The organism is Burkholderia sp. BCC1047, assembly GCF_902833155.1.
Taxonomy (GTDB): Bacteria; Pseudomonadota; Gammaproteobacteria; order Burkholderiales; family Burkholderiaceae; genus Burkholderia; species Burkholderia sola.
This window is the reverse complement of sequence record NZ_CADFEH010000015.1, coordinates 1-112,955: the sequence shown is the minus strand read 5'-3', so window position 1 is coordinate 112,955 and position 112,955 is coordinate 1. Positions and strand designations below refer to the sequence as shown.

Below are 112,955 nucleotides of genomic sequence, written 5' to 3'. Positions count from 1 at the left end.
GCGATCTGGATGTAGTCGATGTTCGCCGTCGTGGTGATTTCACCGGCCAGCACGACGAGACCCGTGTTGCACAGCGTTTCGGCCGCAACGCGGGAGTATTTGTCCTGCTCGAGGATGGCGTCGAGAATCGCGTCCGAGATTTGGTCCGCGACCTTGTCCGGATGGCCTTCGGAGACGGATTCGGACGTGAAGAGATAATCGTTTGCCACTTTTTCAGGCTCCTGTGTGGTTACGGTTGGTTTCACGTAGCCAGCTTCGTTGGGCCTGAAGCGGCGACGCTTTAGCGGATTACCAGGACCGGGCAGCGTGTGTCGCGCCAGCCGGCTTCGCCCCGCAAGTTGTCAGTTAACTCGGCGAAGCCCGTATTATAGCGGCTTTCCTGAATTGTCACAGAGCGCCGCCCGTGCTGCATCTTCCGCTGTCTTACCACCCTGTTCGCAACGTGCCGGCCAGCCGGCCCTACGGAGATTCCGCATGCTAGGCCGCCTCGGCACGCACCTCGCCATCGGCTTGCTGAAGCTGCTCGCCCTGCTGCCGTACGGTCTGACCGCGCGGTTCGGCGATGGCCTCGGCTGGCTGCTGTATCAGATCCCCAGCCGGCGAAAGCGCATCGTACATACGAATCTGAAACTCTGCTTCCCCGACTGGAGCGACGCGCGGCGCGAGGAAGTGGCCGGCCAGCATTTCCGTCATGCGATCCGCAGCTACGTCGAGCGCAGCGTCCAGTGGTTCGGCTCGGAGAAGAAGCTCGCGAAGCTGATCCAGGTCGACAGCGCGGTCGATCTCACCGACCCCGACCTGCCGCCGACGCTGTTCCTCGGCCTGCACTTCGTCGGCATCGAAGCCGGTTCGATCTGGCTGAACCGGTCGTTGCAGCGTCGCTGCGGATCGCTGTACCAGCCGTTCTCGAATGCGGTGCTCGAGGAAGAGGCGAAGCAGGCGCGCGGGCGCTTCGACGCCGAGATGGTCGGCCGCGCGGACAGCGCGCGCGTCGTGCTGCGCTGGCTGCGCGACCGCAAGCCGGTGATGCTCGGCGCGGACATGGACTACGGGCTGCGCAACTCGACGTTCGTCCCGTTCTTCGGCGTGCCGGCCTGCACGCTGACGGCCGTCGGCCGGCTCGCGAAGACGGGCCGCGCGCAGGTCGTGCCGTTCATCGGCGAGGTGCTGCCGAACTACAAGGGCTACCGTCTGAAGGTATTCAAGCCGTGGGATCACTACCCGACCGGCGACGACGATCTCGACGCGCGGCGGATGAACGCATTCCTCGAGGAACAGATTCCGCTGATGCCCGAGCAGTACTACTGGGTGCACAAGCGCTTCAAGACGCGCCCGCCCGGCGAACCGAGCCTGTACTGACCCTGCCGCGAGACGGTCGCGGGTGCGCCGTCATGCGCGCGCCCGCGCTCTCGCCACCTTCGGCGCGCCCTTCGCGCGCGCCTGCCGCAAATCGTAGGCCGACTGCTGCGCGAGCCACAGATCGGCCCTTCCTCCGTTTTCCTCGCCGAGCCACGCTTCGAGCCGCAACGCCATTTCCGGCGAGATGCCGGCATGGCCGTGCAGGATCCGCGACAGCGCGGCGCGTGTCACGCCGAGTTGCGACGCAGCCTCGGTAACGCTCAGGCCGAGCGCCGGCAGCACGTCGTCGCGCAGCGTTTCGCCCGGATGGGGCGGATTGAAGATGCGGGTCATCGTTTGAATCACCTCAGTGGTAGTCCTAGTAATCGACCAGAACGACGTCGGGGCCCTCGAATCGGAATGTCAGCCGCCAGTTGCCGTTGACGCCGACTGCGTAATATCCGTCCAGCCCGCCGACGAGGCCGTGAAAACGCCAGCCGGCCACATTCATGTCGTGCGGCGTGGCCGCGACATCGAGACGCGCCAGCATGCGCCGCAGCCTGGGCGCATGATCGGGCCGAATACCCGCCTTGCTCCCGGTGACGAAAAACGCTTCCAGTCCCTTGTGTACCCATGACTTGATCATGGACCTCCCACACTCGAGCGCGACGTCGACAGCATGGCTCGAATGCGTATAGCCACACTATACGAATCACTTGATTTCCTCGTCAATCTGACCAGTACGAAAACGTTCGTCCGGGTCACCTCATACCTTCGTCGTGTGTTCGAGCATGCATCGCCAGTCCCGCCTCCGTTGCACGCGCTACGCCACGCCAATTTGTCTGCTCGCCACGTACCCGACCAGTCGACCAATCGACATATGCCGCCCACCCGGTTCGCAGCCGGGACCCGAAACCCCGTCCCCGCGCAGGACGCCCCTGTCGGCTGCATGTATCATTTGCGGTTGAGATCAGCACGACGAACGAGGCCGCCCGGCATGGCCGCCGGCCGTCCGTGTCGTGCCGACCGCCTTGTTCGCCATGGAATTCCGGACCCAGTGAAACTCTCGTTCACCAAGATGCACGGCGCGGGCAACGACTTCGTCGTGCTCGACGGCTACTCGCGCGCGCTGCCGCCGCTCACCGACGCGCAGGTGCGCGCGCTCGCCAACCGCCACTTCGGCATCGGCGCCGACCAGTTGCTGCTGGTCGAGAAACCGACCGTCGACGGCGCGGATTTCAAGTACCGGATCTTCAATTGCGACGGCGGCGAGGTCGAACACTGCGGCAACGGCGCGCGCTGTTTCGTGAAGTTCGTCAGCGACCGCGGCCTGACCGACAAGCGCAGCGTGCGCGTGCAGGTCATGAAGGGCCTGATCACGCTGACGTTGCAGGAGAACGGCGAAGTCGTCGTCGACATGGGCGCGCCCGTGTTCGCGCCGGCGCAGGTGCCGTTCGAGACGGCCGGTCCAGGCGCGTCGGGGCTCGACGCCCGCAAGGAAGGCAACGACACGCTGTGGCCGCTCGACGTCGGCGGCGCGACGCGCTGGATCTCGACGGTATCGATGGGCAACCCGCACGCGGTGCAGGTCGTCGACGATGTCGAAGCGTATCCGGTACTGGAAGAAGGCCCGCTGATCGAGCGCCATGCGCGCTTCCCGCAGCGCGTGAACGCCGGCTTCATGCAGATCGTGTCGCGCCGCGAAGTGAAGCTGCGCGTATACGAACGCGGCGCGGGCGAGACGCTCGCGTGCGGCACCGGCGCGTGCGCGGCGGTCGCGGCCGGCATCCGGCGCGGCCTGCTCGATTCGCCGGTGACCGTGCACACGCACGGCGGCACGCTGACGATCGGCTGGGACGGCGCGCGCGACGAAGCCGCCGCGCTGATGATGGCCGGCCCCGCCACGACCGTGTTCGAAGGCGAGATCGACCTGACCGCCTGACCCTGCAACGTCCTTGATAACTGAACGCGCCAGCCACATGAACGATCGCGAAGTCGCCGACTACCTGCTCGCCAATCCCGAATTCTTCGCGCAGCACGCCGAGCTGCTCGCGACGATCCGTCTCGCGAACCCGCACGGCAAGGCCGCGATCTCGCTGCAGGAGCGGCAGATGGAAATGCTGCGCGACAAGAACAAGCATCTCGAGCGCCGGCTCGCCGAACTCGTGCGCTACGGCCACGAGAACGACAGCCTGTCCGCGAAGTTCAGCCGCTGGACCGCGCGCGTGATCGCGGAGCGCGATCCGTACGCGCTGCCGCGCACGATCGCCGACGGCATCGCCGACGTGTTCGACGTGCCGCAGACGGCGCTGCGCGTATGGGACGTCGCCGACACCTACGCGCAAGCCGATTTCGCGCGCCAGGTCGGCGAGGAAGTGCGCCTGTTCACGAACGGCCTGTCGACGCCGTACTGCGGCGCGAACACGGGCTTCGAGGCTGCCCAGTGGCTCGCCCCCGCGCTCGCCGCCCCGGCCGCGAGCGCGGCGGAAGGCGCCGAAGCCGCGCCGGCGGCCGACGGTGCGGCCGCATCGGTCGCGCTGCTCGCGCTGCGCGCGCCGCTCGCCGGCACCGACGCGCCCGCGTTCGGCCTGCTCGTGCTCGGCTCGCCCGATCCGCGCCGCTTCCACGACGGGATGGCGACCGACTTCCTCGCGCAGATCGCGACGCTCGCGAGCGCCGCGCTCACGCGCCTGCTGCCGCACTGATCCGCCGCACGCGATGACCGACGATCCGATCGCCGCCTACCTGTCGAACCTGAAGCACGTCAGGCAGCTGTCGGAACACACGCTGCGCGCGTACACGCACGAACTCGACGAACTGAAGAAGCTCGCGGCCGGCCGGCCGCTCGACGCATTGACCGCCGCCGACATGCGCGGCGCGGTCGTGCGCGGACACGCGGCCGGGCTGTCCGCGCGCTCGATCTCGCACCGGCTTTCCGCATGGCGTGCGTTCTATCGCTGGTTCGCGCAGCGCGTCGAGATGCCCGCGAATCCCGTCGCCGGGGTCCGCGCGCCCAAACGCGAGAAATCGCTGCCCAAGGCGCTGTCGGTCGACGATGCGGTCACGCTCATGGATACGCCGCTGCCCGACACGACCGAAGGCATCCGCGACCACGCAATCCTCGAGCTGTTCTATTCGTCGGGGCTGCGCCTTGCCGAACTGGTCGGGCTCGACGTCCGGTACACGCAGGCCGACGGCTACCGCTCGGCCGGCTGGCTCGACCTTGCCGAAGCCGAAGTCACCGTGCGCGGCAAGGGCAACAAGGAGCGCAAGGTGCCGGTCGGCCGCAAGGCGATCGACGCGCTGAACGCGTGGCTCGCGGTGCGCGACGAATTCGTGAAGCACGATCCGCATCCGCTGTTCGTGTCGGTGCGCGGCAACCGGATGTCGCCGGGCGTCGTGCGCGAGCGCGTGAAGCGCGCGGCGCTCGCCGCCGGCATTCCCGCCAACGTCCACCCGCACGTGCTGCGCCACTCGTTCGCGACGCACGTGCTGCAGTCGAGCGGCGACCTGCGCGCGGTGCAGGAACTGCTCGGCCACGCGAGCGTCGCCGCGACGCAGATCTATACGTCGCTCGACTTCCAGCATCTCGCGAAGATTTACGACAGCGCGCATCCGCGCGCGAAGAAGCGCGACTGACGCGCGCCCCGTGTTACCCGCCGCGCGCGGCGGCCGGCACCGGCCGGCGTCGCGCGCGGCCCATTTCGATCTCATCATGCAAACCGTCACCCTCAAGCCGTCCAAGGAAAAATCGCTGCTGCGCCGCCATCCGTGGATCTACGCCAATGCGATCGACCGCGTCGACGGCAAGCCCGCGCCCGGCGCCACCGTGCTCGTGCGCGCGCACGACGGCCGCTTCCTCGCGCGCGGCGCGTACAGCCCGCAGTCGCAGATCCGCGTGCGGGTGTGGAGCTTCGACGAGCACGAGCCGATCGATCACGCGTTCTTCAAGCGCCGCGTGCAGCGTGCGGTCGCGCACCGCACGACGATGGTGTCGGACACGGGCGCGGTGCGGCTCGTGTTCGGCGAAGCCGACGGGCTGCCGGGGCTGATCGTCGACTACTACGTCGCCGACACCGCCGAAGCCGGCGCGGCGCCGCGCGGCCAGCTCGTCTGCCAGTTCATGGCCGCGGGCGTCGAAGCGTGGAAGGACGCGATCGTCGCGGCGCTCACCGGCGCGACCGGCTGCCCGAACGTGTACGAGCGCTCGGACGTGTCGATCCGCGACAAGGAAGGGCTCGAACAGACAACCGGCGTACTGGCCGGCGACGCGCCGCCCGCGACGCTGATCGCGAACGAAAACGGCGTGCGCTATCACGTCGACGTGCCGAACGGCCACAAGACGGGCTTCTACGTCGACCAGCGCGACAACCGCGCGCTCGTCGCGCAGTACGCGGCCGACCGCGACGTGCTGAACTGCTTCTGCTACACGGGCGGCTTCTCGCTCGCGGCGCTCAAGGGCGGCGCAAAACGCGTCGTGTCGATCGATTCGTCGGGCGATGCGCTCGCGCTCGCGCAGCAGAACGTCGTGGCCAACGGCTTCGACGCCGAACGCGCGACCTGGCTCGACGCCGATGCGTTCAAGACGCTGCGCCGCCTCGTCGACGAAGGCGAGCGTTTCGACCTGATCGTGCTCGATCCGCCGAAGTTCGCGCCGACCCGCGACAGCGTCGATCGCGCGGCGCGCGCGTACAAGGACATCAACCTGAGCGGCTTCAAGCTGCTGCGTCCGGGCGGCCTGCTGTTCACGTACTCGTGCTCGGGCGCGATCGACATGGACCTGTTCCAGAAGATCGTCGCGGGCGCGGCCGCCGACGCGAAGGTCGACGCGCGCATCCTGAAACGGCTCGGCGCGGGCGTCGATCATCCGCTGCTCGCCGCGTTCCCGGAAGGCGAATATCTGAAGGGCCTGCTGTTGCAAATCGTCTGATCGCCCCGATCTTGGCGGACACCCCGGTCCGCCGGCCCCGCCTGTCGGGCCCGCGCTTTCGCCTGTCGTCCGGACGACGGGCGGGGACTTGACAGGTATGTTTCAATGGATGGTTGTGCGCCCCGGCTCGCAGCGCGAGGGCGCGACGCACATCCTGGTTTTGACCCCGATTCACGAACCACAGGCGACCGACATGGCCACTCCCGTCACCATCCTTACCGGCTTCCTCGGCAGCGGCAAGACGACGCTGCTCAAGCGCATCCTGAACGAACAGCACGGCATGAAGATCGCCGTGATCGAGAACGAGTTCGGCGAAGAGAACATCGACAACGAAATCCTCGTGCAGGATTCGAACGAGCAGATCATCCAGATGAGCAACGGCTGCATCTGCTGCACGATCCGCGGCGACCTCGCCCGCGCGCTCGGCGATCTGGCCGCGAAGAAGCGCGAAGGCAAGCTCGATTTCGACCGTATCGTGATCGAGACCACCGGCCTCGCGAACCCGGGCCCCGTCGCGCAAACTTTCTTCATCGACAGCGAAATCGCCGACGATTTCCTGCTCGACGCGGTCATCACGCTGGTCGACGCGAAGCACGCGAACGCGCAGCTCGACGAACACGAAGTGGTGCAGCGCCAGGTCGGTTTCGCCGACCGCCTGTTCATCACGAAGTCCGACCTCGTCGACGACCAGACCGTCGCGGGCCTCAAGCACCGCCTGATGCACATGAACCCGAAGGCCGCGATCAAGGTCGTGAATTTCGGCGAAGCGGACATCAAGGAAATCTTCGACCTGCGGGGCTTCAACCTGAACGCGAAGCTCGAAATCGATCCCGATTTCCTCGCCGAGGACGATCACGCGCACGATCACCACGATCACGGCCATGATCACGATCACGCGAATTGCGACCACGATCACGGTCAATGCGCGCACGATCACGACCATGGCCACCATCATCACCACCACCACGCGCACCACGACGACAAGATCAAGTCGTTCGTGTACCGCAACGACCGCCCGTTCGACCCGAACAAGCTGGAAGACTTCCTCGGCGGCATCCTGCAGATCTACGGCGAGCGGATGCTGCGCTACAAGGGCGTGCTGTACATGAAGGGCGTCGACCGCAAGGTCGTGTTCCAGGGCGTGCACCAGATGATGGGCAGCGACCTTGCGGCGAAGTGGCTGCCGGTCGAGAAGAAGACCAACAAGATGGTGTTCATCGGCGTCGACCTGCCGCAGGACCTGATCACCGACGGCCTCGACGCCTGCCTCGCGTGACCCGCGCGGGCGCCCGCCGCGCCTCGCTGCTCGGCCGCCAGCCCGGGCGGTGGCGGCCGCCGCGCGGCGCCTTTTTCGGGCAGGGTTTCGCCGTCATCGCTTTTTCGCGATTTGCGCGTTATATTTTCTAGATATTGGCGCAGCCGACGGGGATCGACCCGATACGGCGCCCGCTTGCGATTCAGTTACAATACGTGCCCGCTGGAGTACGGCAACAAACAGGCCCGGTTCTTGCTGAACCAGTTTTCCGGGCATCGCAACCGCGCCGGATCGCCCATCCGCCTCCCGGCCGCGGCCGATGCGATGTGCCGCGCAGCACACCGGTTCGCAGCGCGCACAGCTCCGCGCCAGGCCTATCCTGGTATTTGAGAACCGGTTTTCCAGAGGCTTTCGGCCCCGCGGCGGCAAATCGCAAATGAATGCAAACGCGGTTGCGGGTAATCCCAAAGTGCAGGCAATATCTGTTGATTTGCCGCACATTGAAGAAGCAAGCAGATGACGAAGAAACTCTTGACCGAAGCCGAAATCCTGAAGATGAGCGACAAGGATTACATGAATGAGGATCAGCTCGCCTTCTTCAAAAATCGGCTCGAACAGTTGCAGGCGGACATCCTCAAGAATGCAGGCCAGACGACCGAGAACCTGCGCGAGACGGTGATCGTCCCCGATCCCGCCGACCGCGCGACGATCGAGGAAGAGCACGCGCTCGAGTTGCGTACGCGCGATCGCGAACGCAAGCTCCTCAAGAAGGTTCAGCAGTCGCTCGCCCGCATCGATTCCGGCGATTACGGCTGGTGCGAGGAAACCGGCGAGCCGATCGGCATTCCGCGCCTGCTCGCGCGTCCGACCGCCACGCTGTCGCTCGAGGCGCAGGAGCGCCGCGAGCTGCGCCAGAAGCTGTTCGGCGACTGATCGGGCGGCGTTCCGCTCAAACACGCTGCTTCCCGAAAGCGCGCGGCCTGCCGCGCGCTTTTTGTTTTTCCGGCACCGATTCCCGGCCGCCGGCCGATTTGCCTTCCCCTCTTGATATCCCGGCGCCCGCCCTAAAATGAAACGGACGCGCGCCGGGCCGCTCCCCGGCGCACTGCGGATTCACGCGGCGGCGCATCGCGCCGCCCGACTCTTCCCCGTTTTTCTCAAGGAACGCAGATGGAGCAATTTCACGGCACGACCATCGTTTCAGTCCGGCGCGGCGACCAGGTCGCGCTCGGCGGCGACGGCCAGGTAACCCTCGGCAACATCGTCATGAAGGGTGGCGCGCGGAAAGTGCGGCGGATCTACAACAACCAGGTGCTGGTCGGATTCGCGGGCGGCACCGCCGATGCGTTCTCGCTCCTCGACCGCTTCGAGGCGAAGCTTGAGAAGCACCAGGGCAACCTGACCCGCGCGGCCGTCGAGCTCGCAAAGGACTGGCGCACCGACCGGATGCTGCGCCGCCTCGAGGCGATGCTGATCACGGCCGACGCGACCACCACGCTCGTGATCACCGGCAACGGCGACGTGCTCGACCCCGAAGGCGGGATCTGCGCGATCGGCTCGGGCGGTGCGTACGCGCAGGCCGCGGCCCGCGCGCTGGTCGAGAACACCGAGCTGTCCCCGCGCGAGATCGTCGAGAAGTCGCTCGGGATCGCCGGCGACATGTGCATCTACACGAACCACAACCGCATCATCGAAACGATCGAGTAAGGACAGCCCCATGAGCACCATGACCCCTGCCGAGATCGTCTCGGAACTCGACAAGCACATCATCGGCCAGGCGAAGGCGAAGAAGGCCGTCGCCGTCGCGCTGCGCAACCGCTGGCGCCGCCAGCAGGTCGCCGAGCCGCTGCGTCAGGAAATCACGCCGAAGAACATCCTGATGATCGGGCCGACGGGCGTCGGCAAGACCGAAATCGCACGCCGCCTCGCGAAGCTCGCCGACGCGCCGTTCATCAAGATCGAAGCGACCAAGTTCACCGAAGTCGGCTACGTCGGCCGCGACGTCGACAGCATCGTGCGCGACCTGATCGAGATCTCGGTCAAGCAGACGCGCGAATCCGAAATGCGCAAGGTCCGCAGCAAGGCGACCGACCAGGCCGAAGACCGCATCCTCGACATCCTGCTGCCGCAACCGCGCGCGGTGGGCTTCGGCGGCAATGCCGGGCACGCGAACGACGACAACAACGCGACCCGTCAGACCTTCCGCAAGCGCCTGCGCGAAGGCCAGCTCGACGACAAGGAAGTCGAGCTCGACCTCGAGCAGCCGTCGGTCGGCATGGACATCATGGCGCCGCCGGGGATGGAAGAGATGACCGAGCAGATCCGCTCGATGTTCTCGAACCTCGGCAGCGGCAAGAAGCAGCGCCGCAAGGTGAAGATCAAGGAAGCGCTGAAGCTGCTGACCGACGAGGAAGCGGCGAAGATGCTCAACGAAGAGGAAGTGAAGACGAAGGCCGTGCAGAACGTCGAGCAGAACGGCATCGTGTTCCTCGACGAGATCGACAAGATCACGTCGCGCAACAACGAAGGCAGCGGCGGCGAAGTGTCGCGCCAGGGCGTGCAGCGCGACCTGCTGCCGCTCGTCGAAGGCACGACGGTCAACACGAAGTACGGGATGGTGAAGACCGATCACATCCTGTTCATCGCGAGCGGCGCGTTCCACCTCGCGAAGCCGAGCGACCTGATTCCCGAGCTGCAGGGGCGCTTCCCGATCCGCGTCGAGCTCGATTCGCTGTCGGTCGAGGATTTCGAGGCGATCCTCGATGCGACCGACGCGAGCCTCGTCAAGCAGTACCAGGCGCTGCTCGCGACCGAAGACGTGCAGCTCGAATTCGCCGACGACGGCATCCGGCGCCTCGCCGAGATCGCGTTCGCCGTCAACGAGAAAACCGAGAACATCGGCGCGCGCCGGCTGTACACGGTGATCGAGAAGCTGCTCGAGGAAGTGTCGTTCTCGGCCGGCAACCACGCCGGCGAGCGCGTGACGATCGACGCGCAGTATGTCGACCGCGCGCTCGGCGAAGTGGCGCAGGACGAAGACCTGTCGCGCTACGTGCTGTAACGCGCGCGGCGCCGGATGAAAAACGGGCGGCCCCTTTCGTCGGGGGCCGCCCGTTTTCGCTGGTGCGCCGCTTACTGCCGGACCGGCTTCTTCGCGAGCTTGCGCTGCAGCGTGCGGCGGTGCATGTTCAGCGCCCGCGCGGTCGCCGAAATGTTGTTGTTGTTCTCGGCCAGCACGCGCTGGATGTGCTCCCATTCGAGCCGGTCCACCGACAGCACGACCGGATTCTCGAGCGCCTCGTCGGCCTGCACTTCGGTCGCGTTGGTCTGCAGCGCGGCCAGGATCGACTCGACGTTCGCAGGCTTCGCGAGGTAGTTGTCCGCGCCCTCCTTCACGGCCTGCACGGCGGTCGCGATGCTCGCGTAGCCGGTCAGCACCAGGATCCGCGCATCGGGCTGCAGGTCGCACAACGGCGCGATCAGGCTCAGCCCCGAATCCTCGCCGAGATGCAGGTCGACGGTGATGAACTGGAACTTGCCGCCCGCCGCGAGCCGCAGCGCCGCCTCCTTGTCGTGCGCCTGCTGGACCGCGTAACCGCGGCGCTCGAGGCCACGCGCGAGCGTGCCCGCGAACACCTCGTTGTCGTCGATCACCAGGAAATTGTTCTCGCTCATGTGGTTTCTCCGTCTACGTGTTGGTTGAGGCCGCCGGCAGCGCGACCCGCACGACCGGCAGGCGCAGCACGGCCCGCGTGCCGCGCCCGGCCGGCGCGCCGGCCGCGCGGCTGTCCGGCGTGCCGGCTGGCCGTTCGGCTGCATGTGCGCCCGTGCGCGCACCCGCGCGTTGTCCCGATGCGGCCGCCGCGTGGCCATTCGCCGCACCGCCGGCCCGCCCGTTGCCGCCCGCCGCGCGCGGCGTGACGTCGGACAGTTCGATCTCGCCGCCCAGCCGCGCGGCCGCGCTGAACGCCAGATACAGGCCGACGCCGTGCCCGCCCTGCGTGCTGTCGACCGGCATCGCGCCGAGCGATTCGCGCAGCGCGGCCGGAATGCCCGGCCCGTCGTCGCATACCTCGAATTCGATTTCGTCGGCCGTGCCGCCATGCGCGACCTTCGCCGCGAGCGTCACGCGCTGCGGGCTCGCGCGCGCGGCGTTGTCGAGCAGGATCGTCAGGATCTGGCCGGCCGCGACCGTATCGTCGAGCGCGACGCCCGCCGGGCGCGCGCCGAGCAGCTCGAACTGCACGTGCGGATGCCGCAGGCGCCAGTGCTCGACGAACGTGTCGAGCCAGTCGTCCACCGGCTGGCGGCTCGCCGGCGCGCTCGCGCGGCTGCGCAGGCGCGCGAGCGCCGACGTGCACAGCGACATCTGTTCCTCGAGCACCTTCAGGTCGGCCTCGTAGCGTGCGAGCCCCGGATCGGCGCGCGCCGCGTCGCGCAATTCCTCGGCGAGCATCGCGATCGTCGACAGCGGCGTGCCCATTTCATGCGCGACGGTGGCGGCCTGCACGCCGAGCGCGACGGCCCGCTCGTCGCGCAGCAAGTGCTGTTGCGCCTCGCCGAGCGCCGCGTCGCGCTGGCGCAGCGCGTTCGACATGCGCGCGACGAACCACGCGATCAGCCCGACGCTGACCATGAAGTTCGCCCACATGCCGGTGCGGTAGTAATCGAACAGGTTCGCCGGGTTGTCCATGTTGAGCGGCACCGAATCGAAGCCGAGCGCCGCGTAGCAGGCGACCGCGAACGCCGCGAGCCAGATCATCAGGTGCCACGGCAGCACGGCCGCCGCGATCGCGAGCGATGGCAGGTACAGCGACACGAACGGGTTGGTCGTCCCGCCCGACAGGAACAGCAGCGCGGACAGCGCGCCGAGGTCGACCCACAGCTGGCCGAGCAGCTCGAAATTGGTCTCGGGCCGCGCACGCAGCACGCGCACCCAGGTCAGCGCATTGAAAACGATTTCGAGCGCGATGACCATCAGCATCGCCGGCAACGGCAGGTACACGCCGAAATAGGTCTGCACGACGCCGATCGTCACGAGCTGGCCGATGATCGCGAGATTGCGGAGCCAGAACAGGTGACTGAGGTTGACGCGCCCGGTGGTGGTGATTCGTTGCATCCGGGCAGTTTACCCGTTTAGCGCCCGGCGCCTCCAGCGGGGCCGGATCCGCGCGCACGAACGGGCGACGCGCGTGCATGGCGCGACACCGCGACACCGTCAACCGGCCGCGCCGGCCATGCGCTTCGCAATCTCGTCGGCCAGGCACTCGGGGCATCGACACCGCCCGCCGGCCGCCGGCGGCGTACCGCCGGGCGGCACCGGCATCGACGCGCACCAGCAGTCGAACGGCTGCGTGCCGGCACCGCAGTCGAAGCCGCGCCCGCAGTGCGGGCAACGCGCGCGGCGCGGAGCGGAACGGGCGTCGGCGGCGGAATCGGTCATGGCGCAATCGCGGAAACGGGCGGGACATCGCCCCACGCGACAAGCATAGCGCGGCGGCTGAATTTTGCACGCTGGCCGCCGGGCCGAGGTGCGGCGCAACCACGCGTGCGTCCGCCCGCTGGCAGCACCGGCACGGTACCGCCCGAATCGCGCCGCGCCATAGCCGGCGGGCCGCCGCGTGCGATGCCGCGTCGCGCCGACCGTGTTCCGCCCGGCCCAAAAACCCGATGCTGCGCTGCGCCACTCCTGTACAATTCGGCCTGTTTCAACCGTTCCCAGCCAGAGCCGCCGCCATGTCCGAGCCCATCGACCTCTCGCAGATCGCCCCCACGCTGAAAGCAGAAATCCTCGCGGAGGCGCTGCCGTACATCCGCCGTTACCACGGCAAGACCGTGGTCATCAAATACGGCGGCAACGCGATGACGGAAGAGCGGCTCAAGCAGGGCTTCGCGCGCGACGTGATCCTGCTGAAACTGGTCGGCATCAATCCGGTGATCGTCCACGGCGGCGGCCCGCAGATCGATCACGCGCTGAAGAAGATCGGCAAGGCCGGCACCTTCATCCAGGGCATGCGCGTCACCGACGAAGAGACGATGGAAGTCGTCGAATGGGTGCTGGGCGGCGAAGTGCAGCAGGACATCGTGATGCTGATCAACCACTTCGGCGGCCACGCGGTGGGCCTGACGGGCAAGGACGGCGGCCTGATCCACGCGCGCAAGCTGCTGATGCCGGACCGCGACAACCCGGGCCAGTACATCGACATCGGCCAGGTCGGCGAAGTCGAGGCGATCAACCCGGCGGTCGTGAAGGCGCTGCAGGACGACGCGTTCATCCCGGTGATCTCGCCGATCGGCTTCGGCGAAGATGGCCTGTCGTACAACATCAACGCGGATCTGGTCGCGGGCAAGCTCGCCACGGTGCTGAACGCCGAGAAGCTGCTGATGATGACCAACATCCCGGGCGTGATGGACAAGGACGGCAACCTGCTGACCGACCTGTCCGCACGCGAGATCGACGCGCTGTTCGAGGACGGCACGATCTCCGGCGGCATGCTGCCGAAGATCTCGTCGGCGCTCGACGCCGCGAAGAGCGGCGTGAAGTCGGTGCACATCGTCGACGGCCGGATCGAGCATTCGGTGCTGCTGGAGATCCTGACCGAGCAGCCGTTCGGCACGATGATCCGCTCGCATTGAGCGCGCGCCGCCCGCCCTCCCGCACCGACCTGCCGGCGTCATTGCGACGCCGGCGCATCTCCCGCAGCCGGCCGCGCGCCGGCGCGCCCGTCTGGCTGTTCGACCTCGACAACACGCTGCACCACGCATCGCACGCGATCTTTCCTGAGATCAACCGTGCGATGACGCAATACATCGTCGACGCGCTGCAGGTCGGGCACGCCGAAGCCGACCGCCTGCGCAACGGCTACACCGAGCGCTACGGCGCCGCGCTGCTCGGCCTCGCGCGCCATCATCCGATCGACCCGCACGACTTCCTGCGCGTGGTCCATACGTTTTCCGATCTGCCCGCGATGGTGCGCGCCGAGCGCGGCCTCGCGCGGATCGTCGCCGCGCTGCCGGGCCGCAAGCTGATCCTGACCAACGCGCCGGAGAACTACGCGCGCGCGGTGCTGCGCGAGCTGGGCATCGAGCGGCTGTTCGAGCGCGTGATCGCGATCGAGCACATGCGCGATCGCCGCGCGTGGCGCGCGAAGCCCGATCACACGATGCTGCGCCGGACGCTGCGCGCCGCGCACGCGCGGTTCGCCGACGCGATCCTCGTCGAGGATACGCGCAGCCATCTGAAGCGCTACAAGCGTCTGGGCATCCGCACGGTATGGATCACGGGCCACCTGCCCGGCCATCTGCCGGCGACCGGACGCCCGCATTATGTCGACCAGCGCATTCGTTCGTTAAAATCGCTGCGACTGGGCACACGATCGGGGCGACAAAAATGCAGCCGACTTACCCGCAGGACCAAGCCGTAACGGAAGACAAGGCCACGCCGTCCCGCCCGCGCCCGAAGCCGGGCGAGCGCCGCGTGATGATCCTGCAGACGCTCGCGGCGATGCTCGAGGCCCCGAAACCCGAGAAAATCACGACGGCCGCGCTCGCGGCCCGGCTCGACGTGTCGGAAGCCGCGCTGTACCGGCACTTCACCAGCAAGGCGAAGATGTACGAAGGGCTGATCGAGTTCATCGAGCAGGCGCTGTTCGGGCTCGTCAACCAGATCGTCGCGAAGGAGCCGAACGGCGTGCTGCAGGCCCGCACGATTGCGCTGACGATGCTCAATTTCGCCGCGAAGAACCCGGGCATGACGCGCGTGCTGACCGGCGAGGCGCTGGTCGGCGAGGACGAGCGGCTGACCGAGCGCGTGAACCAGTTGCTCGACCGGATCGAGGCGACCGTCAAGCAATGCCTGCGGGTTGCGCGTACCGAGGCGCAAGCGCCCGATGGCGCGACGCCGTTCGTGCTGCCTGCCGACTACGATCCCGGCGCGCGGGCGAGCCTGCTCGTCAGTTATGTGATCGGCAGGTGGCACCGGTTCGCGAAGGGCGGGTTCCAGAAGCCGCCGGGCGAGCAGGCCGATGCGCATTTGAGGTTGATCCTGCAGTGACCGACGCGTGACGGTACGCCCGGCCACGCGCCGAATCCGGCCTTCGCAATTTCCGCTATACTTTGCCGACTTGCCGCCCCCTCTGGCGGCAGGTCGGAAGCGCGCCGATTTGCTGACTCGATTGCGGGCGCGCGAACCGGCCGGGGCTTTTGATGCGTCACGCGTCGTCCCCCGGCGGTTCACTACAAATGCGGCTAAAGAGGTCGTCAGCCGCGCACCTTCGCCTCCGCGCATCGCCGACACCGTTTAGCCGCCCAGTCATAAGGCGGAACGAATGGAATCGATCGGCATCGTCGCTCCACAGACCATGCACTTCGCCGAACCGCTGCGCTTGCAAAGCGGCAGCGTGCTCGGCAACTATCAGCTCGTCGTCGAGACGTACGGCGAGCTCAACGCCGCGCGCTCGAACGCGGTGCTCGTGTGCCACGCGCTCAACGCGTCGCACCACGTCGCCGGCGTCTACGCGGACGATCCGCGCAGCACCGGCTGGTGGGACAACATGGTCGGCCCGGGCAAGCCGCTCGACACCAACCGCTTCTTCGTGATCGGCGTGAACAACCTCGGCTCGTGCTTCGGCTCGACCGGCCCGATGAGCATCGACCAGTCGACCGGCAAGCCGTACGGCGCGAAGTTCCCGGTGGTCACCGTCGAGGACTGGGTGCATGCGCAGGCGCGCGTCGCCGACGCGTTCGGCATCGAGCGCTTCGCCGCGGTGATGGGCGGCAGCCTCGGCGGCATGCAGGCGCTCGCGTGGAGCCTGATGTATCCGGAACGCGTTGCGCACTGCATCGACATCGCATCGACGCCGAAGCTGTCCGCGCAGAACATCGCGTTCAACGAGGTCGCGCGCTCGGCGATCCTGTCCGATCCCGATTTCCACGGCGGCGACTACTACGCGCACGGCGTGAAGCCGAAGCGCGGCTTGCGCGTCGCGCGGATGATCGGCCACATCACGTACCTGTCCGACGACGACATGGCCGAGAAATTCGGTCGCGCGCTGCGCCGTGCCGACGGCGCGCTCGATGCGTACAACTTCAGCTTCGACGTCGAGTTCGAGGTCGAGTCGTACCTGCGCTACCAGGGCGACAAGTTCGCCGACTACTTCGACGCGAACACCTACCTGCTGATCACGCGCGCGCTCGACTACTTCGATCCGGCGAAGGCATTCGACGGCAACCTGAAGGCCGCGCTCGCACAGACGCAGGCGAAATACCTGATCGCGAGCTTCTCGACCGACTGGCGCTTCGCGCCCGCACGCTCGCGCGAGATCGTGAAGGCACTGCTCGACAACAAACGCACGGTCAGCTATGCGGAAATCGATGCGCCGCACGGCCACGACGCGTTCCTGCTCGACGACGCGCGCTATCACAACCTGATCCGCGCGTATTACGAACGAATCGCCAACGAGGTAGGAGCATGAACCAGCAAGCGCTGAATTCCCTGTCCGCGCGCGCGGACTTCCGCACGATCGCGCGCTGGGTCGAGCCGCGCTCGACCGTGCTCGACCTCGGCTGCGGCGACGGCTCGCTGCTCGCGCTGCTGATGGAAGAACTCGACGTCACCGGCTACGGGATCGAACTGAACGACGCGGGCGTGCTCGCGAGCGCGAAGAACGGCATCAACGTGATTCAGCAGAACCTCGAGGACGGCCTGCGCCTGTTCGAGGACCACAGCTTCGACATCGCGATCCTGTCGCAAACGCTGCAAACGATCCACCAGACGGCCGCGATCCTGCGCGAAACGGCGCGCGTCGGCCGCGAGTGCATCGTGTCGTTCCCGAACTTCGGCTACTGGCCGCACCGGCTGTCGGTGCTGAACGGCCGGATGCCGGTGTCGAAATCGCTGCCTTACCAGTGGCACAACACGCCGAACGTGCGGGTGCTGACGATCGAGGATTTCGAGGCGCTCGCGCCCGAAGTGGGCGTGACGATCCTCGACCGCGTCGTGCTGCACGAAGGCCAGCCGATTCGATGGGGAGCGAACTGGCGTGGTAGTCTTGCTGTCTATCGCGTCAAGCGCAGCTGAGCCGGGGAGCCGTTGACGGAAGATCCGGCCCGCCCGCGCGCGCGGCCGCCCCTCCCGCGCCGTGCGCGCCGCCTGCGCTGCCGCCGCCATCAGTCAACGCTACCCAGCTCCAGTCCATGTCGAAAACGCCACACGAGGCGCCCGCACTCACCGCTCACGAGGATCACCCCGGCTGGCGCGCCTATCTGAACACGCACATGCTGATCTGCGTGTTTCTGGGCTTCACGTCGGGGCTGCCCCTGTTCACGCTCGTCTACCTCGTGCAGGCGTGGCTGCGCTCCGAGGGCGTGAACCTGAAGGAAATCGGCCTGTTCGCGCTGATCCAGTTCCCGTATACGTGGAAGTTCCTGTGGGCGCCGCTGATGGACCGCTACATCCCGCGCCTGCCCGGCTGGCGGCCGGGCCGCCGGCGCGGCTGGCTGCTGCTCACGCAGCTGCTGGTCGCAGGCGCGATCGCCGCGCTCGGCTTCGTGTCGCCGCGCGACTCGATCTGGACGGTCGCCGCGCTCACCACGCTCGTCGCGTTCTTCGGCGCGAGCGCCGACATCGTGATCGACGCGTATCGCCGCGAGTTGCTGCGCGACACCGAGCAGGGCCTCGGCAACGCGGTGCACGTGAACGCGTACAAGCTCGCCGCGCTGATCCCCGGCTCGCTGGCGCTGATCCTGTCCGACCACCTGCCGTGGGATGCCGTGTTCGCGATCACCGGCGCCTTCATGCTGCCGGGCATCCTGATGACGCTCGTCGTGCGCGAGCCCGAAGTGGTCGGCACGCCGCCGCGCAACCTGCGCGACGCGATCGTGCTGCCGTTCCGCGAATTCATCCAGCGCGACGGCTGGGCCGGCGCGCTGCTCGTCATCGCGTTCATCTTCCTGTTCAAGATCGGCGACACGATGGCCACCACGCTGTCGACGTCGTTCTTCCTCGACATCGGCTTCACGCGCACCGAGATCGGCATCGTCGCGAAAACCACCGCGCTGGTCGCGAGCGTCGCCGGCGGCATCATCGGCGGCGTCTGGCTCGTGAAGATCGGCATCGGCCGCGGGCTGTGGATCTTCGGCGCGCTGCAGATGGTGTCGACGCTCGGCTTCGCGTGGCTCGCGCAGCTCGGCCCGGGCTCGCCGGTGCTTGCGGTGCTGTACGACTTCACGGTCGCGGCCAGCCACGCGCTCGCGTCGTTCATGTCGGTGTTCGGTATCGAGATCACGCCAAGGCTGAGCCCGATGACAGTCGCGCTCGCGATCGTCTACGGCTTCGAAACCTTCACGACCGGCCTGACGATGGCCGCGTTCGTCGCGTATATCGCGAGCACGACCGACCCGCGCTATACGGCTACGCAGTTCGCGCTGTTCACGAGCCTCGCGTCGGTGCCGCGCACGCTCGCGTCGGCCGCGAGCGGCTTCGTCGTCGCGAAGATCGGCTGGTACGACTATTTCATCGTGTGTACCGCGCTCGCCATCCCCGGCATGCTGCTGCTGTTCAGGATCGCGCCGTGGAACGGTACCGCGCGCAACGGCGAGGCGAGCCGTGCGCGGTAACCGCCCGCGTCGGCTCGCACACGCGGCGGTGGCGTTGAGCGTCGGCGCCGCGGCGCTGGCCGCGACGCTCGCGCACGCGACCGACACCGGCGCGACCGCGGCAGGCTCCGCGCCGGCCGCCGCCCAGACCGCGCCGCCCGCCGCTGCAACCTCTGCCGCGCCCGTCCCGCCGTCCGCCGAAGGCGCGCAGCCGACCGGCGCCGCGGTGCCGGCAAAGGCCTATACGCCGACGCCGCCGCAAGTCCGCTACGGCAACGCGATCGCGTTCCGCACGCTGATCCCGTCGCCGCTGCTTGAACAGCTCACCGCGAACGAATACGCGCAGATCGTGCAGACGGCCGCCGACAGCAACCGGCTGCTGCCCGCGAACCAGCCGCGCGTGAAGCGCCTGCGCGCGATCGTCGCGAAGCTCGCGCCGTATTCGGTGAAGTGGAACGACCGCGTGAAAAGCTGGGCGTGGGACGTGAACGTGATCCGCTCGCGCGACATCCGCCTGACCTGCCTGCCGGGCGGCAAGGTGCTCGTGTACGGCGGCATGCTCGATCGCGTGCGCCTGAACGACGACGACTTCGGCGTGCTGCTCGCGCACGGCATCGCGCACGCGCTGCGCGAACACGCGCGCAGCAACTTCAGCGTGGCCTCGCAGACGTCGCTGCGCGCGGCCGCGCTGCCGCCGCTGTTCGGCGTCGGCGATCCGCTGCCGCAGGCGCTGAACCTCGGCGAGCGCCTGCAGTCGCTCCACTACGATCCGACCGACGAGACCGAGGCCGACGTGATCGGCGGCGACATCGCCGCACGCGCGGGCTTCGATCCGCGCGCGGCGATCACGCTGTGGGACAAACTCGCGGTCGCGACGCGCGCGAACAAGACGTCGGGCTTCATCTACACGCACCCGTACAGCACCGCGCGCCGCCAGGATCTGCTGAACCGGCTACCGGACCTGATGCCGCTGTACGCGAAGGCGACGGGCAAACGCGTCGAATCGCTGCCCGACTATGCGGGCATCAGCGCGCAGCGGCGCAAGATCGTGCGGCGCTGAGCCGCCGGGCGAGACGCAAGACAAGACGCTACGCGTGCGCGTCGGCCGTCGCCGGGCGCACGCCGCTGTCACGCATCCAGCGCACTTCGTCTCCGGGGCTGCGGCCGAACAGCCGCTTGAACTCGCGGCTGAACTGCGACGCGCTCGCATAGCCGACCCGCGCGGCCGCCGCGCCGGCGCCCACGCCGTCGCGCACCATCATCAGCCGCGCCTGGTGCAGCCGCGCGGTCTTCACGTACTGCATCGGCGACGTCGCCGTCACGTGCTTGAACTGCGCGTGGAACACCGCGAGGCTCATCCCGGCCTCGCGGGCGAGCGTCTCGACGTCGAGATCGGCCTTCAGCTCCGCATGGATGCGCCGCAACGCCTTCGCGATGCGGCCGAAATGATGCTGCTGCACGAGCGCCGCGCGCATCGCGTCGCCCTGCTCGCCGGTCAGCACGCGATACGCGATCTCGCGCATGATCGCCGGCCCCAGCACGCGCGTGTCGTGCGGCGACGCGAGCGCTTCGAGCAGCCGCACGACCGCATCGGCCAGCGGCGCATCGAGCGGCGTCGAGTAGACGCCGAGCGGCTCGCTGACGGCCGCGCCGAGCGTCTCGTCGAGCAGGATCGCCAACTCGGCAATAACCGCCAGATCGACGCGGATCGAGATCGCGAGAAACGGCTCGTCCATGCTCGCGAACGTCTCGCATTCGAACGGCAGCGGCACCGACAGCACCAGATACTGCTGCGCGTCGTACACGAACGAGCGGTCGCCGAGATAGCCGAGCTTGCGGCCCTGGCACACGACGATGATGCTCGGCTCGTACAGCACGGGCATGCGCGGTACGGAATGGGTGACGCGAATGAAGCGCACGCCGTCGAGCGCCGCGAGCGTGTCGCCCTCGTTCGGCGCGAGGCGCGTGTGCAGGTCGATCATGCGGCGCTGCAGGCGCTCGCCCGCGTCGGCCAAAAGGGGTTGGAAGCTCATCGGTGCGGCCCTGTCCGGCAAGAGAATCTGGCTCGCAATGTAGCACCGTGAACGCGTTTTGACGGCTGTTCGCGGGCAATTCGAGAGGAATAGGCAAATCTTCCAGACCTTCGGGTATTTCGCCGCGGCGGTGCGCTCCTTACGATAGGCACCTGTCTCGCCGCACCGCCACAGGGTGCGGCGGCAGTCTGTTTCACCGGACGTTTTCCGGACAAGGAGCCCATTGCATGAGCACAACCTATGCCTACGCGGCGACCGATGCGCAGTCGCCGCTCGCCCCGTTCGAATTCCAGCGTCGCGCGCTGCGCGACCTCGACGTCCAGATCGACGTCCTCTACTGCGGCGTCTGCCACTCGGACCTTCACCAGGCGCGCAACGAATGGCGCAACACGATCTACCCGGTCGTGCCGGGCCATGAAATCGTCGGCCGCGTGACCGCGACCGGCCCGCAGGTGTCGCGCTTCAAGGTCGGCGAGCTGGTCGGCGTCGGCTGCCTCGTCGATTCGTGCCGCACCTGCGCAAGCTGCGAAGAAGGCCTCGAGCAGTATTGCGAAAACGGCTTCGTCGGCACCTACAACGGCCAGGATCGCGTGACGGGCGACATCACTTACGGCGGCTACTCGACGCAGCTCGTCGTCGACGAAGCATTCGTGCTGCGCGTGCCGGACACGCTCGATCCGGCCGGCGCCGCGCCGCTCCTGTGCGCGGGGATCACGACCTACTCGCCGCTGCGGCAGTGGAACGTCGGCCCCGGCAAGAAGGTCGGCATCGTCGGCCTGGGCGGCCTCGGCCACATGGGCGTGAAGCTGGCCCGCGCGATGGGCGCGCACGTCGTGCTGTTCACGACGTCGCCGTCGAAGATCGAGGACGGCAAGCGGCTCGGCGCGCATGAAGTAGTGATCTCGAAGGACGAAGCGCAGATGAACGCGCACCTGAACAGCTTCGACTTCATCCTCAACACGGTCGCCGCGCAGCACGACCTGAACCCGTTCCTGAACCTGCTGAAGCGCGACGGCACGATGACGCTCGTCGGCGCGCCCGAGCACGACCATCCGTCGCCGCAGGTGTTCAACCTGATTTTCAAGCGCCGCCGCCTCGCGGGCTCGCTGATCGGGGGGATCGCGGAAACGCAGGAAATGCTCGATTTCTGCGCGGAGCACGGGATCACGTCCGATATCGAGACGATTCCGATGCAGCAGATCAACGCCGCCTACGAACGGATGCTGAAGAGCGACGTGAAGTACCGGTTCGTCGTGGATATGGCGTCGCTCAAGCAGTAAGCCGCGCCCCAAACGAAACGGGCCACATGTTCGACATGCGGCCCGTTTTGCATGCGGCGGCTACGCGCACCGCGCAGCGCCGGCCGTCACTTCGTGTAGTCGTAGTCGATCGTCAGCGGCGCATGATCGCTGAACTTGATGTCCTTGAAGATCGACGTGCTTTTCGCGGTGCCGGCCACGCCCGGCGTCGCGATCTGGTAATCGATCCGCCACCCGACGTTCTTCGCGTACGCCTGACCGCGGTTGCTCCACCACGTGTACTGCTCGGGGCGTTGATCGAGCGTGCGGAACACGTCGACGTAGCCGACGTCGTCGAACAGCCTCGTGAGCCACTCGCGCTCTTCCGGCAGGCAGCCGGAGTTCTTCTGGTTGCTCTTCCAGTTCTTGATGTCGATTTCCTTGTGGACGATGTTCACGTCGCCGCACAGGATCACCTCGCGCTTCTTCTTCAGCGCGGCGAGATGCGGCATGAATTCGGCCATGAAGCGGTACTTGGCCTGCTGACGTTCTTCGCCGCTCGAGCCGGACGGCACGTACACCGACACGACCGACAACTTGCCGTAGCGCGCCTCGACGTAGCGCCCTTCGGGATCGAATTCGCTGCTGCCGAAGCCGATGATCACGTCGTCGGGCTCGCGGCGGCTGTACACGCCCGCACCGCTGTAGCCCTTCTTCTCCGCGTGGTGGAAATAGCTCTTGAAGCCGTGCGGCTCGACGAATTCGGCCGGCAGGTCGTCGGCCGACACCTTGATTTCCTGCACGCACACGCAATCGGCGTTCTGTTCGCCGAGCCAGTCGAAGAAGCCCTTCTTCGCGGCGGAGCGGATGCCGTTCAGGTTGGCGGTAATCACTCGCATCATGTCGGGTTCCGTTCAGTTCGATGTTTTTACAGGGGGGCAGCTTAACGGATCTTCACGCCTTCGAGTTCGGGCTTCGGCGGCGGGAATTCCAGCTTCATGTCGGTCATCGTGCGCAGCAGCAGTTCGGCGATCATCACGTTGCGGTGCGTCTTCGAATTCGCCGGGATCACGTACCACGGCGCATGCTCGGCCGACGTCGCGGCGAGCGCGTCGCGGTACGCGGACTGGTACGCGTCCCAGTGCTTGCGCGCGTCGAGATCCGAGATGTCGAATTTCCAGTGCTTGGTCGGATCGTCGATGCGCGCCTGCAGCCGCGCGCGCTGCTCGTCCTTCGAAATGTGCAGGAAGCACTTGACGATGGTCGTGCCGTTCTCGAACAGCATCGTCTCGAAATCGCGGATCTGCCGGTAGCGGCGCTCGCATTCCTTGTCGTCGATCGCACCGAGCACGCGCGGCACCAGCACGTCCTCGTAGTGGCTGCGATTGAAGATCGCGAGTTCGCCCGCCGCCGGCACCTGCGCATGCACGCGCCACAGGAAGTCGTGCGCGGCCTCGATCGGCGTCGGCGCCTTGAACGGCACGATGCGCAGGCCGAGCGGATCGACCTCGCGGAACACCGCGCGCACGGTGCCGTCCTTGCCGCTCGTGTCCATCCCCTGCAGCACGAGCAGCACGCGCTTCTTCTGCTGCGTGTGCAGGCGCTCCTGCTGGACGTCGAGCTCGGTCGACACGGCCGACAGCCGTTCGCGGTCGGCCTCCTTCGAACCGGACGAAAACGGCTTCGCGGCCGGGTCGAACGCGTCGAGCTTGAATGCGGCGGCTTCCTTGTCGCGCGTGCTGTAGGGCACGCGGAAATCGTCGAGCGACGGTTGTTTCGCCATTCGTTCCTCCGTTGGACGGTGCGATGCATACGATAACGCATCCACCAAACGCGACGGGCCGCCCCGAACTGATTCGGAGCGGCCCGTCGTCAAGCGCGGTTCAGGCGCGCGCGCATGTTCAGCCGAGCTTCTTCTTCAGCAGTTCGTTGACCTGCTGCGGATTGGCCTTGCCCTTGGTCGCCTTCATCGCCTGGCCGATCAGCGCGTTGAACGCCTTTTCCTTGCCCGCGCGGAATTCCTCGACTGACTTCGCGTTCGCCGCGAGCACTTCGTCGATGATCGCTTCCAGCGCGCCGGTGTCGGAGATCTGCTTCAGGCCCTTCGCGTCGATGATGCGGTCGGCCGCCCCGTCGTCGGTCGCCTTCTCGTCCCAGATCGTCGCGAAGATTTCCTTCGCGATCTTGTTCGAGATCGTGCCGTCGGCGATGCGCTGCAGCAACAGCGCGAGTTGCGCGGCCGACACCGGAATCGCGTCGATCTCGATGCCGTCGCGGTTCAGTTGCGACGACACGTCGCCCATCAGCCAGTTCGCGACGATCTTCGCATTCGCCGCGCCGGCCTTCGCGACCACCGCTTCGAAGTACGCGGCCATCGCCTTGCTCGACGTCAGCACGCCCGCGTCGTACGCGGACACGCCGTACTCGTCGACGAAGCGCTGCTGCATCGCGGCCGGCAGTTCGGGCATGCCCGACTGCACACGCTCGACCCAGTCCTGGCCGATCACGAGCGGCATCAGGTCGGGGTCCGGGAAGTAGCGGTAATCGTGCGCGTCTTCCTTGCTGCGCATCGAACGCGTCTCGCGCTTGTCCGGATCGTACAGGCGCGTTTCCTGCACGACTTCGCCGCCGTCCTCGATCAGCTCGATCTGGCGGCGCACTTCGTAGTTGATCGCTTCCTCGAGGAACCGGAACGAGTTCAGGTTCTTGATTTCCGCGCGCGTGCCGAACTTCTCCTGGCCGACCGGGCGCACCGACACGTTCGCGTCGCAGCGGAACGAGCCTTCCTGCATGTTGCCGTCGCAGATGCCGAGCCACACGACGAGCGCGTGCAGCGCCTTCGCATAGGCCACGGCCTCGGCCGCGCTGCGCATTTCCGGTTCGGTGACGATCTCGAGCAGCGGCGTGCCGGCACGGTTCAGGTCGATGCCCGTCATCCCGGCGAAGTCTTCATGCAGCGACTTGCCGGCGTCTTCCTCGAGGTGCGCGCGGGTCAGGTTGACGGTCTTCTCGTACGCGGCCTTGCCGGCCTTTTCGTTGGCCGGCACCTGGATCGTGATCTGGCCGCCCTGCACGACCGGAATCTCGTACTGGCTGATCTGATAGCCCTTCGGCAGATCGGGGTAGAAATAATTCTTGCGCGCGAAGATGCTGCGCGGCGCGATGGTCGAGCCGATCGCGAGGCCGAAGCGGATCGCCCGCTCGACCGCGCCGCGGTTCAGCACCGGCAGCACGCCCGGCAGCGCCAGGTCGACCGGGCACGCCTGCGTGTTCGGCTCGGCGCCGAACTGCGTCGAGGCGCCCGAGAAAATCTTCGAGACGGTCGACAGTTGCGCGTGCGTCTCGAGACCGATAACGACTTCCCATTGAGTCATGCTTACACCCCCGCCGGAACTTGCTTGTGCCAGTCGGTCGCGCGCTGGAACGCGTCGGCGACCTGCAGCATCCGGGCTTCGTTGAAATAGTTGCCGATGATCTGCAGGCCGACCGGGCGCTGCGCGTTCGCGCCCGCGCCGAAGCCGCACGGCACGCTCATGCCGGGCAGGCCCGCGAGGCTCACCGACAGCGTGTAGATATCGGCGAGATACATCTGCACCGGATCGTCGCCCTTCGCGCCGAGATCCCATGCGACCGTCGGCGACGCCGGGCCCATGATCACGTCGCAGGACTTGAACGCTTCCTGGAAATCGTTCGCGATGATGCGGCGGATCTTCTGCGCCTGCAGGTAGTACGCGTCGTAGTAGCCGTGCGACAGCACATACGTGCCGACCAGGATGCGGCGCTTCACCTCGGGCCCGAAGCCTTCGGCGCGCGACTTCTTGTACATGTCGAGCAGGTCGCCGTACTGCGCGGCGCGGTGGCCGAAGCGCACGCCATCGAAACGCGACAGGTTCGACGACGCTTCCGCCGGCGCGATCACGTAGTACACGGGGATCGACAGTTCCGTCTTCGGCAGCGACACCGGCACGAGCGTCGCGCCGAGCGCTTCGTATTGCTTGAGCGCCGCGTCGATCGTCGCGCGCACGTCGTCGGCGAGGCCGGCGCCGAAATACTCGTTCGGCAAGCCGATGCGCAGGCCCGCGAGCGGCTTGCCCGCGTCGTTGCCGGCCGCCCACGGCTGGCCGAGGTGGCGCGTGAAGTCTTCGTCGTCGCGCTCGAGGCTCGTCGAGTCGCGCTCGTCGAAGCCGGCCATCGCGTTCAGCAGCAGCGCGCAGTCGGACGCGCTCTGCGCCATCGGGCCGCCCTGGTCGAGCGACGACGCGAACGCGATCATCCCGTAGCGCGACACGCGGCCGTAGGTCGGCTTGATGCCCGTCACGCCCGCGAACGACGCGGGCTGGCGGATCGAGCCGCCGGTGTCGGTGCCGGTCGCGGCCGGCGCGAGGCGCGCGGCGACGGCGGCCGAGCTGCCGCCCGAGCTGCCGCCCGGCACCGCGTTCGTGTCCCACGGGTTCTTCACCGCGCCGAACGCCGAATTCTCGTTGGACGAGCCCATCGCGAACTCGTCCATGTTGGTCTTGCCGAGCGTGACCATGCCGGCCGCCTGCAGGCGGGCGACGACGGTCGCGTCGAACGGGCTCTCGTAGTTCGCGAGCATCTTCGAGCCGGCGGTCGAGCGCCAGCCGCGCGTGACGAACACGTCCTTGTGCGCGATCGGCAGGCCGGTCAGCGCGCCGCCCGCGCCGCGGGCGAGTTCCGCGTCGGCGGCTTTCGCCTGCGCGAGGGTGAGGTCGGCGTCGACGTGGACGAACGCGTTCAGGTCGCGCGCGGCGTCGATCCGTTTCAGGTAGTGCTGCGCGAGCTCGACGGCCGAGCATTCCTTGGCGGCGAGCGCGGCGCGCAGTTCGGTCAGGCTTTTTGCGTGCATTGAGTGGTTTTCCTGGGAATTCTGGGTGGCGCGCGGCGCTGGACGGCCGGCGCGCTTGTCATCGAATGCTTACTCGATCACCTTCGGCACGAGATAGAGGCCGTCCTGGACGGCCGGCGCCGGACGCTGGTTGTCGTCGCGATCGACGACTTCCGTCACGGCGTCGTCGCGCAGGCGCTGCGCGACTTCCTGGATCTGTTCGATCGGGTGGGCGAGCGGCGCGATGCCGGCGGTGTCGACCGCCTGCATCTGTTCGACGAGGCCGAAGAATTCATTGAGCTGGCCGAGCATGTGCTCGGCGTCGGCCATTTCGAGTCGCGCCAGGTGCGCGATGCGTTTCACATCGGTCAGGGTCAGGGCCATGCGATCACCGGAAAAACAAGGCTGCGCAGTGCATCGACGACAGCACTGCGGCGGGGGGTTGGAGGGTGCGATCCCACCCTCAAAAATCGGGGCCGAAGCGGCAAAAATACCGCCCGTTTCGATTCAAATACCGAGAAATTATAAGGTATCATTACGCGTTCGACCCAAACCCGGCAGCCTTTTCCCGCACCGTTTCGCCCTGTTTCGGCAAGCCGTGCGTGCTTCGTGCGATCCCCGGTAGACATCACTCGCAGCTTCGTGCGCCGCGGCGGCCGCTTCCGCCACGCTTCCCGAGGCTGTTATTTTTTCCGCTGCCGCCCTCAGCGCTCGCTATGCAGGGCCGGCCCAGAGCGAAACAGGATTCTGAATGTTCGGTTTTTTGCGCAGCTACTTCTCCAACGATCTCGCGATCGACCTCGGCACCGCAAACACCCTGATCTACATGCGCGGCAAGGGCATCGTCCTCGATGAGCCGTCCGTCGTGTCGATCCGCCAGGAAGGCGGCCCCAACGGCAAGAAGACGATCCAGGCGGTCGGCAAGGAAGCCAAGCAGATGCTCGGCAAGGTGCCGGGCAACATCGAGGCGATCCGCCCGATGAAGGACGGCGTGATCGCCGACTTCACCGTGACCGAGCAGATGATCAAGCAGTTCATCAAGACGGCCCACGAGTCGCGCATGTTCTCGCCGTCGCCGCGCATCATCATCTGCGTGCCGTGCGGCTCGACCCAGGTCGAGCGCCGCGCGATCAAGGAAGCGGCGCACGGCGCCGGCGCGTCGCAGGTCTATCTGATCGAGGAGCCGATGGCGGCCGCGATCGGCGCGGGCCTGCCGGTGTCCGAAGCCACCGGCTCGATGGTCGTCGACATCGGCGGCGGCACGACCGAAGTCGGCGTGATCTCGCTCGGCGGCATCGTGTACAAAGGCTCGGTGCGCGTCGGCGGCGACAAGTTCGACGAGGCGATCGTCAACTACATCCGCCGCAATTACGGGATGCTGATCGGCGAGCAGACCGCCGAGGCGATCAAGAAGGAAATCGGCTCCGCGTTCCCGGGCTCCGAAGTCAAGGAAATGGAAGTGAAGGGCCGCAACCTGTCGGAAGGCATCCCGCGCAGCTTCACGATCTCCAGCAACGAAATCCTCGAAGCGCTGACCGATCCGCTGAACCAGATCGTGTCGTCGGTGAAGATTGCGCTCGAACAGACGCCGCCGGAACTCGGCGCCGACATCGCCGAACGCGGGATGATGCTGACGGGCGGCGGCGCGCTGCTGCGCGACCTCGATCGCCTGCTCGCGGAAGAAACCGGTCTGCCGGTGCTCGTCGCCGAAGATCCGCTCACCTGCGTCGTACGCGGTTCGGGCATGGCGCTCGAGCGCATGGACAAGCTGGGCAGCATCTTCTCGTACGAGTGATCGCCTAAGCAGTCCCGTTTGATATGACGCACCCGCGGCGTGGCCGGATCGCTCGTTCAGAACGAACCGCCGCGCCGTTTGCGCGTCTGAGCATTATTTAACCGATCACACGCGCCCGGCGCCGACCATGGAATACAGTCCGCCGCCCCTCTTCAAGCAAGGTCCGCCCGCGCTCGCGCGGCTCATCTTCTTCGTCGCCCTCGCCATCGCGCTCCTCGTGTCGGACGCGCGCTTCAGCACGCTCGAAATCGTGCGCGGCGTGCTCGGCACCGTGCTCTACCCGCTGCAACGCGCGGCGCTCGTGCCGCGCGACCTGTTCATGGGCGCGGCCGACATCGCCGTTACCGGCGCGTCGCTGCGCCACGAGAACGACGACCTGCGCAAGCGCAACCTGCAACTGTCCACGCAGGCCAACCAGGCCGCCGTGCTCACGCAGGAAAACGCGCATCTGCGCGCGGTGCTCGAGCTGCGCCAGCACATCGCGACGCAATCGACGCCGGTCGAGATCCAGTACGACACGAGCGATCCGTTCACGCAGAAGATCGTGGTCGGCCAAGGCTCGCAGCAAGGCATCCAGGACGGCTCGCCCGTCGTCAGCGAGGACGGCGTGATCGGTCAGGTCACGCGCGTGTTCCCGCTGCAATCCGAAGTCACGCTGATCACCGACCGCGATCTCGCGATCCCCGTGCAGGTGCTGCGCACCGGCCTGCGCAGCGTGATCTACGGCACGCCGAAGGGCGATTCGCTCGACCTGCGCTTCGTGCCGACGAGCGCGGATCTCGTCGTCGGCGACGAGCTCGTCACGAGCGGCCTCGACGGCGTCTATCCGCCCGGGCTGCCGGTCGCGAAGGTCGTGCGCGTCGACAAGCTCGCCGATACCGCGTTCGCCCGCGTGACCTGCGCGCCGGTCGCAGCCGTGCGCGGCGCGCGCCAGATGCTCGTGCTGCATTACCGCAACGACATCCCGCCGCGCCCGGCCGAGCTTGATCCCGCGACCGAGAAGAACGCGAAGGGCAAGAAGGGCGCGAAAGCCGCCGCGAAGGGCGACAAAGCGGAGAAAACCGACAAGGCCGACGCGAACGCGAAGCCCGCCGCCGGGCAATCAGGAGCCCAGCGATGAACCGCCCGCAATACATCCTGCAGCCGGTCAATCCGTACTTCATCGTCTTCAGTCTCGCCGCCGCGTTCCTGCTGAACCTGATGCCGTGGGGCCGCCTGCCCGGCGTGCCCGACTTCGTCGCCCTCGTGCTGCTGTTCTGGAACATCCACCAGCCGCGCAAGGTCGGGATGGGCGTCGCGTTCGCGCTCGGCATCCTGATGGACGTGCACGACGCGGGGCTGCTCGGCGAGCACGCGCTCGCCTATACGCTGCTGTCGTACGGCGCGATCACGATCCACCGCCGCGTGCTGTGGATGCCGATCGGCGTGCAGGTGCTGTACGTCACGCCGCTGCTCGTCGCCGCGCAGCTCGTGCCGTTCGTGATCCGCCTGCTGATGGGCGCCGCGTTCCCCGGCTGGCGCTATCTGGTCGACGGTTTCGTCGAAGCCGCGCTGTGGCCGATCGCGAGCCACCTGCTGCTGATGCCGCAACGCCGCCCGGTCGACCCGGACGATACGCGACCGATCTGAGCCGGACCGACCTTGAATACCCGCCGCCCCCACGCCCGCCGCGCGCCGCGCTCCGGGGCGGCACCTCGCCCGCGCCCGCGCGCGGGCCAGATTGCCCTTAAATGACCGAATTCAACGACACCCAACAGCAGCTCTCGAGGTTCCGCCTGCGCGTCGCGGCGGCGGGCGTGTTCGTGTTCGTCTGCTTCGGGCTGCTCGCGAGCCGCTTCTTCTACCTGCAGCTGATGCAGCACGGCAAATACGCGCTGCAGGCCGAGGAAAACCGCATCTCCGTCGCGCCGATCGTGCCGAACCGCGGGATCATCACCGACCGCAACGGCGTGATCCTCGCGAAGAACTACTCGGCGTACACGCTCGAGATCACGCCGTCGAAGCTCGACGACACGCTCGACAACACGATCGACAAGCTGTCCGAGATCATCCCGATCGACGCACGCGACCGCCGCCGCTTCAAGAAGCTGCAGGAAGACTCGAAGAACTTCGAGAGCCTGCCGATCCGCACGCGGCTCACCGACGCGGAAGTCGCGCGCTTCACCGCGCAGCGTTTCCGCTTCCCCGGCGTCGACGTGCGCGCGCGGCTGTTCCGCCAGTACCCGCTCGGCATGACCGCCGCGCACGTGATCGGCTATATCGGCCGGATTTCGAAGCGCGACCAGGATCGCATCGACGCGATGAGCGACGACAACGACAGCGACCAGGAGCACTACGATCCGCGCCGCGACGCGAACAACTACAAGGGCACCGACTACATCGGCAAGATCGGCGTCGAGCAGAGCTACGAAACCGAGCTGCACGGGCTGACGGGTTTCGAGGAAGTCGAGGTGACGGCCGGCGGCCGGCCGGTGCGCACGCTGTCGCGCACGCAGGCGACGCCCGGCAACAACCTCGTGCTGTCGCTCGACATCGGGCTGCAGCAGGTCGCCGAGCAGGCGTTCGCCGGCAAGCGCGGCGCGCTCGTCGCGATCGAGCCGAAGACGGGCGACGTGCTCGCGTTCGTGTCGTCGCCAAGCTTCGACCCGAACTCGTTCGTCGACGGCATCGACCAGCAGACCTGGGACGAGCTGAACAACTCGCCCGACAAGCCGCTGCTGAACCGCCCGCTGCACGGCACCTACCCGCCCGGCTCGACGTACAAGCCGTTCATGGCGCTCGCAGGCCTGACGCTCGGCAAGCGCACGCCGGGCTGGGGCTTCCAGGATCCCGGCTACTTCACGTTCGGCGGCCACACGTTCCGCAACGACGTGCGCTCGGGCCAGGGCTGGGTCGACATGAACAAGGCGATCATGGTGTCGAACGACACCTACTTCTACATGCTCGCGCGCGACCTCGGCGTGAACGCGATCGCGAACTTCATGAAGCCGTTCGGCTTCGGCCAGATCACCGGGATCGACATCCAGGGCGAGGCGCGCGGGATCCTGCCGTCGACCGACTGGAAGAAGAAGGCGTTCAAGAAAGCGGCGCAGCAGAAGTGGTTCGACGGCGAGACGATCAGCCTCGGGATCGGCCAGGGCTACAACTCGTTCACGATCCTGCAGCTCGCGCATGCGACGGCGACGCTCGCGAACAACGGCGTCGTGATGAAGCCTCACCTCGTGAAGGAAGTCGAGGATCCGATCTCGCGTGCGCGCCACCTGACTGTGCCGAAGGAAAGCGACGTGATCCCGCTGAAGGCGGCCGACATCGACGTCGTGAAGCGCGGGATGGAGAACGTGATCGAGAACCCGTCCGGCACCGCGTACAAGGTGTTCCGCGGCGTGCCGTACCTCGCGGCCGGCAAGACCGGGACCGCGCAGGTGTTCTCGCTGCAGGGCTCGAACTACAAGGGCCACCTGCTCGCCGAGCACCTGCGCGACCACGCGCTGTTCATCGCGTACGCGCCGGTCGACCATCCGCAGATCGCCATCGCGCTGGTCGTCGAGAACGGCGGCTGGGGCGCGCAGGCCGCCGGCCCGATCGCGCGGCGCGTGCTCGACTACTACCTCGTCGAGCGCCAGAACCCGAAGAACGAAGCCGCGGCCGTGGCCGCCGCGGCGTCGGCCACCGAGCCGGTGAGCGCGCCGGTGGTCGGCGACACGTCGAAGCCCGCCACGATCGCGGCCGGCTTCACCGCGCTGCCGCAGCCGGTCGTGCCGTCGGCGGCCAGCGCGGCCGATGCGGCATCGGCTGCATCTGGGACGTCGGGTGCCTCGGGGCCGGCTAGCGCCACCGCGCCGGCCGACGCGAGCGCCGCGGCGCCGATGGCCGCGAGCCTGCCGCCGATCCGGCGCCCGCACCGGCCGCGCCGGCCCGCCAGCGACGCGCAGCCGGTCGTCGCCACGCCGCGGGACGACAACCACCGTGCAACGGCCCCCGCGAAAGCGGCGGACGCCGGCACCGCTCATTAACGGAGAAAGGCATGCAATTCGACAAGCGCGCCTGGCTCGACAAGATCAAGCAGATGTTCGCGGGCTTCGACCGCCCGCTCGCCCTCATCGTGTTCCTGCTGCTGTGCGTCGGCATCGTCACGCTGTACAGCGCGTCGATCGACGTGCCGGGCCGCGTCGAGGACCAGTTGCGCAACATCCTGCTGACGTTCGTGCTGATGTGGGTGATCGCCAACATCCCGCCGACCACGCTGATGCGCTTCGCGGTCCCGCTCTACACGTTCGGGGTCGCGCTGCTGATTGCCGTCGCGCTGTTCGGGATGACCAAGAAGGGCGCGAAGCGCTGGCTGAACGTCGGCGTCGTGATCCAGCCGTCGGAAATCCTGAAGATCGCAACGCCGCTGATGCTCGCGTGGTACTACCAGCGCCGCGAAGGCGGGCTGCGCTGGTACGACTTCGTCGCCGCGTTCGGGATCCTGATGGTGCCGGTCGGGCTGATCGCGAAGCAGCCCGACCTCGGCACGGGCCTGCTCGTGTTCGCGGCCGGCTTCTTCGTGATCTACCTCGCCGGCCTGTCGTTCAAGCTGATCGTGCCCGTGCTCGTCGCGGGTGTAATCGCGGTCGGCTCGATCGCCGTGTTCGAGGAGCGCATCTGCCAGCCCGACGTGCAGTGGCCGCTGATGCACGACTACCAGAAGCACCGCGTGTGCACGCTGCTCGACCCGACGTCCGACCCGCTCGGCAAGGGCTTCCACACGATCCAGGCCGTGATCGCGATCGGCTCGGGCGGCGCGCTCGGCAAGGGCTACCTGAAAGGCACGCAGGCGCACCTCGAATTCATTCCGGAAAAGCACACCGACTTCATCTTCGCGGTGTTCTCCGAGGAATGGGGGCTCGCCGGCGGGCTCGTGCTGCTGACGCTGTACATGGCGCTGATCGCACGCGGCCTCTACATCGCCGCGCAGGGCGCGACGCAGTTCGGCCGGCTGCTCGCGGGCTCGCTCACGCTCGCGTTCTTCGTCTATGCGTTCGTCAACATCGGGATGGTGAGCGGCGTGCTGCCGGTCGTCGGCGTGCCGCTGCCGTTCATGAGCTACGGCGGCACCGCGCTCACGACGCTCGGCATCGCGATCGGGATGATCATGAGCGTCGGGCGGCAGCGGCGGCTGATGAAGAGCTGACCGCGCGGCCTGTCCCGCGACACACGAAAACGGCGCCCCGGCGCCGTTTTTCATTGGGCCAGGCCGCTTACTGCGGCGGCGCGTACGGCTTGCCTGGCTGCACCGCGCCGGCGCCCGATGCCGGCGTCGGCGCCTTCAGCCGCGCGCTCAACTCCTTGAATTTCAACCCGGCCGTCTCGTCGCCCTGCGCGGCCGCCGCCGCGTAATACGCGCGCGCGATGTTCAGGTTCTGCGCGACGCCGTCGCCGCCGCGCTCGTAGAACGACGCGGTCACGTACTGCGCGACGGGATCGCCGGCGTCGGCGGCCTGCTTGTACCACGTGAACGCCTGCCGGTTGTCGCGCGGCGTACCGCGCCCGTCGAGGAACTGGTTTGCGAGCGACAGCTCGGCCTGCACGTGCCCCTGCTTCGCGGCCCGCAGGAACCAGCGATGCGCTTCGGCCGGGTTGCGCGCGACGAACTCGCCGTCGTCGAACATCCGGCCGTACACGTACTGCGCGTGCGACATGTTCGCGTCCGCCGCGCGCTTGAGCCAGCGCACCCCTTCGTCGACGTTCGCCGTCACGCCTTCGCCCGTCAGCAGCATCATCGCGTAGTTGAACTGCGCGAGGCGATCGCCGCGCTCGGCCGCATCGTGGAATTGCACGAGCGCCGCGCGATAGTCGCCGGCGTTGTAGTCGGCGACCGCCGATTGCGTCTCGCGCGCCGGATCGGGCTTCGCTTGCGGCACGCCCTGCGCGGCGGCCGCCGCCCACACCGCCCACAGCCCGACCATCGCCCCGATCCGCAGCCGCCTGCGGCACGCAGCGTCTGCTCCGTTCATGACCGTACCTCCTGCAACGCCTGCCGCGTCGCGCGCAACAGCCAGCTCACGTCGGCCGATACGGTGATCATCCGGTATCCGGCGTCGCGATACTGGCGCGCGGCCGCCGTATCGCCGGCGAAGATGCCGACCGCGACGCCCGCCTGCTTGCCGGCCGCGAGCACGCGCGCCATCGCGGTTTCGACGTCCGGGTGGCGGATATCGCCGAGATGCCCGAGGCTCGCCGCGAGATCGGCCGGGCCGACGAACAGGCAATCGACGCCGGGCGTCGCCGCGATCCGCTCGACTTCGTCGACGCCGCGCGCCGATTCGACCTGCACGACCACCGCGACTTGCGCATTCGCCGTCTGCAGGTAGTCGCGGCGCATGCCGAATGCCGCCGCGCGCACCATGCCGGCCACCCCGCGCAGCCCGTCCGGCGACTCCGGCGACGGAAAGCGCGTGAGCCGCACCGCGTGCGCGGCGTCGTCGGGCGACTCGATACACGGGAACATCAGCGTGCGCGCGCCGGCGTCGAGCGCGCGCTTCACGAGCCACGGCTCGCGCGCCGGCACGCGCACGACCGGCTCGCTCGGCAGGTGCGCCGCGGCGATCGCGCGCAGTTGCGATGCCACGTCGCGACTGTCGTTCGGCGCATGCTCCATGTCGATGCAGAGCCAGTCGTAACCGGCATGCGCGAGCGCTTCCGCGGCCGAGTCGCTGCCGAGCGACAGCCACAGGCCGTACAGCGGCTCGTCACCGTCGCGCAGGCGTTGTTTGAGGGAATTGGTGAGCGTGCTCATCGATACGGCCTCCGGAACGGAACGGCAATCGAACGGGACAAGCAACAGGCGAAGCGAAACGCGCACCGCCCAAGCAATCGAAGCATGGCGGCGGCGGCAGACCGCGCGCCGCAGAACGTGAGTCGGACCGGGACGGCCGATCTGACAGCGCGGGCCGCGCGATCGCCCATGCGCGCGTTTTTCGGCGCCGCACGACGATCATAGCGCGGCGGGGTGCTCGATGCGGGAACAGACGGGGGAAGCCGTACCGGCGCGGGACGGCGGGAGGCGACACCGCCAGGCGCGGTGACGGGCAGCCCGCGCCGGACGGCGGGGCTGCCGGTGCAGGCAGGATCAGCGGCCGGGCTGGCGCTCGACGTCGGCCCAGCAGTTCGGCGTTTCGTACAAGCGCACGCGCTCGAGGCGCAGGTTCACGCCGTAGTGCGCGTCGTACACGTTCGCGAGGAGGTCGAACGCGATCGCCGCGAGGTTCTCGACGGTCGGGATCCGGTCGATCACGACGGTCTTGTGGTCGGCCATCTGCTCGAGGAACGAGCGCACGACGTCGTCGCGCGCATAGACCAGGAACGCGTGGTCCCACTTGCTGACGAGGTGCTCCATCGCGAGCGCCTTCACGTCGGCGAAATCCATCACCATGCCGCGGTCGGGCGCGCCCTCGGTATCGACGAGATCGCCGCGCAGCGTGATTTCGAGCACGTAGCGATGGCCGTGCAGGTTCCTGCACTGGCTGCGGTGATCGGGAATGCGGTGGCCCGCGTCGAATTCGAGTTTTCGGGTAATCAGCACGATGTCAAAGGCCGTGGCTCAGGGAATGTTCAGATATTTGTGGGTCTGCATCGACAGCCGCCACTGCGGATGACGCTTGCACCAGTCGATCGCGAGCTTCGTGTTGAGGTCGCGCGACGGGCCGTCCATCGGCTGCACGAGAAAATACTCGAAATCGAGCTTCGCGTAGTCGGCGAGCCGCTGGTTGTCCTGCGGCACGACGACCTTCAGTTCGTTGCCCTTCGTGACGACGAGCGGCGCATCGGCCTTCGGGCTCACGCAGATCCAGTCGATCGTGTCGAGCACCGGCAGCGAACCGTTGGTCTCGATCGCGATCTCGAAGCCGGCCGCATGCAGCGCGTCGACGAGCGGCTGGTCGAGCTGCAGCATCGGCTCGCCGCCCGTGCAGACGACGAAGCGGTGCGCTTCGCCGTCCGGCCACAGGCCGGCGATCGTCGCGACGAGCGCGGCGGTGTCCTTGAACTTGCCGCCGTTCTCGCCGTCGGTGCCGACGAAATCCGTATCGCAGAAGCGGCACACGGCCTCCGCACGATCCTCTTCGCGGCCCGACCACAGGTTGCAGCCGGCGAACCGGCAGAACACGGCCGGCCGGCCCGCATTCGCGCCCTCGCCCTGCAACGTGTAGAAAATTTCCTTGACCGCGTAAGTCATCGTGCTTCGTCCGGCTCGCGCCGCTCGTTGTCGATCAGAATCCGTTGTCCATCAAGCGCTGCCCGCGCGAGCCGCGTCACAGCGGCGCTTCGGTCACCCGCTCGCCCTTCAGGTAAGCCTCGTAGCCGCGCTTGCGCAGCTTGCAGGCCGGGCATTCGCCGCAGCCGAAGCCCCAGTCGTGCAGCTCCGCGCGCTCGCCCACGTAGCACGTGTGCGTCTCGACGCGGATCAGTTCGACGAGCGCGTCGCCGCCGAGCTGTTCGGCGAGCTGCCAGGTCTGCGCCTTGTCGAGCCACATCAGCGGCGTCTCGAGCACGATGCGCGTATCCATCCCGAGATTCAGCGCGACCTGCAGCGCCTTCATCGTGTCGTCGCGGCAGTCCGGATAGCCGGAGAAATCGGTCTCGCACATCCCGCCGACCAGCACGCGCAGCCCGCGGCGATAGGCGATCGCCGCGGCGATCGTCATGAACATCAGGTTGCGGCCCGGCACGAACGTGTTCGGCAGGCCGTTGGCCGTCGTCTCGATCTCGATCGTGCGCGTCATCGCGGTATCGCTGATCGCGCCGAGCACCGACAGGTCGATCATGTGATCGTCGCCGAGCCGGTCCGACCACGCGGGAAACTTGCGCTTCAGCGCTTCGCGCACGCCTTCGCGGCACTCGAGTTCGACGCGATGACGCTGGCCGTAATCGAAGCCGAGCGTCTCGACCGTCTGGTAGCGCTCGAGGGCCCATGCCACGCACGTGGCGGAGTCCTGCCCGCCGGAAAACAACACGAGCGCGCCGTCTTTAGCGTCTGTCCGAATCACCGTGATACTCCGTGAATGTGTAGGCTCGCGTCGCACTGCGCCCCGAGGCCGGCTGCCGCCGGACGGCCGACGCGGCCGGCCTGCGCCGGCCCGACCAGTATAGGCAGCGCGGTTGGCCGCGAACGCGGCGGCGCGCTTATACCGCTCATCGCGCGGCATCGTGGCCGCGCGCCGCGGCAGGTGCGCCGCGGGCAGCCTGCCATGCGCATGAAGCGATGCGCTAAGTCATTGAGCGGGCACGGATTTTATCATGCCCCGGCGAATGCTGCCGGGCCCGCCGCTCACGACGCGCGATATCCACCACAAACGAAAAACCCCAAGAACCTTCCGATTCTTGGGGTTTTAAATGCTGGTGGCCTGGGACGGAATCGAACCATCGACACGCGGATTTTCAATCCGCTGCTCTACCAACTGAGCTACCGGGCCAACGAAGAATGAAAGTATATCGAGCTATTCGGCCCCGAGCAAGTGCTTTTGCGAAATTTTTTACAGCGCACCTTCTGACGGTTTCTTGCCGAGCTCGACGCCGAGTTGCTTCAGCTTGCGATACAGGTGCGTGCGCTCGAGGCCCGTCTTCTCCGCGACGCGCGTCATGCTGCCGTTCTCGCGCGCGAGGTGATATTCGAAGTACGCGCGCTCGAACGCATCGCGCGCCTCGCGCAACGGGATGTCGAACGGGATCGCGGCCGTCTGGCCCGCGAGGCCGAGCGCCGACGCCATGTCGTCGCCGAGCGTCGGCAGCGCCGCCGCGGACGCGACCGCCGCCGGCCCCGCGGCCTGCCCGCCGCCCGCCTTCGCCGCCGCGTTCGCGGACACCGGCGCCGCGCCGCGCGCCAGCCCGTGCTCGACCGACTTCAGCAGCTTCTGCAGCGCGATCGGTTTCTCGAGGAAATCGAGCGCGCCGATCTTCGTCGCCTCGACGGCGGTGTCGATCGTCGCGTGCCCGGACATCATGATCACGGGCATCGTCAACAGCCCCTGCGCCGCCCATTCCTTGAGCAGCGTGACGCCGTCGGTATCGGGCATCCAGATATCGAGCAGCACGAGATCGGGCGCCTGATTCAGCCGGTATTCCCGCGCGGCCTGCGCGTTCTCCGCCGCCTCGACGACATGTCCTTCATCGCTGAGGATCTCCGAGAGCAATTCCCGGATGCCCATTTCATCATCTACCACCAGGATGGTTGCCATTTACGCTGCCTTTGTCTGCTCACTTGCTTTTGTCTTGGCGGGAGTCGCCCCGTCCTGCGCACCGGGTTCGGCGCCTGGCGTATCGCTCGCCATCTGCAGGAACAGGATCGACACCTGCGCACCCTCGACGGTCTCGCCGTGCATGCGATTGCGCAGATCGATCCGCGCGCCGTGCTCGTCAACGATTTTCTTGACCGTGGCCAGCCCGAGCCCCGTGCCCTTCGCCTTCGTCGTCACGTAAGGCTCGAACGCGCGGGTCAGGATGCGTGCCGGAAAACCGGGCCCGTTGTCGGACACGGTCAGACGTACCGCGACGCGCGTTTTGCCCTCGGCGTCGGGGTCGCCATATTCTACTGTCTTGGTTTCGATCAACACACGCGGATGCGCGGACTCCGCAACCGAATCCTGCGCATTCTGCAGCAGGTTGTGAATCACCTGGCGCAATTGCGTCGCGTCGCCGCGAATCACCGGCAGCGACGGCGCGAGTTCGGCGACGATCGGGTTCTTGCCTTCGCCGACGCCGTACAGCCCGAGCACCTCGCTCGCCAGTTCGTTCAACTGCAGGTTCGCGAGCACCGCCGGCGGCGTGCGCGCGTATTCGCGGAAATCGTCGACCATCCGCTTCATCGCGGCCACCTGGTTCACGATCATCGTCGCGCCGCGCTTGAGCACGTCCGCGTCGGGCGGTGAGAGCTTGTCCGACAGCTTCATCTGCAGCCGCTCGGCCGACAGCTGGATCGGCGTCAGCGGATTCTTGATCTCGTGCGCGAGCCGCCGCGCGACCTCGCCCCACGCGACCGAACGCTGCGCGGAAATCACGTCGGAGATGTCGTCGAACACGACGACGTAGCCGGACGTCTGCGGATCGTCGGCCTGCCCCTCGACCGTCGACACGAGCCGCGTGCCGCGCACGAGCAGCGTCAGCGGATCGGTTTCGCCCGGCACCTCGATCGCGAACTGCTGCTGCCAGTGGCCGCGATCGCCGCTGCCGCCGTCGGACGCCGCCTCGCGATCGGCGAACGCCTTGCGCACCATCGCGCCGAACCCGGCGGCCACGCCGATCCGGTCGAGCGTCGTGCCGATCAGCGAGTTGAACGGCTGCCGGAAGATCCGCTCGGCGCCGCGATTGGCCGTCGTCAGCCGGAACTGGCGGTCGAGCACGAACACGCCGGCCGTCAGGTTCGCGAGAATGCTCTCGAGATACGTCTTCGAATGCTCGAGCGCGATGCGGTTCTTCTCGACCGCGAGCCGCGCCTCCGACAACTGGCGCGTCATCGCGTTGAACGACTGCGTAAGGAAGCCGAGCTCGTCGCGCGTCTTGATCTCGCGCTTCGGCGTGTAGTCGCCTTCCGTGATCTCCTTCGTGCCCTGCGCGAGCAGGAACAGCGGCCGCGCGAGCTGCTGGCCGAGCGCGAGCGCGAGCATCATCGCGATGAAGGTCGCGAGGAACAGCGCGAGCGTCAGCGTGCCGATGTACATCTTGCGTAGGCCGGTGCGGCCGAGCGACTTTTCCTGGTACTCGCGGTACGCGCGCTGCACGGCGTCCGCATTGTGCGCGAGCCCGGGCGGCACCGGCTGCGTGAGCTGCAGGAACCGCTCCGCCGGCTGCAGCAGCGACGTCGTCGCATCGGGAATCGGCCGCACGACGCGCAGCCGCAGCGCGCCCTTCGCACCGTGCGCGCGCGGGTCGCCGTCGACTTCGCCCTCGATCGCCGCATACGCGCCGTGTTCGCGTGCCTGGCTCAGCATCAGCGGCGTCGGCAGGTCGTCCGGAATCAGCGCCGCGAAATTGCCCGACGCCTGCGCGACGATGTGCAGGTCGGGCGCGGCACCCGAGCCGCCGCGGCTCGGCTCGACGATCGTCGCGTCCTGCACGCCGAACTGGTCGCGCAACCGCAGCAGCGTGAGCGTCGTGCCGTTCGTGTTCGCATCGACGCTCGCGAGCTGGTCGGACATCAGCCGCGCCTTCGTCTGCAGATCGGACAGCGACGCATCGAGCATCCCGCGGCCGAGGTTCAGGCCGGCCGTCAGCGCCGTCTCGACGTTCACGTCGAACCACGATTCGATACTGCGCGACACGAACTGGTACGACACGATGTAGATGATCCCGCCCGGCACCACGCCGACGAGCGCGAAGAACACCGCGAGCTTCGCGAGCAGCCGCGTGCCGAACTTGCCCTTCCTCAGGCGCACGACGATCATCCCGATCAGCCCGAGCACCACGAGCAGGAACACGAGCGCGACGACGATGTTCGTCGCGTACAGCCACGAGTAGTAGCGGTCGAAGAATTCGGTGTTCGCGCTCGCGGCCGCGAGCAGCACGAGCAGCAGCAGCGCGGTCAGCGCGACCGTCGAGACGATCACGCGGATCAGGAGGCTCTTCCCGCTGGCCGCGCGGCGTACTTTATTTAGCACGTTCGGTCACCGTGAAGTTGAAGCGCTTCCAGTCCGACCCGAGCGTCCAGTCGCGGTTGTTCACGGCATCGACCTGGAACGGCTTCGGCATCAGCGCCGTATCGAGCTGCATCCGCACCGACGCCGTGTAGGTTTCGCCCGCGCGCACCTGGTTGCGGTCGATCACGTGCCACGACGTGATGTGCCGGACCACCGCGAGCGCATCCTTCAGCGACGGGAAGCCGAGCTGCAGGCCGCCCGTCGACACGCGGTACTCGCGCGTGAGCGGCTGGAACGACAGGCGGATCGTCTGCGTGACCGCCACCGGCTGCTCGTCGAACCAGTACCAGCGCGCGCGGCTCAGCTCGAAGTCGGTCGTGAAGTAAAGTGGGATGCCCTTGTTGACGGCATCCTCGAGGTTCGGATTCAGCTCGAAGTCGAACCGTGCGTCGAGGCTCCAGCCGCTTCCGTCGGACTGGAGCGACGCGCGCTGCACGGCGATCGATTCGGCATGCGCCGGCCGGACGACGGCCAGACACAGCGTCAACGCGACCAGCAAGACGGCCGCGAGCCGAAAGGGAAAAAGGTGTTTGATCGTCACCGTTTCTGAAACCGCGCGTAGAAAAATCCGTCGTGATCGGTGTTCTGGTCGAGTGCGCCGGCGGCCGCCCGTCCCTGCACGCCGCCCGGCAGCAGTTGGCCGGGGGCGTCCAATCGTACCGCATCTTCACAGGCCGCTTCAAACCAGCGGGCCTGCCCTTCGCCTTCCTCGGGGAAGATCGAGCAGGTCACGTAGAGCAGTTCGCCGCCCGGCTTCACGAGCGGCCACAGCGCCGACAGGATGCGTCGCTGCTCCGCGACCAGCGCCGGGATGTCGGCCTCGCGGCGCAGCCAGCGGATGTCGGGGTGCCGCCGCACGATGCCGGACGCCGAGCACGGCACGTCGGCCAGGATGCGATCGAACGGACGCCCGTCGTACCATGCGTCCGGCGCGCCGGCGTCGCCGACGCACACGTTCGCGGCGAGCGACAGGCGCACGAGATTCTCGCCGATCCGCGCGGCGCGCGTCGCGTCGCTTTCGAGCGCCACGACTTCGGCATCGGCGAGTTCGAGAATATGGCCCGTCTTGCCGCCGGGCGCCGCGCACGCATCGAGCACGCGCATGCCGTCGCGCGCGCCGAGCCATTCGGCCGCGAGCTGCGCGCCGGCGTCCTGCACCGACACCACGCCGTCGGCGAAGCCCGGAATGCGTTCGACCGGCAGCGCCGACGCGAGTCGCACCGCATGCCGGCCGATTGCGGTCGCTTCGATTCCATTCGCGCGCAGCGTGTCGAGATACGCGTCGACGCTCGCGCGGCGCGCATTCACGCGCAGCGTCAGCGGCCCCTGACGCTCGCCGGCCGCGAGAATCGCCTGCCACGCGTCGGGCCATGCACGCTTCACCGCATCGACCCACCACGCGCGGTAGTTCCAGCGCGCGACCGGGTCGTCCTGCATCGCGGCGACAAGTGCGTCGCGCTCGCGCAGGAAACGGCGCAGCACCGCGTTGACCATCCCCTTCGCGAACGCGAATTCGCGCCGCGCACCGATGACGGTGACGGCCTGGTCGACCACCGTGAACGCCGGGTACGCGGCCTCGTCCGCCGGGTCGAGCAGCAGCGCGAACGCGCCGGCGAGCACCGCGTGCACGTGCGCGGGCGGCGCCTTGCTGACGAACTTGCCGATCAGCCAGTCCGCGCTGCCGAGGCGGCGCATCGTCCGATAGGCGACGTCCTGCGTCGCGCCGCGCGCGAGTGGCTGCGCACCGGATGGCATCTGCGCGAATACCGCCGACAGCGCCGCCGGCAACGCGGTGCCGCGTCGCACCGCATCGACCGCCTGTGCGGCCGCGTCGAGCGCGAAGCCGAGCGAATCGGGCGCCAGGTGCAGCGCAGCCAGGCGCGCCGGGCGGCCGGAGGAAGTCGGAGCGGAAGAACGGGGTCGTGTCATCGGTGCGGAATCGGCAAACAGGCGCGGCAAACAGGCGCGGCAATCGGGTGCGGCAATCGGGTGCGGCAAACGGCGGGATCGCACCCGCCAGATGGCCCGGCGATCCCAAACCGCGCATTGTAGCGTGCGGCCATGCTGCCCCTTTGGCCCCTTTACGGCGCGCACAAATGAAACACCCCGCAGCGCGAAGCATGCGGGGTGGCGAAGCGACCCCGCGCGGCAGCGGCCGCGCGGGTCGCCAAGCGTCACTCGAAGCGGCCGGTGCGCGCCATCTCCATCAGGCGCGCGATGCGCTCCTCGGTGGCCGGGTGCGTCGAGAACAGGTTCTGCAGGCCACCGCCATGCAGCGGATTCATGATCATCATCTGCGCGGTTGCCGGGTGCGCTTCGGCCGCCTGGAACGGGATGCCCGCCGCATAGCGATGGATCTTGTCGAGCGCGGTGGCGAGCGACTGCGGATCACCGGAAATCTGCGCGCCGCCGCGATCGGCCTCGAACTCGCGGGCCCGCGAAATCGCCATCTGGATGAGCGCGCCGGCGATCGGGGCCAGTAGCGCGACCGCGATCCCCGCGATCGGGTTGGCCGGCCGGCCGTTCTCGTCGCGCCCGCCAAAGAACATCGCGAAGTTCGCGAGCGCGGAGATCGCGCCCGCCATCGTCGCGGTGATCGTCGAGATCAGGATGTCGCGGTGCTTCACGTGCGCGAGCTCGTGCGCCATCACGCCGCGCATCTCGCGCTCCGACAGCACGCGCAGGATGCCCGTCGTCGCGGCGACCGCCGCGTGCTCGGGGTTGCGGCCCGTCGCGAACGCGTTCGGTGCGTCCTCGTTGATCAGGTAGACGCGCGGCATCGGCAGGTTCGCGCGCGTGGCCAGCTCGCGCACCATCCGGTAGAACTGCGGCGCCGTGTTCTCGTCGACTTCCTGCGCGTTGTACATGCGCAGCACCATCTTGTCCGAGAACCAGTACGAGAAGAAATTCATGCCGAGCGCGAACAGCAGCGCGATCGTCATGCCGCGCGAGCCGCCGATCATCCCGCCGATCACGATGAACAGGGCCGTGATCGCGGCCATCAGCATCGCCGTTTTGACCCAATTGAACATACCCACTCCTTATCCGTCAGGGGACCCGCCGCGCATCACAGCGCACGGCGGAAAATTGTAAGCGATTTGTTAGATAAGGTCTTGCCGGAAAAATTCAATCTCAGCGTTGCGAAGCGGCGAGACGAAGGCCGAGCCCGACGAAAGCGCTGCCGACCGTGCGGTCGAGCCACTTCCTGACGCCCGGCTTGCCGGAAAAGCGCTGCGTGACGCTGCCCGCCACCCACGCGACCACGCTCGTCCAGACCGTGCTCATCGCAACGAACACCGCGCCGAGGGTCAGGAACGCCCAGGCCTTGTGCGGGCTGTCGGCCGATACGAACTGCGGAAAGAACGACACGAAGAACAGCACGACCTTCGGATTCAGCACGTTGGTCCAGAAACCCTGCATGAACAGCTGGCGCAGCGGCTTGGCGGCCGCGGCCTGCGCGGCTTCGGCGCCCGACGGCGCGGCGGCCTGCTTCGCGATGATCATCCGCACGCCGAGATAGATCAGGTACGCGGCGCCGACCAGCTTGATCACCGTGAACGCGGTTGCCGACGCAGCCAGCAGCGCGGTCAGGCCGAACGCGCAGGCGAGCGCATGGACGCAGCAGCCGGCCGAAATGCCGAACGCCGACATCAGCCCCGCGCCGCGCCCCTGCGCGACGCTGCGGCCGACGATGTAGGCCGTATCGGGACCGGGCGTGATGTTCAGCAGGAAAACCGCGAACACGAAGAAGCCGAAATGGGTGATGCCGAACATGAAAACCTCGAAACCGGAGAGCGCAGGGAAATTCTACGCGCGCCTGCCGTCCAGCGCGACTCGGCCGTCCGGCCAGTTGCGCCGGGCCGGCGGACCGGGTCGAATGACGCTCGGGCCGTGTCAGTCCACGTCGGGCAGCGCGAACCGCTGGCCGGCGGCGAGCGGCGAACCGGCGAGGAATTCCCGCGCGGGCAGCCGCTTGCCGCCCGGTTTCTGCAACTGGGTCGCGCGCAGCGCGCCGCTACCGCATGCGACCACCACGCCTTCCGGCGCGGCTTCGACGATCGTGCCGGGCGCCGCGTCGGCAATCGTGGCCGGCGCTGCCACGGGCTCGGCCGCCCACAGCTTGATGGCCGCGCCGTCGAGCGTCGCGACGCCGCCCGGGAACGGATCGAACGCACGCACCTGACGCGCGAGCACGTCGGCCGGCTTGCGCCAGTCGAGCGCCGCTTCGTGCTTGCCGATCTTTTCCGCGTAGGTCACGCCGTCGGCCGGCTGCGGCGTCGCCGGCAGCGTGCCCTCGCGCTCGAGCCGCACGAGCGCGTCGACGATCAGCCGCGCGCCGTCGGCGGCGAGCCGGTCGTGCAGCGTCGCGGTCGTATCGTCGGGCGCGATCGCGAGGCGCGCCTCCTCGATCATCGCGCCGGTGTCGAGGCCGACGTCCATCTGCATCAGCGTAACGCCCGTCTCGGCGTCGCCGGCCTCGATCGCACGATGGATCGGCGCGGCGCCGCGCCAGCGCGGCAGCAGCGACGCGTGGATGTTGATGCAGCCGGCGCGCGGGATGTCGAGCACTTCCTGCGGCAGCAGCAGGCCGTACGCGGCCACCACCATCACGTCGTGCGGCGTCGTGCGCAGCAGCTCGATCGCGTCGGCCGCCTCCGCCGGGTACTTGCCCGCGCGGCGCAGCGACGGCGGCTGCGCGACGGTCATCCCGTGCTCGACGGCGTAGCGCTTCACGGCGCTCGCCTGGAGTTTCATCCCGCGCCCGGCCGGGCGATCGGGCTGGGTGAGCACGAGCGGCACCGGGAAACCGGCCTCGTGGATCGCGGCAAGGGCGGCCGCGGCGAATTCCGGCGTGCCGGCAAAAATCACGCGCAACGTATGGGTCATGACAGCGTTCGGGGTCGGGCTGGGCGCACGCGCATCACATCGCGCGTTCGAGTTTCTTCATCTTCGTCTTGATACGCGTCTGCTTGAGCGGCGACAGGTATTCGACGAACACGCGGCCCATCAGGTGATCCATCTCGTGCTGGACGCACACCGCGAGCAACCCTTCGCAGTCGAGCTCGAACGTCTCGCCCTGCTCGTTGAGCGCGCGCACGCGCACGTGGTCGGGACGTTCGACTTCGTCGTAGATGCCGGGCACCGACAAACAGCCTTCCTCATAGGTCTGCTTCGCGTCGCTCGACCACACGATTTCCGGGTTGATGAACGCGCGCAGCTCGTTCTTCTCCTCGGAGACGTCGATCACGATCACGCGCTCGTGCACGTCGACCTGGGTGGCCGCCAGGCCGATGCCGGGCGCCGCGTACATGGTCTCGGCCATGTCGGCGACGAGCTTGCGGATCCGGTCGTCGACCTTGTCGACGGGCTTCGCGACCTTGTGCAGCCGCTTGTCGGGGTAATGAAGAATATTGAGCAAAGCCATGGTGTTCGGTATTCGGTGGAGCGGCGCGCCGCATCGGCCATCCGGCCGGCTGGCGCCGCCGCCGGGATGCAATGAAGATGACGCGGATGCGTGGCATATCAATGCCGCGGATCGCGCCTCCTGCAATCGGCCGGGCGCCTGCGCGCACGGCCCTGTCGAGTATTTCGGATGATGAAAATTTTATCATGGCGCCACGCGCTCCGCTGGACGCCGCATTCGAGGGCCGCCTCATGTCCCCGCAAGCGCTGACGCCCGCCGCGCTGCGCGCCTGGCTGCAGCTCGCGCATGCGCCCGGCCTCTCGGCCGCCGTGCTACAGGCGCTGCTCGCGGCATTCGGCTCGCCGGCGGCGTTGCTGCGTGCGTCCGACGAAGCCATCGCCGCCGTGAGCAGCCCCGCCGCCGCGCAGGCCGTGCGCGCAAGCGAGCGCGACGATCTCGACACGCGCACCCGCGGCGTGCTCGGGTGGCTCGACGGGCCGGGCAACGGGCTCGTCACGCTGAGCGACCCGGCCTACCCGCCGCGGCTGCGCGACCTGCACGATCCGCCGCCGCTGCTATATGTAAAGGGGCGGCTCGACCTGCTGCACGCACACGGCCTCGCCATCGTCGGCAGCCGCCATGCGACGCCGCAAGGGCTCGCCGACGCCGCGCACTTCGCCCACGCGTTGTCCGACGCGGGCCTCACGATCGTCTCGGGCCTCGCGCTCGGGATCGACGGCGCCGCGCATCGTGGCGGGCTCGACGGCCGCTCCGGCACCGTCGCGGTGATCGCGACGGGCGCGGATCTCGTCTATCCGGCGCGGCACCGCGCGCTCGCCCACGAGATCGCCGCGCACGGCACCATCGTGTCGGAATGGCCGCTCGGCACGCCGGCCCGCGCCGCACATTTCCCGCAGCGCAACCGGTTGATCGCCGCGCTCGCGATCGGCGTGCTCGTCGTCGAGGCGGCCCCGCGCTCGGGCTCGCTGATCACCGCGCGGCTCGCGAACGAACTGGGGCGCGATGTGTTCGCGATGCCCGGCTCGATCCACGCCCCGCTCGCGCAGGGCTGCCACGCGCTGATCCGCGACGGCGCGAAGCTCACCGCGGCGCCGCTCGACGTGCTCGAGGAATACGGACTGGGCGAGCCGGCCGCGCGCGCAACGGGCGGCGCGACGCGGGTCGGCAACCGGGGCGAGAACACCGGTGCGATTCGCGAACCCGAAGCTACCGGCGTCGCGCCAGCGGATCGCGCCGTCGCGGGCGCGCCGTCGTCCCCTCGCATCGAAGCCCGGCCACCGGGCAACTCGTCGGAGCAGGCGGTGCTCGCCGCGCTGGGATACGGGCCCGTGACGTACGAATGGCTCGCCGAGCACAGCGGCCTGTCCGACGACGTGCTGCATGGCGCGCTGCTCGCGCTGGAACTGGCCGGCCGCGTCGCCAGCGTCCCCGGCGGGCGCTTCGCGCGGCTTGATGCGGCGCCCACCCCGTCCGCGCGGGGCGTGCTACATTCCCCGGCATAGGGGCGGCCCGGCCGCCGACGCTACCCAAGGAATGCCATGCCCGCGCTGAATCTCGACACCGACGCAGATCGGATCGCCGAGCGCCTCGCCGATCCCGATACGTTGCTGGTCGCGTGCCTGTGCGCCGACTGGTGCGGCACGTGCCGCGACTACCGGACCGCCTTCGACCAGCTCGCCGACGCGCATCCGGACGCCTGCTTCGCATGGATCGACATCGAAACCCATGCCGACCGGCTCGACGATCTCGACGTCGAGAACTTCCCGACCATCCTGATCGAGGATGCGCACACCGCACGCTTCTTCGGCACGGTGCTGCCGCACGCGGCGATCGTCGAGCGCATGCTGTCCGACCTGAGCGCGGTGCCCGGTGCGCCGCACGCACCGAAATTGCGCGACGTCCTGAACGTCGAAGCCTGAATTCGCGGGCCGGCGCGGCGGTTTGGCGCAGGTTTGCGCGCGCCGCCGCGCCCGGCGCTTGCCGCCGTTGCGGCCCCCCTCTATGATGAGCCGCTTTTTACACGCCGAGCCGCCGTCGCTGCGGCGTGTGCTATAAAGCGGTCGTAAAAGGGACCTACACCGGCGAACCCGGTCTACCAACACACACCTGTCATGTCCAAAGCACTGATCATTGCGGAAAAGCCTTCTGTCGCGAACGACATCGCACGCGCTTTGGGCGGCTTTACCAAGCATGACGAGTATTACGAGAGCGACGATTTCGTCCTTTCGTCCGCTGTCGGCCACCTGCTGGAAATCGCCGCCCCGGAGGAGTACGAGGTCAAGCGCGGGAAATGGAGCTTCGCGCATCTACCCGTCATCCCCCCGCATTTCGACCTGAACCCGATCGCAAAAAGCGAGTCGCGCCTCAAGGTGCTCACGAAGCTGATGAAGCGCAAGGACGTCGACCGCCTGATCAACGCATGTGACGCGGGGCGCGAAGGCGAGCTGATTTTCCGCCTGATCGCGCAGCACGCGAAGGCGAAGCAGCCGGTCCAGCGGCTCTGGCTGCAATCGATGACGCCGCAGGCGATCCGCGACGGTTTCGCGAACCTGCGCAGCGACTCGGACATGCAGCCGCTTGCCGACGCCGCACGCTGCCGCTCGGAAGCCGACTGGCTCGTCGGGATCAACGGCACCCGCGCGATGACCGCGTTCAACAGCAAGGGCGGCGGCTTCTTCCTGACCACCGTCGGCCGCGTTCAGACGCCAACGTTGTCGATCGTCGTCGAACGTGAAGAGAAAATCCGCCGCTTCGTCCCACGCGACTACTGGGAAGTGAAGGCCGAATTCGCGTGCGCAGGCGGCTTCTACGAAGGCAAGTGGTACGACCCGAAATTCAAGCGCGACGAATTCGATCCGGAAAAGCGCGACTCCCGTCTGTGGAGCCTGCCGGCCGCCGAAACGATCGTCGCCGCCTGCCGCGACCAGGTCGGCACGGTGTCCGAGGAATCGAAGCCGTCGACGCAACTGTCGCCGCTGCTGTTCGACCTGACGAGCCTGCAGCGCGAGGCGAACGGGCGCTTCGGCTTCTCCGCGAAGAACACGCTCGGCCTCGCGCAGGCGCTGTATGAAAAGCACAAGGTGCTGACCTACCCGCGTACCGACGCGCGCGCGCTGCCGGAAGACTACCTGTCGACGGTCCAGTCCACGCTCGAGATGCTCAAGGAGAGCAACAACTACCTGCCGCATGCGAAGCAGGTGCTCGACAAGGGTTGGGTGAAGCCGAACAAGCGGATCTTCGACAACTCGAAGATCAGCGACCACTTTGCCATCATCCCGACGCTGCAGGCGCCGAAGTCGCTGTCCGAGCCGGAGCAGAAGCTGTACGACCTGGTCGTGAAGCGCTTCCTCGCGGTGTTCTTCCCGGCGGCCGAGTTCCGCGTGACGACCCGGATCACCGAAGTCGCCGGCCACCACTTCAAGACCGAAGGCAAGGTGCTCGTCGAGCCGGGCTGGCTGCAGGTGTACGGCCGCGACGCCGAAGGCGCGGACGCGAACCTCGTGCCGGTGCAGAAGGACGAGAAAGTGAAGACGGACGAGATCGCCGCCGTCGCGCTCGTGACGAAGCCGCCCGCACGCTACTCGGAAGCAACGCTGCTGTCCGCGATGGAAGGCGCGGGCAAGCTGGTCGAGGACGACGAGCTGCGCGAGGCGATGGCCGCGAAGGGCCTCGGCACGCCGGCGACGCGCGCGGCGATCATCGAAGGCCTGCTCGGCGAGAAGTACCTGCTGCGCGAGGGCCGCGAACTGATCCCGACCGCGAAGGCGTTCCAGCTAATGACGCTGCTGCGCGGCCTCGGCGTGAAGGAACTCACCGCGCCCGAGCTCACCGGCGAATGGGAATACAAGCTGTCGCAGATGGAGCGCGGCAATCTCGGCCGCGACGCGTTCATGCAGGAAATCGCCCGCATGACGCAGCAGATCGTCAAGCGCGCGAAGGAATACGATTCCGACACGATTCCCGGCGACTACGCGACCCTTCAGACGCCGTGCCCGAACTGCGGCGGCCAGGTGAAGGAAAACTACCGCCGCTTCGCGTGCACGAAGTGCGACTTCTCGATCTCGAAGATCCCGGGCAGCCGACAATTCGAGATCCCGGAAGTCGAGGAGTTGCTGCAGAAGAAGGAAATCGGGCCGCTGTCGGGGTTCCGCAGCAAGATGGGCCGCCCGTTCTCGGCGATCCTCAAGCTGTCCTTCGACGACGAGACGAAGAACTACAAGCTCGAGTTCGATTTCGGCCAGGACCAGGGCGGCGAGGAAGGCGAAGCGCCCGACTTCTCCGCGCAGGAACCGGTCGGCGCGTGCCCGAAGTGCAAGGGCCGCGTGTTCGAGCACGGGATGAGCTACGTGTGCGAGCACTCGGTCGCGAACCCGAAGACCTGCGACTTCCGCTCCGGCAAGGTGATCCTGCAGCAGGAAATCACGCGCGAGCAGATGGGCAAGCTGCTGGCCGACGGCCGTACGGATCTGCTGCCGGGCTTCAAGTCGTCGCGTACCGGCCGCAACTTCAAGGCGTTCCTCGTGAAGCAGCCGGACGGCAAGATCGGCTTCGAGTTCGAGAAGAAGGAACCGAAGGCGGCCGCGGCGAAGAAGACGGCCAAATCGGCGACGAAGGATGCCGAAACCGTGACCGAAGGCGCCGAAGAGAAACCGGCGCCGGCACGCAAGACCGCCGCCCGCAAGACGACGGCGCGCAAGACGGGTTCGTGACGGCCCGGCCGCCGGGCGCCGCTTCGAGCGTGCCCGGCGCCGGCACGCAGCCATGAAAAAACGCGGATCGATCGATCCGCGTTTTTTATTTGCGCCGGCCGCCGAGCCGTTACAGCGGCGACGGCACCGCCACGCGCGTACGCGGCGAGCGCGCAAGACGCGGCTGCAGGTTCGGATCGGTCGATTCGGGCGGCTCGGCACGCATCTCGACACCGATCGGCGGCGCGCTCTGCGCAGCCCACTGTTCGCCGATCGTCGCGTCGGTCGCGTGGCTGAAATGCTCGACGAGGTGATCGATGAACGTCCGCACCTTCGCCGGCAGATGGCGCCGGCTCGGGTACGCGATGTTGATCTCGACCTGCGGCAGCCGGAAATCCGGCAGCAGCCGCACGAGCGCGCCGCGCGCGATGTCGCTGCCGATCAGGTAGCTCGGCAGGATCGCGACGCCCATCCCGAGCAACGCGAACTGGCGCAGCATCGCGGTGTTGTTCGCGACGATCACGTTGGTCGGGCGCACGCGCACTTCGCCGTCCGGCCCCGTGAACACGCGCTCGTCGCCCCAGTATTCGGTCGGCAGGCTCAGGGCCGGGTGCTCGGCGAGCTGTTCCGGATGAATCGGCACGCCGTGCTTCTCCAGATAGCTGGGCGTCGCGCACACGGTCATGCAGCCGGTGGTCAGGCGCCGCGTGACGATGCTCGCGCTACGCATCTGGCGCGTGACGACGATGCCGACGTCGAAGCCTTCCTCGACCAGATCGACCTGTCGGTCGACCAGCGTGAGATCCGGCACCACTTTCGGGAAATTCTCCGTGTACGACTGCAGCACGGGCGCGAGGTTGTGCAGGCCGAACACGACCGGCGCGACGATGCGCAGCGTGCCGACCGGCTCGTGATTGCGTGCGACGACCATCTGCTCGACGTCCTCGAGCTCGTCGAGGATCTGGCGGGCACGCTCCAGATAGACCTGACCCGACTCCGTCAGGGAGAGGCTGCGCGTGGTGCGGTTAAGCAAACGCGTGCCGAGCCGGCCCTCCAGATCGGCGACGTGGCGCGTCGCGACCGCGTTGGAGATATCCATTGCGCTCGCGGCCCGCGCGAAACTGCCGAGATCTGCAACCTTGACGAACACGCGCATCGACTGCAAATGATCCATAAACGACTCCTGCCGCTGTTACAACTTCAAAAAGATGAAGCAAATGCGTAATTCTCCTACGACAGCGGAAATGATGCAGAGTTGCTCAACAAGGGGCCCGTTGACGATAAAAATAGTCAAAAATCCTCGCCTTCTGCGGATACTTGATCCAATTATTCTGCTTGAAGCAACAATTGGGTGAACCTCGGCGAGTAAACGGCCGAATCAGAAAGGACGTGTTTGATGCGACACAACAGCGCACCCGTGTGCACGGGCCGGGAGCGGCGCCGGGGGCGGCAGGGCCGATTGCGGCGGAGCGTAACAACCTGTTAAAAAGACACCACCAAGGCGGCCGACGTTGCATCATGTCGGCCCCGGCCGGGCGAGACGGCCGCGCAAGCTGCGCCGCCGCCCCTGCCGCTTTCAACGCGCGACACCCCGTTCACCATGAAAATTGCCATCCTCGACGACTACCAGGACGCCGTCCGCAAGCTGAACTGCTTCGAGATGCTCGCCGGCCACGACGTAAAGGTCTTCAACAATACGGTGCGCGGCCTCGGACAGCTCGCCAGCCGTCTGGCCGAAGTCGAGGCGCTCGTGCTGATTCGTGAACGAACCCCGATTACGTCCCAGTTGCTCGCCAAGCTGCCGAACCTGCGCATGATCAGCCAGACCGGCCGCGTGTCGAGCCACATCGATCTCGACGCGTGTACCGATCGCGGCGTCGCGGTGCTCGAAGGCACCGGTTCGCCGGTCGCGCCGGCCGAGTTGACGTGGGCGCTCGTGATGGCCGCCCAGCGCCGCATCCCGCAATACGTCGCGAACCTGAAGCAGGGCGCCTGGCAGCAGTCGGGCCTGAAGACGTCGGCGATGCCGCCGAACTTCGGCCTCGGCCAGGTGCTGCGCGGCCAGACGCTCGGCATCTGGGGCTACGGCAAAATCGGCCGGCTCGTCGCCGGCTACGGCAAGGCGTTCGGGATGAACGTGCTGATCTGGGGCCGCGAGCATTCGCTCGAAGCCGCGCGCGCCGACGGCTACACGGCCGCCGACAGCCGCGAGGCGCTGTTCGAGCAGAGCGACGTGCTGTCGCTGCACCTGCGCCTGCACGACGACACGCGCGGGATCGTGAAGCAGGAAGACCTGATGCGGATGAAGCCGACGTCACTGCTCGTCAACACGAGCCGCGCCGAGCTGCTCGAGGAAAACGCGCTCGTCAACGCGCTGTCGCACAACCGCCCGGGGATGGTCGCGATCGACGTGTTCGAAAGCGAGCCGATCCTGCAGGGCTACAGCCTGCTGCGGATGGAAAACGTGATCTGCACGCCGCACATCGGCTACGTCGAACGCGAAAGCTACGAGCTGTATTTCAGTGCCGCATTCCGCAACATTCTCGCGTTCGACGACGGCGACATGTCGAGCGTCGCCAACCCGGAAGCGCTGACGCCGATCCGCAAGCGCTGATCGCACGGGCTGCGCGGGTCGCGCGGCCCCTTTTGCCCTTTACTCCCTTCCCGATCGATCGTCAGGCGGCCACGCAGCCGCCCGTCATCGCGCCGACGCGCGTGAGAAAGTGCTCGCCGTCGCGCCGCCCGAGATCGTACGCATGCCGCATCTGCGACGGGCTCGTGTAATCCCAGCTCGAAATCGGCACCTTGCTCGACGGCTGCACGTACAGCCGCCGCTGGTCGCCATGCGCGACCGTGAACATCTGCGGACGCGGATACAGCCGCGTGACGAGCACCAGCACGTCGCCCGGCGACGGGTCGAGCGCATCGACCGGCACGTTGTCGACCATCCCGCCGTCGAGCACCGGCCGGCCGCCGCGCCGCAGTACCGGCGTGAACGGCGGCGTGCAGGACGACTGCAGGATCAGGTCGGCGAGTTCGTCGACGTGCGTGCAGGCCTGCGCGCGCACGAATTCCGGCCGAAAGCCGAGCGTGCGCCCAAGCGTCGGGTGCAGCGTCTTGCGCACGTACTTTTCGATGTTGTATGCGACGAGGCCGGCGGCCACCGCGCTGCGCGCGCCGAGCCAGCGCGGCACGTGCGACACGCCGATGCGGATCTCCGGCGCCGCGGCGAGCTTCGCGAACGGCTCGCCATAGATGTCGAGCAGCGCCTGACGGTAGATCCGGTAATGCGGAAACACGGGCTCACGCCCGAACAGGTTGCCCCAGTACGCATTCTTCCGGTTGTGGCGCAGCGCCTCTTCGTAATAGCGCATCACCCACGCGGCGTCGCGCGTATACAGCATGCAGGCGGTCGCCGCGCCGGCCGAGATGCCGGTGATCACGCGCGGGCGCAGGCCGAGGGCCGGCTGCGCGACGTCCCAGAAGCCGGCTTGCCACCAGCAACGATTGCCGCCGCCCGCGAAGACGATCTGGTCGAACATCGCGCCGCTCAGCTGATGAGCGCGTAGGTCGACGTCGCGTGAACGGCCATCGTGCCGTCCTCGTCGAACAGTTCGACTTCGCCGAACACGAGGTTGCGGCCCATCCGCAGCACGCGCGCGGTGACGAGCACGTCGCCCTTGCGCACCGGACGCATGAAATTCGTGTTCAGCGACACCGTCGTCATCGGCCTGAATTCGCCGAGCGCGGCCGAGATCGCGACCACCATCGCGGTGTCGGCGGCCGCCGTGAACACCTGGCCGCAGATCACGCCGCCCGAATGACGGAACTCGCCGGAAAACGGCAGGCGCAGCGTGACGCTGTCGTCGCCGATCGACACGGGGACCAGACCCAGCGAGCGGACCCACGGGGCCAGCAGGCGATCCAGCAATTCGCGGACTGCGTTTTCGTCCATCTTCGAATGTCCAGAAAACGTTGCGCGACCGCCGCGCAACGCGTGTGGCGTCATCATACCGGGAGCGCGCAAACTGCGACCGCTCGTTACCGCGCCGACAGCCGCCACCGTCTTGACGAAATATTTTCAGGAAATTCGAAGAAAGGGCTTGCCATGCCCTGAAAACCCCGGCATAATCTTTCTTCTGTTGGGGGCGTTAGCTCAGTTGGTAGAGCAGCGGACTCTTAATCCGTAGGTCGAGTGTTCGAGTCACTCACGCCCCACCAAAGAATTCCCTTCAGAATCAAGAAACTATGCCGCTCTAGCCAGCGGCATTTTTTCTTTCTGCTCCCCCAATTTTGACCAAAACTTGACCGTACCTGCGTGTTCGGCCAAGTGACTGGGGGCGAGGTGGGCGTACTTCTGCACCATCTCAATCGTTTCCCACCCGCCCAGTTCCTTCAGCACCATCAACGGCGTGCCGCGCTGGACATGCCAGCTTGCCCATGTGTGGCGCAGGTCGTGCCAGTGAAAATCGTCAATGCCGACTGCTTGGCAGGCCCGCTCCCAGTCTCGTGTGTCGATTTGCTGGATGCGAGCATCGAGCCCTTCCCCGCGAGTGAAAACGAGACGCTCCGAAGACTCTAACCGGCGAGCCAGCACACCCACCGCGTCGTCGTTCAGCGGCACTGAGCGCGCACGCTTGGATTTCGCCCCCTCATGCGTGATCCACGCATTGCACTGGGTCAAATCGACCTGGGACGGCGTAAGCCCAAACAACTCGGACTGACGCATGCCCGTGGCGACCGCCACAATGGTAGCGTCACGCATCCAGGGCAATCGCAGTGCATTGATGAGCGCCGCGATAACCTCGGGCGGCTCCCATCGGACACGCACGTCCGGCTCGAAGTACCGGGGAAGTTTGGGCACCCGGTCGATCCACTCCCATGCCTCGCACAGATTCAGCAGACGCTTGATAGTCGCGATATACCGATTGCGCGTGCTGCCGGTCAGCGGCTCGGCACGCTTACCCTTGACGACTCGATGCGTGGGCAAGGCGTCCGTGATTTCGTCGGCTGTTAAAGAACGAACCGAGCGGCCCGAGAACTGCTCGCGCCAGTAAGCGACATGCCGCAGCTTGGTGGCGTAGTCGCGCTGGCCCTCACACTCCCGCAAGAACTTAACGGCCGCTTCCTCGAAGGAGCGATCAGGCGCTTCGCCGAGCTTGTCCTGTCGCCACAGTTCAGCTTTCAGGCAGTCGTGGTATTTCTGGGCCGCCTTCCGGTCTTTGGTTTCAGTAGAGCGTCTAATTCTTTCGCCGCCTGGCGTGCGGATGTCGAGGTGCCAGACCCCGGAATTTTTATCTTTGCGGATGGACATTGATTCTCTCCAGCGACCCGCATCGATAGCCGGGTCACATTGTTCTTGGTTTCACAGAGTTCGGCAAGCCGGGACGGCAATACGCGCCAGACGCGTGAGCCCGGCAACCGGAACCCGACACGGTGCCGCATCGCGAAAACCGTGCTGTAGGACAGTTGCAGTCGGTCTGCAACCTGCTGCAGCGTCAGGGCCATTTCGTCATTCATGGCGGCTCAGCCTTCTTTGGCGCCGACCAGCATGGTCACGATGGGGGCGCGCCCCCGTGTCCGCTCCACAGTAATCAGGCCCGCTTGCTGGAGGCGGTCGAGCGCCTCGTATTTGGCGTCCCGGGCGACCCCCAGAACGGCCAGCGCCTTCGCTCCCAGCTTGACGGTATGGGTCTTCTGGAGGCCGGCCAGGTATTGCAGGGCCAGCGCCACATGCAAGGTCTTCCCTGGCAGGCAGGCCGCCCGGCCGATCCAGTCCAAGGGGATGGGCCCCTTGATGAACCGGCCGCCGTGGGACACGGACCTGCCCGGAGCTTCCCCTTGCACTGGAACCAGCGCCTGAGCAGCGTGCGACCACGACAGCCTCGCCTCATCGATAGCGACCGGCATCATGCGACCACCTCGGCCTCGATGTCGGCCAGCAGGTCATTCACGATGTCCCACATCACGACACCACGCTCATCGATGTAGCGTTCGGGGAAAGCGATAGTCTTGGCATCGGCACGCAGCTCGAACCCATCGAGTACGGTAGCGCTAGCCTGACGCATGCATTCCTGCATGCGGGCCATGACGGCGTCGAGCTCTTCCACTGGCGCCTCGATCAGCACGGCATCATGAATCGGAGCCACGATACGAACACCGGCCTCGGCCGCTAGACAGCACGCGAGCCGCAGCATCTCTGCTCCATTGGCCTGCATAGGGAAGTTTCGCAGCGAGCGCACATTGGCATCATCGCCGACGTGAATCCGCCAGTCGAACACTGTCCACAGGTGGCTCTGCGTCAGGGCATAGTCGAGAGCTGCGTCCGACCATCGCCAGAAATCCGGGTACGTACGCCGGTGCATCTTGAGCAATTCACGGGCGTAGACCGCAGGCTGCTTGATCCGACGGCCAAGCGACTCTTCCTTCATCCCATACTGCACAGCGAGCACGCACGCCTTGTATTGCTCACGAATGGCCGCGTGACTGGTCTTCGTGGCATCGTCAGGAGCCGCACCGGCCTGCTTGGCAAAGGCAAGGTACGGGTCACCAGACATGTAAGCATCCTTCATGTTTTTGTCACCTGAAAGGGCGGCTGCGATGCCGAACTCCTGCTGGGACCAGTCCACATAGACGAGGCCATACCCCGGCTGCGGCTTGATTAGCCCGCGCAGCCAGGCCGACAGGCCGAATACGAATTTCGCGTTCGATGGCTGGTTGCGCCCGGTCTTAGAGCTGAACATTGAAAGCAACGTACGATTGCGCCCGTCAGCACCGACAGCGAGGTCGTTCAGCCGAAGTTGCCCCATCGCCTGCCGCAGATCCTTCAGCGGGCGCAGTTGGGGCCAGCTCTTGCACTGATCGCTGAACGTTTCATCATCCAGCATCAGCGAGCCAGAATCGAGGCGAGGCCACGCGATGCCGGTGCGCCCGAGATATTCCTCGAAACGCTTGTGCTTGAACGTCCGGCCTTCATAGACGCTGTAGCGCTCATCGACGCGGGCGATAAGCCGCGTCTGCAACTGCTCCCAGTGGGCGCGCAGCTTCGCCAGCATTGGCACATCGACCGGAATACCCTGCCATTCCATTTCAGCGACGGCCTTCGTGTAACGCCCACGGTTAAGGGCGTAGGCGAGCCTGTTGCGCTCATCCAGGATGGCCGACATCTTCTGCAGCAATCTTGCCGTGGTGGTCACATCCGACTCGCAGTAATCCAGGATGGCGCGTTCTTCATCTGCGCTGTAATCGCCGCCGCGCAGAACCAGTTCCCGCATGGCATCCTTTTCCATGGCATCAATGCCAGACTCGCCGTAGTACATCAGCGCACCGAGCAGCCCCCGGCCATGCTGGAGCCTCATCCCATTCGTCTGGACGCGAAACTCGGCATACAGGTCGAGGACATTTTCGGGCATCGGCCAGTCGAGTGCGCGATGGCATCCCATCTCGGCAGATGCGTAGTACGCCACAAACAGCGTATCGGCGGCCGTGCTGTACGGGCAGGCTGACGAAGTGAGTTCCTCACCCCATAGTCGGATCGTCCTGCCGCTGCGCACCTCGCGGGCAACCATGCAGACCGGTTCGGGCCGCTCACCGGGAGCAGCCCGAAACTCGAAGTCCGCGACGACGATTTCACGATAGTCGCGGAGGGCCATCAGATTTCCCCGCGCAGGCGGCGAATCACCACATGGTCGAGGGAGTCGATGACCTTCCCCCTGAAAGCCAGGTTGACCAGCTCCTTGAAGGACAGCTCAGGCCATGACGGTTCGTCTTTCAGGTTGGTGGCCTGTAGCACCTCATACGCACCGAGGTCCCGGTTCGACTTGATGCGCACCCAGTGCGTTTTTGCCAGACTGGCCCCCGCATGTGCGGACTGGGACCACGTGTCGATGCGGCCATCCGGGCCGGGCATGTTCACCAGCCATACGAAAGGATTGCCGTCGCGGGTTATGCCGATGTACAACTGCTTTGGCCGCGCCTCCTGTGCGAGCGCCGAATACAATTCGGGCAGCACGAGATAAACGTCGTTATCGTCCTTCAGTTCTACGACAGCGACCACAAGAGTCCAAGCCACGTCCGGATGCACGCGGACATAAGCTTGGGGGCTGGGCTTGCGGATGGGCACCATCGTCAGAACCTTTTGGACGCCCGCAATTGCGCCGAAATCGGACGGCAGACGCATCGCGTCGAGGTCCAGGTCCCCCGACGAGAACGCCGCAGTGGGAGCGAGCGAGATTTCGGTAGGCGGCAACTTGATGTCGCCAGCTTGTGCGTCGTCGTTCGACAGGAAGGGATTTTGCGATGCCTTGCGATTCATAACTACTCCGTTGTGAATTGTCCCGAGGAAATCTCGGAACGCAGGAGCAGTTTGATGATTTCGGCCCTACCGATATAGCGCGACCGGTCTCGCTTGACAAACAGGAATTTTTAACTCCTGTTGGGGGGCTCAACAGGGGACACCGTTACTCATAATTCTTTCTTCCCACACCTTTGTCCCAATTGCAAACCGCAGAAATACGATCTTTGACGTTTTTGGGCAGGCTCGCATAGAACTTGTTGATGACCTCTTCAATAACCTTCTTGGGAGTATTACCGCCAGACGGGCTCCATTTCTGTTCCGCAGCGGCCCACACTGTCAAGCACATATCCAGCTCCTCTGGCATTCTGTCTGAGTCAGGAAGGTCGATACGTGCCTTGAGCGCCGTTAGCTCAGCCTTGAGCTTCTTGTTCTCCGCCTGCAGACTTTCGATTTCGGCAACAAGTGCGGGATCGTCATATGTCTCGGTCCATTCCGGCATGGGTGTGTAGTTACCTTGACGAGCGAGTGCGTCTACACCCGATGCGCTTAACCCCATATCCTTCAATGCGTTCGCAAACTTACTGCGAATCCAGCCATAACCTTCGGCATGGGCCTGCTGCCCATTGTTCAATGGCACCCAGGTACCAGGCCACTCAATGGCCTGCTGCAGAAGGTTGCTGAGCCCCTCAAAGTCTGTCGTGGGTGTGACGATACCCATCTGGTTTCTAGTAGCCATGTTCTGGTCGCATACACCGCTGTTCCGAAGTACCAGAGCTGCCTCAGAATACGGCCAACCCTCGCTTTTAACGAGCTTATCCAAAACCTCAGCAAAACTAATGAAATCGTTGTTATCTCTGGATAGGGCTGCCCGGATTTCAGATAGATTGACCTTGCCCATTCACTTCTCATCTTAGATGAATTGCCGGTTACCACATGCAGCGCACCGCCGCAGCGGCCTGTTGCGGTTCGCCACACCCGTGCTATCTATTTTATATATCTAGTAGATAGAGAGGGAGGGACCTGATGGAGATCATCGTCCGGAAAATAAAAACCGCCGGGGACGACGACGCGTACCGGCGGTAGTCTACGGCTTACTACCGTAGGAGAAAGCGAATAGCTCCGTGTTGCAGGAGCAGGTCATCCCGACTGCCCCCTTGTGACCTGAATCTTGTCGTGCTGTTGCCTTATGCAAACGATATGTCTTCAAAGCTGTATAGCACCGTGACGAATGACACGAATGCATCAAGCAACTCAGGTCGCCAGCCGGCTACCGCTAAGGCACGGCGTAGCCTTCCCTCGAATGCTGGCGTGCAGACAAAGACGAGCCGGTCCCAGCGCAGCCCATCACCCAGCAGCACGGAACCCGAAGGCTGCCGGGTATCGTTGCCGACCTTCGCCACCCAGACGACCAGGCGGTCGAAATCGGCTTTCCGTTTGACGCTCTTCTCGACCTCCACCCAGGTTATGCGACCACGGTCGTTCATCAGCACGTCGGGCTTCTTCCCGGCAATACCGGCGGCACCGCCCACCCAGCGATCTTGGGCAATCTCACGCTCCGTGCTGACCCGGAAACCCTGCGCAATGGCCGCGATGGCGATTTCGTTCGCCACCGTGCGATGGCGGAAATAAGCGGGGCTGACGCTCCGCACAATATCCTTGCCCGACACCGCAGGCACTGCCATCTGGCGCAACCGGCGCGCGCTAGCCTCTGCCAGCGCATAGAGCACGCTCCCATCCGGCCCGCGCCCCCGGAGCGCTTGCCGCCCATCGGCCAACCGACGCAGCGTGTATTGCGCCATCCGCAGCCCGGAGGCAGATGCCACCACCGGACCCACGTCCAGCTGGGCAGCCGGATGCCTTTGCCAAGGGGTCCAGAGCAGCGCCGCCACATCTCGGGTCCTGAGCCATCCGAACCGGTGCAACGCACGCAGTACCCGCGTTTCGTTTTCGGCGGCAACGATCCGCCCGTCCTTCTTCGCCATACAAGTTATCTAATTGTTGTTTCGATAACTTGTATAGCGAAGGACACGCCTTCACTCCCCTCTGCGACGGGGGGTGAAGACGGGGGACGAAGCCGCTTACGCGGCTGGGCCACCGCTGCCTTTGCGTCGGGCTGGACGCCCGACCGGCATCTCGACTGGCTGGACGCCCGTCGTGTCCTGAACAGCAGGCGCCCCGCGCAGCGCGCGGGCATAGCACTCACCCCGCCCGCTGGACGCGATGCGGCTCCGGCATCCGCCTCCGGTCCGCGCTTCGCTCGACTTGACTGCTATGCCCGCGCGCTGCTCGGGGCGCGGGGCTTCGCCCCCCATCACTCTGCCGGTCGGTGGGCCGACCTCTCGCCGCTAGGGCGACGAGCGAGTGACGGCTCCCCCGGCACTCCGTCGATTGGCTTGGGAGCCAACGCGCCTGCGTGGACAGCGTGCGGCCTCGCACTTGTCCCCGGCCGCAACGCGGCCCGGCCCCCTATGTCTCCGGCTGATCGCCTACGACTGCGCGCCTCCGGCTTGCGGGTTACGCGCGGCATAGCCGCGCATGGGTCGCGGCCTGCGACCGCGACATCGGCTTCGTCGGCACGGTGGCGCTACCGCCGGACTTCCTTATTGCCCGCCCAGGACAGGATCGACCTTACGCCAGCCAGCCATACCCGCAAGGCCAAGCGCTTCGCGCGCGTACTCGCCCGGTCCCCTACGGGGCTGCGGCTTCCGTGCGCGACCTTGCGTGTCCGGCATATCGGCTGGCGTCGAGGTGCGCTCAGGGCGAAACACTCAGGAAGTACGGCGGCACAAGCAACACGCCACCCCGCACGCCGAAGCCGGAATCGGTAAGGCGGGCTCGACATCTAGGAACCCGGTCAGCTTTCAAAGGAGCACTGCCGTGCAACATCCCGAACAGCATCACGACAGTTTCTTCGGTGAGTCGATCCTCGTCTACACGCGAGCACAAGCGATTGAGGACGGTGCTCTCATCGACGTAAGCCAAGTTGCCCACGAAGCCGGGTTTCGCCTGCCGGTGGCATTGACGACCGCCGTATGGGCTGATTGCGTGGCATGGGACGACACAGACAGCCAACGCCAGACCGCACAAGACGAAGCCGGAAGACTCTGGGACGTTATCTGGATGGCATGTCTTGCAGCGCGTCGCGCTCGTGAATCGCGGCGCGTTGCGTTTCAGGTCTACCGAGTGCCACGCGGTGGGCGTGGCATCCGGGCCCGGCTTACGACGTTGCATATGTGTATTGGCCCCGACGACAAGGCAGCGCCGGTCATAACAATCTTGATGCCAAATGAAGACTGATTTTCCATCCCGCCGGGTTCCGGCGGGAAATTCAACCCTCCACATAAGGAGAGCAACATGCACGCTATCAATCCTGCAACGGGCCTGCCGATGATCGGTGATGACGACTACGGCGTCGATGTCGGCGGCAATCCCTACGGTACGGGCTGGAACTCATCGCATCCGTGGTCTGCACCATCGTGGGATATTGGCACTTCCGGTTTCTAAGCAAGATTACGGGTGCCGTGAAGCATCGAGGCGGCACCCGTTGAACAACCAAGATGGCCCAACCAGGCCAATCACAATCCGAGCAAAGCCGGGTCTCGGATGAGAAAAAGAAACCTAGCCGTTCGTTATAGATAAAATGTGCGCCACATCTGACAAATCAGCAGGATAAAACCCATGCTCGGCCTGACGCTACGGGAAGAATTTAGGGGCAGACGCCTTAAGGGCACAGCCATTGAGCTGTCGAATGACCAGAATACCGGCGCGACGCAAATTGCAGCCCAGCAATTTCTGCAAATCACTTACCCGACACATGATGTGCTAAAAGGGATCGAGGCGGTTGGTCCCAACCAAGGCCGTCCCGTGGTCGTAATCGGCGACCGCGGACTCGGCAAATCACACTTGATGGCCGCGCTATACCACGCAGTTACCGACCCTGCATCCACCGGCGCATGGCTCAATGCGTGGGCGGCCACGTTGGCCGACCCCAGCATCGGTAAGATCCCGCTGCGCGACGGAATGCACGTCATCGGCGAGAGCCTGCACCGCCACCGCTACAAGTTCCTGTGGGACGTGCTGTTCGAAAATCATCCGCACGGCAGCTTCATCAAGGGCAAGTGGGAAGGCCAAGGCGCGTCTAGGACCGAAATCCCGTCCGATAAGCTCATCATCGAGCTGCTGGAGAATAGGCCGACGATGCTGCTGCTGGACGAGTTCCAGACGTGGTACGACGGCCTCACCAACACCAAGCAGTACCCGTGGAAGAACTGGGCGTTCAATTTCATCCAGATTCTTTCGGAAATCGCCAAAGAGCGCCCCGACCTGCTGGTGCTGGTGATCTCCGTGCGCAACGGCGGCAGCGACGCCTACCAGCAGGTGCATCGCGTCAACCCGGTCGCCATCGACTTCAAGGCGGGCGGCAGCGCCGAGCGCATCCAGCAGGATCGCCGCCGGATGCTGTTGCACCGCCTTTTCGACAACCGCTTGCAGATCGCCAGCGGCACAATCGAATCGCTGGTCGCGCAGCATGTCGCCGAATCCTTCCGTCTGCTGGATGTGCCGCCCGCCGAGCGGGATCGCAAGCGCCGCGAATTCACCGAATCGTGGCCCTACGCGCCGCACCTGCTACGCCTGCTCGAAGAACAGGTGCTCATCGCCACCGATGCGCAGGAAACGCGCGACCTGATCCGCATCCTTGCCAACCTTTACAAGAGTCGTGGCGAGGCGGTGCCCGTGCTCACCGCCGCCGACTTCCGGCTGGACGATGATTCCTCAGGCATCGGCGCGCTGCTCGAAGCCGTCGCCAACCAGCACCATCGCACGCTGCGCGAGAAGGCCCAGCAGAACATCATCTCGGTGCAGGAAGCGCGGCACGACCACACCAGCATCGCACCGCACCTGCAAGAGATCATCGGCGCGCTGTGGCTGCGCTCGATTGCCGTGGGCAACCTCGCTGGTGCCGAGCCTGCCGCGCTGCAATTGGACATCACCCGTGACAAGCCGGTGGACGACAACGCCTTCCAAGTCGAGCTGGCGACCATCGTCGAGAACAGCTTCAACATCCATCAGGAAGGCGCCAAGCTGCTGTTCCGCGAGGAAGAGAACCCGCGCGCCAAGCTCATGGCCTACGCGCGCAACGACAAGCTGTTCGCCGACGGCGCCGATCTAGCTCGGCTAGGCGATCAGGTGCGCTATGTCATCAGTGGAGTTGAAGGGAAGAACAATCAGTTTCGTATCGTCCCGCTGCCGAAGTCTTGGTCGAGCGATCCGTGGACCGGGATGGTCGATAGCGATCAACCGGAAAGTTGGGACGATGGCCGTCTACCCATCGTCGTTCTACCCGAGGAGCCTGAGAAGCTTGACGCCACCCTCGGTCGCTGGCTCAAAGACCAGTTGCAGAAGCGCCGCAATACCGTGCGCTTCCTGCTCCCCCGCGCGGGTAGTACCAACTCTTTCATTGACCGCGACCTGCTCATCCTCGCCCGCGCCGAAATGAAGGCGCAGGAATGGGGCGGCCAGAATCCCGAATATAAGAAGCTGCACAAGGAATTCGAGAACACTCTGCGCGACAACCTCAAGAAGCGCTTCGATCGCTTCGCCGTACTGCAACGATGGAACTTCGCCGATCCCGCGCAGTGCAAGTTCAGCGTCGAACGCCTCGACAAGCAGGGTTCGCAGATTCCCGAAGCCATCGAGGAGGCGCTGACCGGCGACCTGTTCGTGCCGGAGGACTTCGAGGATCTGGTGTTCGAATACGCCAGCAACAACGAATCGGTCGGCAAGCTGCTGCGCGAGCTGCAAGAGCCGCGCCCGGCCGGGCAGGACTGCATCCCGTGGCTGGGCGAAACGGTGATGAAGGATCGCTTGCTGCGCCTGTGCGCCAAAGGCGCGGTCGCCGTCAACGTGCGCGGCATGGAGTATCTGCAAACGAATCCTGGCGAGGACGAGGAAACCGCGTGGCGGCGTCTGCGCCCCAAGCTCTCTCTCACGGGCCGCCACCTCGACGACGTGTTCGTGATGCTGCCCTCGGCGGTGCCCGCGACGGGTGGCTCCACTCCGCCCGCACCGTCGCCGGGTGGTATTCCACCGAATGGTGGCGCTGCTCGCACACCGGGCGCGCCAGATCCCACACCTGGTGGTTCTCCCACTCCCACGCCAGGGCTCACGCCGGGCGGTATTTTCAGTGGCGACACCGCGACCGCCAAGCAGCGCACGCCGTTGTCTAACCCACCTACGTCGCCGCTCAACCTGATCGGCAAGATCGAGGGTTGGGGCATCGGCCCGGCCACGAAGGTCGCGGAAGTGTCCATCAAGGTCTCCAGCGCCACCGGCTCGCAGCTCAAAGAACTGCTCAAGAAGCTGCCCGAAGGCATGACCTTCGAGCTGAACCTTGAGAAGGAGGACGACTGATGGCACTGACCGCCAGCGCACTGCAATCGCTGACGCAGGGTACGGAACCTGACGCTTGGCGCATCATCATCGACCATGCCGTCGGTATCGCCTCCAAGCCGCTGGCCGCAGGCAATGCGCCCAGCGAGGTCGTGAAGCGCGACCGCGAAATCGGCGAACTGGATTTGTTCCTCTCCACCTGCGGATGGGATTTGTGGCAAGCCTTCGGCGACAGCGTCGAGCGCACCTCGGATCGCTTGGTGCGCTGGTGGGCCGAGCCCTTTAGCGCCAAGGCCGTGTTGGTCCTCGACGGCCTCTCGCTGCGTGAACTGCCGTGGCTGTTGCAGGGCGCGAAGGAACGAGGGTTCACCACGCACGAGGTCGCCGCCGGTGCTTCTGAGCTACCCGGCGAAACCGATGAGTTCGCCCGCGCGCTTGGTTTCACCAGCCGCAGCAAGCTCCAGAACAACGGCGGCGGTCTCGCGCACAAGCTGCAAGCGGCCAGCACCGAGACGGTGGACTTGCCGTGGAAGGACTGCGAAGCCCTGATCAGCAGCACACTGAATCAGATCTTCTGGCACCACTGGCCCGACGCCAAGCTGCACGACGGCTCCGGCGCAGGCCAAGGGTTGGAGCCGCTGACGAAGGACGTGGCCGAAGAACTGACGAGCGACGAATTCTGGGCCTTCGTTGAGCGCCTCGCCACCGGGCGGCGGCTTGTCATCACTTCCGACCACGGCTACGCGGCCACCGGCTACTTCCCCGATGCGGATGGCGAGGTCGGCCAGTTCCTCAAGCAGACATTTTCCAGCAGGCGCAGCAAGACGGGCACGGGTGATACCGGCCCCTTCGTGCCGCCCGTGGCATTGCAGATCAACAACTCGCACGGTGCGCATTTGTTGGCCTTGGGCCGCAGGAAGTGGCGCAGCCAGGGTGGCTACCCGACGCTCACGCATGGCGGCCTGTCGCTATTGGAGGTGTTGTCACCCTTCGTCGAACTAACTAAGTAAGGATTGCGGCTGATGGCCACCAAAAAAGAACTACTCCAACAAGAAGTCGCCAAGGCCGTCGGTGCAGGCAAGGCTGCCGCACTGGAAACCGTGGACTTCAACGACCCCGACCGCCCCAAGACTTGCCTTGAGGTGGATTTCCCCATCCTGCCGGTCAATCAGGTGGCGGTGATCGAAGGCAATGCGAGCAAGCCGATCTACCAGATGTCGAAGTGGTGGGCGCGGCGGCGTTCCAGCGTGTTCCGCTCGATGCTGATCGCGGCGGCGACCAAAGCGCCGGACGACCCCTCGCACGCCGCCAAGCTAGTGTGGGACAACTACTATTCCAACCACCAGAAGAAAGGGGCGTTCAAGCACCTGAAGGTGGCGGACATCTTCATGGGCGGCGGTACCACGCTGGTGGAAGGCTCGCGCTTGGGAATGCAGATGGTCGGCAACGACCTCAACCCGGTCGCGTGGTTCGTGGTCAAGCAGGAACTGGCCAACGTCGATCTGGGGGAGGTGAAGAAGCTCCTCGCGGACATCGAGGCGGAGGTCAAGCCGCAGATCATGCCGTATTACTACTGCGACGGCCCCGAAGGCGAGAAAGGCAAGTGGACGCACCTGCCGACGAACAAGGTGATGCCCACCGACTTCGATCCGCTCGCCATCCCGCCCGACGAGCGCAAAGACTACCGCTACGAAGGCCCGGAGATCATCTACACCTTCTGGGCCAAGCACGGGCCATGTCAGGTGACGGGCTGCGGCCACCGCACACCGATCATGACAAGCCCGGTGATGGCGGTAAAGACGCTCACCGTCAAGCATTGGCAACACACCTGCGGCACGTGCGGCGAGGCGTTCGACGTGGAGGAAGAAGCCGCGCGCATGGCTCCCGACGCGCCTTTCTACGTAGCGCCAAGCGAACCGCCCTACTCCGTGCTCGACCGCAAGAAGGGCGTGATCTGCCCGCACTGCGGTCACACGGCGATGGTGAATCTGGGCAAGGGCAAGAACAAGAAGGTGGAACTGAGCCTGCTGGTGCATCCGCAGTGGCTGGCGGGCGAAGCGAAGCTAGACGCGGACGGTCAGCCCTACGGCGGCTCGGCGCAGGACAATGCGCTGGCAACCACGCGATGGGATACGGCTCGCGCCGCGAAGATTCGCCTGCTGGAAGTGCGCGGCGCGCTGCCGGATGAAGTTACTGACCCGGAGACGGGCGCTACCTTCGCGCCAGAGAAAGGCACTGTACCTAAGAGGTCGCGTTACGCCTGCGCGGCCTGCGGCACGGTGCAGGATGTGCTGACCACCATCAAGGCCACCGGCAAGACCGGGCCGATGGCGGCCTACGCGATTCAAGGCTACGCGCCCAAGCGCGATGAGGCAGGCAAGCCCTACGGCGGTCGCTTCTTCGCGGCCTACGACAGGGCACACGCGCAGCAGTACGACGCTGCGTTCGCAGAGTGGGAAGCACGCAAGGATACCGATCTGAAGGATTACTGGCCAGCCAGTGAGGTGCCGTATGGCTTCATGACGCACATGAATAATGGCGGAATTCCGAATCACGGATTTACGCACTGGTGGACAATGTTCAATCCCCGTCAGTTACTCGTGCACACCCAGCTTCTAAAGGCGATACAAAAAACAGGCAGTTATTCCTCGGAGGTGCGCGAGTACGTTCTCGGTGCTTATCAGCAGTACCTGCGTAACCAGAACATGTTCTGCTTCTGGGACGTTAGCAGGGACTGCTTAGCGCCCCATATGAGCAACAACAACTATCACCCCAAGACGAATGTTGTCGAGAACAGCGTTTTCCCAACTCTCGGCCGTGGGAACTGGGCTTCTTGCGTTGAGGGTATAGTCGAAGGAAGAGAATGGGCAGAGCAACCGTGGGATTCTGTGAGCGGCGACGAACTAAGGAGTAGACTCGGCTCGTTCTCCAATGAGATCAGTGTAAAGAACGCCAAAGTATTTCCCGGCGATCCGGTCGACGGAGCAAGGATCCTCTGCGGTTCCTCAACTGAACTGGCGCAAGCCGATGCCAGTCTTGATCTGGTCATTACTGACCCTCCCTTCGGCGGCCTGCTGCACTACTCAGAGTTGGCCGACTTCTTCTATGTCTGGCTGCGCCTCGCGCTGAAGGAAAACTATCCGGACAGCTTCCGCGCCGAATACACGCCGAAGTCGCTGGAGGCGGTGGCCAATCGCGCGCGCGAACCGGAAGACCCTGATGGTTTCTACCAGCGCCTGCTCACGCAGTGCTGGCGCGAAGCGCATCGCGTCCTCAAGCCAAGTGGCATTCTGGCCTTCACCTTCCACCACAGTGAAGACGAACCGTGGGTGGCGGTACTGGAATCGCTGTTCGATGCGGGCTACTACCTCGAAGCAACGTACCCCATTCGCTCGGACGAAACCAAAGGCGAAGGAGCGAAGCCAGGCACTTTCGGTTCGCAAACCATCGAGTACGACATCATCCACGTCTGCCGCAAGCGCAACGGGGAGCCAAAGCCAGTGAGCTGGGGCCGGATGCGCCGCGAAGTGATGGCCGATGTACGTCAGTTGCAGGCCATGCTAGAGAACCACGCAAAGGAAGGCCTGCCCGCTGCCGACATACAGGTCATCCGGCGCGGCAAGGCGCTGGAATACTTCTCGCGCCACTACGGCAGGGTATATGTGGATGAGGGGCGCACCATCTCCGTCAAGGAGGCGCTGATCGGTATTAACCAGCTCATCGACGATGACGCCGACAACGGTAAGGAAGCGCCGCCGGTCAATGCCGAGCCGATGACCCGCCAGTTCCTGCGGACCTTCGGCGTGACCGCCGAGCTGAAGCGCGACCAGTTGCAGAAGTTCCTCAAAGGCTCGATTACCACGCCGGACGAATTCGTGCAGCGCGGCTGGTGCAAGGAGAAGAACAAGGTCTTTATCCGCACCGACCCGCTGGAATTCGCGCGAGATTGGTCGGGCAGGCACCGCCGCCGTCTCACCTCCGATCTGGACCAAGCGCTGGTGCTGGTCGGCGCGTGTTTTGACAGCAGCGGTATCAATGCCTCCGACACGCTGAAGAACGAAAACTTCAAGCCGCACGTCGCGCTGAAGCCACTGCTGGAATGGCTCCACCGCAACGGCCCTGACCAGGCCACCCGCAACGCGGCGTCGCGTGCGACGACGATCTACAACAGCTGGGCAGCCAGCCAAGGGCCGCAACCGGTGCAGGCATCTCTATTCGATGACGATGGGGAGTATGGGCAATGAGGCAACTGCTCGATACGGTGTGGCAGCGTCGCGGCACCAGTTGGCTGTGGGACGAGGAGGCTCGCAATCAGATTTGCGCGGCCAGCGAGGTCTGGAGCCTGCGTCAGTTCCTGCGCGCGGTGGGCAACTGGCCGGACGAACTGCCCAGCAACGGCGGCAGGACGCTGGTAGTCGCCGGGCTGGATGGCAGCCTCGATCTGCTGACACCGGCCGATGCCGAAGCGTGGCTGGGCGATGCGATCAAGCCCGCAATCCTGTCCTTTCAGGACGAATGGGGAAGCGATGGCGCGCTGGTGTTCTGGCTACCTGGCGGCGGGAACCGCATCCGGGTGCAGGCGGCCACCGATGAGGTGAATTGGCTGTGCCACACGCCCCACGGCCATCAACTCGACTTCGGTCGCGTCCTGTGGGGACAGGCCAACGAGTACCCGCAGGAAATCCTGCTGCGCGACGGCAGCAAGCCTGCGGGCATGTTCCACTTGCGGATTACGTGAGGTGGGCGCGTGACGGCAGAGATTCAGTTTCAACCCGGCGAACGCATCACCCACCACGAGTACGGCCAAGGTGTCGTCCTCGATCCGGCGCGTGATGGCTATCTGCGCGCGTTCTTCAGCGTCGGCGAACGACGCGTTCCGGTCACTTCGCTGCGGCGCGAACTCACGCGCACCGAGCGCATCCTGCGCGCGGTCGAAGGCAGCGCAGAGCGCGGGCGCAAGGCATGGCTGTCCTACGAGGCGCACGCGCTACCGGTAATGGAAAGCGCCTCGGCGCTGACTTCGGCCAAGATCGACCTGCTGCCGCACCAGGTGGTGCTGACGCACCGCATCGCCACCGCGTCGCCCCGGCGCTACTTGATCGCCGACGAGGTGGGCTTGGGCAAGACCATCGAAACCGCGCTGATCCTGCGCGAGCTGGCCAGCCGCGGTGAACTGACGCGAGCGCTGATGGTGGTGCCTGCTGGCCTCGTGAACAACTGGCACCGCGAATTGAACGAGGTGTTCAATCTCGACTTCGAGGTGTTCGGCTCCGAAGGCGACATCACCGACCGCAAGACCAACGCTTTCGCCAAGCACGACCGCCTGATCGCCAGCATCGACACCTTGAAGCGCCCCACGCGCATCAAGCGCCTGTTGGACGCGCCGCGTTGGGATTTGGTGGTGTTCGACGAAGCGCACCACCTCACGGCCTATCGCAGCGGGGGAAAGGTGCGCAAGACCGAGAACTACAAGCTGGCCGAGGCGCTGAAGGATCACTCGCGCGACCTCGTGCTGCTGTCGGCAACGCCGCATCAGGGCAATCACTTCCAGTTCTGGATGCTGGCGCAGTTGCTGAACCCGACGCTGTTCCGCAGCCCCGAAGAGATGGTCGAGGAACGGCACCGGCTGAACACGGTGATGTTCCGCCGCACTAAGGCCGACGCCTGCAAACCGGACGGTTCGCCGCTATTCGCCCGCCGCTGGGTTCACACCGAATCCTTCGTGATGGCGCAGGCCGAGCGGCTGTTCTACGAGAAGCTGCGCGAGTATCTGGAGGACGGCTTCGACCTTGCGCGCCGTCAGGGCAACCAAGGGCGCGCGCTCGGCTTCCTGATGGCGATCTTCCAGAAGATCGCGGCATCGAGCTTTGCTGCCGTGCGCCGCACGCTCAAGCGCCGCCTGCTGATGCTGACGCTGCACGAGGCGTTTCTGCGCGACAAGGAACTGGACATCGAAGGCCGCGAACGGCTGACGGAGGAAGCGCGCGATTTGATCCACGAGGAATTCGGTTTGCCGCGCGACAGCGTTGGGCGTAGTGAGGTGGATCGTGTGCTGGCCGATCTGAAATACCGCCTTGTCAAGAAGCTGGATGAGGAGGCGCTGGAAATGGCCTCCGATCCCTACGGCAGCGAGTATTCGGCCACGCACGCTGAGGAAGCCGCCTCTGCCGTGGTGAACCTGCATCTGCCGGAGGAACGCCTACGTATCGGCGACCTGCTGCGCGTGTTCCCGGCGCAGCGCGAAACCAAGATGCAGAAGCTGCTCGATGGCTTGGGCACGCTGTGGCGGCAAAACGCCAACGAGAAGATCGTGATCTTCGCCACCTACCTCGGCACGGTGGACATGATCGCCCGCGAGATCGAGCAGACCTTCCCCGGTCAGGGCGTGGTGGTGCTGCGGGGCGGCGACCACGGTGCGAAGGTGGCGGCGGAGCGGCGGTTCCGCTTGAAAGACGGTCCGCGCGTGCTGGTCTGCACGGCGGCCGGGCGCGAAGGCATCAACCTTCAATTCGCGCGCATTCTGTTTAACTTCGACCTTCCGTGGAACCCAATGGACATGGAGCAGCGCATCGGGCGTATCCACCGCTACGGCCAAAACCACACGGCGCAGGTTTATAACCTTGTGCTGTCGGACACCATCGAGGGTCGCATCTTCCTGCTGCTGGATGAGAAGCTAACCGAAATCGCGCGCACGGTCGGCAAGGTGGATGAGCAAGGCAACGTGGCCGAAGACCTACGCGCGCAGATTCTTGGACAATTGTCCGAGCGGTTGAACTACGACCGCCTGTATCAGGAGGCGTTGTCCGATCCGGAGCTCAAGCGGACGCAGGTAGAGCTGGAAGCGGCGCTGTCGAATTCCCGGGAAGCACGGCAGGTGGTGTTCGACCTGTTTCAAGACCTCGACGGATTCAGCCTTGACGACTACACGCCCTTCTCGGACGTGTCGTCCAGTCTGGATCGGCTGGTGCGCTTTCTGTCGGCGGCGGTCGCGGATCGCCAGCAGAAGCTGATGAAAGTGGACGAGTCCACCTACGACCTCGTTACCACAGAGGGCACATGCCGCACCCGCTTTACCTTGAACCGCGATGCAGCGACGAACCAAGACACGCTGCAGCTCATGGGCCTGGATCACCCACTGGTGCAGGAGGAATTGGGACGATGGCGCAGCATACCACCAGAGGACATTGGTATTGCCGTGTCGGGCGACGTCGAAGAGCCGGTACTTCTGTCGATGTGGATGGTCGAGGTGTCTGCCGGAAACGGTGAGCGCCGCGTGGTGGTGCAGTCCATCGCCGTCAAGCAGGACGGCACCCGCGTTCCGGCAGTCGAGCGTACAAGTGAAAGGTACCTGGCAGCTCCCGCAACCACGCCGACCTTCCAGCCTGAGCAACGCATCGACCTATTCGTCCATACTGTCGAGCCAACATTACAACGTGAGTTAAAGCACAAGGGGGCTGCAAACGGCGATGGCAGCTATTCGGCAGAATTGATCGGGTACGTGGAAATCCTGCCTATGCTAGATGCGAGCGCGGCCCCCGCTTTCTAGCTCACTCGGACAAAAGGCGGCAACCTAGGCGGAATGCAAGCCTGATGCCCCAAACTCAGTGCTTGGTCGGTGCAATGCCTTTGACGTGCTGTAGCAAAAACCGACAAGCTGCCTCGCGGGCGAAGCGCTCATCCACGCAGTAGTGTGGAACATGCATACCACCGACCTGCAAATCAAGCCAATAGGGCCCACGGCTGTACCTGCTAGCTTGGTGGTTGATCTGTCGACGTAACCGAACCTTGACCGTGGCGTCAGCAATCTCGGAATCGACGGAAAACTCTTCGACTGTCTCGAACTCAGGCAGCATTGACTGTCTCCTATACGAGGGGGCGAAGGTGCAAGGGGCACCTTGACCAAAACTTGACCAAGGTAGGCAAAAATTGTCCCAAACAGGGCGAAAAGCGCAGCCAGTTGAAGGGTGGCTACCGATGCAAGTCATTGATTTGACTGCGCTTTAATTTCTGCCTATTTGCAGGAAGCGGGACTCTTAATCCGTAGGTCGAGTGTTCGAGTCACTCACGCCCCACCAGGAATTCCAAAGGCCGGTCAGCGAAAGCTGACCGGCCTTTTTCCGTTTTGGCGCGCCGCACTCGCGGCGTGCGCCTTTCACGGCGGTACGCGACCGCACGCCCGTCGCGCATCGTTTCCGCTAGAATCGTCCGACAAATATCACACGACCGGCGCCGGGCATCGTCGTTGGCCCGCCGGCACTGAGAGAGCATGGGACGTCAGACATGGAAGCATGTGAACGACGCGCGACCATTCAGAGGGCATGGTTGCGCCAATATCGGCCTGTCCGTCGCGATGGGCCGCTCACCCGGGCACACCCGAATCCGCGCGACGCACGAACCGGATCGCGTCATGCCCGGTAAGAACGCGCTGGTCGCGCTGATGATCGGGGTCGTTCTGTCCGTGCTGGCCGGCGCACTGGCCATCACCGCAAGCCGGGAACCCGGCCACCTGGTCCGCGCGCCGGGCACGGTCGTGCGCATCGTCCAGGACAGCGATGCGATGCGCGCGTACCGCCCGATCGTCGCGTACCTCGCGAACGACGGCCAGCGCCGCGAAGTCGCCGGCAATACCGCGTCGACGGTCCCCGCCTACGACATCGGCGAAAACGTCGACGTGCTGCTCGACCCCGACCACCCCGAGCGCCTCGCGCTGATCGACGATTTCACGCAACGCTGGTTTCCGGTGGCCGTGCCGGCGCTGCTCGCCGTCGCGGCGTTCGCGATCGGCGGCCTGCTGATTGCCGGCGAGCGTCGCCGCCGCCAATCGGACCCGGCGCCGCCCCGCGCCGCACGCAAGCCGACGCAGCGCCGCTGGGATGTCGCGATCGTGCTGATTCCGATCGCGATCGGCACAGGCTTCCTCGCCGGCGCCGGCGCGGCCGGCCTGCATCAGTGGCAGATCGTCCACCACTATGCGCGTTCGACCGGCCATGTGGACGAGATCGCGAAAAACGGGCGGTCGTCGCGGTCGCGCACGGCGCCGTATGCGGCCGTCGTCGCGTTCACCACCGACAGCGGGCAGCTGATCACGTTCGCCCAGGGCTCGGCGTCGTCGCTCCCGGGACTGCACGAAGGCGATGCGGTCAACGTGCTGTACGACCCCGTCACCCCCGAGCGTGCGCTCGTCGATCGCTTCTGGGATCGCTGGGGCCTCACCGCCATCCTGTTCGCGATCGGTGCGCCGTTCCTTGCAGCGGGGCTGTTCATCGCCGCGACGTTATGGCCCGACCACCACCGGCCGCACGAAGCCGCTCCATGACGCACGCGCGGCGCGGCGACCGTCGCGACGCGCGCGTCACCGCTCCCTGAACGCCTCCACCTTCGCGCGATTCCCGCACGTGCGCATGTCGCACCAGCGCCGCCCGACGCCGCGGCCCCGATCGACGAAGAACCACGTACACCGGCCGCACTGCCGCACGCGCGCGAAATCGTCGCTGCGCATCAAATGCTCGAAACCGAGCGCGACCGCATCGATCCAGCGCGACGCGGTACGCGCGTCGAGCCGCCACGCGAAGCGGCCGCCGACCGCGTCGAACGCACTGCGCCCGATCGCCTCGCGGATCGTCACCGCGAGCCGGTCCGCCGCACGCGCGCCCGCGCTGCCGCCGCCTTCGGTCGTCAGGTGCGTGAGCGCGGCGTACGCGTCGTCGCGAAAGCGGTGCAGCGCCGCCAGCTCGTCGGGGCCGTCCTGCCGAGGATGACGCAACAGCCGCGCCAGATCGTCCGGCGCCAGCAACCCCGCCTTCGCTGCCCATGCGCGCACGGCCGGCCAGTCGACAAGCTTCTCCTCGTCGCGCGTCTTGCCCGTGTCGGCCACCGTGTTCAGGAAATCGAGCGCCGGATGGCCGCCGACGAAATCGGCCGCGCGCCATTCGTGCTCGTGTCGCGTCGGGTCGGATCGAGTAACCATTTATTTTCACCTATCGGTTTCACATCCGGACAATCCGGCGTAACCTGCTAACAACCGAAACAGGTTATCACGGAGAAGCCGATGCTCGAACTCCCGAACCGCTTCAATTTCGAAGGCCACCGGATTGCATGGGGCACGCTCGGCGAAGGTCCGCCGCTCGTGCTCGTGCACGGCACGCCGTTTTCGTCGCAGGTATGGCGCCGGATCGCGCCGTGGATCGCGCGGCGCCATCGCGTGTATTTCTACGACCTGCTCGGCTACGGCCAGTCCGACATGCCGGACGCCGACGTGTCGCTGGGCCGCCAGAACGCGCTGTTCGGCGCGCTGCTGAATGAGTGGAAACTGTCGCGGCCGCGCGTGCTCGCGCACGACTACGGCGGCGCTACCGTGCTGCGCGCGCACTTTCTCGACGGCATCGCCTATGCGGACCTCACACTCGTGAATCCGGTCGCGATCGCGCCGCAAGGGTCGCCGTTCGTGCGTCACGTCGCGCAGCACGAAGCCGCGTTCACCGGCTTGCCCGCGTACGCGCATCACGCGCTCCTGTCGGCCTATATCGGCCAGGCGGTCGCGCGGCCGTTGCGCGACGACGTGCTGTCGATCTACCGCGAGCCGTGGCTCACACCGGCCGGCCAGGCCGCGTTCTATCGCCAGATCGCGCAGATGCGCCAGCGCTACATCGAGGAAGCGGAGGCCCGCTACGCGCCGCCGGACTTTCCGGTGCGTATCGTGTGGGGCGAGGACGACGTGTGGATCCCGCTCGAGCAAGGGCAGGCGCTGGCCGATCGCATCGCGAACGGCAAGCTGATCCGGGTTCCGCACGCGGGCCATCTGGTGCAGGAGGATGCACCGGAAGCGATCATCGCCGCCGTGCTCGACGGGGACGTGTCGGGCTGAGCATCACCACATCGCGTGTCGCGCGCCGCGTCAGAACACCGGCACGCCTTGCGCGAGCGTCGCGACGAATTTCGCGGTGCGCGGATCGCGCGGCCGGCCGAACACGTCGCGCGATGGCCCGGCTTCGACGATGCAGCCGTCGGCAAGGAACACCGCATCGTGCGCGATCGACGCGGCGAGACGCAGGTCGTGCGTGGCCATCAGCATCGTCGTGCCTTCGCGCGCGAGCTGGCGCAGCACCTCGACCACTTCGACCGACAGCTCCGGATCGAGCGCCGACGTCGGCTCGTCGCACAGCAGCACCTGCGGAGACGGCGCGAGCGCCCGCGCAATCGCCACGCGCTGCTGCTGTCCGCCCGACAGCGTGGCCGGCCATGCGTCGGCCTTGTCCGCGATGCCGACCTTGTCGAGCAGCGCGAGCGCCCGCTGGCGCGCCTGTTCGCGTGGCCAGCGCTGCACGGTCACGAGCCCCTCCATCACGTTCTGCACGACGCTCAGGTGCGGAAACAACTGGAAGTTCTGGAACACCATGCCGGTCTGCTTGCGCACCGCGAACATCGCGTCGCGCGACGGCCGGCGCGCCGACACGAAGTCGATGCGCGCATCGCCGACGACCAGCGCACCGGCCTCCGGCACTTCGAGCAGATTTACGCAGCGCAGCAGCGTGCTCTTGCCGCTGCCGGACGGGCCGATCAATGCGGTCACGCTGCCCGGCTGCAACGCGAGGTCGATCCCGCTCAGCACGCGATGCGCGCCGAACGACTTGTCGATGCGTTCGAGGCGGATCATCGCAACTCCGCGTGGAACAGCGCGTGGCGGCCGAAGCGAAGCTCCAGCCGGCGTTGCAACGACGACAGCACCGAGCTGAACAGCAGATAGATCAACGCGGCTTCGGTATAGAGGATCAGCGGCTCGTAGGTGACGGCCGCGATGCGTTGCGCGGCCTGGAAGATCTCGGGGACTGTCAGCACGGCCGCGAGCGACGTGTCCTTCACGAGCGAAATGAATGAATTCGACAGCGCGGGCAGCGCGACGCGCGCGGCCTGCGGCAGGATCGCGCGGCGCAGCGTCTGCGCGCGCGTCATCGCCATCGAGTACGCGGCTTCCCACTGCCCTTTCGGGATCGACTCGATCACGCCGCGGATCACCTCCGCGTTGTACGCGCCGACGTTCAGCGAGAAGCCGATCACGGCGGCCGTCAGCGGATCGAGCACGATGCCGACGTTCGGCAATCCGTAGAAGATCACGAACAACTGCACGAGCAGCGGCGAGCCGCGGAACAGCCAGATATAGAACCGCACGACCGCCTGCGCCCAACGCGGCCCGAACAGCCGCACGAGCGCCGCGCCGAACGCGAGCAACAGGCCGATCGCGAACGACGCGAGCGTGAGCGGAACCGTAAACACGAGCCCTGCAACCAGCAGGGGACGCAGCGATTCCACCATCAGGTGCAGCCAGGCCGGCATCGTTCAGCCTCGCGTCACGGCTGCGACACGTCGCGGCCGAAGTACTTCTGCGAGATCTTCGCGTAGGTGCCGTCCGCCTTGATGTCCGCGAGCGCCTTGTCGATCGCGGCCACCAGCGCGGGGCTGCCCTTGCGCAGCAACACGCCGGATGCGTCGCCCGCGCCGGTCTTGTCGGTCGCCGCGATCTTCAGTTTCGCGTCGGGCTTGTGCTTGCGGAAATCGAGGTACGACAGCGAATCGTTGATCGTCGCGTCGACGCGCCCGGACGTCAGCAGGTCGATCGATTCGTTGAAGCCCTGCACCGGCACGACGTCGGCGCCGTGCGCGGCCGCGAGCTTGCCGAAATTGCTGGTCAGCGTGTTCGCGGATTTCTTGCCCTTCAGGTCGTCGAACGAGCGGATCGTCGTGTTGTCCGCGCGCACGATCAGCACCGCGTGCGACGTGATGTACGGCGTCGAGAAATCGTATTTCGCCTTGCGCGCGTCGGTGATCGACACTTCGTTGACGACCGCGTCGTAGCGGTTCACGTCGAGGCCCGCGATCAGCCCGTCCCATTTGCCTTCGACGAACTGCGGCTTCACGCCGAGACGCTGCGCGATCGCGGTCGCGATGTCGACGTCGAAGCCCGTCAGCTTGCCCGTCTCGTCGTGGTACGTGAACGGCGCGTAGGTGCCTTCGGTGCCGACGCGGAACACGCCGGCCGACTTGATCTGCGACAGGTCGTCGGCAGCCAGCGCGCTGGTGGCCGCGACGGCCTGCAGCAACGCGACGACCAGGATGGAGCGGAGAAATTTCATGGTGCGGACCCCGAATGATTGGAGAGGATCGTCCCGCCGGCGCGCGGGCGCCGTTCGAGAGGTCCGCGAATTCTACCGATGCGTCGAGGCCCGGCAAAAACGCAAATCGGCTAACGATATGAGCCGATCGAATAACGCCCGTACCGGCCTCCATGCCGGCGCGCGCGCCTTACATGCCGCTTACCACGGTAGCGAATACGTCTTCGTATTCGTGAAGCTCTTCATTGCTTCCTGCACGCCTTCCTTGTACCCGAGCCCCGAATCCTTCACGCCACCGAACGGCGTCAGTTCGAGCCGATAGCCGGGCACCTCGCGCACGTTCACGCTGCCGACTTCCAGCTCGGTGATGAAGCGCGTGATGTGGTCGAAGCGGTTCGTGCATACCGACGACGACAGCGCGTAGTCGGTGCTGTTCGACATCCGGATCGCTTCGTCGATGTCGCGAAAGCGCATGATCGGCGACACCGGGCCGAAGGTTTCGTGCTTGACCAGCGGCATGTCGGGCGTCACGCGATCGACGACGGTCGGCGCATACAGCGCGCCGTCGCGCACGTTGCCGACCAGCAGCCGCGCCCCACGTACGAGCGCGTCGTTCACCTGCTGCTCGCAGAACTTCGCGGCCGCTTCGTCGATCACCGTGCCCATGTCGACCGACGGATCGGACGGATCGCCGTACGACCACGCGCGCGTCTTCTCGACGACCAGCTCCGTGAAGCGATCGGCTACCGCCTCGTGCACGAGCATCCGCTTGATCGCCGTGCAGCGCTGCCCCGAATTCCTGTACGAGCCCGACACCGCGAGCGTGCTCGCCTCGTCGAGATCGGCATCTTCCATCACGATGATCGGATCGTTGCCGCCGAGTTCGAGCACCGCGCGCCGGTAGCCCATCCGCGCGGCGATCGACTTGCCGATCGACACGCCGCCGGTGAACGTGATCATGTCGATCGCCGGATTCGTAATCAGCTCGTCGGCGATCTCCTTCGGGTCGCCGGTGATCACCTGCAGCATCTGCGGCGGCAAGCCGGCTTCGTACAGGATGTCCGCGAAGAGATAACACGACAGCGGCACCTTCTCCGACGGCTTCACGACGATCCGGTTGTTCGTCGCGACCGACGGCACGATCTTGTGCGCGACCTGGTTCATCGGATGATTGAACGGCGTGATCGCCGAGATCACGCCGAGCAGCGGGTCGCGCTGCGTGTACACGCGGCGCTTCTTGCCGTGCGGCGTCAGATCGCACGAGAAGATCTGCCCGTCGTCCTTCAGCACTTCGCCGGCGCCGAACGTCAGCACGTCGGCCACGCGGCCCGCTTCGTACGTCGAATCCTTCACGCACAACCCGGCCTCGGCCGTGATCAGCGCCGCGATCTCCGCGGTGCGCGCACGCACGATGTCGGCCGCGCGGCGCAGGATGGCCGCGCGCTCGTGACGCGTGAGCGTCGGCCGGTACGCACGCGCGACAGCGAATGCGCGGCGCACGTCGTCGAGCGTCGCCTTCGGCACGGTGCCGACGAGCGTGCCGTCGTACGGGTTGCGCACATCGATCACCGCGTCGCGATAGATCTTTTCACCATCGATTCGCAGTGCTTCACGATGTGGCGTGCGGACATCGGCCGATGCTGCAATGGCGTTCATGACTGTCTCCTGGCGGATCGTCCGCGTCACTGCAGATGGTTGAGCGCGATGTCGATGATGTCGAAGTTGCGCAGCCGCGCTCGGCCCGTGACGTGGGCCGCAACCGGCTTGCTGAAGATCAGCGGCACGATCTGCTCGGAGATCCCGCCGTGCGAGCGCAGCGGCACGTCGAGCCCCAACAGGTCGTGCTTGACGCGGCGCGTGCCGAGCACGACGTCCTGCTTCGAGATCACGATCAGGTCGCCCATCCGCGCGGGCGGCAGCTCGAAGCGCGCGCAGCCTTCGGCGCCCGTCAGCACGACCTCGATGCCGTCGACCGCGGCGAGCCGCGCGCGCAGCGCATCGGTGTCGGCCGTCGCCGGCACGTAGACGGTCGCGAACGAACCGAGCGCGCCGTGGTGCACGACGTATGGATCGGTGATCGGCAGGATCACGCGCGCCGCATCGGGGCCGAGCCATTCGTCGAACAGCTCCTGCAGATAGATCACGTTCGGCTCGCCGGTCGTGTCGTCGTGCTTCGCGTTCATCCCGTGATCGGCGGTGATCGCGACGATCGCGCCAAGTGCGTCGAGGCGTTGCAGGTAGGTATCCATCATCGCGTAGAACGCGTTCGCGCCGGGCGTGCCGGGCGCGCACTTGTGCTGCACGTAGTCGGTGGTCGACAGATACATCAGGTCGATCGGGCGCGTCTCGAGGAGGCGCACGCCGGCCGCGAACACGAATTCGGACAGATCCGCGCTGTACACGCTGGGCACCGGCTTGCCGACCAGCTCTAACACGTGGTCGATGCCGTTCTCTTCGACGCTCGCTTCGTCGGCCTTTTCCGACGAGAAGCAGATGCCCTTCAGCCCCTTGCCGAGCAGGCGGCGCAGCTTGTCCTTCGCGGTGACGACCGCGACGCGCGCGCCCTGTTCGGCGAAGGTCGCGAGCACGGTGGGTGCGACGAGATATTTCGGATCGTTCATCAGCACCTCGGCGCCGGTGTCGCGATCGTAGAAGTAGTTGCCGCTGATTCCGTGGATCGCCGGCGGCACGCCGGTGACGATCGACAGGTTGTTCGGGTTCGTGAAGCTCGGCACCACGCACTCGCCCTTGAGCGCCGTGCCCGGCTTCAGCAGCGTGCGCAGGAACGGCGCGACGCCGGCCTCGGCCGCTTCCTCCAGATATTCGTATGCGCAGCCATCGACGCAGACCACCACCACGGGCCGGCTCATCCAGTTGTAGCGGCGGCCGTTCACTTCCACGGATACAGGCGTTTCAGTCATGACGTTCAATCCTTTCCGATCGAAGGGGTGAGCCGTCGGCGCCCGCGCCGCGCCGATGGAAAGTGTTTTCAGGCTTGACATTAAAAGGGAGGATTTGTAGATTGTCAACAACATGCAGAGAACAGAAGGCAAAATACCGACGAGCGCCGGACATGAAAGGGGCGGTCACCCGGCCTTCTCGTGCCCCCTGCGTTATCAGGAGGTCAAAAAGCGCGGCTACATTGGGTATCGGGGCACGACGCGTTCGGCCTCGGCTGCATGGCCCACTTCGATGAAGCCGGTATTCCGGGAGCGGTCGCCGCGATCGCCGCCCCGCAGAAGGCGATGGGCGCGCGCCGCATGTCCACGGAAGCGATGGCCTGACTCGACGAATCGGGCCGCAGGACGGCGCGCGGCGTGCAGCCCGCCGGCGTGCATCGCGGTGCGACGGTGTGGGTTTCGCGTTCGCACTGGTTTTCGTTTTTGCGCCGTGTGCGGCACGGCAACCTCACCCTCACTGATACGACACCCGATGCGACCCTTCTGGATCGAACAAGCGCTGTTCAACGACGGCGACCTCGCCCCCGCGCTGCAAGGCGCGACGCAGGCCGACGTGTGTATCGTCGGCGGCGGCTTCACGGGCCTCTGGAGCGCGATCCAGGCGAAGCAGCAGCACCCCGCGCTCGACATCGCGATCCTCGAGGCCGACCTGTGCGGCGCCGGCGCGAGCGGCCGCAACGGCGGCTGCCTGCTCACATGGTCCGCGAAATTCCTGACGCTGCGGCGCCTGTTTGGCGAAGCCGAGGCGATCCGGCTCGTGAAGGCATCGGAAGCGGCCGTGCAGCACATCGCCGATTTCTGCCGCGCGCACGGCATCGATGCGGAGCTGCGGCTCGACGGCACGCTGTACACCGCGACGTCGCGCGCGCAGGTCGGCACGCTCGCACCGGTGCTCGATGCGCTCGCCGCGTGCGGCATCCACAGCTACGAGCCGCTGCCGCCCGCCGAAGTCGCACGGCGCTCGGGCTCCCCGCGCAATCTTGACGGGGTCTACTCGCCAATCGCCGCGACCGTCCATCCCGGCAAGCTCGTGCGCGGGCTGCGCCGCGTCGCGCTTGCGATGGGCATCCGGATCTACGAGCGCACGCCGATGCTCGACTTCACGCCCGGCCAGCCGGCCGTCGTGCGCACGCCGGCCGGCAGCGTGAGTGCGGCCAAGCTCGTGTTCGCGATCAACGCGTGGATGGCGAGCCGCTTTCCGCAGTTCGAACGGACGATCGCGGTCGTGTCGAGCGATATGGTCATCACCGAGAAATGTCCGGATCTACTGGAGAAGACCGGGCTCGTGGACGGCGTGTCGGTGCTCGATTCACGGATCTTCGTGTACTACTACCGCACGACCGTCGATGGCCGGCTGATGCTCGGCAAAGGCGGCAACACGTTTTCGTGGCGCAGCCGCATCGCGCCCGTGTTCGACCGACGCTCGCCGTACGAGGCGCAGCTCACGCGCAGCCTGCGCGAATTCTTCCCGTCGCTTGCGGGCGTGCCGATCACCGCGAGCTGGAACGGGCCATCGGATCGCTCGGTGACGGGCTTTCCGTTCTTCGGCCGCCTCGACGATGCGCCGAACGTGTTCTACGGCTTCGGCTATTCGGGCAACGGCGTCGGGCCGACGTACATGGGTGGGCAGATCCTGGCGTCGCTCGTGCTCGGCCTCGACAACGCGTGGACACGCAGCCCGATCGTGCGCGGCCCGCTCGGCTACTTTCCGCCGGAGCCGATCCGTTATGTCGGCGCGCACGTCGTGCGTAACGCGATTCGTCGCAAGGAGCGCGCGGAGGACGAGAGCCGGCAACCGTCGGCTATCGATACGTGGCTCGCGAAGTTTGCGAGCGCGGCGGGGAAGGCCGACAAGGCGTGACCGCATCATTCGGATGCCGTATCGAACCGTCCGCCCCGCAGGCGGATCGCGTTGCGTCACGGTACGATTGGGGATCTGGTCAATCCATCTGAAGAAATGATGCGCTTTCTGCTGTTCGCCGCACTCGTCGTGACGATTGGTGCGTGCTCGAAATTGAGAGACGAGAAATGGACGGCGCTTCGTGACATGCCGGCCTTCGCTGAACCGGACGACGATAGAACTCACCCGATCTTCACGGTCAGGAAAGGTGAATCCTGCATCCCCGTGACGGATCGGGCTGCAAAGATCTATGCCTACACGCAAGTGCGCTGTGAATCCGGGACCGGTTGGATACTGGACGATTTCTTCGATAAACAGCGCGGCACATGATCAGTTGCCGGCGCCCACCGCATTCGGCCAGCATCCTCCACGTCGAGCGAAGCGACAATCGTGATCCAGCCGCGACGCGGCCTTTCGCCATGAACATGCGATGACCGGTAACGCGACAGCTTACGCGCCCGCCCTCTCCCGCGCCGCCTTGCCCGTCACCGGCAGCCCCTGCTCATGCATGCGACGCATCCGCGCGAGACCATGCGCGACGTGCTCGCGCACGAGCGCGACGGCCTTGTCCTCGTCGCCGGCCGCGAGCGCCTGCACGATCTTGTCGTGCTCGGCCGCCGACACCGCGATCGCATCCTCCTCGGCCTCGATCGCCGCCTGGCGCAGCAGGCCCAACTGACGCACGAGCCGGCGATAGGTATCGGTGAGATGCGTATTGCCGACGCCGACCACCATCGCGTCGTGGAACTGCACGTTCAGCTCGGTATAGCGCGTGACGTCGTGCGTCTTCGCGGCGCCCTTCATCGACTGGACGATGCCCTTCAGCACTTTCAGCGTATCGGGCGAGATACGCTTCGCGAGCGCGCGCGCGACCGACTCGTCGAGCATCGCGCGCACTTCGTAGATCTCCTCGGCCTCGCGCAGCGGCACGACGCGCACGGTCACGCCGCGGTTCTTCTCGTTGCGCAGCAGGCCGGCCTGTTCGAGCGCGCGGAATGCCTCGCGCACCGGGCCGCGCGACACGTTCAGCCGGGTCGCGATATCGACTTCGTTGAGCTTTTCGCCCGGTGCATATTCGCCGGAGACGATCGCGCGCTCGAGCATGTCCTGGACGATCATCGCGAGCGACTGGCTTTGCAGGAGTTCGATGGCGCTGAGCGCGTTCGGGGCAGTCATGGTCGGGCAGGCAGCGGGGCTGCAGGTGAAAACGAGGGCGCCATGTCGGCGAGTGGTCGTTGTATACCCCTCACCCTGCCAGATCGTCAACAGTTTTCAGTTTCCAAAAGCCAATACGGCGTACCGACACACATTCGCAATCGCCATGCAACCGGCACGCGGCGGTCGCGCGATGCGGGCGATGCGGGCGAACCCTCCCGCGTCGCGCGCCACCGCCTGCACAGCCGTCAGGCCATACGCTTCACCGGACCCGGATCGCTGTGGCTCGGCCGCCCCGTTTCGACGTGGCCCGCGAAGCGGCGCACGACCTTGTCGTCGCCGCCGCGCAGCGTCGTCGCGGTGATCGTCAGATCGTACCAGCCGTGGCTCGACGACAGCTCGAAGTGCGCCTCGACGCGCTCGCCCGGCTCCAGCGTGTACGTGCGTGCATGTGCATGGCTGTACGCGTTGTCGACCGACACGCGGCACGTCGCGCGCCCGCTGTTGCGCAGTTGCAGATACACGTGGCGATTGCGCACGTCGTAGCCGATCTTCGCTTCGGGGTTCGCGTGGCGGCCGTCGGCGGCGAGGCGCGTGTTGCCCTGGAATTCGCACAGATAGCCGTTCGGGCCATAGGCGGCCAGATGGTACTCGCCGCGCGCGGCCGACGTGCTCCAGGTATCGACGAAGCGGTCGCGCGCGGACACCGCGTAGCGGCGCGGCGGCGTCGCCGGGTTGCGGCGGTCGTACACGTAGAACGCGGCGCCCGCGTCGCCGGTGTTCGCGAAGTCGAGCGACACCGTGTCGTCATGCGCGCCCACCCGGCTGTGCACGAACAGCTCGTACGGCAGCGCGCGCGCCGGACGCGTGCCGGGCTCCTGCGCCGGCATCGACTGCTGCGCGGGCACCTGGTACGCCTGGCCGGCGGTCGCGATGTGCTGCGGCACCGTGAAGCTGACCGTGCGCGTGTCCGGCCGCGCGGAGAAATCGAACGCCGACGTGAGGTCGCCGCAGATCGACCGGCGCCACGCGCTGATGTTCGGCTCCTTCACGCCGAATCGCGCTTCGAGGAAACGCAGCACCGACGTATGGTCGAACGTCTCCGAGCAGACCCAGCCGCCCTTCGTCCACGGGGAAATGATGATCAACGGCACGCGCGGCCCGAGGCCGATCGGCTGGATGCCGCCCGGGTCGGCGCCCGGCACGAGCGGGCTCATTTCGCCCGGGTACTTGTTCAGGTCGAGCAGCTCGTCGCCGAGGTTCGACAGCAGGTTCGACGACACGATGCCCTGCCCGCCCACGCCGCTCGTGACCGGCGGCACCGGCGGCACGACGTGGTCGAACAGCCCGTCGTTCTCGTCGTAGTTCAGGATGAACACCGTCTTCGCCCACACTTCGGGGTTCGACGTCAGCGCCTCGAGCACCATGTTGATGTAGAACGCGCCGTCGGTCGGCGATGCCTGCGGATGCTCGCTGTACTTGTACGGCGACACGATCCACGACACCTGCGGCAGCCGGTTGGCCTGCACGTCGGCCTTCAGTTCGGCCAGCGTGTGGTCCGACGCGCCCTTGTCGACCAGCGGGCCGCTCGCGCCTTCCTTCACCTGGAAGCGCTTGAAGAACATCAGCGAGTTGTCGGTGTAGTTGTCGGTCGGGTCGCCCGGGATGCCGGTGCCGCCCTGGTACACCTTCCAGCTGATCTTCGCGTTCTCGAGGCGTTCCGCGTAGGTCGTCCACGTGTAGCCGTTCACGTCGTTGCGCTCGCCGATGCCGGGGCCGTTCGGCGCGCTGCCGTAGACGTTGCGCGAGTCGACCGTGCCGGTCCACAGGTAGATGCGGTTCGGCGCCGTGTCGGCGTGCGCGGAGCAGAAGTACGCATCGCAGATCGTGAACGCGTCGGCGAGCGCGTAGTGGTACGTGAGATCCTGGCGCTTCAGGTAGCCCATCGTCAGCACGTCCTGCTTCTGGTTCACCCACTGGTCCCACTGGCCGTTGTTCCAGGACAGGTGGCCGCTGCTCCAGCCGTGGTTGGTGCCCGGCTGGAATTCGGTCGTCTGCTTCGGATCGAGGTAGAACGGCAGCACGTACGGCGCCTGCGGATCGAGGCCGCGCGAATGGTAGTTCTTCGTGAACACCGACGCCGGCGGCTGCTGCCACACCGGCGCGCCGTTCGGCAGCAGGTGCGGACGCGGGTCGTCGAAGCCGCGCACGCCGCGCAGCCCGCCGAAGTAATGGTCGAACGAACGGTTTTCCTGCATGAAGATCACGACGTGCTCGACGTCGCGGATCGTGCCGGTGCGATAGGCGGCCGGCATCGCCAGCGCATTGCGGATCGCGGGCGGGAAGCCCGCGTAGGCGGCCATCGCGCCGGCCGACTGCGCGGCGAGGCGCAGGAAATCGCGTCGATTGTTCGAGGACATGAAGAGCACCCTGTGGTCGGTGGGAGTGGGGGCGCCGGGCGAGCGGGCCGGCGATCTGCGTCGCCGTTATTACCCCGCACCGGCATGTCCCGGCCGTGACCGGTTCCCGCAGGTTTCTTGCGGTGGTCCCCAGCTTTTTTTCGAAGTCTCGCACGGCGCGCCTTTCATCCGGCCGACACATGCGTGCGCTACGCTGACGCGCGATGAAGAGGGGGGAGAAGCCGAGTCGTGTTCGATCAGCTGAAGGCATTCCACGCGACCGTCCGGCAGGGCAGCATCACGCGCGCCGCGCGCCACCTGGGCGTGAGCCAGCCGACGATCGCCGCGCAGATCCGGCAGGTCGAGCAGCTGTACGGCGTCGAGCTGTTCTACCGCAGCGGCCGCAAGCTCGAGGTGACCGAGACGGGTATCGAGCTGCTGCCGCTCGTCGAGAAGATGATCGCGCTCGAGGCGCAGGCCGACATCATGCTGCGCAACGTCGGCGGCCTGTTCGAAGGCCATCTGCGAATCGGCGCGACGGGCCCGTACTACATCATGGACGCGGTCGGCCGCTTCTCGAGCGCGCACCCGTCGATCGCGCTCACGTGCCGGATCGGCAACTCCGAGGAAATCCTGCAGGCGCTGCAGGAATTCCGCATCGATCTCGCGGTCTCGTCGCAGCGCAACGACGCCGACGGCCTCGAACGCAAGGTGATCTCGACCGATCCGCTCGTGCTCGTCGTGCACCGCCATCATCCGCTCGCGCGGTTCGATTCGATCGACGCGGCGCAGCTCGCCGACGTGCGGCTGCTGATCCGCGAGGAAGGGTCGGTCACGCGCCGCTGCACGGAGACGATCCTCGCCGCGGCCGGCGTCGCGGCCACGTCGGTTGCCGAGATCGGCAGCCGCGAAGCGATTCGCGAGGCGATCCTGCATGGCGTGGGCGGGAGCCTCTTTCCGCTCGGCGAAGCCGAACGCCATCCGGACTTGCGCGTGATCGCGCTGCGCGGCGTCGACACGACGATCGACGAATACGTGTACTACCTGAAGGCGCGCCGCCAGAGCCCCGCGATCGACGCGTTCCTCGCGTGCATCCTGCCGGGCGGCGGCGAAGCGGCCGACGTGGCCGATCAAGGACAATCGGCTCGGCGGGCGAACGCACGCTGACTGCCGCGCGTTCGCCGGTTCCGCACTCGACTGGCGCTTTTCCCGCGCCTCCCCTCGTTGCCTTCCTCGTGCCTTCCTTCTGTCGTGGCGCGGTGCGTCACTTCGGCAGCGCCGGAATCATCCAGGTCAGCACGTGCTGCTGCAGGAACACCAGCACGCCGAGCAGCAGCGTGAGGATCACGCTGTGCCAGAAGGTGCGCGCGAACACGACGCCTTCCTGCCCTTTCAGGTCCGTCGTCGACACGCCCGTCGCGATATTCTGCGGCGAGATCATCTTGCCCATCACGCCGCCCGACGAGTTCGTCGCGGCCATCAGCACCGGGTCGAGGCCGAGCTGCCGCGCGGCGACGACCTGCAGGTTGCCGAACAGCGCGTTGCCCGACGTGTCGCTGCCGGACAGGAACACCGCGATCCAGCCGAGCGATGCCGACACCAGCGGGAACAGCGCGCCCGTCGACGCGACGCCGGTGCCGAGCGTGTAGCTGATGCCCGAGTAGTTCAGCAGGTACGCGAGGCCGACGATCATCATCACGGTGACGATCGCGATCCACGTCTGCCGCCACGTCTTCACCACGCATTCGATGAAAGCGCCGGGCCCGGTGCGCGTCAGCGCGGCCGTGATGATCGCCGACAGCAGGATCGCGGTGCCCGTGCCGAGTGGCTGGAAATCCCAGATCGCCGCATACGGCTTGTGGTACAGCGACACGTACACGGCGTTGTGCAGGCCCGGCCACTTGATCTTCACGTCGCCGATCGCCGCGACGTTCGCGTGCACCCACACGATCACGACCACCGACACGACGAGCCACGGCAGCCAGCCGCCGAAGCCCGCGCGCGCGGCGCCGGCGGCGGCCGGCACGCTGCGCGCGAGCGCGTATCGCGGATCGGGCTGCGGCTTCCACAGCTGCAGGAAGCCGATCGTCACGATCAGCGACGAGAGCGACGACAGCACGTCGGTGAGCTGGTAGCCGAGGAAGTTCGACGTGACGAACTGCGCGATCGCGAAGCTGCCGCCCGACACGAGCAGCGCGGGCCACAGCTTCGCGATCGAGCGCAGCCCGCCATACGCGCCGACCACATAGAACGGCAGCAGCAGCGCGAAGAACGGCAACTGGCGGCCGACCATCTGCGCGAGCGTCGCGGGCGGCAGCGACGTGACCGCGCCGAGCACGGTGATCGGCACGCCGAGCGCGCCGAACGCGACCGGCGCCGTGTTGAACAGCAGCGTATAGGTGAGCGCTTCGAGCGCGGGGAAGCCGAGCGCGATCAACAGCGCGCTCGTGATCGCGACCGGCGTGCCGAATCCGGAGATCCCTTCGAGCAGACAGCCGAACGAGAACGCGACGACGAGCAGCACGAGGCGGCGGTCGTCGGGCAGGTTGTCGAGCATCCACTGCCGGAACTGGTCGAAGCGGCCCGACTTCACCGCGATGTTGTACAGCAGCAGCGCGTTGAAGACGATCCACATCACCGGCACGACCGCGAGCGCCATGCCGGCGCCGACCGCGTTGAATGCGAGCCCGGCCGGCATCCCCCACGCGCCGATCGCGACCGCGAGACCCGCGACGAGCCCGGCGAGCGACGCTTGCCACGCGGGGCGGCGCAGCACGCCGAGCGCGATCAGCGCGACCGCGATCGGGATCGCGGCGACGAGGAACGACAGGAGCAGCGAGTGCGCGACGGGCGTCAGCGGTTGCGCGAAAACGATGCCGGGCGGGAGGGCGTCGGTGGGGTTCATCGTGTCTCCAGATGTCGACCCGAGTCGGCGCTTCAGCGTCTACTCGGGTCCCATGCCTTGTGCGGCCGACCCGGGTTCGCATGTCGATGCGCCGGGTTCGGTACAAGGCGATGTCCTGCGGTCACGGCCGCGCTCGGGCGCTTGCGTACGCAACGACGTTGCGCGGCCAACCGATCGGTCGCTTAAAAGAGGTTAGGAGGCGCAGCGCGCTTGTACAAGGGGGAGAAGCCCGATGCGGGCGAGCCGATGCGAACCGGCCGCCGCACGATGGCCGGCGGATGGCGCGCCGCTGTCGCGTTCGACAGGAAACCCTGTCGCGGCCGCCTCACCGGTACGTGCAATGTTGCGCGGCCGGAAAAGGTGACTGCCGGCCACGACGATGTTTCGTTTGGCATCCGAAGCCTAGACTGGCTGCATCGTTTCCGCCCGCGCCACCGATGGCGCGGCGCCGGAACCTCACGGAGCCAACACGATGAAGACGATGAAACACGCGGCATGCGCGTGCGTGCTGATCGGCGCGACGTTCGCCGCTCATGCCCAAGCCGCGTCGACGCTCACGCGCGCGCAGGTCCGTCAGGAACTCGTGGAACTGCAGGCCGCCGGCTACCGGACGCGCCTCGCAAGCAGTCCCGACTTTCCGCGAAACATGCAGGCGGTCATGCAGCGTGCCGCGCAGGCGCGCGGTGAGGGCGACGCCGCCGGTTACGGCAGCGACGGCCGGGCGAACGGGGAATCAGGCAAGCCGGCGCTGCCGCACGCAGTCGATCGCGGCACGTATGCGCATCACTGACCGGATCACTGACGGAACCGGACGGATCACGCGGCAGCGGCGCGGCGCACCCTGCGCCGGCCGCATGCGCGACCGTTACACGCTGAAGCGGTTCAGCGTATAGGCGCGATAGGCGGCGACGAACGCGTCGAACGATCCGGCCTCCTTCGCTTCGAGCTCGGCCTGCTCGGCGAGCGACTTCGCGGCAAGCGCCTGCTCGGCGTGCAGCGTCTCGGCGGACGGCGGGCGCGCGCGAAAATGCGCGGCATGCGCTTCGCTCTGCGCGAGCGCGAACGCGAGGAACGACTGACCGTTCTCGCGCATCGTGCGCAGCACGCGCGCGGACGGCGTGCGTTCCGGATCGGCGAGCTTCGCGCGCTGCGCGGCGATCGCCCGTGCATGTTCGTCGCCGCCACGGATTTCGTCGAGCCGGCGGCCGACGATCTCGATATCGGCCATCAACTCGTCGGCCCACTGCTGCAGCGTGACCGGCTGGCCGTCGCGCGTCAGCGTGAGGCCCGGCTTGCGGCCGTCCAGCGTCACGCTGCCGAAGTTCGCGTTCGCTTCCTTGTACGCGTCGCAGTCGAGCGGCGCGCTGTCGTCGAGCGCGCACGCGAGCAGGAACGCGTCGATGAAGCGCGCGGTCTCCAGCGCGATGCCGGTCGGCTCGAACGGATCGATGTCGAGGCAGCGCACTTCGATGTACTGCACGCCGCGCGACGCGAGCGCATGCAGCGGCCGCTCGCCCGAATACGTGACGCGCTTCGGCCGGATCGTCGAGTAGAACTCGTTCTCGATCTGCAGCACGTTCGTGTTGATCTGGATCCACTCGCCGTCGCGATGCGTGCCGATCGCCTCGTACGCCGGATACGGCTCGCTCACGGCCTTCGACAGCGCGTCGAGATAACCGGGCAGCGTGTTGTAGTCGACGTGCAGCGCAGCCTGGGCCGTCGTGTTCGAGTAGCCGAGATCGCTCATCCGCAGGCTGGTCGCATACGGCCGGTACAGCGTATCGGCGTCGAACGTGTCGAGCTTGTGCGGCTTGCCGCGCAGGAATTTCGTGTCGAGCACCGGCGACGCGCCGAACAGGTACATCAGCAGCCAGCTGCGGCGGCGGAAATTGCGGATCTGCGCGAGATAGCGTTCCGACTGGTAATCGACGAGCGTCGCCGTCGACTCTTCGTCCGCATGCAGGCGCCGCCACACTTCCTCGTGCAGCGAGTAGTTGTAGTGGATGCCGGCGATGCACTGCATCGTGCGGCCGTAGCGGTACGCGAGGCCGCGCCGGTACACCGTCTTCAGGCGGCCGATGTTCGACGTGCCGTAGTTGGCGATCGGGATCTCGTCGTCGGCCGGCAGCAGGCCCGGCATCGACTCGTTCCACAGCATCTCGTCGCCGAGCGATGCATACACGTAGCGATGCAGATCGTCGAGGCGCTCGAGCGTGAGCGCGGCGTCGCGCTCCGCGGGCGTGATCAGTTCGATCAGCGCTTCGGAATAGTCGGTCGTCAGCGCCGGATGCGTGAGCGCCGAACCGAGCGCACGCGGATGCGGCGTGAACGCGATCATCCCGTCGCGCGTCACGCGCAGGCTTTCCTTTTCGATGCCGCGCAGGCCGTCGGGCAGATGCTGCCGCGTCGGGCCCGAGCTCAGCGCGTCGAGGCGTTTCAGCAGCAGTTCGGACTGGCGGTGAGTCATGGTGTTCGACATGGAGACGCAAGTGCGTGACGGCCGCGCGCAGAACGCCGCGCGCGGCCGGCTGGATTGTTGGTCGCTTCGTTGGTAGCGGGCACTTTAACATCTCGCCGAAAGCCGCGCTTGAGGTGGCCGCGGGCACGGCGCGCGGGCCTGAGCGGGCGATCGGGCAGGCCGGGCGCGGTAGCCGCGGCTTATGTCACCGGTTCCGGACGAGGCCGCTCGGCCCGCAGGTGAGTGACATTCATCGGATGAAACGTGAACGGCGAACGGGTGGCGTCAGGTGCAACCGTGCCGCGGAATGGATCGCGAAACGACGCGTGCGCAGGCATCGCACGCGCGACATGCGCCCGGCGCCGGATGCGTGAAATCCCCATGACGAACCGCCGTCTCGCCGACGCTTGCCGCATGCCGGCACCGCTTGCGCAACGGGTTGCAGCGCAGCTTTCTCGCAGTCGCACCCGGCCGCAGGCCGCCGCGCTTATCCGCCGCGCGCGCCGCCCGCCCGATCGGCCACCTCGTTCCACAAATGCAGCGCCGCATACGCGCGCCACGGCCGCCAGCCTTCGGTGCGGCGTTTCTGGCTCGTGAGCCGGTCGAGCGCCGGGTCGCGCGCGGCGATCGACTGCATCAGCACGAGATCGGACGCCGGCCACGCGTCCGGATCGCGCCATGCGCGCATCGCGATGTATTCGACGGTCCACGGGCCGATACCGGGCAGATCGAGCCATGCGCTGCGCAGCGTCGCGAGATCGGCATGCGCGCGATCGACCGGCACGTCGCCGGCCGCGACCGCGCGCGCCACGCCGGTCAGCGCCGCCACGCGCTTGCCGGGCATCCCGATCTTGTCGAGATCGCACGCGGCCAGCGCGTCGGGTGTCGGGAAACGCCACGCGGGCGCGCCGTCGTCTTCCGGCATCACGCGTTCGCCGGCCCGCTCGACGAGCCGGCCGACGATCGTCGTCGCGGCCTTCACGCTCACCTGCTGGCCGACGATCGCGCGCACGGCCAGCTCGAACCCCGACCACGCGCCCGGCACGCGCAATCCCGGCGCGGCCTCGACGAGCGGCGCGAACCACGGATCGCGCGCGAGCCCGCCACCGATCGCGGCCGGATCGGCGCCGAGGTCGAACATTGTCGCGACGCGCGCGGCGAACGCATCGTCGACGCGACGCGCGACCGCCCCTTCGACGATCGCGATCAGGCAATGCTTGCGCGGATGCTTCTTGACGGTGAGGCGGCCCGCCTCGCCGTGCAGATCGACGATGCGGCGATACACGCCGTCGGCAACCTGCTCGACGCCCGGAATCGCGCGCCCGCTGAAGAAGCGCAGCACGCGCGCCCAGTCGTACGGCGCCTTGTAGCGCAGTTCCATCTGCGCGGACGGCGGCACCAGGCCGCCGTTCGCGAGGGACGTGATCGTTATCGTGTCGATGCTCAAACCGCACTGCCCTCCGTCTCGGCTTCGGCTTCATCGTTGTGAACATGACGCGCCTCGGCCGCGAGCAGCGTCGCCTTGCGGCGTACACCCCAGCGATAGCCGGCGAGCGCGCCGCCCTTCTGTACGACGCGGTGGCACGGAATCGCGAGCGCGACCGGATTCGACGCACACGCGGACGCGACCGCCCGCACCGCGCGCGGCGAGCCGAGCGCCTCCGCGATCTCGGAATAGCTGCGCGTTTCGCCGTACGGGATATGCGTCAGCGCTTCCCACACGCGCTGCTGGAACGCGGTCGGCGCGATGTCGAGCGGCAGGTCGAACGCATGCCGCGTGCCGTCGAGGTACGCGCGGATTTGCGTGACGAACGGCGCCAGCCGCGCGGACGATTCGACCAGTTCGGCGCGTGCGAACGTGTCCTTGAGTTCGCCGACGAGCGACGCCGCGTCGTCGCCGAACGCGATCCGGCAGATGCCCTGTTCAGTGGCGGCGACGAGCACCGTGCCGAGCGACGTCGACGCGGTCGCAAAGTCGATCCGCAGGCCGGCGCCCTGGCGACGGAACGCGGACGGCGCCATCCCCAGCTCGCGCGGCACCGACGCATAGAGCCGCGATGGCGAGTTGAACCCTGCATCGACGGCCGCCTGCGTGACAGGCTGCCCGCTTTGCAGCGCCTGCCGCAGCGCGGCGCCGCGCTGCGCGGCCTGGTACTGCCGCGGCGACACGCCGACCACACGCTTGAAGAGCCGCTGCAGATGAAACGGGCTCACGTGCACGGCGTCGCTCAACTGCTGCAACGTGAGCCGCTCGGCCTGCGCGTCGAGCACCGCGCACGCACGATTGACGATTTCCAGCTCGCGCGGCAGCCCTTCCGGCTGGCAACGCTTGCAGGGCCGGAAGCCGGCCGCGCGGGCGGCCGCCGGATCGGCGAAAAAGGACACGTTCTCGCGGCGCGGCTGCCGCGACGCGCAGGTCGGGCGGCAGAACACACCGGTCGTGCGGACGCCATAGAAGAACGCGCCGTCCGCATGCGGATCGCGCTTGGTCACGGCGCCCCAGCGGGCATCGTCGGTCGGATAGGCGGTTTTCATCTGAACCTCGCACTCTCTAGTGTAGATGGTGCCTACTCTAGCCATCGGCACATGCCGTCGCGCCCTGAATCTTGCTCTGTGATTCGTGTCGGCGAATCGGGGCCGTATCGATCGAGATAAATCCGACGAAACCCGCGCGGCGGCCGCTCCGGCGCGGTTTTCGTCATCGTCCCGTCACCGTTTTGCTGCAGTGCGGATGCGACAAATCGCCGTCCTGACGTTTTTTTGCAATCGGAATATTGCGTCGCACCATCGCCGTGTGTATAGTTGGAACTGTCTCCTCCATGTCTCCTCCTGATATGGATTAAGCCCGTTCCGCACTGCGTGAACGGGCTTTTTTTCGTCTGTCGATTGTGCCGCGTGCCGGCCGGCAGCGCAGGCGCGATGCGTCTACACTCGATGCTCGTCGACTGCGAAGGAGTCCCGCCCATGAAGCCCACCATCCGCGGAATCGATCACATCGTGCTGCGCGTGACCGACATGGCGGCAATGACCCGCTTTTACTGCGATGCCGTTGGTTGCCATGTGGAGAAGGAGCAGCCCGATCTGGGCCTCGTGCAACTGCGCGCCGGCGACGCGCTGATCGACCTGCTGACGGTCGGCGGCCCGATCGACCGTCCCGACAGCGGCCCGCCCGGCACCGGGCGCAACCTCGACCACCTGTGCCTGCGCGTCGAGCCGTTCGATCCCGACGCACTGATCGCCCATTTCGCCGCGCACGGCGCGCGGCCCGGCGCGCCGGCCGAACGCTACGGCGCCGGCGGCTACGGGCCGTCGATCTACCTGTTCGATCCCGAAGGCAACATGGTCGAATTCAAGGGGCCGCCGGCCGCGCTCGGCTGAACGCGGCCGGCGCGCGGGCCCTGACGGCCCCTTACGCGCCCTCGCGCGCCTTCAGCACCGTCCATTCGACCGCGACCGGATCGTGGTCGGCGCTCGAGATCCACGCGGTGCCGTCCTGCACCGTGCACTGCAGGCGCATCGTGCGCGCCGCGAGCCGCCCGAGCGCGGCCGCGACGCCGTCGGCGAGCGACAGCACCTGCACGTTGCGCAGCCGTTCGACCTTGCTGCGCACGCCCTGCCACCAGATATCCGACGTCTTGCCGCCGTACGCGATCACCGTGACCTGCCCGGCACGGCCGGCCGCCTTCGAGATGCGCCGCTCGTCCGGCTGGCCGGCCTCGATCCACACGTCGATCGCGCCCGTCAGGTCCTTCTGCCACAGGTCGGGCTCGTCGACGTCCGACAGCCCCTTGCAGAATTCGAGCCGCTCATGCGCGAACAGCGCGAACGCGACGATGCGCACCATCATCCGGTCGTCGGTTTCCGACGGATGGCGCGCCACCGTCAGCGCGTGATCGGCGTAGTAATGCCGATCCATGTCGGCGATTTGCAGTTCGGCTTTGTAGATCGTGGATTTCAGCGCCATGCGGATGCGGCCCGGGCGGGCATTCGGTTCGGTCGGGCCGTGATGATACCGAATGCGCGCCGTCCGGCGTGCGTCATGCGCCGTTCACAGCGCACCGGCCCGGCATGCGCCGGGCCGTGTTCGGTTCGTGCCGCCCGCTCGTCGGGCCGGCGCGCTCGCGCGTGGTACGACTGCGCGGCGAATGGACGGTTACTGCTTGACGAAGCGCGAATCGGTCCAGAGACCTTGCTGGTCGCTATTGTCCGCGCTGACGAATTGCACGTCGCCCTGGTCGACCGCCACCACGCGGAAACGCTGGCCTTCCGGCACCGACAGGCAGCGGAAGTCGTCGAAGTACTGCTGCTTCGCCTGCGATTTGCCGTCACGTTCGTGATTCAGTACGGAATCCAGATTGTCTTTCGACAGGCAGCCCCATGCATTCTTCGTCAGCTGGATTTCCTGCTTCGGCTTGACGGCCGAATCGCCGCCGGCCTGCGCAATCGACACAGCGCAAAATGCGCCGACAAGGGCAAAAAGGACACCGGTACGCTTCGTCATGTTCTGTCTCCAGGCTTGCGGGCACCAGGCCGGGTTAGCTATGTGTTTAAAGGTGATCGTGAACCCACGTTTTTCACTTTAGAAGACCGGTAAACGATAGCAAGCACATTTGTTGTGCGACCGCAATAGCGGCGGATTGTCGCACCCCGTGCGCAGGCTGCTTTTGGCGCGAGGAGCGCGTGCGGCAAGCGCCGCCGAATGGCGGATGGGCCTTCGCCGCCGGGCGGAAACCGTTATCCCGCAAGGCTTTCAGCAAAGTTACAATGCGACGATTGAACGGTTTGGATAATCCATTTCGCTATTCGGATCATTTTGATGCGTTGCACATAAAGTCATCCGAAACGATTCGACTTTACCGCGGTGCGGAATCGCATTTACCTGATACAAGAAAAATGCCAGGTATAAGCGCATCCGTATTTATCCGTAGTTCCCCGCATCCATTCGGCGCCTTGAAGCCCCATCGCAAGCGCCTTTCGTCCGCGTGGTGTTTACCCTGCCTTATTCAGCCCGATTTGCTGGCGCTCGAAATAATCGCGCTGAAAAATGCACATGCGATAAGCGTTGTGATACGCGCCATTCCCGAAAAATTCTTCCTTCAATTCGGCCTCGTGCTGGAATCCGCATTTTTCGTACACGTGGATCGCCGCCGCATTCGACGTATCGACGATCAGGTAAAGCTTGCGCATGTTCAGCACCTTGAACGCGTACTCGATCGCGAGGCGCGTCGCCTGGCCCGCGTAGCCGCGCCCCTGGCACTGCGGCGCGATGATGATCTGGAACTCGCCGCGGCGGTGGATGTAGTCGAGCTCGATCAGCTCGACGAGGCCGACCAGTTCGTCTTGCGCGTCGACCGCGACGAAACGGCGCTCGCGCTGGTCGTGCACGTGGCGGTCGTACAGTTGCGACAGTTCCGAGAAGGTTTCGTACGGCTCCTCGAACCAGTAGCGCATGATCTTCGCGTCGTTGTTCAGCTCGTGGACGAAGCGCAGGTCCTGGCGCTCCAGCGGCCGCAGCGCGAGCGTGTTGGTATCGTTCTGGAGTTGCATGGTCATGTCCTTTTTGAGGCCGGCGCACGTGCGGAACGCCCGCGCGGCGCGGCCGCGTTCGGGCCCGTTTCGCACTGTAAGAATTTGAACGCGGGCGCAGTTCAGAGCCTAGAATGGGAGCAAGGGTTCCTGCCACCGCAAGGAGGCTATCGTGATCGAGCAAGTCATCCTCGGAATTTTCCTCGTGCTGCCGCTCGTCATCGTGGCGGCGCTGTTTTCCGACGAACTCTGGCAGGAGCATCGTCGCCAGCATCCGCGCGACGAGAACGCGCCGCACATCGACTGGAAGCATCCGTGGCGCCGCGTGCGACGCGGGCACTGACTTCGATCACAGCCGATTCGCCGGCCGCGCCGGCCGGGCCATCTGGACCGGGTAACATGCGATGCGGGTACAGCTCTTGCGCTCGATCCCATTCCCGCCCAACCCGCGAGACGCCGACGTGAACGACAAACCCGCCATTCCCCCGCACGATATCCCGAACGAAACGATCGATCTGCAGATCGCCGATGTGCTGGCGGCCGTCCGCTATCCGGCGAACAAGGATGCGATCGTCGATGCCGCGCGCGACGCCGGCGCCAGCAACGAGGTGCTGTCGATGCTCGACGGCCTGCCCGAACAGGACTACGCGGACGTCGACGCCGTCACGCGCTGCGTCGCCGGCAACTTCGGCCCGGGGCTCGGCATTTGAGCGGATGCCAATAACGCGATAGGATCGGGCCGCGCCGGTCGCGCCGCGATCGGGATGCGTGCCGCCCGGCGCAAGATCGGGCGCTTCGCACGCGTGTCCGGGGGACCCCATGGAAGGCATCCTGATCCAGCACACGACGCAACGTCAGCTGTGGTTCGGCGCGCTGACGGCGCTCGTCATCCTGCTCACGCTCGGGATCGCCGCACCGCACGCGAACGTCGCGCTGCCGCCCGTCGAGCCGTTCATGCCGATGTGCGCGCTCACCGTGTTCACGACCGCGAGCATCGCGGCGTTCTTCCTCGGCGCGCAATTCACCGTCACGCGCCAGCCCGTGCTCGGTGCGCTCGGCGGCGCCTATGCGTTCACCGCGCTCGCCGTCGCGCTGCAACTGCTCACCTTTCCCGGCGTATTCGCGCCGCACGGCCTGCTCGGCGCGCGCCCGCAAAGCGCCGCATGGATGTGGATCTTCTGGCATGCCGGCTTTCCGTGCTTCGTGATGGCCGCGCTGTTCGCCCGCGAGCGGCTGACGCGCGCCCCGGTCGGCGCGAAGGAGACGCGCCGCTGGACGATCGCGCTGGTCGGCGGCCCGGCCGTCGCCGCAGCGCTCCTGTGCGCGATCGCGCTGAACGTGTCGCTGCCGCCCGCATTCCATCCGCCCCGCGACGCTGCCGTGCTGCCCGTCAACGGCATCGCGCTCGTCGTGTGGATCCTCAATGTGCTCGCGCTCGTGGCCGTACTGGTCACCGGTCGGCTGCGCACGACGCTCGACCTGTGGCTCGCGATCGCGGTGCTCGCGTGCCTCACCGATACGACGCTGAACTTGCTGAGCACGAACCGCTTCACGGTCGGCTGGTATGTCGCGCGCGTGTTCAGCATGTTCACGCCCGGCGTGCTCGTGTGCGTGCTCGCGTGGGAAGTGACGATGCTGTATCAGCAGTTGTTCGAAGCGCACGCGACGCTGATCCGCTCGTCCGCGCGCGACGGGCTCACGGGCGCGTTCAACCGCAGCCATTTCAACGATCATTTCCACACGCTGTTCCTGCAGGCGCGGCGGCAGGGCGAACCGCTGTCGCTGCTGATGGTCGACGTCGATCACTTCAAGGCGTACAACGACGCGTTCGGTCACGTGAAGGGCGATGCATGCCTGATCGCCGTCGCGAATGCGCTGGCCGGTGCGGTGCGGCGGCCGGCCGACATCGTCGCGCGCTACGGCGGCGAGGAGTTCGCGATCGTGCTGCCGAATACCGGCGCGCGCGGTGCGCGAGTGGTGGCCGACGAAGTGCGCGACGCCGTGCTGCGGCTCGACCTCGCGATGCCCGACTCGCCGGCCGGGCGCGTGAGCGTCAGCGTGGGTTGCGCGACCGTGTCGGCCGACGATCTGTCGACCCCCGACGCGCTGATCGAAGCCGCCGACGCCGCGCTGTATCGGGCGAAGGATACGGGGCGAAACCGGGTCGTCGTCGCCTGAAACGTCTGCTGTTTGGCCAATTGTTACGGTCATTATGACCGGAATAATCCGCCGTTACGGATTGCGGCGCGGGGATACGATCGCTTACAGCCCGGGCCGGGAGCGCTCGCTATGCTGGGTTTCATATTGAACCCAAGCAGGTGGAACGCGATGAAGAAGGCCCTTTTGCTGATTGCCGGCGTCGCCGTGTTGTTGAGCGGCTGTATCGTGGTGCCGGATGGTGGCGGGTATTACGGTGGGGGTGGGTATTACCATCATCATCGGCATTGGGATTGAGGCCCGCCGGGCCGAGATTGCATCATCATTCCGGATGTTTGAATTCGTTTCGGCATCCGGCAATGACGATGCATGCGTGCCCATGCTGTTCGTACTCGATGGCACGCCGCTGGCAGCAGCAACGGACGGTTGAGCGTCCGCTCACTTCCCAATACAAAACCTGCTGAAAATCACCCCCAGCAGATCATCCGACGTGAACTCCCCGGTAATTGCATTGAGCTGCTCCTGCGCGAGCCGCAGTTCCTCGGCAAACAGATCGAGCGACTGCGCGCGCTGCTCCGCGTGATCCGCCGCCTGCGCGAGATGTTCCTGCGCGGCCCGCAGCGCGATCAGATGCCGCTCGCGCGCCAGATACACGCCCTCGGCCCCCGCCTGCCACCCGGCAATCCGCAACAGCTCCGCGCGCAGCATGTCGATCCCGTCGCCGCGCTTCGCCGACAGATGCACCTCGGTCAGATCGCCTTCCGCCGCCGGATGCTCGACGCACGCCGGCACGCCGGTCAGATCCGTCTTGTTCAGCACGCGCACCACCGGCACGCCGCCCGGAAACCGCGCGGCGATCACTTCGTCATCAGGCGTCATCCCCGTGCGCGAATCCAGCAGATGCAGCACGACGTCCGCGCGTTCGATCTCGCTCCACGTGCGCGCAATGCCGATCCGCTCGACTTCATCCTCCGTCTCGCGCAGCCCGGCCGTATCGATGATGTGCAGCGGAATCCCTTCGACCTGGATCGTCTGCGCGACCTTGTCGCGCGTCGTGCCGGCGATCGGCGTGACGATCGCCAGCTCGGCGCCCGCCAGCGCATTCAGCAGCGACGACTTACCGACGTTCGGCTGCCCCGCGAGCACGACCGACAGCCCTTCGCGCAACAACGCGCCCTGCCGTGCATCGCCGAGCACGTGCGCGAGCTGCGCGCGGATCTTCGCGAGCTTGCCGCGCGCGTCGGCCGCTTCGAGGAAGTCGATTTCCTCCTCCGGAAAATCGAGCGTCGCCTCGACCAGCATCCGCAGCGTGATCACGTCCTCGACGAGCGCATGGATCTGCCGCGAAAACGCGCCGTCGAGCGAACGCCCGGCCGAGCGCGCGGCCGCCTCGGTGCTCGCCTCGATCAGGTCGGCGACGGCCTCGGCCTGCGCGAGGTCGAGCTTGTCGTTCAGGAACGCACGCCGCGTGAACTCGCCCGGCTCCGCGAGCCGCAGCCCGAAGCCACGTCCCGCATCCAGGCAGCGCTGCAGTAGCAGTTGCATCACGATCGGCCCGCCATGCCCCTGCAGCTCGAGCACGTGCTCGCCGGTGTACGAATGCGGTGCCGGGAAATACAGCGCGATCCCGCGGTCAAGCGGCGCGCCATGCGCGTCGAGGAACGGCACGTAGCTCGCATGACGCGGCGCAAGCTTCTGCCCGCACAACGCGTCGATCAGCGGCAGCGCGGCCGCCTCGCCGCCGCGCCCGAACGACACACGCACGACGCCGATGCCGCCCCGGCCGGCAGCGGTGGCAATGGCGACGATCGGATCGGAATCGGTAGCGAGCATGGGAATCGGAGCAATCGGGTAATCAGCGGATGAATGGTGCGCCCGCGCAACAGTTCGGGCATCGGAACGTCGGCATTGTAGCGTGCCGGCTCACCGGCCATCGGCGGCGGCGCCAGATTCGGACTCGCCCGAATTTATCCCGCCGGGGATAAGCCGAGTATGAGTCCGGTGTCACGACACACCAGCCATTTCGGACGAGTATGCTTGCCGGAGCGGCCCGGCACCACGTCCCTCAATTTCATCGACCATCCTGTCCAGGGTCGGGATTCGTCCGTGTGAGATACGTTTATCCCATATGGTTGTCTGAAACGCGGCGATGGAATTGCACAATCTCCCCATGCCGACATCCGAAGAAAAAGCCGCGTTCTCGGAACGCCTGAAATTCGCCCTGCGGCGCAGCCCGGAGAAGGTCACGGGCGCGACGGAACTGGCGAACCGATTCAATCTGCGCCACCGCGGAACGCACCCTGTTTCGCCGCAAACCGCGCACAAATGGCTGACGGGCCGCACGATCCCGACGTCGGACAAACTCGAAACGCTGGCCGAATGGTTGCGCGTCGAAGTGCACTGGCTGCATTACGGGCCGTCGCCGAGCGTGGTCGAACATCCGACGCCGCAACCGCTGCCGCGCGACGAACGCTATCCGCCGACGCCCGAGACGATCGAACTCGCATCGAAGATCGAGGCGCTGTCTCCGCATCAGCGTTACCTCGTTCAGGAACTGGTCGAGCAGTTCTACGGCGATCCGAAACTCGAAGCGAAGAAGGCCTGAGCGGCAGCCACCGCACGCGCCGCCACCGCAGTCACCGTCGCCGGGAAACAAAAAGCCGCATGGTCGTGAACCATGCGGCTTTTTTTGCGAGCATCGCGGGCGGCTGGCCGCCCGCGCATGCAACGGGCGTCAGGCCGGCTTCTTCTTCACGCCGCCGAGCTTGCGCGTGATGTAGTACTGCTGCGCGATCGACAGCACGTTGTTCACGACGTAGTACAGCACGAGACCAGCCGGGAAGAAGAAGAACATCACCGAGAACGCGATCGGCATGAACTTCATCATCTTCGCCTGGACCGGGTCCGGCGGCGTCGGGTTGAGGCTCGTCTGCACGAACATCGACACGGCCATCAGCACCGGCAGGATGAAGAACGGGTCGCGCTGCGACAGGTCGTGAATCCACAGAATCCACGGCGCGCCGCGCATTTCGACCGATGCGAGCAGCACCCAGTACAGCGAGATGAACACCGGGATCTGGATCACGACCGGCAGGCAGCCGCCGAACGGATTGACCTTCTCGGTCTTGTACAGCTCCATCAGCGCGGCGTTCATCTTCTGCGGATCGCTCTTGAAGCGTTCGCGCAGCGCCTGCATGCGCGGCGTGATTTCCTTCATGCGCGCCATCGACTTGTAGCTTGCCGCCGACAGCGGGAAGAACACGGCCTTGATCAGCACCGTCAGCAGCACGATCGCCCAGCCCCAGTTGCCGACGTAGCCGTGGATCTTCTCGAGCAGCCAGAACAGCGGCTTCGCGATGATCGTCACCCAGCCGTAGTCCTTCACGAGCTCCAGGCCCGGCGCGATGCCTTCGAGCATGCGCTCTTCTTCCGGACCGGCGAACAGGCGCGCCTGCACGTCGGCCGACTGGCCCGGCGCGATCGCGGCGACGGGCTGCTTCACGCCGACGCGGTACAGCGTCGGATCGATCTTCTCAGCGTAGATGTCGCGCTTCGCGCCCTGCTGCGGAATCCAGGCCGACGCGAAGTAGTGCTGCACCATCGCGACCCAGCCGTTGTCGGCGGCCTTCTCGAAGTTCGCCTTGTTCTTGTCGAGGTCGCTGAAGTCGATCTTCTGGAAGTGCTTCGCGTCCGTGTAGACCGCCGGCCCGAGGAACGTATGCGAGAACATCGGCGTTTCGACGGCCGTGTTGTCGCGCACCAGTTCCATGTAGACCGTCGGCGTGACGGGCGCCGTGCCGACGTTGTCGATCTTGGTGTCGACGCCGATCACGTAGCTGCCGCGCGTGAACGTGTAGGTCTTCACGACCTTCACGCCGCCCTTCACCGGCGATTCGAACGACAGCTTCAGCGTGTTCTGGTCGCCCGTCAGCGACGTCGAGCCGGGATTCAGCTGCGTGTAGACGTCGTTGTGGTTCGGGAAATCGCCGCCGAGCAGGCCCGTGCGCGCGAGATACGTGTGGCCGGCCGTGTGGTCGAACAGCGTGATGTACAGGTCGGGCTGCTTGCCGTCGCCCTGCTTCTTCAGCGTCAGCTTCGCGAGCGTGCCGCCGCGCGTGTCGATTTCGCCGTCGTACACGTCGGTCGAGAACTTCACCAGCTGCGCCTGCGCGGCCGGGGCCGTCGTCGACGGTGCGGCGCCGGCTGCGGCGGCCGGCACGTCACCTGCGGTCTTCGTCGCGCCCGTGCCCGATGCGCCGCCGGCAGCGGCCGGGGCCGTCTGCGTGGCGCTCGGGAAGAACATCGACGGGCGTCCATGGTCCCGCTGCCAGTTGTCGTACAGCATGACAGCTGACATGAAGAAGATCACCCATAGGACGGTGCGTTTGATATCCATGCGTTGTCTCAGAGTCGATGGGACCGCGCGTCGGCTTCGCCGCGAGCGCGAGTGTCGGAGTTGGGCGGCGGGACGGGGTCGATGCCGCCCGCGGAAAACGGGTGGCATCGGCACACGCGCCTGACGGCGAGATACGTGCCGCGCGCGGCGCCATGATACTGGATTGCCTCGCGCGCGTAATCCGAACAGGAAGGATAAAAACGGCAACGGTTGCCGAGCATCGGGCTCACGGCAACCTTGTAGAAGCGCAGCAAGGCGATCAATACCGTTTCCATACCTTGGGCGGCGCCGTACGACGCCGCGTCAAAACCGGCCGGGCGGGCGCGAACGCCGCGCCGGGCACGGATGCGTCACTCGGACGCGGGCTTCGACGCCCGGCGCGCGATTTCCCGGACTGCCCTGTCGAGCAGTTCGCGGATCTCGGCCGCGCACATCGCCGCGAGCGGGGCGGAAGCCGCGCTCGGCAGCGCTTTCTTGTCGAAGCGCGTGTGCTGCCGCAGCAGCAGGTCGTAACCGGCGAATTCGGCGCGGCGCAGGCGAAACTGATCGCGCGCCAGCCGCTTCACGAGGTTACGGGTGACTGCTCGCGGCGCATACTTCTTGCCGACGACGAGCCCCAGGCGTGCAGGCTGACCGGTCGGCTTGCCGTAGATCACGAAGTGCGCGGAGCGCCGCCAGGGGCGCAAACGAAAAACGGATGAAAATTCATCCGTTTTCAGAAGTCGCGCAGCTTTCGGGAAGGCGGCTTTCGTCTGCGACGGATTCGCACCCGGCTCGACGGCACCTTCCGCAGGACTGCGGACGGCGGACACAGCGCGCAACCTGCCTTAGATGGCGAGGCGCTTGCGGCCCTTCGCGCGGCGAGCGTTGATGACCTTGCGGCCACCTGCCGTCTTCATGCGGACACGGAAGCCATGGGTGCGCTTGCGGCGCGTCACGGACGGTTGGTAAGTACGTTTCATGATGTTCTCACTTGTTCGAGAATGTCGAAATTCAGGGGACCGCGTGCCCTTAACCGGAGGCATTCGGGCGAACGCAATCGCCGGGAATACAGGATTGGTTTTCGCGGAACCCGCTATTTAAACCGTTTTTCCGTTGACGGTCAATACTTTACGAGTCGCTCGCCTGTGCCGGGCCGCTCCGATCCGGCCCCGCGACTCACAAACCCAGCCTGTGGATAAGTCCCGCTGTGGCCGCGTTTGGCGTTAGAATCTCGCCTTATCTCCAAGAATCCCGCACGCCGCTTCGGCTCGCGCCTGCCCCTCCAACACTGTGACGCAGGCGTCCGAGGCACGCTCGCACGACCGCTTCGGGCCTTGTTGCGCAACCGCGACAAGGGCGCCGGCGAGCCGCGCTGTGCACGCAAAAAACGACAGTTACTTGATGAACGATTTCTGGCAACACTGTTCCGCACTGCTGGAGCGCGAGCTAACGCCCCAGCAGTACGTGACGTGGATCAAACCCTTGGCCCCGGTGGCCTTCGATGCGTCGGCGAACACGCTGTCCATCGCCGCGCCGAACCGCTTCAAGCTGGACTGGGTCAAGAGCCAGTTTTCGGGCCGGATCGCCGATCTGGCCCGTGAATTCTGGAATACGCCGATCGAAGTCCAGTTCGTCCTCGATCCGAAGGCCGGCATGCGCAGCACGCCCGCAGGCGCCGCACCGGCCGCCCCGCGTGCGCCGCTGTCCCCGAGCGGCCCGGCCGCGACGGTCGCCGCGATCGCCGCCAACCTGACCGCGCATGCAGCGGCCGCGCCCGCCGCGCCGGCCGACGTGCCGATGACGCCGTCGGCGGCCGCCGCGCACCACCTGAACGCGGACGACGCCGACATCGACCTGCCGAGCCTGCCCGCGCACGAAGCCGCGGCCGGCCGCCGCACGTGGCGTCCGGGCCCGGGCGCCGCGCCCGCGAACGGCGGCGAAGCCGATTCGATGTACGAACGTTCGAAGCTGAACCCCGTGCTCACGTTCGACAACTTCGTGACCGGTAAAGCGAACCAGCTCGCGCGCGCCGCCGCGATCCAGGTCGCGGATAACCCGGGCATCTCGTACAACCCGCTGTTCCTGTACGGCGGCGTCGGCCTCGGCAAGACCCACCTGATCCACGCGATCGGCAACCAGCTGCTGCTCGACAAGGCCGGCGCGCGAATCCGCTACATCCACGCGGAGCAATACGTGTCCGACGTGGTGAAGGCGTACCAGCGCAAGGCGTTCGACGACTTCAAGCGCTACTACCACTCGCTCGACCTGCTGCTGATCGACGATATCCAGTTCTTCTCCGGCAAGTCGCGCACGCAAGAGGAATTCTTCTACGCGTTCGAGGCGCTGGTCGCGAACAAGGCGCAGGTGATCATCACCAGCGACACGTATCCGAAGGAAATCTCGGGCATCGACGATCGCCTGATCTCGCGCTTCGACTCGGGCCTTACCGTCGCGATCGAGCCGCCCGAGCTGGAAATGCGCGTCGCGATCCTGATGCGCAAGGCGCAGTCGGAAGGCGTGAACCTGTCGGAAGACGTCGCGTTCTTCGTCGCGAAGCATCTGCGCTCGAACGTGCGCGAGCTCGAAGGCGCGCTGCGCAAGATCCTCGCGTATTCGAAGTTCCACGGCCGCGAGATCTCGATCGAGCTGACCAAGGAAGCGCTGAAGGACCTGCTGACCGTGCAGAACCGGCAGATTTCGGTCGAGAACATCCAGAAGACCGTCGCCGACTTCTACAACATCAAGGTCGCGGATATGTACTCGAAGAAGCGCCCCGCGAACATCGCGCGGCCGCGGCAGATTGCGATGTACCTGGCGAAGGAACTCACGCAGAAGAGCCTGCCGGAAATCGGCGAGCTGTTCGGCGGGCGCGATCACACCACCGTGCTGCACGCGGTGCGCAAGATCGCCGACGAGCGCAGCAAGGACGCGCAGCTCAACCACGAGCTGCACGTGCTGGAACAGACGCTGAAGGGCTGAGCGCGCGGGCGCGCTTGATAATTCGGCCTCCGCCCCAATTTAAGGGGGGCGGTTCGGTTTTGAGGCACAATACTGGTTTGACCGCCCCGGTGGTGGCGGGCCAAGAGCCCGGCCGGCGGGGCGCTGCGTGGCTGCTGCGCTGCAGGCCGTTACTCAACGAAGGAACTCTATGCAACTGGTCAAGACCGAACGAGACACCCTCCTCAGGCCGCTGCAAACGGTCAGCGGCATCGTCGAACGCCGCCATACGTTGCCGATCCTCGCCAACCTGCTGATCACCAAGAACGGCCCGGACGTTTCATTCCTGTCGACCGACCTGGAGCTGCAGATCACCACGCGCGCCGATTTCGGCGTCGGCGGCGACCAGATCGCGACCACCGTCGCGGCCCGCAAGCTGCTCGACATCCTGCGCGCGATGCCTGACGGCCAGGTCACGCTGTCGCTCGCCGACAAGCGCCTCACCGTTCAATCGGGCAAGAGCCGCTTCGCACTGCAGACGCTGGCGGCCGACGAGTTCCCGACCGTCGCGCAGGCGAAGGATTTCGGCGCCACGCTCACCGTCCCGCAGAAGTCGTTCCGCCAGTTGCTCGGCATGGTGCACTTCGCGATGGCGCAGCAGGACATCCGCTACTACCTGAACGGCATGCTGCTCGTCGTCGACGGCGACCAGCTGATGGCCGTGGCCACCGACGGCCACCGCCTCGCGTTCTCGTCGATGAAGCTCGAAGGCGGCACGTTCGGCCGCCAGGAAGTCATCGTGCCGCGCAAGACGATTCTCGAGCTGCAGCGCCTGCTCGAAGACATCGACGACACCGTCACCATCGACATCGCGCAAACCCAGGCCAAGTTCACGTTCGGCCAGGTCGAGCTCGTGTCGAAACTCGTCGAGGGCAAGTTCCCCGACTTCCAGCGCGTGATCCCGAAGGCGCACAAGAACACGTTCGAGATCGGCCGTGAAGAACTGCAGCGTTCGCTGCAGCGCGCGGCGATCCTGACCTCGGACAAGTTCAAGGGCGTGCGCTGCATCATCGCGCCGGGCCAACTGAAGATCATGTCGACCAACGCCGATCAGGAAGAGGCGCAGGAAGAACTCGAAATCGCTTACCAGGGCGATACCGTCGACATCGGCTTCAACGTCACGTATCTGCTCGACGTGCTCGCGAACCTGAAGGTCGACACCGTGCAGGTGAGCCTCGGCGACGCCAGCTCGAGCGCGCTGATCACCGTGCCCGAGAACGAAGAGTTCAAGTATGTCGTGATGCCGATGCGCATCTGACGCGCACGACATCAAGACACACACCAGGGGGCGGCAAGCCCCTTTGGCGTTTTTATGGCGAACCGACAACCCGTCCCTTTGGTGCCCTAACGGCGCCTTGGACGGGCCAGGAAAACTGGAGCGGCCCGGCGTTTTCGCAAGAAAACGCACCGCGCCGCCGCTTGAGTGGCCTCGCAGAACCGGAAGATATCCATGAGTGAACAGCACAATTCGCAACCCGATAACAGCAGCTACGGCGCCTCGTCGATCCAGATCCTCGAAGGTCTGGAAGCGGTGCGCAAGCGCCCCGGGATGTACATCGGCGACACGTCGGACGGCACCGGTCTGCACCACCTCGTGTTCGAGGTGCTCGACAACTCGATCGACGAAGCGTTGGCCGGGTACTGCAACGACATCCACGTGACGATTCACGCCGACAACTCGATTTCCGTGACCGACAACGGCCGCGGGATTCCGACCGACGTGAAGATGAACGACAAGCACGAGCCGAAGCGCAGCGCCGCCGAGATCGTGATGACCGAGCTGCACGCCGGCGGCAAGTTCGACCAGAACAGCTACAAGGTGTCCGGCGGCCTGCACGGCGTGGGCGTGTCGTGCGTGAACGCACTGTCGAGCTGGCTGCGCCTCACCGTGCGCCGCGACGGCAAGAAGCGTTTCATGGAGTTCCACCGCGGCGTCGCGCAGGATCGCGTGCTCGAGGTGGTGGACGGCGTGGAAGTGTCGCCGATGCTCGTGACCGGCGACACCGAGAACCGCGGCACTGAAGTGCATTTCATGGCCGATCCGACCATTTTCGGCACGGTCGAGTATCACTACGACATCCTCGCGAAGCGGATGCGCGAGCTTTCGTTCCTGAACAACGGCGTGCGGATTCGTCTCACGGACCTGCGCTCGGGCAAGGAAGACGATTTCGCGTTCGCCGGCGGTGTGAAGGGCTTCGTCGAGTACATCAACAAGACGAAGACCAACCTGCACCCGACCGTGTTCTTCGCCAACGGCGAGAAGGACGGCGTGGGCGTCGAAGTCGCGATGCAGTGGAACGACAGCTACAACGAGAACGTGCTGTGCTTCACGAACAACATTCCGCAGCGCGACGGCGGCACGCACCTGACCGGCCTGCGGGCCGCGATGACGCGCGTCATCAACAAGTACATCACCGACAACGAAATCGCGAAGAAGGCGAAGGTCGAGACGACCGGCGACGACATGCGCGAAGGGCTGTCGTGCGTGCTGTCCGTGAAGGTGCCGGAGCCGAAGTTCAGCTCGCAGACGAAGGACAAGCTGGTTTCGTCCGAGGTTCGTGCGCCGGTTGAGGAAGTTGTGGCGAAGGCGCTCGAAGAATTCCTGCTGGAAACGCCGATCGACGCGAAGATCATCTGCGGGAAGATCGTCGAAGCTGCTCGGGCGCGTGATGCTGCGCGGAAGGCGCGTGAGATGACGCGCCGCAAGGGCGTGCTCGATGGCGTCGGCCTGCCGGGCAAGCTCGCGGACTGCCAGGAGAAAGACCCGGCGAAGTGCGAAATCTACATCGTCGAGGGTGACTCGGCAGGCGGGTCGGCGAAGCAAGGGCGTGACCGCAAGTTCCAGGCGATCCTGCCGCTGCGCGGCAAGGTGCTGAACGTCGAGAAGGCGCGCTACGACAAGCTGCTGTCGTCGGAGCAGATCGTCACGCTCGTGACCGCGCTCGGCTGCGGCATCGGCAAGGAAGACTACAACCTCGACAAGCTCCGCTATCACCGCATCATCATCATGACCGACGCGGACGTGGACGGTGCGCACATCCGGACGCTGCTGCTCACGTTCCTGTATCGCCAGATGCCGGACATGATCGAGCGCGGGTACGTGTATATCGCGCAGCCGCCGCTTTACAAGATCAAGGCGGGCAAGGACGAACGGTATCTGAAGGACGACGTGGAGCTCAACGCGCACATGCTGCGGCTGGCGCTGCAAGGGTCGGAGCTGGTGCCGGGTGAGAATGCGGCGGCGATTTCGGGTGATGCGCTTGGGGAGCTGGCAAGGTCGTATCTGCTGTCGCAGAGCGTGATCGATCGGTTGAGCCGGTTGTATGACCCGGCCGCGCTGGAAGCGGTCATGGATGGGGTGGTGATCGATCTCTCCAATGAGGAGTCGACCGAGGCTTCGGCTAAGGCGCTGCACGCTGCGTTGCATGACGAAGCGCTGAAGAATGAAGTGCGGGTCGTGCCTTCGTATGACGCGGTTCGCGAACAGCGGGCGCTGCATGTCGAGCGGACACATCACGGCAACGTGCGCGTTTCGGTCATCGACCAGGAATTCCAGCACACGGCGGATTATCAGCAGCTCGTGACGACGGCGAATACGTTCAAGGGGCTTATTGGGGAAGGCGCGGTCATCAAGCGCGGTGAACGCAGCATGGCCGTGGCGGACTTCAAGAGCGCGATGAAGTGGCTGCTGGCGGATGCTGAACGGAACGTCTCGAAGCAGCGGTATAAGGGGCTCGGCGAGATGAACCCCGAGCAGCTGTGGGAAACGACGATGGATCCGGCCGTGCGGCGTCTGCTGCGTGTGCAGATCGAAGACGCGATCGCGGCGGATGGGATCTTTACTACCCTCATGGGGGATGATGTGGAGCCGCGGCGGGCGTTTATCGAGTCGAATGCGTTGCGGGCGGGGAATATTGACGTTTGATTCTTTGTGTCGAATGTCACTATAAATGAGAAATTCGACACAAAAGCTGAAAACCGAAAACGTATTTGGTGAAAATTTCCAAAGAAATTTGGCTCGCGTTATGCACCGTTCCTAGCGGAAATTTTTAAAAGCAAGTGCAAAGCCATAGCATCGGAGCTCGGCTTTGCAGTACCAAGTCGAGCGGTTTTCCCCTCTGCTCCCCGACAACCGTTCCAATTCCGTTGCATTCGCAGACCCCGCTTTCCGTATGGTTCGCGGGGTTTTTATTTGCTTTTCTGAATTATGGCTTCCCTTGACAACCGAGAGAATTCGGCCACGTTTTCCTACTCGCCATGGATTTATGCTCCCTTGTCACGAAAGTTGCCCCATACGCCTTGGCTTTATCGGAAAAAGCCATTGACAGGGATTTGTAACATTGGACATCACGAGGACGCAGAAGGAAAGCGTCTGGGCTGTTGATTTGCATGGAATCCTGACCCACGATTTGCATTGAATTCTGACCCACCCCTTGGACCAGCTTTGCGGGTTATTCGGTGGGTATCTGGGTCTTCTTTCTCTCCTTTTTTGGCTGTGTCGTGCTGTTTCTGAAACG

General features: G+C 66.1%; 103 protein-coding genes, 2 tRNA genes and 1 pseudogene (1 of these 106 running past the window's edge). 50 read left to right on the top strand and 56 right to left on the bottom strand.

Annotated elements, in window-relative coordinates; all coding sequences use genetic code 11:
* Positions 1-209: the 5' portion of a methionine adenosyltransferase gene (metK, locus tag HWX55_RS17465; protein ID WP_175976618.1), read on the bottom strand. 979 nt of this gene lie to the left of the window's left edge; 209 of the gene's 1,188 nt are visible here — the first part of the coding sequence; its start codon is at positions 207-209; the stop codon falls past the left edge of the window.
* 265 nt (positions 210-474) lie between these two features.
* Between metK and lpxL the strand changes: the two genes are divergently transcribed.
* Positions 475-1,359 carry a lauroyl acyltransferase LpxL gene (gene lpxL / locus HWX55_RS17460; RefSeq protein WP_175976617.1) on the top strand — a complete coding sequence of 295 codons (885 nt, stop codon included), beginning with the start codon at positions 475-477 and terminating at the stop codon, positions 1,357-1,359.
* A gap of 30 nt (positions 1,360-1,389) precedes the next feature.
* Here the strand turns inward: lpxL and HWX55_RS17455 are convergent, their stop codons facing one another.
* Together HWX55_RS17455 and HWX55_RS17450 are read right to left on the bottom strand one after the other, a co-directional pair.
* Complete coding sequence (locus HWX55_RS17455; RefSeq protein ID WP_175976616.1) at positions 1,390-1,692, bottom strand: HigA family addiction module antitoxin; 303 nt, start codon at positions 1,690-1,692, stop codon at positions 1,390-1,392.
* A gap of 25 nt (positions 1,693-1,717) precedes the next feature.
* Complete coding sequence (locus tag HWX55_RS17450) at positions 1,718-1,984, bottom strand: type II toxin-antitoxin system RelE/ParE family toxin (RefSeq protein ID WP_175976615.1); 267 nt, start codon at positions 1,982-1,984, stop codon at positions 1,718-1,720.
* A gap of 351 nt (positions 1,985-2,335) precedes the next feature.
* Here HWX55_RS17450 and dapF point away from each other — a divergent pair, with 351 nt between their 5' ends.
* From dapF to hslU, 8 genes are all read left to right on the top strand, one after another.
* Positions 2,336-3,280, top strand: coding sequence for a diaminopimelate epimerase (gene dapF / locus HWX55_RS17445; RefSeq protein ID WP_175976614.1), 945 nt, complete (start codon positions 2,336-2,338; stop codon positions 3,278-3,280).
* 37 nt (positions 3,281-3,317) lie between these two features.
* Positions 3,318-4,043 carry a DUF484 family protein gene (locus tag HWX55_RS17440; protein ID WP_175976613.1) on the top strand — a complete coding sequence of 242 codons (726 nt, stop codon included), beginning with the start codon at positions 3,318-3,320 and terminating at the stop codon, positions 4,041-4,043.
* A gap of 13 nt (positions 4,044-4,056) precedes the next feature.
* Positions 4,057-4,977 carry a tyrosine recombinase XerC gene (gene xerC / locus HWX55_RS17435; RefSeq protein ID WP_089488909.1) on the top strand — a complete coding sequence of 307 codons (921 nt, stop codon included), beginning with the start codon at positions 4,057-4,059 and terminating at the stop codon, positions 4,975-4,977.
* Positions 4,978-5,053: 76 nt separating this feature from the next.
* Positions 5,054-6,268, top strand: coding sequence for a class I SAM-dependent rRNA methyltransferase (locus HWX55_RS17430; protein ID WP_175976612.1), 1,215 nt, complete (start codon positions 5,054-5,056; stop codon positions 6,266-6,268).
* 193 nt (positions 6,269-6,461) lie between these two features.
* Entirely contained in the window at positions 6,462-7,544 is a 1,083-nt protein-coding gene (locus tag HWX55_RS17425) for a GTP-binding protein (protein WP_175976611.1), read from the top strand.
* A gap of 495 nt (positions 7,545-8,039) precedes the next feature.
* Positions 8,040-8,456 carry an RNA polymerase-binding protein DksA gene (gene dksA, locus HWX55_RS17420; RefSeq protein WP_006477498.1) on the top strand — a complete coding sequence of 139 codons (417 nt, stop codon included), beginning with the start codon at positions 8,040-8,042 and terminating at the stop codon, positions 8,454-8,456.
* Between the two features lie 237 nt (positions 8,457-8,693).
* A complete protein-coding gene (gene hslV, locus HWX55_RS17415; protein WP_047899301.1) occupies positions 8,694-9,230 on the top strand; it encodes an ATP-dependent protease subunit HslV in 537 nt (178 codons plus the stop codon).
* Between the two features lie 10 nt (positions 9,231-9,240).
* Positions 9,241-10,584 carry an ATP-dependent protease ATPase subunit HslU gene (gene hslU / locus HWX55_RS17410; RefSeq protein WP_175976610.1) on the top strand — a complete coding sequence of 448 codons (1,344 nt, stop codon included), beginning with the start codon at positions 9,241-9,243 and terminating at the stop codon, positions 10,582-10,584.
* A gap of 71 nt (positions 10,585-10,655) precedes the next feature.
* Here hslU and HWX55_RS17405 read toward each other — a convergent pair whose 3' ends face one another.
* From HWX55_RS17405 to HWX55_RS17395, 3 genes are all read right to left on the bottom strand, one after another.
* Entirely contained in the window at positions 10,656-11,198 is a 543-nt protein-coding gene (locus tag HWX55_RS17405; protein WP_021156278.1) for a response regulator transcription factor, read from the bottom strand.
* A 13-nt stretch (positions 11,199-11,211) separates the two neighbouring features.
* Positions 11,212-12,642 carry an ATP-binding protein gene (locus tag HWX55_RS17400; protein ID WP_175976609.1) on the bottom strand — a complete coding sequence of 477 codons (1,431 nt, stop codon included), beginning with the start codon at positions 12,640-12,642 and terminating at the stop codon, positions 11,212-11,214.
* 99 nt (positions 12,643-12,741) lie between these two features.
* Positions 12,742-12,966, bottom strand: a complete 225-nt coding sequence (locus HWX55_RS17395; RefSeq protein WP_175976608.1) for a cysteine-rich CWC family protein — start codon at positions 12,964-12,966, stop codon at positions 12,742-12,744.
* 293 nt (positions 12,967-13,259) lie between these two features.
* Between HWX55_RS17395 and argB the strand changes: the two genes are divergently transcribed.
* The 7 genes from argB to HWX55_RS17360 all read left to right on the top strand — a co-directional run bounded on the left by argB (position 13,260) and on the right by HWX55_RS17360 (position 20,178).
* Complete coding sequence (gene argB, locus HWX55_RS17390; protein WP_006490510.1) at positions 13,260-14,159, top strand: acetylglutamate kinase; 900 nt, start codon at positions 13,260-13,262, stop codon at positions 14,157-14,159.
* Positions 14,156-14,947 carry a pyrimidine 5'-nucleotidase gene (locus tag HWX55_RS17385; RefSeq protein WP_175976607.1) on the top strand — a complete coding sequence of 264 codons (792 nt, stop codon included), beginning with the start codon at positions 14,156-14,158 and terminating at the stop codon, positions 14,945-14,947. The genes argB and HWX55_RS17385 overlap by 4 nt, the downstream gene beginning before the upstream one ends.
* Positions 14,914-15,576 carry a nucleoid occlusion factor SlmA gene (gene slmA / locus HWX55_RS17380; protein ID WP_175976606.1) on the top strand — a complete coding sequence of 221 codons (663 nt, stop codon included), beginning with the start codon at positions 14,914-14,916 and terminating at the stop codon, positions 15,574-15,576. The genes HWX55_RS17385 and slmA overlap by 34 nt, the downstream gene beginning before the upstream one ends.
* 274 nt (positions 15,577-15,850) lie before the next feature.
* Complete coding sequence (locus HWX55_RS17375) at positions 15,851-16,996, top strand: homoserine O-acetyltransferase (RefSeq protein ID WP_175976605.1); 1,146 nt, start codon at positions 15,851-15,853, stop codon at positions 16,994-16,996.
* A complete protein-coding gene (gene metW, locus HWX55_RS17370) occupies positions 16,993-17,601 on the top strand; it encodes a methionine biosynthesis protein MetW (RefSeq protein ID WP_006755281.1) in 609 nt (202 codons plus the stop codon). The genes HWX55_RS17375 and metW overlap by 4 nt, the downstream gene beginning before the upstream one ends.
* Before the next feature lie 116 nt (positions 17,602-17,717).
* Positions 17,718-19,139, top strand: a complete 1,422-nt coding sequence (locus HWX55_RS17365; RefSeq protein WP_175976604.1) for an AmpG family muropeptide MFS transporter — start codon at positions 17,718-17,720, stop codon at positions 19,137-19,139.
* The gene (locus HWX55_RS17360) at positions 19,129-20,178 is read left to right on the top strand and encodes a M48 family metallopeptidase (protein ID WP_175976603.1); all 1,050 of its coding nucleotides are present in this window, start codon (positions 19,129-19,131) and stop codon (positions 20,176-20,178) included. Before HWX55_RS17365 ends, HWX55_RS17360 begins: the two co-directional genes overlap by 11 nt.
* A gap of 28 nt (positions 20,179-20,206) precedes the next feature.
* On the opposite strand, the gene HWX55_RS17355 is transcribed toward HWX55_RS17360, so the two are convergent.
* Positions 20,207-21,151, bottom strand: a complete 945-nt coding sequence (locus HWX55_RS17355; RefSeq protein ID WP_175976602.1) for an AraC family transcriptional regulator — start codon at positions 21,149-21,151, stop codon at positions 20,207-20,209.
* 227 nt (positions 21,152-21,378) lie between these two features.
* Here HWX55_RS17355 and HWX55_RS17350 point away from each other — a divergent pair, with 227 nt between their 5' ends.
* Positions 21,379-22,431, top strand: a complete 1,053-nt coding sequence (locus tag HWX55_RS17350) for an NAD(P)-dependent alcohol dehydrogenase (RefSeq protein WP_126363909.1) — start codon at positions 21,379-21,381, stop codon at positions 22,429-22,431.
* Between the two features lie 86 nt (positions 22,432-22,517).
* Here HWX55_RS17350 and HWX55_RS17345 read toward each other — a convergent pair whose 3' ends face one another.
* From HWX55_RS17345 to gatC, 5 genes are all read right to left on the bottom strand, one after another.
* The gene (locus tag HWX55_RS17345) at positions 22,518-23,291 is read right to left on the bottom strand and encodes an exodeoxyribonuclease III (protein WP_124681017.1); all 774 of its coding nucleotides are present in this window, start codon (positions 23,289-23,291) and stop codon (positions 22,518-22,520) included.
* A gap of 41 nt (positions 23,292-23,332) precedes the next feature.
* Positions 23,333-24,172, bottom strand: coding sequence for a polyphosphate kinase 2 family protein (locus HWX55_RS17340; RefSeq protein ID WP_050011134.1), 840 nt, complete (start codon positions 24,170-24,172; stop codon positions 23,333-23,335).
* Between the two features lie 118 nt (positions 24,173-24,290).
* Positions 24,291-25,763: an Asp-tRNA(Asn)/Glu-tRNA(Gln) amidotransferase subunit GatB gene (gatB, locus tag HWX55_RS17335; protein WP_175976601.1), complete on the bottom strand. Its 1,473-nt coding sequence runs from the start codon at positions 25,761-25,763 to the stop codon at positions 24,291-24,293.
* Positions 25,764-25,765: 2 nt separating this feature from the next.
* Entirely contained in the window at positions 25,766-27,256 is a 1,491-nt protein-coding gene (gatA, locus tag HWX55_RS17330) for an Asp-tRNA(Asn)/Glu-tRNA(Gln) amidotransferase subunit GatA (RefSeq protein WP_006494379.1), read from the bottom strand.
* Between the two features lie 69 nt (positions 27,257-27,325).
* The gene (gene gatC, locus HWX55_RS17325) at positions 27,326-27,619 is read right to left on the bottom strand and encodes an Asp-tRNA(Asn)/Glu-tRNA(Gln) amidotransferase subunit GatC (RefSeq protein WP_175976600.1); all 294 of its coding nucleotides are present in this window, start codon (positions 27,617-27,619) and stop codon (positions 27,326-27,328) included.
* A 367-nt stretch (positions 27,620-27,986) separates the two neighbouring features.
* Between gatC and HWX55_RS17320 the strand changes: the two genes are divergently transcribed.
* The 5 genes from HWX55_RS17320 (at position 27,987) to rodA (ending at position 34,203) form a co-directional block, all read left to right on the top strand.
* The gene (locus tag HWX55_RS17320) at positions 27,987-29,030 is read left to right on the top strand and encodes a rod shape-determining protein (RefSeq protein WP_004189550.1); all 1,044 of its coding nucleotides are present in this window, start codon (positions 27,987-27,989) and stop codon (positions 29,028-29,030) included.
* Between the two features lie 127 nt (positions 29,031-29,157).
* Positions 29,158-30,150: a rod shape-determining protein MreC gene (gene mreC, locus HWX55_RS17315; RefSeq protein WP_175976599.1), complete on the top strand. Its 993-nt coding sequence runs from the start codon at positions 29,158-29,160 to the stop codon at positions 30,148-30,150.
* Entirely contained in the window at positions 30,147-30,659 is a 513-nt protein-coding gene (mreD, locus tag HWX55_RS17310; protein ID WP_006477476.1) for a rod shape-determining protein MreD, read from the top strand. The genes mreC and mreD overlap by 4 nt, the downstream gene beginning before the upstream one ends.
* A gap of 101 nt (positions 30,660-30,760) precedes the next feature.
* The gene (gene mrdA, locus HWX55_RS17305; protein ID WP_175976598.1) at positions 30,761-33,043 is read left to right on the top strand and encodes a penicillin-binding protein 2; all 2,283 of its coding nucleotides are present in this window, start codon (positions 30,761-30,763) and stop codon (positions 33,041-33,043) included.
* A gap of 11 nt (positions 33,044-33,054) precedes the next feature.
* The gene (gene rodA / locus HWX55_RS17300) at positions 33,055-34,203 is read left to right on the top strand and encodes a rod shape-determining protein RodA (RefSeq protein ID WP_175976597.1); all 1,149 of its coding nucleotides are present in this window, start codon (positions 33,055-33,057) and stop codon (positions 34,201-34,203) included.
* Between the two features lie 67 nt (positions 34,204-34,270).
* Here rodA and HWX55_RS17295 read toward each other — a convergent pair whose 3' ends face one another.
* The 14 genes from HWX55_RS17295 to def all read right to left on the bottom strand — a co-directional run bounded on the left by HWX55_RS17295 (position 34,271) and on the right by def (position 47,123).
* Positions 34,271-35,026, bottom strand: coding sequence for a tetratricopeptide repeat protein (locus HWX55_RS17295; RefSeq protein ID WP_175976596.1), 756 nt, complete (start codon positions 35,024-35,026; stop codon positions 34,271-34,273).
* On the bottom strand, positions 35,023-35,808 hold the full coding sequence (locus HWX55_RS17290; RefSeq protein ID WP_050011128.1) for an aldolase/citrate lyase family protein: 786 nt from the start codon (positions 35,806-35,808) through the stop codon (positions 35,023-35,025). The genes HWX55_RS17295 and HWX55_RS17290 overlap by 4 nt, the downstream gene beginning before the upstream one ends.
* A 333-nt stretch (positions 35,809-36,141) precedes the next feature.
* On the bottom strand, positions 36,142-36,594 hold the full coding sequence (queD, locus tag HWX55_RS17285) for a 6-carboxytetrahydropterin synthase QueD (RefSeq protein ID WP_006477472.1): 453 nt from the start codon (positions 36,592-36,594) through the stop codon (positions 36,142-36,144).
* An 18-nt stretch (positions 36,595-36,612) separates the two neighbouring features.
* Positions 36,613-37,245: a 7-carboxy-7-deazaguanine synthase gene (queE, locus tag HWX55_RS17280; RefSeq protein WP_175976595.1), complete on the bottom strand. Its 633-nt coding sequence runs from the start codon at positions 37,243-37,245 to the stop codon at positions 36,613-36,615.
* 76 nt (positions 37,246-37,321) lie between these two features.
* Positions 37,322-38,056, bottom strand: coding sequence for a 7-cyano-7-deazaguanine synthase QueC (gene queC, locus HWX55_RS17275; protein WP_175976594.1), 735 nt, complete (start codon positions 38,054-38,056; stop codon positions 37,322-37,324).
* 350 nt (positions 38,057-38,406) lie between these two features.
* Positions 38,407-38,482, bottom strand: a tRNA-Phe gene (locus HWX55_RS17270).
* A gap of 60 nt (positions 38,483-38,542) precedes the next feature.
* Positions 38,543-39,244 (bottom strand): response regulator transcription factor EsaR, encoded by a 702-nt coding sequence (gene esaR, locus HWX55_RS17265; protein ID WP_006495385.1) that lies wholly within the window; start codon positions 39,242-39,244, stop codon positions 38,543-38,545.
* Positions 39,245-41,659 carry a sensor histidine kinase EsaS gene (gene esaS / locus HWX55_RS17260; RefSeq protein ID WP_089491792.1) on the bottom strand — a complete coding sequence of 805 codons (2,415 nt, stop codon included), beginning with the start codon at positions 41,657-41,659 and terminating at the stop codon, positions 39,245-39,247.
* Positions 41,649-42,239, bottom strand: a complete 591-nt coding sequence (locus HWX55_RS17255; protein ID WP_006477467.1) for a DUF4390 domain-containing protein — start codon at positions 42,237-42,239, stop codon at positions 41,649-41,651. Before HWX55_RS17255 ends, esaS begins: the two co-directional genes overlap by 11 nt.
* The gene (gene rsmB / locus HWX55_RS17250) at positions 42,236-43,627 is read right to left on the bottom strand and encodes a 16S rRNA (cytosine(967)-C(5))-methyltransferase RsmB (RefSeq protein ID WP_175976593.1); all 1,392 of its coding nucleotides are present in this window, start codon (positions 43,625-43,627) and stop codon (positions 42,236-42,238) included. Before rsmB ends, HWX55_RS17255 begins: the two co-directional genes overlap by 4 nt.
* A 245-nt stretch (positions 43,628-43,872) precedes the next feature.
* A complete protein-coding gene (gene htpX / locus HWX55_RS17245) occupies positions 43,873-44,730 on the bottom strand; it encodes a zinc metalloprotease HtpX (RefSeq protein WP_011546484.1) in 858 nt (285 codons plus the stop codon).
* Between the two features lie 100 nt (positions 44,731-44,830).
* The gene (locus tag HWX55_RS17240) at positions 44,831-45,472 is read right to left on the bottom strand and encodes a LysE family translocator (RefSeq protein WP_124556226.1); all 642 of its coding nucleotides are present in this window, start codon (positions 45,470-45,472) and stop codon (positions 44,831-44,833) included.
* Between the two features lie 120 nt (positions 45,473-45,592).
* On the bottom strand, positions 45,593-46,585 hold the full coding sequence (gene fmt, locus HWX55_RS17235) for a methionyl-tRNA formyltransferase (RefSeq protein WP_175976592.1): 993 nt from the start codon (positions 46,583-46,585) through the stop codon (positions 45,593-45,595).
* A 34-nt stretch (positions 46,586-46,619) separates the two neighbouring features.
* The gene (def, locus tag HWX55_RS17230) at positions 46,620-47,123 is read right to left on the bottom strand and encodes a peptide deformylase (protein ID WP_006485794.1); all 504 of its coding nucleotides are present in this window, start codon (positions 47,121-47,123) and stop codon (positions 46,620-46,622) included.
* Between the two features lie 185 nt (positions 47,124-47,308).
* Between def and dprA the strand changes: the two genes are divergently transcribed.
* The 3 genes from dprA (at position 47,309) to HWX55_RS17215 (ending at position 51,832) form a co-directional block, all read left to right on the top strand.
* Positions 47,309-48,625, top strand: a complete 1,317-nt coding sequence (gene dprA, locus HWX55_RS17225; RefSeq protein WP_175976591.1) for a DNA-processing protein DprA — start codon at positions 47,309-47,311, stop codon at positions 48,623-48,625.
* 36 nt (positions 48,626-48,661) lie between these two features.
* Positions 48,662-49,042, top strand: a complete 381-nt coding sequence (locus HWX55_RS17220; RefSeq protein WP_175976590.1) for a thioredoxin family protein — start codon at positions 48,662-48,664, stop codon at positions 49,040-49,042.
* Positions 49,043-49,234: 192 nt separating this feature from the next.
* Positions 49,235-51,832 carry a DNA topoisomerase III gene (locus HWX55_RS17215; RefSeq protein WP_050011118.1) on the top strand — a complete coding sequence of 866 codons (2,598 nt, stop codon included), beginning with the start codon at positions 49,235-49,237 and terminating at the stop codon, positions 51,830-51,832.
* Positions 51,833-51,941: 109 nt separating this feature from the next.
* Here the strand turns inward: HWX55_RS17215 and HWX55_RS17210 are convergent, their stop codons facing one another.
* The gene (locus HWX55_RS17210) at positions 51,942-52,985 is read right to left on the bottom strand and encodes a LysR family transcriptional regulator (RefSeq protein ID WP_175976589.1); all 1,044 of its coding nucleotides are present in this window, start codon (positions 52,983-52,985) and stop codon (positions 51,942-51,944) included.
* A 426-nt stretch (positions 52,986-53,411) separates the two neighbouring features.
* On the opposite strand from HWX55_RS17210, the gene HWX55_RS17205 reads away from it, so the two are divergent.
* Positions 53,412-54,425 (top strand): D-2-hydroxyacid dehydrogenase family protein, encoded by a 1,014-nt coding sequence (locus tag HWX55_RS17205; protein ID WP_050011116.1) that lies wholly within the window; start codon positions 53,412-53,414, stop codon positions 54,423-54,425.
* A 61-nt stretch (positions 54,426-54,486) separates the two neighbouring features.
* Here HWX55_RS17205 and HWX55_RS17200 read toward each other — a convergent pair whose 3' ends face one another.
* Entirely contained in the window at positions 54,487-55,353 is an 867-nt protein-coding gene (locus HWX55_RS17200) for a patatin-like phospholipase family protein (RefSeq protein ID WP_175976588.1), read from the bottom strand.
* Between the two features lie 8 nt (positions 55,354-55,361).
* Positions 55,362-55,766 (bottom strand): PaaI family thioesterase, encoded by a 405-nt coding sequence (locus tag HWX55_RS17195; RefSeq protein WP_050011114.1) that lies wholly within the window; start codon positions 55,764-55,766, stop codon positions 55,362-55,364.
* Between the two features lie 190 nt (positions 55,767-55,956).
* Between HWX55_RS17195 and HWX55_RS17190 the strand changes: the two genes are divergently transcribed.
* Positions 55,957-56,032 (top strand) — tRNA-Lys (locus HWX55_RS17190).
* Positions 56,033-56,057: 25 nt separating this feature from the next.
* Here the strand turns inward: HWX55_RS17190 and HWX55_RS17185 are convergent.
* The 6 genes from HWX55_RS17185 to HWX55_RS17160 all read right to left on the bottom strand — a co-directional run bounded on the left by HWX55_RS17185 (position 56,058) and on the right by HWX55_RS17160 (position 62,089).
* Positions 56,058-57,125, bottom strand: coding sequence for a site-specific integrase (locus HWX55_RS17185; RefSeq protein ID WP_175976587.1), 1,068 nt, complete (start codon positions 57,123-57,125; stop codon positions 56,058-56,060).
* 212 nt (positions 57,126-57,337) lie between these two features.
* Positions 57,338-57,592, bottom strand: coding sequence for a hypothetical protein (locus HWX55_RS17180; protein ID WP_175976586.1), 255 nt, complete (start codon positions 57,590-57,592; stop codon positions 57,338-57,340).
* 128 nt (positions 57,593-57,720) lie between these two features.
* Complete coding sequence (locus HWX55_RS17175) at positions 57,721-59,463, bottom strand: DNA polymerase (RefSeq protein ID WP_175976585.1); 1,743 nt, start codon at positions 59,461-59,463, stop codon at positions 57,721-57,723.
* Positions 59,463-60,125, bottom strand: coding sequence for a hypothetical protein (locus HWX55_RS17170; RefSeq protein ID WP_175976584.1), 663 nt, complete (start codon positions 60,123-60,125; stop codon positions 59,463-59,465). The genes HWX55_RS17175 and HWX55_RS17170 overlap by 1 nt, the downstream gene beginning before the upstream one ends.
* A gap of 145 nt (positions 60,126-60,270) precedes the next feature.
* Positions 60,271-61,005: a hypothetical protein gene (locus tag HWX55_RS17165; RefSeq protein WP_175976583.1), complete on the bottom strand. Its 735-nt coding sequence runs from the start codon at positions 61,003-61,005 to the stop codon at positions 60,271-60,273.
* A gap of 286 nt (positions 61,006-61,291) precedes the next feature.
* On the bottom strand, positions 61,292-62,089 hold the full coding sequence (locus HWX55_RS17160) for a hypothetical protein (RefSeq protein ID WP_175976582.1): 798 nt from the start codon (positions 62,087-62,089) through the stop codon (positions 61,292-61,294).
* A gap of 895 nt (positions 62,090-62,984) precedes the next feature.
* Here HWX55_RS17160 and HWX55_RS17155 point away from each other — a divergent pair.
* The 7 genes from HWX55_RS17155 to HWX55_RS17125 all read left to right on the top strand — a co-directional run bounded on the left by HWX55_RS17155 (position 62,985) and on the right by HWX55_RS17125 (position 74,043).
* Positions 62,985-63,404, top strand: coding sequence for a DUF6573 family protein (locus HWX55_RS17155; RefSeq protein WP_208458717.1), 420 nt, complete (start codon positions 62,985-62,987; stop codon positions 63,402-63,404).
* 57 nt (positions 63,405-63,461) lie between these two features.
* On the top strand, positions 63,462-63,611 hold the full coding sequence (locus HWX55_RS17150) for a peptidase (protein ID WP_244140592.1): 150 nt from the start codon (positions 63,462-63,464) through the stop codon (positions 63,609-63,611).
* 174 nt (positions 63,612-63,785) lie between these two features.
* A complete protein-coding gene (locus HWX55_RS17145) occupies positions 63,786-66,518 on the top strand; it encodes a DUF499 domain-containing protein (RefSeq protein ID WP_175976581.1) in 2,733 nt (910 codons plus the stop codon).
* A complete protein-coding gene (locus HWX55_RS17140; RefSeq protein WP_175976580.1) occupies positions 66,518-67,507 on the top strand; it encodes a hypothetical protein in 990 nt (329 codons plus the stop codon). Before HWX55_RS17145 ends, HWX55_RS17140 begins: the two co-directional genes overlap by 1 nt.
* Before the next feature lie 12 nt (positions 67,508-67,519).
* On the top strand, positions 67,520-70,741 hold the full coding sequence (locus tag HWX55_RS17135; RefSeq protein WP_175976579.1) for a DUF1156 domain-containing protein: 3,222 nt from the start codon (positions 67,520-67,522) through the stop codon (positions 70,739-70,741).
* Positions 70,738-71,235, top strand: a complete 498-nt coding sequence (locus tag HWX55_RS17130; RefSeq protein WP_175976578.1) for a hypothetical protein — start codon at positions 70,738-70,740, stop codon at positions 71,233-71,235. Before HWX55_RS17135 ends, HWX55_RS17130 begins: the two co-directional genes overlap by 4 nt.
* A 9-nt stretch (positions 71,236-71,244) precedes the next feature.
* Positions 71,245-74,043 (top strand): SNF2-related protein, encoded by a 2,799-nt coding sequence (locus HWX55_RS17125; protein WP_175976577.1) that lies wholly within the window; start codon positions 71,245-71,247, stop codon positions 74,041-74,043.
* 55 nt (positions 74,044-74,098) lie between these two features.
* Here the strand turns inward: HWX55_RS17125 and HWX55_RS17120 are convergent, their stop codons facing one another.
* The gene (locus HWX55_RS17120) at positions 74,099-74,350 is read right to left on the bottom strand and encodes a hypothetical protein (protein WP_175976576.1); all 252 of its coding nucleotides are present in this window, start codon (positions 74,348-74,350) and stop codon (positions 74,099-74,101) included.
* A gap of 413 nt (positions 74,351-74,763) precedes the next feature.
* Between HWX55_RS17120 and HWX55_RS17115 the strand changes: the two genes are divergently transcribed.
* Positions 74,764-75,813 (top strand): DUF3592 domain-containing protein, encoded by a 1,050-nt coding sequence (locus HWX55_RS17115; protein ID WP_175976575.1) that lies wholly within the window; start codon positions 74,764-74,766, stop codon positions 75,811-75,813.
* Between the two features lie 36 nt (positions 75,814-75,849).
* On the opposite strand, the gene HWX55_RS17110 is transcribed toward HWX55_RS17115, so the two are convergent.
* Positions 75,850-76,464, bottom strand: coding sequence for a CGNR zinc finger domain-containing protein (locus tag HWX55_RS17110; RefSeq protein WP_175976574.1), 615 nt, complete (start codon positions 76,462-76,464; stop codon positions 75,850-75,852).
* A gap of 81 nt (positions 76,465-76,545) precedes the next feature.
* On the opposite strand from HWX55_RS17110, the gene HWX55_RS17105 reads away from it, so the two are divergent.
* Entirely contained in the window at positions 76,546-77,361 is an 816-nt protein-coding gene (locus HWX55_RS17105; protein ID WP_175976573.1) for an alpha/beta hydrolase, read from the top strand.
* Positions 77,362-77,391: 30 nt separating this feature from the next.
* Here HWX55_RS17105 and HWX55_RS17100 read toward each other — a convergent pair whose 3' ends face one another.
* The 5 genes from HWX55_RS17100 to phnA form a co-directional block, all read right to left on the bottom strand.
* Complete coding sequence (locus HWX55_RS17100) at positions 77,392-78,150, bottom strand: amino acid ABC transporter ATP-binding protein (RefSeq protein WP_175976572.1); 759 nt, start codon at positions 78,148-78,150, stop codon at positions 77,392-77,394.
* Entirely contained in the window at positions 78,147-78,827 is a 681-nt protein-coding gene (locus tag HWX55_RS17095) for an ABC transporter permease subunit (RefSeq protein ID WP_175976571.1), read from the bottom strand. The genes HWX55_RS17100 and HWX55_RS17095 overlap by 4 nt, the downstream gene beginning before the upstream one ends.
* Positions 78,828-78,841: 14 nt before the next feature.
* Positions 78,842-79,624, bottom strand: coding sequence for an amino acid ABC transporter substrate-binding protein (locus HWX55_RS17090; RefSeq protein ID WP_124556217.1), 783 nt, complete (start codon positions 79,622-79,624; stop codon positions 78,842-78,844).
* A gap of 180 nt (positions 79,625-79,804) precedes the next feature.
* Positions 79,805-81,259, bottom strand: a complete 1,455-nt coding sequence (gene phnY / locus HWX55_RS17085) for a phosphonoacetaldehyde dehydrogenase (RefSeq protein ID WP_175976570.1) — start codon at positions 81,257-81,259, stop codon at positions 79,805-79,807.
* 26 nt (positions 81,260-81,285) lie between these two features.
* On the bottom strand, positions 81,286-82,524 hold the full coding sequence (gene phnA / locus HWX55_RS17080; RefSeq protein WP_175976569.1) for a phosphonoacetate hydrolase: 1,239 nt from the start codon (positions 82,522-82,524) through the stop codon (positions 81,286-81,288).
* 193 nt (positions 82,525-82,717) lie between these two features.
* Between phnA and HWX55_RS36405 the strand changes: the two are divergent.
* The 3 genes and pseudogenes from HWX55_RS36405 to HWX55_RS17065 form a co-directional block, all read left to right on the top strand.
* A pseudogene (locus tag HWX55_RS36405) lies at positions 82,718-82,887 on the top strand (2-aminoethylphosphonate--pyruvate aminotransferase); the annotation flags it as partial.
* 148 nt (positions 82,888-83,035) lie between these two features.
* A complete protein-coding gene (locus tag HWX55_RS17070; protein WP_175976568.1) occupies positions 83,036-84,424 on the top strand; it encodes an FAD-dependent oxidoreductase in 1,389 nt (462 codons plus the stop codon).
* Between the two features lie 51 nt (positions 84,425-84,475).
* A complete protein-coding gene (locus HWX55_RS17065) occupies positions 84,476-84,793 on the top strand; it encodes a hypothetical protein (protein WP_175976567.1) in 318 nt (105 codons plus the stop codon).
* Positions 84,794-84,913: 120 nt separating this feature from the next.
* Here HWX55_RS17065 and HWX55_RS17060 read toward each other — a convergent pair whose 3' ends face one another.
* On the bottom strand, positions 84,914-85,639 hold the full coding sequence (locus HWX55_RS17060; RefSeq protein ID WP_175976566.1) for a phosphonate utilization associated transcriptional regulator: 726 nt from the start codon (positions 85,637-85,639) through the stop codon (positions 84,914-84,916).
* Between the two features lie 227 nt (positions 85,640-85,866).
* On the bottom strand, positions 85,867-88,038 hold the full coding sequence (locus HWX55_RS17055) for a phospholipase C, phosphocholine-specific (protein WP_175976565.1): 2,172 nt from the start codon (positions 88,036-88,038) through the stop codon (positions 85,867-85,869).
* A gap of 228 nt (positions 88,039-88,266) precedes the next feature.
* On the opposite strand from HWX55_RS17055, the gene HWX55_RS17050 reads away from it, so the two are divergent.
* Entirely contained in the window at positions 88,267-89,184 is a 918-nt protein-coding gene (locus HWX55_RS17050; protein WP_175976564.1) for a LysR family transcriptional regulator, read from the top strand.
* Between the two features lie 97 nt (positions 89,185-89,281).
* Here the strand turns inward: HWX55_RS17050 and HWX55_RS17045 are convergent, their stop codons facing one another.
* Positions 89,282-90,922 (bottom strand): L-lactate permease, encoded by a 1,641-nt coding sequence (locus HWX55_RS17045; RefSeq protein WP_175976563.1) that lies wholly within the window; start codon positions 90,920-90,922, stop codon positions 89,282-89,284.
* Between the two features lie 472 nt (positions 90,923-91,394).
* Here HWX55_RS17045 and HWX55_RS17040 point away from each other — a divergent pair, with 472 nt between their 5' ends.
* Positions 91,395-91,712 (top strand): DUF4148 domain-containing protein, encoded by a 318-nt coding sequence (locus tag HWX55_RS17040; RefSeq protein ID WP_175976562.1) that lies wholly within the window; start codon positions 91,395-91,397, stop codon positions 91,710-91,712.
* A 75-nt stretch (positions 91,713-91,787) separates the two neighbouring features.
* On the opposite strand, the gene gshA is transcribed toward HWX55_RS17040, so the two are convergent.
* The 3 genes from gshA to ada all read right to left on the bottom strand — a co-directional run bounded on the left by gshA (position 91,788) and on the right by ada (position 95,915).
* Entirely contained in the window at positions 91,788-93,401 is a 1,614-nt protein-coding gene (gshA, locus tag HWX55_RS17035) for a glutamate--cysteine ligase (protein ID WP_175976561.1), read from the bottom strand.
* 466 nt (positions 93,402-93,867) lie between these two features.
* Positions 93,868-94,827 (bottom strand): AlkA N-terminal domain-containing protein, encoded by a 960-nt coding sequence (locus HWX55_RS17030; RefSeq protein WP_175976560.1) that lies wholly within the window; start codon positions 94,825-94,827, stop codon positions 93,868-93,870.
* Positions 94,824-95,915 carry a bifunctional DNA-binding transcriptional regulator/O6-methylguanine-DNA methyltransferase Ada gene (gene ada, locus HWX55_RS17025; RefSeq protein WP_175976559.1) on the bottom strand — a complete coding sequence of 364 codons (1,092 nt, stop codon included), beginning with the start codon at positions 95,913-95,915 and terminating at the stop codon, positions 94,824-94,826. Before ada ends, HWX55_RS17030 begins: the two co-directional genes overlap by 4 nt.
* A 429-nt stretch (positions 95,916-96,344) precedes the next feature.
* On the opposite strand from ada, the gene HWX55_RS17020 reads away from it, so the two are divergent.
* Positions 96,345-96,758, top strand: coding sequence for a VOC family protein (locus HWX55_RS17020; RefSeq protein ID WP_006498690.1), 414 nt, complete (start codon positions 96,345-96,347; stop codon positions 96,756-96,758).
* 31 nt (positions 96,759-96,789) lie between these two features.
* On the opposite strand, the gene HWX55_RS17015 is transcribed toward HWX55_RS17020, so the two are convergent.
* The 3 genes from HWX55_RS17015 to speG all read right to left on the bottom strand — a co-directional run bounded on the left by HWX55_RS17015 (position 96,790) and on the right by speG (position 98,927).
* On the bottom strand, positions 96,790-97,344 hold the full coding sequence (locus tag HWX55_RS17015; protein WP_006477425.1) for a YaeQ family protein: 555 nt from the start codon (positions 97,342-97,344) through the stop codon (positions 96,790-96,792).
* 189 nt (positions 97,345-97,533) lie between these two features.
* Entirely contained in the window at positions 97,534-97,881 is a 348-nt protein-coding gene (locus HWX55_RS17010; protein WP_124556203.1) for a hypothetical protein, read from the bottom strand.
* Between the two features lie 488 nt (positions 97,882-98,369).
* A complete protein-coding gene (gene speG, locus HWX55_RS17005) occupies positions 98,370-98,927 on the bottom strand; it encodes a spermidine N1-acetyltransferase (protein ID WP_069618260.1) in 558 nt (185 codons plus the stop codon).
* Between the two features lie 151 nt (positions 98,928-99,078).
* On the opposite strand from speG, the gene HWX55_RS17000 reads away from it, so the two are divergent.
* The 4 genes from HWX55_RS17000 (at position 99,079) to HWX55_RS16985 (ending at position 101,493) form a co-directional block, all read left to right on the top strand.
* The gene (locus HWX55_RS17000; protein ID WP_006489933.1) at positions 99,079-99,249 is read left to right on the top strand and encodes a hypothetical protein; all 171 of its coding nucleotides are present in this window, start codon (positions 99,079-99,081) and stop codon (positions 99,247-99,249) included.
* A 118-nt stretch (positions 99,250-99,367) separates the two neighbouring features.
* Complete coding sequence (locus HWX55_RS16995; RefSeq protein ID WP_050011093.1) at positions 99,368-99,616, top strand: DUF2795 domain-containing protein; 249 nt, start codon at positions 99,368-99,370, stop codon at positions 99,614-99,616.
* Between the two features lie 109 nt (positions 99,617-99,725).
* A complete protein-coding gene (locus HWX55_RS16990; RefSeq protein WP_175976558.1) occupies positions 99,726-101,084 on the top strand; it encodes a sensor domain-containing diguanylate cyclase in 1,359 nt (452 codons plus the stop codon).
* Positions 101,085-101,301: 217 nt separating this feature from the next.
* Positions 101,302-101,493, top strand: coding sequence for a hypothetical protein (locus tag HWX55_RS16985; protein WP_175976557.1), 192 nt, complete (start codon positions 101,302-101,304; stop codon positions 101,491-101,493).
* Between the two features lie 8 nt (positions 101,494-101,501).
* Here HWX55_RS16985 and mnmE read toward each other — a convergent pair whose 3' ends face one another.
* Entirely contained in the window at positions 101,502-102,896 is a 1,395-nt protein-coding gene (mnmE, locus tag HWX55_RS16980) for a tRNA uridine-5-carboxymethylaminomethyl(34) synthesis GTPase MnmE (protein WP_175976556.1), read from the bottom strand.
* Between the two features lie 337 nt (positions 102,897-103,233).
* Between mnmE and HWX55_RS16975 the strand changes: the two genes are divergently transcribed.
* The gene (locus HWX55_RS16975; protein ID WP_050018236.1) at positions 103,234-103,668 is read left to right on the top strand and encodes a transcriptional regulator; all 435 of its coding nucleotides are present in this window, start codon (positions 103,234-103,236) and stop codon (positions 103,666-103,668) included.
* 129 nt (positions 103,669-103,797) lie between these two features.
* Here HWX55_RS16975 and yidC read toward each other — a convergent pair whose 3' ends face one another.
* The 4 genes from yidC to rpmH form a co-directional block, all read right to left on the bottom strand.
* Entirely contained in the window at positions 103,798-105,459 is a 1,662-nt protein-coding gene (yidC, locus tag HWX55_RS16970) for a membrane protein insertase YidC (protein ID WP_175976555.1), read from the bottom strand.
* An 8-nt stretch (positions 105,460-105,467) separates the two neighbouring features.
* Positions 105,468-105,734: a membrane protein insertion efficiency factor YidD gene (yidD, locus tag HWX55_RS16965; RefSeq protein ID WP_175976554.1), complete on the bottom strand. Its 267-nt coding sequence runs from the start codon at positions 105,732-105,734 to the stop codon at positions 105,468-105,470.
* A 75-nt stretch (positions 105,735-105,809) separates the two neighbouring features.
* Complete coding sequence (rnpA, locus tag HWX55_RS16960) at positions 105,810-106,271, bottom strand: ribonuclease P protein component (RefSeq protein ID WP_039364627.1); 462 nt, start codon at positions 106,269-106,271, stop codon at positions 105,810-105,812.
* 15 nt (positions 106,272-106,286) lie between these two features.
* Positions 106,287-106,421, bottom strand: coding sequence for a 50S ribosomal protein L34 (rpmH, locus tag HWX55_RS16955; RefSeq protein ID WP_004198824.1), 135 nt, complete (start codon positions 106,419-106,421; stop codon positions 106,287-106,289).
* Positions 106,422-106,842: 421 nt separating this feature from the next.
* Between rpmH and dnaA the strand changes: the two genes are divergently transcribed.
* The 3 genes from dnaA (at position 106,843) to gyrB (ending at position 112,363) form a co-directional block, all read left to right on the top strand.
* A complete protein-coding gene (dnaA, locus tag HWX55_RS16950) occupies positions 106,843-108,420 on the top strand; it encodes a chromosomal replication initiator protein DnaA (protein ID WP_244140591.1) in 1,578 nt (525 codons plus the stop codon).
* Between the two features lie 169 nt (positions 108,421-108,589).
* Positions 108,590-109,696 (top strand): DNA polymerase III subunit beta, encoded by a 1,107-nt coding sequence (dnaN, locus tag HWX55_RS16945; RefSeq protein WP_059232862.1) that lies wholly within the window; start codon positions 108,590-108,592, stop codon positions 109,694-109,696.
* 192 nt (positions 109,697-109,888) lie between these two features.
* Positions 109,889-112,363: a DNA topoisomerase (ATP-hydrolyzing) subunit B gene (gene gyrB / locus HWX55_RS16940; RefSeq protein WP_011546516.1), complete on the top strand. Its 2,475-nt coding sequence runs from the start codon at positions 109,889-109,891 to the stop codon at positions 112,361-112,363.
* The last annotated feature ends 592 nt before the right edge of the window (positions 112,364-112,955 follow it).

What these genes read in the sequence shown, in the direction of transcription:
- HWX55_RS17165 (WP_175976583.1), bottom strand. Translation starts at nt 61,005, where the DNA reads ATGGGCAAGGTCAATCTATCTGAAATCCGGGCAGCCCTATCCAGAGAT.
- gatA (WP_006494379.1), bottom strand. Translation starts at nt 27,256, where the DNA reads ATGCACGCAAAAAGCCTGACCGAACTGCGCGCCGCGCTCGCCGCCAAG.
- HWX55_RS17170 (WP_175976584.1), bottom strand. Translation starts at nt 60,125, where the DNA reads ATGAATCGCAAGGCATCGCAAAATCCCTTCCTGTCGAACGACGACGCA.
- hslU (WP_175976610.1), top strand. Translation starts at nt 9,241, where the DNA reads ATGAGCACCATGACCCCTGCCGAGATCGTCTCGGAACTCGACAAGCAC.
- dnaA (WP_244140591.1), top strand. Translation starts at nt 106,843, where the DNA reads ATGAACGATTTCTGGCAACACTGTTCCGCACTGCTGGAGCGCGAGCTA.
- HWX55_RS17100 (WP_175976572.1), bottom strand. Translation starts at nt 78,150, where the DNA reads ATGATCCGCCTCGAACGCATCGACAAGTCGTTCGGCGCGCATCGCGTG.
- HWX55_RS17455 (WP_175976616.1), bottom strand. Translation starts at nt 1,692, where the DNA reads ATGACCCGCATCTTCAATCCGCCCCATCCGGGCGAAACGCTGCGCGAC.
- HWX55_RS17115 (WP_175976575.1), top strand. Translation starts at nt 74,764, where the DNA reads ATGGGACGTCAGACATGGAAGCATGTGAACGACGCGCGACCATTCAGA.
- HWX55_RS17425 (WP_175976611.1), top strand. Translation starts at nt 6,462, where the DNA reads ATGGCCACTCCCGTCACCATCCTTACCGGCTTCCTCGGCAGCGGCAAG.
- HWX55_RS17215 (WP_050011118.1), top strand. Translation starts at nt 49,235, where the DNA reads ATGTCCAAAGCACTGATCATTGCGGAAAAGCCTTCTGTCGCGAACGAC.
- HWX55_RS17375 (WP_175976605.1), top strand. Translation starts at nt 15,851, where the DNA reads ATGGAATCGATCGGCATCGTCGCTCCACAGACCATGCACTTCGCCGAA.
- ada (WP_175976559.1), bottom strand. Translation starts at nt 95,915, where the DNA reads ATGAAAACCGCCTATCCGACCGACGATGCCCGCTGGGGCGCCGTGACC.
- HWX55_RS17160 (WP_175976582.1), bottom strand. Translation starts at nt 62,089, where the DNA reads ATGGCGAAGAAGGACGGGCGGATCGTTGCCGCCGAAAACGAAACGCGG.
- HWX55_RS17055 (WP_175976565.1), bottom strand. Translation starts at nt 88,038, where the DNA reads ATGTCCTCGAACAATCGACGCGATTTCCTGCGCCTCGCCGCGCAGTCG.
- HWX55_RS17095 (WP_175976571.1), bottom strand. Translation starts at nt 78,827, where the DNA reads ATGCCGGCCTGGCTGCACCTGATGGTGGAATCGCTGCGTCCCCTGCTG.
- HWX55_RS17355 (WP_175976602.1), bottom strand. Translation starts at nt 21,151, where the DNA reads ATGAGCTTCCAACCCCTTTTGGCCGACGCGGGCGAGCGCCTGCAGCGC.
- HWX55_RS17020 (WP_006498690.1), top strand. Translation starts at nt 96,345, where the DNA reads ATGAAGCCCACCATCCGCGGAATCGATCACATCGTGCTGCGCGTGACC.
- mreC (WP_175976599.1), top strand. Translation starts at nt 29,158, where the DNA reads ATGGAATACAGTCCGCCGCCCCTCTTCAAGCAAGGTCCGCCCGCGCTC.
- rodA (WP_175976597.1), top strand. Translation starts at nt 33,055, where the DNA reads ATGCAATTCGACAAGCGCGCCTGGCTCGACAAGATCAAGCAGATGTTC.
- gshA (WP_175976561.1), bottom strand. Translation starts at nt 93,401, where the DNA reads ATGTCGAACACCATGACTCACCGCCAGTCCGAACTGCTGCTGAAACGC.
- rpmH (WP_004198824.1), bottom strand. Translation starts at nt 106,421, where the DNA reads ATGAAACGTACTTACCAACCGTCCGTGACGCGCCGCAAGCGCACCCAT.
- speG (WP_069618260.1), bottom strand. Translation starts at nt 98,927, where the DNA reads ATGCAACTCCAGAACGATACCAACACGCTCGCGCTGCGGCCGCTGGAG.
- HWX55_RS17090 (WP_124556217.1), bottom strand. Translation starts at nt 79,624, where the DNA reads ATGAAATTTCTCCGCTCCATCCTGGTCGTCGCGTTGCTGCAGGCCGTC.
- HWX55_RS17240 (WP_124556226.1), bottom strand. Translation starts at nt 45,472, where the DNA reads ATGTTCGGCATCACCCATTTCGGCTTCTTCGTGTTCGCGGTTTTCCTG.
- HWX55_RS17015 (WP_006477425.1), bottom strand. Translation starts at nt 97,344, where the DNA reads ATGGCGCTGAAATCCACGATCTACAAAGCCGAACTGCAAATCGCCGAC.
- mnmE (WP_175976556.1), bottom strand. Translation starts at nt 102,896, where the DNA reads ATGCTCGCTACCGATTCCGATCCGATCGTCGCCATTGCCACCGCTGCC.
- dksA (WP_006477498.1), top strand. Translation starts at nt 8,040, where the DNA reads ATGACGAAGAAACTCTTGACCGAAGCCGAAATCCTGAAGATGAGCGAC.
- yidD (WP_175976554.1), bottom strand. Translation starts at nt 105,734, where the DNA reads ATGGAAACGGTATTGATCGCCTTGCTGCGCTTCTACAAGGTTGCCGTG.
- HWX55_RS17295 (WP_175976596.1), bottom strand. Translation starts at nt 35,026, where the DNA reads ATGAACGGAGCAGACGCTGCGTGCCGCAGGCGGCTGCGGATCGGGGCG.
- dapF (WP_175976614.1), top strand. Translation starts at nt 2,336, where the DNA reads ATGGCCGCCGGCCGTCCGTGTCGTGCCGACCGCCTTGTTCGCCATGGA.
- dnaN (WP_059232862.1), top strand. Translation starts at nt 108,590, where the DNA reads ATGCAACTGGTCAAGACCGAACGAGACACCCTCCTCAGGCCGCTGCAA.
- HWX55_RS17290 (WP_050011128.1), bottom strand. Translation starts at nt 35,808, where the DNA reads ATGAGCACGCTCACCAATTCCCTCAAACAACGCCTGCGCGACGGTGAC.
- def (WP_006485794.1), bottom strand. Translation starts at nt 47,123, where the DNA reads ATGGCTTTGCTCAATATTCTTCATTACCCCGACAAGCGGCTGCACAAG.
- HWX55_RS17205 (WP_050011116.1), top strand. Translation starts at nt 53,412, where the DNA reads ATGAAAATTGCCATCCTCGACGACTACCAGGACGCCGTCCGCAAGCTG.
- xerC (WP_089488909.1), top strand. Translation starts at nt 4,057, where the DNA reads ATGACCGACGATCCGATCGCCGCCTACCTGTCGAACCTGAAGCACGTC.
- HWX55_RS17195 (WP_050011114.1), bottom strand. Translation starts at nt 55,766, where the DNA reads ATGGACGAAAACGCAGTCCGCGAATTGCTGGATCGCCTGCTGGCCCCG.
- HWX55_RS17045 (WP_175976563.1), bottom strand. Translation starts at nt 90,922, where the DNA reads ATGAACCCCACCGACGCCCTCCCGCCCGGCATCGTTTTCGCGCAACCG.
- HWX55_RS17060 (WP_175976566.1), bottom strand. Translation starts at nt 85,639, where the DNA reads ATGACTGCCCCGAACGCGCTCAGCGCCATCGAACTCCTGCAAAGCCAG.
- slmA (WP_175976606.1), top strand. Translation starts at nt 14,914, where the DNA reads ATGCAGCCGACTTACCCGCAGGACCAAGCCGTAACGGAAGACAAGGCC.
- HWX55_RS17350 (WP_126363909.1), top strand. Translation starts at nt 21,379, where the DNA reads ATGAGCACAACCTATGCCTACGCGGCGACCGATGCGCAGTCGCCGCTC.
- HWX55_RS16975 (WP_050018236.1), top strand. Translation starts at nt 103,234, where the DNA reads ATGCCGACATCCGAAGAAAAAGCCGCGTTCTCGGAACGCCTGAAATTC.
- HWX55_RS17070 (WP_175976568.1), top strand. Translation starts at nt 83,036, where the DNA reads ATGCGACCCTTCTGGATCGAACAAGCGCTGTTCAACGACGGCGACCTC.
- yidC (WP_175976555.1), bottom strand. Translation starts at nt 105,459, where the DNA reads ATGGATATCAAACGCACCGTCCTATGGGTGATCTTCTTCATGTCAGCT.
- metW (WP_006755281.1), top strand. Translation starts at nt 16,993, where the DNA reads ATGAACCAGCAAGCGCTGAATTCCCTGTCCGCGCGCGCGGACTTCCGC.
- HWX55_RS17200 (WP_175976588.1), bottom strand. Translation starts at nt 55,353, where the DNA reads ATGTTCGACCAGATCGTCTTCGCGGGCGGCGGCAATCGTTGCTGGTGG.
- HWX55_RS17440 (WP_175976613.1), top strand. Translation starts at nt 3,318, where the DNA reads ATGAACGATCGCGAAGTCGCCGACTACCTGCTCGCCAATCCCGAATTC.
- HWX55_RS17320 (WP_004189550.1), top strand. Translation starts at nt 27,987, where the DNA reads ATGTTCGGTTTTTTGCGCAGCTACTTCTCCAACGATCTCGCGATCGAC.
- phnA (WP_175976569.1), bottom strand. Translation starts at nt 82,524, where the DNA reads ATGACTGAAACGCCTGTATCCGTGGAAGTGAACGGCCGCCGCTACAAC.
- fmt (WP_175976592.1), bottom strand. Translation starts at nt 46,585, where the DNA reads ATGACCCATACGTTGCGCGTGATTTTTGCCGGCACGCCGGAATTCGCC.
- HWX55_RS16985 (WP_175976557.1), top strand. Translation starts at nt 101,302, where the DNA reads ATGGTGGCGGGTATTACGGTGGGGGTGGGTATTACCATCATCATCGGC.
- HWX55_RS17130 (WP_175976578.1), top strand. Translation starts at nt 70,738, where the DNA reads ATGAGGCAACTGCTCGATACGGTGTGGCAGCGTCGCGGCACCAGTTGG.
- rsmB (WP_175976593.1), bottom strand. Translation starts at nt 43,627, where the DNA reads ATGACACGACCCCGTTCTTCCGCTCCGACTTCCTCCGGCCGCCCGGCG.
- HWX55_RS17120 (WP_175976576.1), bottom strand. Translation starts at nt 74,350, where the DNA reads ATGCTGCCTGAGTTCGAGACAGTCGAAGAGTTTTCCGTCGATTCCGAG.
- argB (WP_006490510.1), top strand. Translation starts at nt 13,260, where the DNA reads ATGTCCGAGCCCATCGACCTCTCGCAGATCGCCCCCACGCTGAAAGCA.
- mrdA (WP_175976598.1), top strand. Translation starts at nt 30,761, where the DNA reads ATGACCGAATTCAACGACACCCAACAGCAGCTCTCGAGGTTCCGCCTG.
- HWX55_RS17430 (WP_175976612.1), top strand. Translation starts at nt 5,054, where the DNA reads ATGCAAACCGTCACCCTCAAGCCGTCCAAGGAAAAATCGCTGCTGCGC.
- HWX55_RS17010 (WP_124556203.1), bottom strand. Translation starts at nt 97,881, where the DNA reads ATGACGAAGCGTACCGGTGTCCTTTTTGCCCTTGTCGGCGCATTTTGC.
- hslV (WP_047899301.1), top strand. Translation starts at nt 8,694, where the DNA reads ATGGAGCAATTTCACGGCACGACCATCGTTTCAGTCCGGCGCGGCGAC.
- HWX55_RS17040 (WP_175976562.1), top strand. Translation starts at nt 91,395, where the DNA reads ATGAAGACGATGAAACACGCGGCATGCGCGTGCGTGCTGATCGGCGCG.
- HWX55_RS17140 (WP_175976580.1), top strand. Translation starts at nt 66,518, where the DNA reads ATGGCACTGACCGCCAGCGCACTGCAATCGCTGACGCAGGGTACGGAA.
- HWX55_RS17175 (WP_175976585.1), bottom strand. Translation starts at nt 59,463, where the DNA reads ATGGCCCTCCGCGACTATCGTGAAATCGTCGTCGCGGACTTCGAGTTT.
- HWX55_RS17185 (WP_175976587.1), bottom strand. Translation starts at nt 57,125, where the DNA reads ATGTCCATCCGCAAAGATAAAAATTCCGGGGTCTGGCACCTCGACATC.
- HWX55_RS17450 (WP_175976615.1), bottom strand. Translation starts at nt 1,984, where the DNA reads ATGATCAAGTCATGGGTACACAAGGGACTGGAAGCGTTTTTCGTCACC.
- HWX55_RS17135 (WP_175976579.1), top strand. Translation starts at nt 67,520, where the DNA reads ATGGCCACCAAAAAAGAACTACTCCAACAAGAAGTCGCCAAGGCCGTC.
- HWX55_RS17145 (WP_175976581.1), top strand. Translation starts at nt 63,786, where the DNA reads ATGCTCGGCCTGACGCTACGGGAAGAATTTAGGGGCAGACGCCTTAAG.
- HWX55_RS17220 (WP_175976590.1), top strand. Translation starts at nt 48,662, where the DNA reads ATGCCCGCGCTGAATCTCGACACCGACGCAGATCGGATCGCCGAGCGC.
- dprA (WP_175976591.1), top strand. Translation starts at nt 47,309, where the DNA reads ATGGCGCCACGCGCTCCGCTGGACGCCGCATTCGAGGGCCGCCTCATG.
- mreD (WP_006477476.1), top strand. Translation starts at nt 30,147, where the DNA reads ATGAACCGCCCGCAATACATCCTGCAGCCGGTCAATCCGTACTTCATC.
- HWX55_RS17110 (WP_175976574.1), bottom strand. Translation starts at nt 76,464, where the DNA reads ATGGTTACTCGATCCGACCCGACGCGACACGAGCACGAATGGCGCGCG.
- HWX55_RS17400 (WP_175976609.1), bottom strand. Translation starts at nt 12,642, where the DNA reads ATGCAACGAATCACCACCACCGGGCGCGTCAACCTCAGTCACCTGTTC.
- gatB (WP_175976601.1), bottom strand. Translation starts at nt 25,763, where the DNA reads ATGACTCAATGGGAAGTCGTTATCGGTCTCGAGACGCACGCGCAACTG.
- queE (WP_175976595.1), bottom strand. Translation starts at nt 37,245, where the DNA reads ATGACTTACGCGGTCAAGGAAATTTTCTACACGTTGCAGGGCGAGGGC.
- lpxL (WP_175976617.1), top strand. Translation starts at nt 475, where the DNA reads ATGCTAGGCCGCCTCGGCACGCACCTCGCCATCGGCTTGCTGAAGCTG.
- htpX (WP_011546484.1), bottom strand. Translation starts at nt 44,730, where the DNA reads ATGTTCAATTGGGTCAAAACGGCGATGCTGATGGCCGCGATCACGGCC.
- HWX55_RS16990 (WP_175976558.1), top strand. Translation starts at nt 99,726, where the DNA reads ATGGAAGGCATCCTGATCCAGCACACGACGCAACGTCAGCTGTGGTTC.
- gatC (WP_175976600.1), bottom strand. Translation starts at nt 27,619, where the DNA reads ATGGCCCTGACCCTGACCGATGTGAAACGCATCGCGCACCTGGCGCGA.
- HWX55_RS17105 (WP_175976573.1), top strand. Translation starts at nt 76,546, where the DNA reads ATGCTCGAACTCCCGAACCGCTTCAATTTCGAAGGCCACCGGATTGCA.
- HWX55_RS17345 (WP_124681017.1), bottom strand. Translation starts at nt 23,291, where the DNA reads ATGATGCGAGTGATTACCGCCAACCTGAACGGCATCCGCTCCGCCGCG.
- HWX55_RS17395 (WP_175976608.1), bottom strand. Translation starts at nt 12,966, where the DNA reads ATGACCGATTCCGCCGCCGACGCCCGTTCCGCTCCGCGCCGCGCGCGT.
- HWX55_RS17210 (WP_175976589.1), bottom strand. Translation starts at nt 52,985, where the DNA reads ATGGATCATTTGCAGTCGATGCGCGTGTTCGTCAAGGTTGCAGATCTC.
- HWX55_RS17340 (WP_050011134.1), bottom strand. Translation starts at nt 24,172, where the DNA reads ATGGCGAAACAACCGTCGCTCGACGATTTCCGCGTGCCCTACAGCACG.
- HWX55_RS17365 (WP_175976604.1), top strand. Translation starts at nt 17,718, where the DNA reads ATGTCGAAAACGCCACACGAGGCGCCCGCACTCACCGCTCACGAGGAT.
- phnY (WP_175976570.1), bottom strand. Translation starts at nt 81,259, where the DNA reads ATGAACGCCATTGCAGCATCGGCCGATGTCCGCACGCCACATCGTGAA.
- esaR (WP_006495385.1), bottom strand. Translation starts at nt 39,244, where the DNA reads ATGGCAACCATCCTGGTGGTAGATGATGAAATGGGCATCCGGGAATTG.
- HWX55_RS17150 (WP_244140592.1), top strand. Translation starts at nt 63,462, where the DNA reads ATGCACGCTATCAATCCTGCAACGGGCCTGCCGATGATCGGTGATGAC.
- HWX55_RS17405 (WP_021156278.1), bottom strand. Translation starts at nt 11,198, where the DNA reads ATGAGCGAGAACAATTTCCTGGTGATCGACGACAACGAGGTGTTCGCG.
- gyrB (WP_011546516.1), top strand. Translation starts at nt 109,889, where the DNA reads ATGAGTGAACAGCACAATTCGCAACCCGATAACAGCAGCTACGGCGCC.